Annotated in this window: 121 protein-coding genes and 1 pseudogene (2 of these 122 running past the window's edge); 54 read left to right on the top strand and 68 right to left on the bottom strand. The window is 74.4% G+C overall.

Going from position 1 to position 108,547, the window contains the following annotated elements; translation table 11 throughout:
- Positions 1–601 carry the 5' portion of an ATP-binding protein gene (locus tag ITJ40_RS03035; protein WP_370531977.1) on the bottom strand. The gene continues 479 nt to the left of window position 1, outside the view, so 601 of the gene's 1,080 nt are visible here — the first part of the coding sequence; the start codon lies at positions 599–601; its stop codon lies beyond the left edge, outside the window.
- 71 nt (positions 602–672) lie between these two features.
- Here ITJ40_RS03035 and ITJ40_RS03030 point away from each other — a divergent pair, with 71 nt between their 5' ends.
- From ITJ40_RS03030 to ITJ40_RS17370, 3 genes and pseudogenes are all read left to right on the top strand, one after another.
- Entirely contained in the window at positions 673–1,323 is a 651-nt protein-coding gene (locus ITJ40_RS03030) for a histidine phosphatase family protein (RefSeq protein ID WP_194665679.1), read from the top strand.
- Between the two features lie 87 nt (positions 1,324–1,410).
- Complete coding sequence (locus tag ITJ40_RS16915) at positions 1,411–1,737, top strand: hypothetical protein (RefSeq protein WP_228511756.1); 327 nt, start codon at positions 1,411–1,413, stop codon at positions 1,735–1,737.
- A pseudogene (locus ITJ40_RS17370) lies at positions 1,719–2,474 on the top strand (MFS transporter); the annotation flags it as partial. The gene ITJ40_RS16915 and the pseudogene ITJ40_RS17370, both read left to right, overlap by 19 nt.
- Positions 2,475–2,546: 72 nt before the next feature.
- Here ITJ40_RS17370 and ITJ40_RS03020 read toward each other — a convergent pair.
- The 3 genes from ITJ40_RS03020 to ITJ40_RS03010 all read right to left on the bottom strand — a co-directional run bounded on the left by ITJ40_RS03020 (position 2,547) and on the right by ITJ40_RS03010 (position 4,163).
- Entirely contained in the window at positions 2,547–3,311 is a 765-nt protein-coding gene (locus ITJ40_RS03020; protein ID WP_194665678.1) for a CPBP family intramembrane glutamic endopeptidase, read from the bottom strand.
- A 95-nt stretch (positions 3,312–3,406) separates the two neighbouring features.
- On the bottom strand, positions 3,407–3,850 hold the full coding sequence (locus tag ITJ40_RS03015) for a VOC family protein (protein ID WP_194665677.1): 444 nt from the start codon (positions 3,848–3,850) through the stop codon (positions 3,407–3,409).
- A 49-nt stretch (positions 3,851–3,899) separates the two neighbouring features.
- Positions 3,900–4,163, bottom strand: a complete 264-nt coding sequence (locus ITJ40_RS03010) for a hypothetical protein (protein WP_194665676.1) — start codon at positions 4,161–4,163, stop codon at positions 3,900–3,902.
- A gap of 78 nt (positions 4,164–4,241) precedes the next feature.
- On the opposite strand from ITJ40_RS03010, the gene ITJ40_RS03005 reads away from it, so the two are divergent.
- Together ITJ40_RS03005 and ITJ40_RS03000 are read left to right on the top strand one after the other, a co-directional pair.
- The gene (locus ITJ40_RS03005; protein ID WP_194665675.1) at positions 4,242–5,243 is read left to right on the top strand and encodes an adenosine deaminase; all 1,002 of its coding nucleotides are present in this window, start codon (positions 4,242–4,244) and stop codon (positions 5,241–5,243) included.
- Positions 5,244–5,354: 111 nt separating this feature from the next.
- Complete coding sequence (locus ITJ40_RS03000; protein ID WP_194665674.1) at positions 5,355–5,513, top strand: hypothetical protein; 159 nt, start codon at positions 5,355–5,357, stop codon at positions 5,511–5,513.
- Positions 5,514–5,562: 49 nt separating this feature from the next.
- Here ITJ40_RS03000 and ITJ40_RS02995 read toward each other — a convergent pair whose 3' ends face one another.
- Positions 5,563–5,967, bottom strand: a complete 405-nt coding sequence (locus ITJ40_RS02995; RefSeq protein ID WP_194665673.1) for a RidA family protein — start codon at positions 5,965–5,967, stop codon at positions 5,563–5,565.
- Positions 5,968–6,138: 171 nt separating this feature from the next.
- Here ITJ40_RS02995 and ITJ40_RS02990 point away from each other — a divergent pair, with 171 nt between their 5' ends.
- The 3 genes from ITJ40_RS02990 to ITJ40_RS02980 all read left to right on the top strand — a co-directional run bounded on the left by ITJ40_RS02990 (position 6,139) and on the right by ITJ40_RS02980 (position 7,997).
- Positions 6,139–6,540, top strand: coding sequence for a hypothetical protein (locus tag ITJ40_RS02990; RefSeq protein WP_194665672.1), 402 nt, complete (start codon positions 6,139–6,141; stop codon positions 6,538–6,540).
- 137 nt (positions 6,541–6,677) lie between these two features.
- On the top strand, positions 6,678–7,436 hold the full coding sequence (locus ITJ40_RS02985; protein WP_194665671.1) for a hypothetical protein: 759 nt from the start codon (positions 6,678–6,680) through the stop codon (positions 7,434–7,436).
- Between the two features lie 159 nt (positions 7,437–7,595).
- Positions 7,596–7,997, top strand: a complete 402-nt coding sequence (locus ITJ40_RS02980) for a hypothetical protein (RefSeq protein ID WP_194665670.1) — start codon at positions 7,596–7,598, stop codon at positions 7,995–7,997.
- Positions 7,998–8,007: 10 nt separating this feature from the next.
- On the opposite strand, the gene ITJ40_RS02975 is transcribed toward ITJ40_RS02980, so the two are convergent.
- Genes ITJ40_RS02975 through cysK form a run of 4 tightly spaced genes read right to left on the bottom strand, consistent with a single transcriptional unit; the run spans position 8,008 to position 10,796 of the window.
- Positions 8,008–8,580, bottom strand: a complete 573-nt coding sequence (locus ITJ40_RS02975; protein WP_194666928.1) for a GrpB family protein — start codon at positions 8,578–8,580, stop codon at positions 8,008–8,010.
- Positions 8,581–8,614: 34 nt separating this feature from the next.
- A complete protein-coding gene (locus ITJ40_RS02970) occupies positions 8,615–9,271 on the bottom strand; it encodes a TrmH family RNA methyltransferase (protein ID WP_194665669.1) in 657 nt (218 codons plus the stop codon).
- Positions 9,271–9,855, bottom strand: coding sequence for a serine O-acetyltransferase EpsC (gene epsC, locus ITJ40_RS02965; protein WP_194665668.1), 585 nt, complete (start codon positions 9,853–9,855; stop codon positions 9,271–9,273). The genes ITJ40_RS02970 and epsC overlap by 1 nt, the downstream gene beginning before the upstream one ends.
- Before the next feature lie 2 nt (positions 9,856–9,857).
- Positions 9,858–10,796 (bottom strand): cysteine synthase A, encoded by a 939-nt coding sequence (gene cysK / locus ITJ40_RS02960; protein ID WP_194665667.1) that lies wholly within the window; start codon positions 10,794–10,796, stop codon positions 9,858–9,860.
- A 287-nt stretch (positions 10,797–11,083) separates the two neighbouring features.
- Here cysK and ITJ40_RS02955 point away from each other — a divergent pair, with 287 nt between their 5' ends.
- From ITJ40_RS02955 to ITJ40_RS02940, 4 genes are read left to right on the top strand one after another with little or no spacing between them, the layout of a single operon-like run.
- Positions 11,084–11,740 carry a hypothetical protein gene (locus tag ITJ40_RS02955; RefSeq protein ID WP_194665666.1) on the top strand — a complete coding sequence of 219 codons (657 nt, stop codon included), beginning with the start codon at positions 11,084–11,086 and terminating at the stop codon, positions 11,738–11,740.
- 32 nt (positions 11,741–11,772) lie between these two features.
- Complete coding sequence (locus ITJ40_RS02950) at positions 11,773–12,738, top strand: quinone oxidoreductase (RefSeq protein ID WP_194665665.1); 966 nt, start codon at positions 11,773–11,775, stop codon at positions 12,736–12,738.
- Between the two features lie 34 nt (positions 12,739–12,772).
- On the top strand, positions 12,773–13,819 hold the full coding sequence (locus ITJ40_RS02945) for an LLM class flavin-dependent oxidoreductase (RefSeq protein ID WP_194665664.1): 1,047 nt from the start codon (positions 12,773–12,775) through the stop codon (positions 13,817–13,819).
- 9 nt (positions 13,820–13,828) lie between these two features.
- Complete coding sequence (locus ITJ40_RS02940) at positions 13,829–14,848, top strand: LLM class flavin-dependent oxidoreductase (RefSeq protein ID WP_194665663.1); 1,020 nt, start codon at positions 13,829–13,831, stop codon at positions 14,846–14,848.
- A 70-nt stretch (positions 14,849–14,918) separates the two neighbouring features.
- Here ITJ40_RS02940 and ITJ40_RS02935 read toward each other — a convergent pair whose 3' ends face one another.
- Positions 14,919–16,382, bottom strand: coding sequence for an MFS transporter (locus ITJ40_RS02935; RefSeq protein WP_228511754.1), 1,464 nt, complete (start codon positions 16,380–16,382; stop codon positions 14,919–14,921).
- Positions 16,383–16,562: 180 nt separating this feature from the next.
- Between ITJ40_RS02935 and ITJ40_RS02930 the strand changes: the two genes are divergently transcribed.
- The 4 genes from ITJ40_RS02930 to ITJ40_RS02915 all read left to right on the top strand — a co-directional run bounded on the left by ITJ40_RS02930 (position 16,563) and on the right by ITJ40_RS02915 (position 19,661).
- The gene (locus ITJ40_RS02930) at positions 16,563–17,165 is read left to right on the top strand and encodes a TetR family transcriptional regulator (RefSeq protein ID WP_194665661.1); all 603 of its coding nucleotides are present in this window, start codon (positions 16,563–16,565) and stop codon (positions 17,163–17,165) included.
- A 101-nt stretch (positions 17,166–17,266) separates the two neighbouring features.
- Positions 17,267–17,623 carry a TIGR02611 family protein gene (locus tag ITJ40_RS02925; protein ID WP_194665660.1) on the top strand — a complete coding sequence of 119 codons (357 nt, stop codon included), beginning with the start codon at positions 17,267–17,269 and terminating at the stop codon, positions 17,621–17,623.
- Between the two features lie 80 nt (positions 17,624–17,703).
- Positions 17,704–18,963 carry a sensor histidine kinase gene (locus tag ITJ40_RS02920; protein WP_228511752.1) on the top strand — a complete coding sequence of 420 codons (1,260 nt, stop codon included), beginning with the start codon at positions 17,704–17,706 and terminating at the stop codon, positions 18,961–18,963.
- Positions 18,960–19,661: a response regulator transcription factor gene (locus ITJ40_RS02915; protein ID WP_194666926.1), complete on the top strand. Its 702-nt coding sequence runs from the start codon at positions 18,960–18,962 to the stop codon at positions 19,659–19,661. Before ITJ40_RS02920 ends, ITJ40_RS02915 begins: the two co-directional genes overlap by 4 nt.
- A 49-nt stretch (positions 19,662–19,710) precedes the next feature.
- Here ITJ40_RS02915 and ITJ40_RS02910 read toward each other — a convergent pair whose 3' ends face one another.
- The 5 genes from ITJ40_RS02910 to ITJ40_RS02890 form a co-directional block, all read right to left on the bottom strand.
- On the bottom strand, positions 19,711–20,784 hold the full coding sequence (locus ITJ40_RS02910) for an alkene reductase (RefSeq protein ID WP_194665659.1): 1,074 nt from the start codon (positions 20,782–20,784) through the stop codon (positions 19,711–19,713).
- A 268-nt stretch (positions 20,785–21,052) separates the two neighbouring features.
- Positions 21,053–21,289, bottom strand: a complete 237-nt coding sequence (locus ITJ40_RS02905) for a hypothetical protein (RefSeq protein WP_194665658.1) — start codon at positions 21,287–21,289, stop codon at positions 21,053–21,055.
- A gap of 2 nt (positions 21,290–21,291) precedes the next feature.
- Positions 21,292–21,747, bottom strand: coding sequence for an SRPBCC family protein (locus tag ITJ40_RS02900; RefSeq protein WP_012297942.1), 456 nt, complete (start codon positions 21,745–21,747; stop codon positions 21,292–21,294).
- A gap of 163 nt (positions 21,748–21,910) precedes the next feature.
- Positions 21,911–22,645, bottom strand: a complete 735-nt coding sequence (locus tag ITJ40_RS02895) for an SGNH/GDSL hydrolase family protein (protein ID WP_370531976.1) — start codon at positions 22,643–22,645, stop codon at positions 21,911–21,913.
- Positions 22,646–22,682: 37 nt separating this feature from the next.
- A complete protein-coding gene (locus tag ITJ40_RS02890; protein WP_194665657.1) occupies positions 22,683–23,951 on the bottom strand; it encodes a M23 family metallopeptidase in 1,269 nt (422 codons plus the stop codon).
- Between the two features lie 274 nt (positions 23,952–24,225).
- Here ITJ40_RS02890 and ITJ40_RS02885 point away from each other — a divergent pair, with 274 nt between their 5' ends.
- Genes ITJ40_RS02885 through ITJ40_RS02875 form a run of 3 tightly spaced genes read left to right on the top strand, consistent with a single transcriptional unit; the run spans position 24,226 to position 26,488 of the window.
- Entirely contained in the window at positions 24,226–24,642 is a 417-nt protein-coding gene (locus ITJ40_RS02885; protein WP_194665656.1) for a hypothetical protein, read from the top strand.
- Entirely contained in the window at positions 24,639–25,523 is an 885-nt protein-coding gene (locus ITJ40_RS02880; protein ID WP_194665655.1) for an NAD(P)-dependent oxidoreductase, read from the top strand. Before ITJ40_RS02885 ends, ITJ40_RS02880 begins: the two co-directional genes overlap by 4 nt.
- Positions 25,520–26,488 (top strand): DMT family transporter, encoded by a 969-nt coding sequence (locus ITJ40_RS02875; RefSeq protein ID WP_194665654.1) that lies wholly within the window; start codon positions 25,520–25,522, stop codon positions 26,486–26,488. The genes ITJ40_RS02880 and ITJ40_RS02875 overlap by 4 nt, the downstream gene beginning before the upstream one ends.
- Positions 26,489–26,509: 21 nt before the next feature.
- On the opposite strand, the gene ITJ40_RS02870 is transcribed toward ITJ40_RS02875, so the two are convergent.
- The 3 genes from ITJ40_RS02870 to ddaH form a co-directional block, all read right to left on the bottom strand.
- Entirely contained in the window at positions 26,510–26,980 is a 471-nt protein-coding gene (locus tag ITJ40_RS02870) for a hypothetical protein (RefSeq protein WP_194665653.1), read from the bottom strand.
- Between the two features lie 127 nt (positions 26,981–27,107).
- Positions 27,108–28,352, bottom strand: coding sequence for an ornithine--oxo-acid transaminase (gene rocD / locus ITJ40_RS02865; RefSeq protein ID WP_228511750.1), 1,245 nt, complete (start codon positions 28,350–28,352; stop codon positions 27,108–27,110).
- Positions 28,353–28,405: 53 nt separating this feature from the next.
- On the bottom strand, positions 28,406–29,248 hold the full coding sequence (gene ddaH, locus ITJ40_RS02860) for a dimethylargininase (RefSeq protein ID WP_194665652.1): 843 nt from the start codon (positions 29,246–29,248) through the stop codon (positions 28,406–28,408).
- A gap of 183 nt (positions 29,249–29,431) precedes the next feature.
- Between ddaH and ITJ40_RS02855 the strand changes: the two genes are divergently transcribed.
- The gene (locus ITJ40_RS02855; RefSeq protein WP_011931848.1) at positions 29,432–29,869 is read left to right on the top strand and encodes an Lrp/AsnC family transcriptional regulator; all 438 of its coding nucleotides are present in this window, start codon (positions 29,432–29,434) and stop codon (positions 29,867–29,869) included.
- Between the two features lie 18 nt (positions 29,870–29,887).
- Here ITJ40_RS02855 and ITJ40_RS02850 read toward each other — a convergent pair whose 3' ends face one another.
- Positions 29,888–30,259: a hypothetical protein gene (locus ITJ40_RS02850; protein ID WP_194665651.1), complete on the bottom strand. Its 372-nt coding sequence runs from the start codon at positions 30,257–30,259 to the stop codon at positions 29,888–29,890.
- Between the two features lie 122 nt (positions 30,260–30,381).
- Here ITJ40_RS02850 and ITJ40_RS02845 point away from each other — a divergent pair, with 122 nt between their 5' ends.
- The 3 genes from ITJ40_RS02845 to ITJ40_RS02835 all read left to right on the top strand — a co-directional run bounded on the left by ITJ40_RS02845 (position 30,382) and on the right by ITJ40_RS02835 (position 36,325).
- Positions 30,382–30,750 carry a GntR family transcriptional regulator gene (locus ITJ40_RS02845; RefSeq protein WP_194665650.1) on the top strand — a complete coding sequence of 123 codons (369 nt, stop codon included), beginning with the start codon at positions 30,382–30,384 and terminating at the stop codon, positions 30,748–30,750.
- Positions 30,751–30,863: 113 nt separating this feature from the next.
- On the top strand, positions 30,864–35,015 hold the full coding sequence (locus ITJ40_RS02840; protein ID WP_228511748.1) for a Pls/PosA family non-ribosomal peptide synthetase: 4,152 nt from the start codon (positions 30,864–30,866) through the stop codon (positions 35,013–35,015).
- Positions 35,012–36,325, top strand: coding sequence for a M1 family metallopeptidase (locus ITJ40_RS02835; protein ID WP_194665648.1), 1,314 nt, complete (start codon positions 35,012–35,014; stop codon positions 36,323–36,325). Before ITJ40_RS02840 ends, ITJ40_RS02835 begins: the two co-directional genes overlap by 4 nt.
- Before the next feature lie 4 nt (positions 36,326–36,329).
- Here the strand turns inward: ITJ40_RS02835 and ITJ40_RS02830 are convergent, their stop codons facing one another.
- The 3 genes from ITJ40_RS02830 to ITJ40_RS02820 form a co-directional block, all read right to left on the bottom strand.
- Positions 36,330–36,905: a 4'-phosphopantetheinyl transferase superfamily protein gene (locus ITJ40_RS02830; protein ID WP_194665647.1), complete on the bottom strand. Its 576-nt coding sequence runs from the start codon at positions 36,903–36,905 to the stop codon at positions 36,330–36,332.
- A 20-nt stretch (positions 36,906–36,925) separates the two neighbouring features.
- Positions 36,926–37,588, bottom strand: coding sequence for a hypothetical protein (locus tag ITJ40_RS02825; protein WP_228511746.1), 663 nt, complete (start codon positions 37,586–37,588; stop codon positions 36,926–36,928).
- Between the two features lie 110 nt (positions 37,589–37,698).
- Positions 37,699–41,346, bottom strand: a complete 3,648-nt coding sequence (locus tag ITJ40_RS02820) for a proline dehydrogenase family protein (RefSeq protein ID WP_194665645.1) — start codon at positions 41,344–41,346, stop codon at positions 37,699–37,701.
- Between the two features lie 172 nt (positions 41,347–41,518).
- On the opposite strand from ITJ40_RS02820, the gene ITJ40_RS02815 reads away from it, so the two are divergent.
- Positions 41,519–42,421 (top strand): LysR family transcriptional regulator, encoded by a 903-nt coding sequence (locus ITJ40_RS02815; protein WP_194665644.1) that lies wholly within the window; start codon positions 41,519–41,521, stop codon positions 42,419–42,421.
- Positions 42,422–42,496: 75 nt separating this feature from the next.
- Here ITJ40_RS02815 and ITJ40_RS02810 read toward each other — a convergent pair whose 3' ends face one another.
- From ITJ40_RS02810 to ITJ40_RS02795, 4 genes are all read right to left on the bottom strand, one after another.
- Positions 42,497–43,279, bottom strand: coding sequence for a copper resistance CopC family protein (locus ITJ40_RS02810; RefSeq protein ID WP_194665643.1), 783 nt, complete (start codon positions 43,277–43,279; stop codon positions 42,497–42,499).
- Positions 43,276–44,040 carry a YcnI family protein gene (locus tag ITJ40_RS02805; protein WP_194665642.1) on the bottom strand — a complete coding sequence of 255 codons (765 nt, stop codon included), beginning with the start codon at positions 44,038–44,040 and terminating at the stop codon, positions 43,276–43,278. The genes ITJ40_RS02810 and ITJ40_RS02805 overlap by 4 nt, the downstream gene beginning before the upstream one ends.
- Before the next feature lie 177 nt (positions 44,041–44,217).
- Positions 44,218–44,877, bottom strand: coding sequence for a hypothetical protein (locus ITJ40_RS02800; protein WP_194665641.1), 660 nt, complete (start codon positions 44,875–44,877; stop codon positions 44,218–44,220).
- Between the two features lie 71 nt (positions 44,878–44,948).
- A complete protein-coding gene (locus ITJ40_RS02795) occupies positions 44,949–46,514 on the bottom strand; it encodes a glycoside hydrolase family 68 protein (protein WP_194665640.1) in 1,566 nt (521 codons plus the stop codon).
- Between the two features lie 268 nt (positions 46,515–46,782).
- On the opposite strand from ITJ40_RS02795, the gene ITJ40_RS02790 reads away from it, so the two are divergent.
- Entirely contained in the window at positions 46,783–48,423 is a 1,641-nt protein-coding gene (locus ITJ40_RS02790) for a glycoside hydrolase family 32 protein (RefSeq protein WP_194665639.1), read from the top strand.
- A 55-nt stretch (positions 48,424–48,478) separates the two neighbouring features.
- On the opposite strand, the gene ITJ40_RS02785 is transcribed toward ITJ40_RS02790, so the two are convergent.
- The 3 genes from ITJ40_RS02785 to ITJ40_RS02775 form a co-directional block, all read right to left on the bottom strand.
- Positions 48,479–48,940 carry a MarR family winged helix-turn-helix transcriptional regulator gene (locus tag ITJ40_RS02785; RefSeq protein ID WP_194665638.1) on the bottom strand — a complete coding sequence of 154 codons (462 nt, stop codon included), beginning with the start codon at positions 48,938–48,940 and terminating at the stop codon, positions 48,479–48,481.
- Positions 48,941–49,006: 66 nt separating this feature from the next.
- Positions 49,007–49,456 carry a VOC family protein gene (locus tag ITJ40_RS02780; protein ID WP_194665637.1) on the bottom strand — a complete coding sequence of 150 codons (450 nt, stop codon included), beginning with the start codon at positions 49,454–49,456 and terminating at the stop codon, positions 49,007–49,009.
- Positions 49,457–49,554: 98 nt separating this feature from the next.
- Entirely contained in the window at positions 49,555–50,508 is a 954-nt protein-coding gene (locus ITJ40_RS02775; RefSeq protein ID WP_194665636.1) for an aldose 1-epimerase family protein, read from the bottom strand.
- Positions 50,509–50,583: 75 nt separating this feature from the next.
- Here ITJ40_RS02775 and ITJ40_RS02770 point away from each other — a divergent pair, with 75 nt between their 5' ends.
- The gene (locus ITJ40_RS02770) at positions 50,584–51,384 is read left to right on the top strand and encodes a thioredoxin domain-containing protein (RefSeq protein ID WP_194665635.1); all 801 of its coding nucleotides are present in this window, start codon (positions 50,584–50,586) and stop codon (positions 51,382–51,384) included.
- Between the two features lie 27 nt (positions 51,385–51,411).
- Here ITJ40_RS02770 and ITJ40_RS02765 read toward each other — a convergent pair whose 3' ends face one another.
- Positions 51,412–52,377 (bottom strand): DNA-3-methyladenine glycosylase, encoded by a 966-nt coding sequence (locus tag ITJ40_RS02765; protein ID WP_194665634.1) that lies wholly within the window; start codon positions 52,375–52,377, stop codon positions 51,412–51,414.
- A gap of 65 nt (positions 52,378–52,442) precedes the next feature.
- Here ITJ40_RS02765 and ITJ40_RS02760 point away from each other — a divergent pair, with 65 nt between their 5' ends.
- The gene (locus tag ITJ40_RS02760) at positions 52,443–52,943 is read left to right on the top strand and encodes a pyridoxamine 5'-phosphate oxidase family protein (RefSeq protein WP_194665633.1); all 501 of its coding nucleotides are present in this window, start codon (positions 52,443–52,445) and stop codon (positions 52,941–52,943) included.
- A gap of 10 nt (positions 52,944–52,953) precedes the next feature.
- Here the strand turns inward: ITJ40_RS02760 and ITJ40_RS02755 are convergent, their stop codons facing one another.
- Complete coding sequence (locus tag ITJ40_RS02755; protein ID WP_194665632.1) at positions 52,954–53,661, bottom strand: nucleoside/nucleotide kinase family protein; 708 nt, start codon at positions 53,659–53,661, stop codon at positions 52,954–52,956.
- 38 nt (positions 53,662–53,699) lie between these two features.
- Here ITJ40_RS02755 and ITJ40_RS02750 point away from each other — a divergent pair, with 38 nt between their 5' ends.
- From ITJ40_RS02750 to ITJ40_RS02725, 6 genes are all read left to right on the top strand, one after another.
- Positions 53,700–54,725 carry a 6-phosphofructokinase gene (locus tag ITJ40_RS02750; RefSeq protein WP_015489331.1) on the top strand — a complete coding sequence of 342 codons (1,026 nt, stop codon included), beginning with the start codon at positions 53,700–53,702 and terminating at the stop codon, positions 54,723–54,725.
- Positions 54,726–54,793: 68 nt separating this feature from the next.
- Positions 54,794–55,186 (top strand): hypothetical protein, encoded by a 393-nt coding sequence (locus tag ITJ40_RS02745; RefSeq protein ID WP_194665631.1) that lies wholly within the window; start codon positions 54,794–54,796, stop codon positions 55,184–55,186.
- 66 nt (positions 55,187–55,252) lie between these two features.
- Positions 55,253–56,278, top strand: coding sequence for an MDR family oxidoreductase (locus tag ITJ40_RS02740; protein WP_194665630.1), 1,026 nt, complete (start codon positions 55,253–55,255; stop codon positions 56,276–56,278).
- Between the two features lie 83 nt (positions 56,279–56,361).
- On the top strand, positions 56,362–56,754 hold the full coding sequence (locus tag ITJ40_RS02735; protein WP_194665629.1) for a DUF1304 domain-containing protein: 393 nt from the start codon (positions 56,362–56,364) through the stop codon (positions 56,752–56,754).
- Between the two features lie 77 nt (positions 56,755–56,831).
- A complete protein-coding gene (locus tag ITJ40_RS02730) occupies positions 56,832–57,491 on the top strand; it encodes a heme oxygenase (biliverdin-producing) (protein ID WP_194665628.1) in 660 nt (219 codons plus the stop codon).
- An 83-nt stretch (positions 57,492–57,574) separates the two neighbouring features.
- A complete protein-coding gene (locus tag ITJ40_RS02725) occupies positions 57,575–58,396 on the top strand; it encodes a DNA/RNA non-specific endonuclease (protein WP_194665627.1) in 822 nt (273 codons plus the stop codon).
- Between the two features lie 4 nt (positions 58,397–58,400).
- Here ITJ40_RS02725 and ITJ40_RS02720 read toward each other — a convergent pair whose 3' ends face one another.
- The 13 genes from ITJ40_RS02720 to hemE all read right to left on the bottom strand — a co-directional run bounded on the left by ITJ40_RS02720 (position 58,401) and on the right by hemE (position 70,791).
- Positions 58,401–59,768, bottom strand: coding sequence for a glutamate-1-semialdehyde 2,1-aminomutase (locus ITJ40_RS02720; RefSeq protein ID WP_194665626.1), 1,368 nt, complete (start codon positions 59,766–59,768; stop codon positions 58,401–58,403).
- A gap of 83 nt (positions 59,769–59,851) precedes the next feature.
- Positions 59,852–60,832, bottom strand: a complete 981-nt coding sequence (gene hemB / locus ITJ40_RS02715; protein WP_194665625.1) for a porphobilinogen synthase — start codon at positions 60,830–60,832, stop codon at positions 59,852–59,854.
- Positions 60,829–61,668: a uroporphyrinogen-III synthase gene (locus tag ITJ40_RS02710; protein ID WP_194665624.1), complete on the bottom strand. Its 840-nt coding sequence runs from the start codon at positions 61,666–61,668 to the stop codon at positions 60,829–60,831. Before ITJ40_RS02710 ends, hemB begins: the two co-directional genes overlap by 4 nt.
- Positions 61,665–62,651 carry a hydroxymethylbilane synthase gene (hemC, locus tag ITJ40_RS02705; RefSeq protein WP_194665623.1) on the bottom strand — a complete coding sequence of 329 codons (987 nt, stop codon included), beginning with the start codon at positions 62,649–62,651 and terminating at the stop codon, positions 61,665–61,667. Before hemC ends, ITJ40_RS02710 begins: the two co-directional genes overlap by 4 nt.
- The gene (locus ITJ40_RS02700; protein WP_194665622.1) at positions 62,648–63,898 is read right to left on the bottom strand and encodes a ferrochelatase; all 1,251 of its coding nucleotides are present in this window, start codon (positions 63,896–63,898) and stop codon (positions 62,648–62,650) included. Before ITJ40_RS02700 ends, hemC begins: the two co-directional genes overlap by 4 nt.
- A complete protein-coding gene (gene hemQ, locus ITJ40_RS02695; protein WP_228511745.1) occupies positions 63,898–64,668 on the bottom strand; it encodes a hydrogen peroxide-dependent heme synthase in 771 nt (256 codons plus the stop codon). The genes ITJ40_RS02700 and hemQ overlap by 1 nt, the downstream gene beginning before the upstream one ends.
- Positions 64,669–64,738: 70 nt before the next feature.
- The gene (locus tag ITJ40_RS02690; RefSeq protein ID WP_194665621.1) at positions 64,739–65,302 is read right to left on the bottom strand and encodes a TIGR03086 family metal-binding protein; all 564 of its coding nucleotides are present in this window, start codon (positions 65,300–65,302) and stop codon (positions 64,739–64,741) included.
- 87 nt (positions 65,303–65,389) lie between these two features.
- Positions 65,390–67,027 carry a polyprenol phosphomannose-dependent alpha 1,6 mannosyltransferase MptB gene (gene mptB, locus ITJ40_RS02685; protein WP_194665620.1) on the bottom strand — a complete coding sequence of 546 codons (1,638 nt, stop codon included), beginning with the start codon at positions 67,025–67,027 and terminating at the stop codon, positions 65,390–65,392.
- A gap of 21 nt (positions 67,028–67,048) precedes the next feature.
- On the bottom strand, positions 67,049–67,324 hold the full coding sequence (locus ITJ40_RS02680; protein WP_043585258.1) for a DUF3618 domain-containing protein: 276 nt from the start codon (positions 67,322–67,324) through the stop codon (positions 67,049–67,051).
- The gene (locus ITJ40_RS02675) at positions 67,314–67,730 is read right to left on the bottom strand and encodes a phage holin family protein (protein WP_194665619.1); all 417 of its coding nucleotides are present in this window, start codon (positions 67,728–67,730) and stop codon (positions 67,314–67,316) included. Before ITJ40_RS02675 ends, ITJ40_RS02680 begins: the two co-directional genes overlap by 11 nt.
- A 32-nt stretch (positions 67,731–67,762) precedes the next feature.
- Positions 67,763–68,104: a YtxH domain-containing protein gene (locus tag ITJ40_RS02670; protein ID WP_194665618.1), complete on the bottom strand. Its 342-nt coding sequence runs from the start codon at positions 68,102–68,104 to the stop codon at positions 67,763–67,765.
- Positions 68,105–68,231: 127 nt separating this feature from the next.
- Positions 68,232–69,671: a protoporphyrinogen oxidase gene (hemG, locus tag ITJ40_RS02665; RefSeq protein ID WP_194665617.1), complete on the bottom strand. Its 1,440-nt coding sequence runs from the start codon at positions 69,669–69,671 to the stop codon at positions 68,232–68,234.
- Positions 69,664–70,791: a uroporphyrinogen decarboxylase gene (hemE, locus tag ITJ40_RS02660; RefSeq protein WP_194665616.1), complete on the bottom strand. Its 1,128-nt coding sequence runs from the start codon at positions 70,789–70,791 to the stop codon at positions 69,664–69,666. Before hemE ends, hemG begins: the two co-directional genes overlap by 8 nt.
- 104 nt (positions 70,792–70,895) lie before the next feature.
- On the opposite strand from hemE, the gene ITJ40_RS02655 reads away from it, so the two are divergent.
- From ITJ40_RS02655 to ITJ40_RS02640, 4 genes are read left to right on the top strand one after another with little or no spacing between them, the layout of a single operon-like run.
- The gene (locus tag ITJ40_RS02655; RefSeq protein ID WP_194665615.1) at positions 70,896–72,215 is read left to right on the top strand and encodes a glutamyl-tRNA reductase; all 1,320 of its coding nucleotides are present in this window, start codon (positions 70,896–70,898) and stop codon (positions 72,213–72,215) included.
- On the top strand, positions 72,212–72,850 hold the full coding sequence (locus ITJ40_RS02650; protein ID WP_370531975.1) for a GNAT family N-acetyltransferase: 639 nt from the start codon (positions 72,212–72,214) through the stop codon (positions 72,848–72,850). The genes ITJ40_RS02655 and ITJ40_RS02650 overlap by 4 nt, the downstream gene beginning before the upstream one ends.
- A gap of 13 nt (positions 72,851–72,863) precedes the next feature.
- Complete coding sequence (locus tag ITJ40_RS02645; protein WP_194665614.1) at positions 72,864–73,469, top strand: GNAT family N-acetyltransferase; 606 nt, start codon at positions 72,864–72,866, stop codon at positions 73,467–73,469.
- Between the two features lie 9 nt (positions 73,470–73,478).
- Positions 73,479–74,024 carry an NUDIX domain-containing protein gene (locus ITJ40_RS02640; RefSeq protein ID WP_194665613.1) on the top strand — a complete coding sequence of 182 codons (546 nt, stop codon included), beginning with the start codon at positions 73,479–73,481 and terminating at the stop codon, positions 74,022–74,024.
- On the opposite strand, the gene ITJ40_RS02635 is transcribed toward ITJ40_RS02640, so the two are convergent.
- On the bottom strand, positions 74,014–74,328 hold the full coding sequence (locus ITJ40_RS02635; protein ID WP_194665612.1) for a hypothetical protein: 315 nt from the start codon (positions 74,326–74,328) through the stop codon (positions 74,014–74,016). The genes ITJ40_RS02640 and ITJ40_RS02635 overlap by 11 nt on opposite strands.
- Before the next feature lie 132 nt (positions 74,329–74,460).
- Here ITJ40_RS02635 and ITJ40_RS02630 point away from each other — a divergent pair, with 132 nt between their 5' ends.
- Positions 74,461–74,634 carry a CsbD family protein gene (locus ITJ40_RS02630; protein WP_015489305.1) on the top strand — a complete coding sequence of 58 codons (174 nt, stop codon included), beginning with the start codon at positions 74,461–74,463 and terminating at the stop codon, positions 74,632–74,634.
- Between the two features lie 93 nt (positions 74,635–74,727).
- On the opposite strand, the gene ITJ40_RS02625 is transcribed toward ITJ40_RS02630, so the two are convergent.
- Positions 74,728–75,915, bottom strand: a complete 1,188-nt coding sequence (locus tag ITJ40_RS02625; protein ID WP_370531974.1) for an AMP-binding protein — start codon at positions 75,913–75,915, stop codon at positions 74,728–74,730.
- A gap of 19 nt (positions 75,916–75,934) precedes the next feature.
- Positions 75,935–76,846, bottom strand: a complete 912-nt coding sequence (locus ITJ40_RS02620; RefSeq protein ID WP_194665611.1) for a 1,4-dihydroxy-2-naphthoyl-CoA synthase — start codon at positions 76,844–76,846, stop codon at positions 75,935–75,937.
- A gap of 53 nt (positions 76,847–76,899) precedes the next feature.
- Here ITJ40_RS02620 and ITJ40_RS02615 point away from each other — a divergent pair, with 53 nt between their 5' ends.
- Positions 76,900–77,883 (top strand): o-succinylbenzoate synthase, encoded by a 984-nt coding sequence (locus ITJ40_RS02615; protein WP_194665610.1) that lies wholly within the window; start codon positions 76,900–76,902, stop codon positions 77,881–77,883.
- Between the two features lie 24 nt (positions 77,884–77,907).
- Here the strand turns inward: ITJ40_RS02615 and ccsB are convergent, their stop codons facing one another.
- The 5 genes from ccsB to ITJ40_RS02590 are packed head-to-tail and all read right to left on the bottom strand — an operon-like array spanning position 77,908 to position 82,559.
- The gene (gene ccsB / locus ITJ40_RS02610; RefSeq protein ID WP_194666920.1) at positions 77,908–78,927 is read right to left on the bottom strand and encodes a c-type cytochrome biogenesis protein CcsB; all 1,020 of its coding nucleotides are present in this window, start codon (positions 78,925–78,927) and stop codon (positions 77,908–77,910) included.
- Between the two features lie 8 nt (positions 78,928–78,935).
- Positions 78,936–80,582, bottom strand: coding sequence for a cytochrome c biogenesis protein ResB (locus ITJ40_RS02605; protein ID WP_194665609.1), 1,647 nt, complete (start codon positions 80,580–80,582; stop codon positions 78,936–78,938).
- Positions 80,566–81,306 (bottom strand): cytochrome c biogenesis protein CcdA, encoded by a 741-nt coding sequence (locus ITJ40_RS02600; RefSeq protein WP_194665608.1) that lies wholly within the window; start codon positions 81,304–81,306, stop codon positions 80,566–80,568. The genes ITJ40_RS02605 and ITJ40_RS02600 overlap by 17 nt, the downstream gene beginning before the upstream one ends.
- Positions 81,307–81,915: a TlpA disulfide reductase family protein gene (locus tag ITJ40_RS02595; RefSeq protein ID WP_194665607.1), complete on the bottom strand. Its 609-nt coding sequence runs from the start codon at positions 81,913–81,915 to the stop codon at positions 81,307–81,309.
- Positions 81,915–82,559, bottom strand: coding sequence for a histidine phosphatase family protein (locus ITJ40_RS02590; protein ID WP_194665606.1), 645 nt, complete (start codon positions 82,557–82,559; stop codon positions 81,915–81,917). Before ITJ40_RS02590 ends, ITJ40_RS02595 begins: the two co-directional genes overlap by 1 nt.
- A 316-nt stretch (positions 82,560–82,875) precedes the next feature.
- Between ITJ40_RS02590 and ITJ40_RS02585 the strand changes: the two genes are divergently transcribed.
- The 4 genes from ITJ40_RS02585 (at position 82,876) to ITJ40_RS02570 (ending at position 87,857) form a co-directional block, all read left to right on the top strand.
- Positions 82,876–83,919: a sigma-70 family RNA polymerase sigma factor gene (locus tag ITJ40_RS02585; RefSeq protein WP_194665605.1), complete on the top strand. Its 1,044-nt coding sequence runs from the start codon at positions 82,876–82,878 to the stop codon at positions 83,917–83,919.
- Positions 83,920–84,149: 230 nt separating this feature from the next.
- Complete coding sequence (locus ITJ40_RS02580) at positions 84,150–84,362, top strand: hypothetical protein (RefSeq protein WP_194665604.1); 213 nt, start codon at positions 84,150–84,152, stop codon at positions 84,360–84,362.
- A 113-nt stretch (positions 84,363–84,475) separates the two neighbouring features.
- Entirely contained in the window at positions 84,476–86,965 is a 2,490-nt protein-coding gene (locus tag ITJ40_RS02575; RefSeq protein ID WP_194665603.1) for an excinuclease ABC subunit UvrA, read from the top strand.
- Positions 86,966–87,083: 118 nt separating this feature from the next.
- Positions 87,084–87,857 (top strand): DUF2510 domain-containing protein, encoded by a 774-nt coding sequence (locus ITJ40_RS02570; protein WP_194665602.1) that lies wholly within the window; start codon positions 87,084–87,086, stop codon positions 87,855–87,857.
- A 52-nt stretch (positions 87,858–87,909) separates the two neighbouring features.
- Here ITJ40_RS02570 and ITJ40_RS02565 read toward each other — a convergent pair whose 3' ends face one another.
- The 3 genes from ITJ40_RS02565 to ITJ40_RS02555 are packed head-to-tail and all read right to left on the bottom strand — an operon-like array spanning position 87,910 to position 90,259.
- Entirely contained in the window at positions 87,910–88,827 is a 918-nt protein-coding gene (locus tag ITJ40_RS02565; RefSeq protein ID WP_194665601.1) for a biotin-dependent carboxyltransferase family protein, read from the bottom strand.
- Complete coding sequence (locus ITJ40_RS02560; protein ID WP_194665600.1) at positions 88,824–89,444, bottom strand: allophanate hydrolase subunit 1; 621 nt, start codon at positions 89,442–89,444, stop codon at positions 88,824–88,826. The genes ITJ40_RS02565 and ITJ40_RS02560 overlap by 4 nt, the downstream gene beginning before the upstream one ends.
- On the bottom strand, positions 89,441–90,259 hold the full coding sequence (locus ITJ40_RS02555) for a LamB/YcsF family protein (protein WP_194665599.1): 819 nt from the start codon (positions 90,257–90,259) through the stop codon (positions 89,441–89,443). The genes ITJ40_RS02560 and ITJ40_RS02555 overlap by 4 nt, the downstream gene beginning before the upstream one ends.
- Positions 90,260–90,384: 125 nt before the next feature.
- On the opposite strand from ITJ40_RS02555, the gene aspS reads away from it, so the two are divergent.
- The 7 genes from aspS (at position 90,385) to ITJ40_RS02520 (ending at position 94,816) form a co-directional block, all read left to right on the top strand.
- Positions 90,385–91,695, top strand: coding sequence for an aspartate--tRNA(Asn) ligase (gene aspS / locus ITJ40_RS02550; RefSeq protein ID WP_194665598.1), 1,311 nt, complete (start codon positions 90,385–90,387; stop codon positions 91,693–91,695).
- A 30-nt stretch (positions 91,696–91,725) separates the two neighbouring features.
- Positions 91,726–92,064 carry an ArsR/SmtB family transcription factor gene (locus tag ITJ40_RS02545; protein WP_370531973.1) on the top strand — a complete coding sequence of 113 codons (339 nt, stop codon included), beginning with the start codon at positions 91,726–91,728 and terminating at the stop codon, positions 92,062–92,064.
- A gap of 51 nt (positions 92,065–92,115) precedes the next feature.
- On the top strand, positions 92,116–92,799 hold the full coding sequence (locus tag ITJ40_RS02540) for an NAD(P)H-dependent oxidoreductase (protein WP_194665597.1): 684 nt from the start codon (positions 92,116–92,118) through the stop codon (positions 92,797–92,799).
- A 37-nt stretch (positions 92,800–92,836) separates the two neighbouring features.
- Positions 92,837–93,385 (top strand): hypothetical protein, encoded by a 549-nt coding sequence (locus tag ITJ40_RS02535; protein ID WP_194665596.1) that lies wholly within the window; start codon positions 92,837–92,839, stop codon positions 93,383–93,385.
- A gap of 166 nt (positions 93,386–93,551) precedes the next feature.
- On the top strand, positions 93,552–93,884 hold the full coding sequence (locus ITJ40_RS02530; RefSeq protein WP_194665595.1) for an ATP-dependent DNA ligase: 333 nt from the start codon (positions 93,552–93,554) through the stop codon (positions 93,882–93,884).
- A 69-nt stretch (positions 93,885–93,953) separates the two neighbouring features.
- Positions 93,954–94,169 carry a hypothetical protein gene (locus tag ITJ40_RS02525; protein ID WP_194665594.1) on the top strand — a complete coding sequence of 72 codons (216 nt, stop codon included), beginning with the start codon at positions 93,954–93,956 and terminating at the stop codon, positions 94,167–94,169.
- 80 nt (positions 94,170–94,249) lie between these two features.
- On the top strand, positions 94,250–94,816 hold the full coding sequence (locus tag ITJ40_RS02520; protein WP_194665593.1) for a DUF6518 family protein: 567 nt from the start codon (positions 94,250–94,252) through the stop codon (positions 94,814–94,816).
- Here the strand turns inward: ITJ40_RS02520 and ITJ40_RS02515 are convergent.
- The 8 genes from ITJ40_RS02515 to ITJ40_RS02480 all read right to left on the bottom strand — a co-directional run bounded on the left by ITJ40_RS02515 (position 94,813) and on the right by ITJ40_RS02480 (position 102,214).
- Entirely contained in the window at positions 94,813–96,339 is a 1,527-nt protein-coding gene (locus tag ITJ40_RS02515; RefSeq protein WP_194665592.1) for a hypothetical protein, read from the bottom strand. The two genes, ITJ40_RS02520 and ITJ40_RS02515, sit on opposite strands and share 4 nt — an antisense overlap.
- Positions 96,336–96,977 carry an ABC transporter ATP-binding protein gene (locus ITJ40_RS02510; RefSeq protein ID WP_194665591.1) on the bottom strand — a complete coding sequence of 214 codons (642 nt, stop codon included), beginning with the start codon at positions 96,975–96,977 and terminating at the stop codon, positions 96,336–96,338. The genes ITJ40_RS02515 and ITJ40_RS02510 overlap by 4 nt, the downstream gene beginning before the upstream one ends.
- A gap of 80 nt (positions 96,978–97,057) precedes the next feature.
- Complete coding sequence (locus tag ITJ40_RS02505) at positions 97,058–98,281, bottom strand: GDSL-type esterase/lipase family protein (protein ID WP_194665590.1); 1,224 nt, start codon at positions 98,279–98,281, stop codon at positions 97,058–97,060.
- Positions 98,278–99,123: an alpha/beta hydrolase gene (locus tag ITJ40_RS02500; protein ID WP_370531972.1), complete on the bottom strand. Its 846-nt coding sequence runs from the start codon at positions 99,121–99,123 to the stop codon at positions 98,278–98,280. Before ITJ40_RS02500 ends, ITJ40_RS02505 begins: the two co-directional genes overlap by 4 nt.
- The gene (locus tag ITJ40_RS02495; RefSeq protein ID WP_194665589.1) at positions 99,120–100,433 is read right to left on the bottom strand and encodes an MFS transporter; all 1,314 of its coding nucleotides are present in this window, start codon (positions 100,431–100,433) and stop codon (positions 99,120–99,122) included. The genes ITJ40_RS02500 and ITJ40_RS02495 overlap by 4 nt, the downstream gene beginning before the upstream one ends.
- A gap of 110 nt (positions 100,434–100,543) precedes the next feature.
- The gene (locus ITJ40_RS02490; protein ID WP_370531971.1) at positions 100,544–101,596 is read right to left on the bottom strand and encodes a LacI family DNA-binding transcriptional regulator; all 1,053 of its coding nucleotides are present in this window, start codon (positions 101,594–101,596) and stop codon (positions 100,544–100,546) included.
- 19 nt (positions 101,597–101,615) lie between these two features.
- A complete protein-coding gene (locus ITJ40_RS02485; protein WP_194665588.1) occupies positions 101,616–101,918 on the bottom strand; it encodes a Dabb family protein in 303 nt (100 codons plus the stop codon).
- Between the two features lie 32 nt (positions 101,919–101,950).
- Positions 101,951–102,214: a glutaredoxin family protein gene (locus ITJ40_RS02480; RefSeq protein WP_194665587.1), complete on the bottom strand. Its 264-nt coding sequence runs from the start codon at positions 102,212–102,214 to the stop codon at positions 101,951–101,953.
- A 77-nt stretch (positions 102,215–102,291) separates the two neighbouring features.
- Here ITJ40_RS02480 and ITJ40_RS02475 point away from each other — a divergent pair, with 77 nt between their 5' ends.
- On the top strand, positions 102,292–103,044 hold the full coding sequence (locus ITJ40_RS02475; RefSeq protein ID WP_194665586.1) for an HAD family phosphatase: 753 nt from the start codon (positions 102,292–102,294) through the stop codon (positions 103,042–103,044).
- Positions 103,045–103,160: 116 nt separating this feature from the next.
- Here ITJ40_RS02475 and ITJ40_RS02470 read toward each other — a convergent pair whose 3' ends face one another.
- The 3 genes from ITJ40_RS02470 to ITJ40_RS02460 all read right to left on the bottom strand — a co-directional run bounded on the left by ITJ40_RS02470 (position 103,161) and on the right by ITJ40_RS02460 (position 104,239).
- Entirely contained in the window at positions 103,161–103,259 is a 99-nt protein-coding gene (locus ITJ40_RS02470) for a 30S ribosomal protein bS22 (RefSeq protein WP_003792170.1), read from the bottom strand.
- A gap of 72 nt (positions 103,260–103,331) precedes the next feature.
- Positions 103,332–103,571: a helix-turn-helix domain-containing protein gene (locus tag ITJ40_RS02465; RefSeq protein WP_194665585.1), complete on the bottom strand. Its 240-nt coding sequence runs from the start codon at positions 103,569–103,571 to the stop codon at positions 103,332–103,334.
- Between the two features lie 122 nt (positions 103,572–103,693).
- Positions 103,694–104,239 carry a helix-turn-helix transcriptional regulator gene (locus ITJ40_RS02460; RefSeq protein WP_194665584.1) on the bottom strand — a complete coding sequence of 182 codons (546 nt, stop codon included), beginning with the start codon at positions 104,237–104,239 and terminating at the stop codon, positions 103,694–103,696.
- A gap of 77 nt (positions 104,240–104,316) precedes the next feature.
- On the opposite strand from ITJ40_RS02460, the gene ITJ40_RS02455 reads away from it, so the two are divergent.
- On the top strand, positions 104,317–105,741 hold the full coding sequence (locus ITJ40_RS02455; protein ID WP_194665583.1) for a TrkH family potassium uptake protein: 1,425 nt from the start codon (positions 104,317–104,319) through the stop codon (positions 105,739–105,741).
- A gap of 53 nt (positions 105,742–105,794) precedes the next feature.
- Positions 105,795–106,463, top strand: coding sequence for a TrkA family potassium uptake protein (locus ITJ40_RS02450; RefSeq protein ID WP_043671599.1), 669 nt, complete (start codon positions 105,795–105,797; stop codon positions 106,461–106,463).
- A gap of 36 nt (positions 106,464–106,499) precedes the next feature.
- Here the strand turns inward: ITJ40_RS02450 and proC are convergent, their stop codons facing one another.
- Positions 106,500–107,384, bottom strand: a complete 885-nt coding sequence (proC, locus tag ITJ40_RS02445; protein ID WP_194665582.1) for a pyrroline-5-carboxylate reductase — start codon at positions 107,382–107,384, stop codon at positions 106,500–106,502.
- A gap of 132 nt (positions 107,385–107,516) precedes the next feature.
- Here proC and ITJ40_RS02440 point away from each other — a divergent pair, with 132 nt between their 5' ends.
- On the top strand, positions 107,517–108,434 hold the full coding sequence (locus ITJ40_RS02440) for a cation diffusion facilitator family transporter (protein WP_194665581.1): 918 nt from the start codon (positions 107,517–107,519) through the stop codon (positions 108,432–108,434).
- A gap of 37 nt (positions 108,435–108,471) precedes the next feature.
- Here ITJ40_RS02440 and tadA read toward each other — a convergent pair whose 3' ends face one another.
- Positions 108,472–108,547, bottom strand: partial view of a tRNA adenosine(34) deaminase TadA gene (gene tadA / locus ITJ40_RS02435; protein WP_194666916.1) — the final stretch only. The gene runs 365 nt beyond the window's last position; only the last 76 of its 441 coding nucleotides appear in the window; its start codon lies off the right edge, out of view; its stop codon occupies positions 108,472–108,474.

The following is a 108,547-nucleotide window of genomic DNA, read 5'->3' as shown; positions in this document are numbered from 1 at the left end:
CCTCCTCGGTCTTGGGCGGCTCGACGTGGAGGTGGTCGGGACGCTGGGTGACGTACTCCACCACCGCCGGGTGGATCTGCGCGTCGACGGCCCAGGCGAGCCAGTCGTCCACGGACGAGCGCAGGTGCACGTGCACGAACCGGTTGACGAGGGGTGCCGGCATCGGCTTGATCGCCGCCTGGTCGGTCGCCCGGTTCCCGGCCGCGATCACGACGCTGCCCGGCGGGAGGCGGTGATCCCCGACCCGGCCCGTGAGGACCAGCGAGTACAGCGACTTCTGCACCTCGGGCCGCGCCCCGTTCAGCTCGTCGAGGAAGAGCACGAAGGGCTCGCTGCGCACGAGCATCTCGGGAGGGGCGAACCGGGAGAACGTCACGCCGTCCTCGCGGGTGATCAGCTGCGGCACACCCGCGACGTCCTCGGGCGCGAGCTGCGTCGCCATGAGCGTGACGCAGTCCATGCCGAGGTCCCGCGCGAAGGCCTCGACCATGGTCGACTTCCCGATCCCCGGCGCACCCCACAGGTGGACGGGACGTGCCAGCGCGACGCGGAGCAGGACGTCCGGCAGCTGGGCGGGGGTGATGGGGTGGAGGGCGCGCACGGGCCATCCTCCCGTGTCGGGCGCACGCGAACCGGGCCGAGTGCACATGGGCTCCGCGCTACCGTCGGGGCATGCGCCTGATCCTCATCCGCCACGGCCAGACCTCATCCAACGTGGCGGGCGTCCTGGACACCCGCATCCCCGGCCCCGGGCTCACGGAGCTCGGGCGAGCGCAGGCGGCGCGCCTGCCCGAGACCCTGCGGGGCGAGGCGATCGGCGCTCTCTACGTGTCGACCATGCTGCGCACCCACGAGACGGCCGCGCCGCTCGCCCGGGCGCTCGGCCTCGCTCCCGTCGAGCGCGCGGGGATCCGGGAGATCGGCGCGGGCGGGCTGGAGATGCGCGGTGACCGGGATGCGGTCGGGGAGTACCTGGAGACGATGATCCGCTGGGTCGCCGGCGAGGACGACCTGCCCCTGGCGGGCGGGGAGACCGGCCGGGGGTTCGCGACGCGGTTCGACGCCGTCGTCGCGGAAGCGGAGGGGGCGGGCCACGGCACGGTCGCGCTCGTCAGCCACGGCGCCGCCATCCGCTGCTGGGCGGGGATGCGGGCCCGCGGCCTCGACGCGGCCTTCGTCGCCGACCACGCGCTGGAGAACACCGGCGTCGTCGTGCTCGAGGGATCGGGCCGCGACTGGGCCCTCGAGTCGTGGGAGGGCGAACCCGCGAGCGGCGTGGGCGACGACGCCCCGTCCGGGCCGACGGGCGAGCCGACGGCCTAGGTCCCGACGCGCACCGCCGTCCGCTCGACCGCGCGGGACCCTGGGACGGGACTGGCGTCGCCGCCCGGAACCCGGTTGAGTGGCGGCATGGCGACGGCGGGCGGGAGCGGCTCGGACGGCGACGAGGATCCGCGGCTGCCGCCGGACCGCGACCCGGGGCGATTCCTGTGGCCGACGGCCGCGTGGTCCTGGGCGCTGCAGTTCGCCGTCCTCGATCCGCTCCTCGCCGTGCTCCTCGTCGCGCTGTACGGCGCGACGCCCGCGCAGGTGGGCGTCGTCCTGGGCGTCTACAACGCGGGCGGCTTCGTGGCGTCGCTCGAGATCCCGACCCTCGCGGATCGCCGCGGCGACTACCTCCGCCCCCTCGTGCTCTGCGCGATCACCGGGTCGGCCTGGTGGTCGTCCTCGCGGTGACGACCGCGCTCCCCGTCGCCGTGATCGCCCTCGTCGTGCTGGGCGGGCCGCCGGGCGTGGGGTCGACGCTGCTGTTCGCGCAGCTGCGCCACGAGGGGGCGCCGCCCGCCCGGATCATCCGCACGCGCGCGATCGTGTCGTCCGCCTGGGTGGTCGGGCCGCCGCTCGCGACGCTCGTGACCGGTGCGGCCGGGACGCCCTCGGCCCTCCTGCTCCTCCTCGGGATCAGCGTCGTCAACGTCGTCACCGCGCTGCTGCTCCTCCGCCGCCGCGGACCCGTGCCCGCGCGCGATCCGGCCGCGGTCCGGCCGTCGCTGATCGCGCAGCTGCGCGGCTGGTCGCGGTGGCGGATCGTGACGGCGTTCACCCTGCTGCAGGCCACGAACAGCGCGACGGTGACCGTGCTGGCCCTCTACGTCGCCGACGACCTGGACGCGCCGATCGCCTGGGCGGGCGTCGTGCTGGGCGCCGCGGCGCTCGTCGAGATCCCGGCGCTGCTCATCATGGGTCGGCTGCACGAGCGGACGTCGACCCGCGTCCTGCTCGGCACGGGCTGGGCCTGCGGGATCCTGTACTACGGCCTCGCCGCGGCCGCCCGGGAGCCGTGGCAGCTGCTCGCCCTCCAGCCGCTCAACGCGTGGTTCTTCGCGTCGGTCGCCGGCATCGGGCTGACCGTCCTCCAGGACGCCTTCGCGAACCCCGGCCTCGCGTCCGGGCTGTTCACGAACACGCGGCGGGTCGGATCCGTGGTGCGCGACCCGTCGGTGCACGACGTGGCGGCGGTCGCGTCCGGACGGCGCCGCCGCCGATCACGCGTGCAGGGCGGCCAGCGCGACTCCCGTCGCCAGTCCGTTCACGACGACGTGCATGCACAGCGGCGCCCACAGGGTGCGGTGGAACTCGCGCAGGTAGGCGAGCGACAGGCCCAGCGTCAGCATGTAGGGCAGCAGCACGGGCACCCCGTGGCACGCCGCGAAGATCATGGCGCCGAGCAGGGATGCCGCCACCGGGCCGAGGCGTCGGCGGAGCCCGCCGCGGACGAGGCCGCGGAAGACGACCTCCTCCCAGAGCGGGGTGAGGAGGACGACGCCGATGAGGACGGCGACCACGACGGGCGCCGTGTCCGCGACGAGCGTGTCGACCGCACGCCCCTCGGTCGCGGGATCCCCGGTGAGGAGCAGGGCGAGCCCCTGGACCAGGAGGAGCAGGACCAGGATCGTCGGGACCTGCCAGAGCAGGTGCAGCATCCGGACGGTGGGCCGCCGCAGCCCGATCGCGCGCCACCCGCTCCTCGCCCGGCGCAGACCCACGTGCAGCGTCAGGAGCATCGACGCCGGGTGCACGAGGAGCGCCGCCGCCATCACCGGGACGAATGCCGCGCGGGCACCGGGGACGAGCAGGAGCCCGACCAGCACCGCGCCGAACACGACGACCGTGACGATCAGCAGGGCCGCGAGGATCAGGACGATCGCACGCGGGCCGAGCGATGCCCGGGGGACGTCCGCGGCCTCGGCCCGCTCGCTGCTCGGGGTGGCGGGCTCGTCCCGGTGGATCACGGTCGCGTCGGAGGGCATGCTCCCAGCGTGGCCGGTGGATCCTCCGCGCGGCTCGACCGGAGGGATGAGATCCCGGCCGTCCGCGCCGGCGGTCGCTCCGGGCGCCGACAGCGTCAGTCGGCCGCCGGATCCTCCGCCGGCCGCTGCCCGATCGACGACTGGAAGCGCACGAGGTAGCCGTCGGGATCCTGCACGAGGAACTGGCGCACGCCGGTCTCCTCGTCGTCGATCCGGTACCAGGTCGTCTCCGGCTCGAGGAAGAGGGCGACGCCCGCCGCGGCGAGCGCCTCCGCCAGGACGTCGGCGTCCTCGACGGCGATCTGGAAGTTGATCCCCCGCCCGAACGGCCGCTCCAGCGGGCCCGTCACCCAGTTCCGGATGATCCCCGTCTGCTCGAGCATGAGGTGCGCGCCGCCGCGGGCGATGTACGCGAACCCCTCGTCCGGGCGGTCGTACCGCACCTGGAAGCCGCAGAGGTCGCGCCAGAACGCGAGGCTCGCGGCGAGGTCGGTGACCAGCAGCTCGGGGACGAGGTCGGGCTCGGCGTCGGGATCCATGCGGCCATGCTCGCAGACGGGTCGCGGGCCGGAGCGGCGCCGGCCGGCGTCACCCTGCCTCGCGGAAGCGGGCGGGGACGAAGCCCGGGAAGTCCTCGCCGATCCCGCCCGGCTCGGAGAAGCCCTCCACGAACGCGGTCGCTTCGGCGATCAGCTGCTGTGGCGTGCGCGGCGCTCCGCCGACCGTGAACCCGTACGTGCCGTCCGCCGGCCCGTCCAGCCAGTCGAGGTCGTAGGACGGAGTCGCACCCCTGGGCTCGCGCTCGGCGATGCGCCACCGCTCCCCGAGCACCGTGACCTCGAACGCCTCCATCCGACGAGCCTACGAGCGGTCGCCCGCCCCGCGTCCGACCCGGCGGTCGCCCCGCTTCCCGCCCGTTAGCGTGGACGAATGATCTCCACGCTCCCGCCCACCGCCGAGCTGCACCTGCACGTGGAGGGCACGCTCGAACCGGAGCTGGTGTTCGAGCTGGCCGAGCGCAACGGCGTCGCGCTGCCGTACGCGGGCATCGAGGACCTCCGCTCGCGCTACGCGTTCACCGACCTGCAGTCGTTCCTCGACCTCTACTACGCGTGCACCGCCGTCCTCCGCACGCGCCGCGACTTCCACGACCTCGCCGCCGCGTACCTCGAGCGGGCCGCGGCCGACGGGATCCGTCACGTCGAGATGTCGTTCGACCCCCAGGCGCACACGACCCGCGGCGTGCCCGTCGACGACGTGCTCGACGGACTGCTCGATGCCCTCCGCGATGCCCGCGTGCGCCACGGCATCTCCGGCGGCTTGATCCTCAGCTTCCTCCGCGACCGGCCGGTCGCGGAGGCGATGGCGACGCTCGAGTCGGTCGCCGACCGCGCGCACGAGCTGCTCGCCGTGGGCCTCGACTCGGCCGAGGTCGGCTACCCGCCTTCCCTGTTCGTCGACGTCTTCGCGCGCGCCCGCGAGCTCGGCCTGCACGCGGTCGCGCACGCGGGCGAGGAGGGGCCGCCGGCCTACATCCACGAGGCGCTCGATCTGCTGCACGTGGAGCGGGTGGACCACGGGGTGCGCTGCCTCGAGGATCCCGCGCTCGTCGACCGGCTCGTCGCCGAGCGGATCCCGCTCACCGTCTGCCCGCTCTCGAACGTGCGCCTCGGCGTGAACGAGACGCTCGACGAGCACGCGCTGCCCGAGCTGCTCGCGCGCGGCGTGCTCGCGACCGTGAACAGCGACGACCCCGCCTACTTCGGCGGCTACCTCGGCGAGAACCTGCGCCAGCTGCGCGTGGCCCACGCGTTCGACGACGACGCCGTCGCGCTCCTCGCCCGCAACTCGGTGGAGGCCTCGTTCGCCTCGCCCGCGCGCAAGGCGGAGCTCGCGGACGAGATCACGGCCTGGCGCGCCGCCGCCCTCTGAGCCGCCCTCCGGGAACTCGCGCCCCCGTTCCCGTCCGACGCTTGTCCGCGACCGGGGCGGGCGGCACCCTGGATGCGGGCGGCGATGCTCGACCGCTCAGGGAGGTCGGACATGAACCGCGTCGCACTCTGGTGGATCGCCGTCGCCGCATTCCTCGTCGCCGCCGTCGCGACCGCGCTGTCGGACCAGTGGGCGCTCGCCGCCGCGTCCGTCGCGCTCGCCGCCTCCATGGGCGTGCTCGCCATGCGGGAGGCGCGCCCACGCCGGTGACGGGTGGTCAGGCGCGCACCCGGGTGACGTCCGGTGATCCGCGGGCCGCTCAGTCGACGACGGCCGCGACGGCCTCGACCTCGACGAGCTGGTCGTCGTAGCCGAGCACGGTGACGCCGAGCAGCGTGCTCGGCGGATCGTGCGGGGCGAGGGCGTCGCGCACGACCTCCCACGCGGCCACGAGGTCGGCCTGCCTGCCGGAGGCGACGAGCACGCGCGTGCTCACCAGGTCGGCGAGCGTCGCGCCCGCGGCCTCGAGCGCGAGGCGCAGGTTCTCGACGCAGCGCGCGGCCTGCGCGGCGGGGTCGCCGATCCCCACGGTCCGGCCGTCCGCGTCGAGCGGGCACGATCCCGCGAGGAAGACGAGCCGCGCCTCGGCGGGGGCGGTCGCCGCGTAGGCGTACTCGGCGACCCCGGAGAGGGCGGCGGAGCGGATCAGGGTCACGGCGGTCATGCATCTCCCGTCTCGCACGCGGGCGGATACCCGCGGCCTCACCAGCCTCCCATCCCCGGGTCGGTCGCCGGATGTCCGCCGAGGACCGTCCGGATGTCCGCTCCGCGCGTCCGGATGTCCGCTCCGCCCCCGCCCGGTCGGATCCGCAGCCCGTCTCCCTAGCATCGCCGCATGCCCGACTACGTCCGCTTCCAGAGCGCCGTGCCCAACCGCCGCGGCACGTTCCCCGGCGTCTTCGCGCTGGCGAACGGCCTGCGGCTGAGCGGCATCCTCTCCGCAGAGGAGGCCGAGTGGATGGACGCCGCGAACGCGCGCGCCGCCGAGGCCTACGCGGATCCGCGCTCCGTCGATCCCGACTGCTACGACCGCGACAAGAATCCCGGGGCGCGCGCCTGGTTCCTGGCCGACGCCACGGACCTCCTCGCCTTCACGGCGGAGTACCTCGCCCTCCTCGACCGGCACGACGTCCCCTGGCAGGAGCTGCGCACCCGCACGCCCGGCCGGATCGTCTACGCCGACGGCGTGCAGGTGATCGCGACCGCGCACACGATCGACGACTGGCCGTTCCGCTAGACGACGGCGGTGCAGCGCTTTCCCTAGTCGTTCGTCTGGTCTTCACCTGCGCGACTGGGGACTACCCGCACAGCCGACTCCCCGCTCCTACCTTCTGAGTGCGGTGACCGACACCGCACACAAGGAGGCACATCACCATGTCCACCCGTTCGAGGGCCACCCGGTCCCTCACCCCGCGCAAGATGCTCGTGACCACCGCGCTCACCGTCGTCGCGGCCCTCGGCCTCGTCGTCGCAGCCCCCGGCAGCGGAGCGTTCGCCGCCGGCCCCACGTCCCCCCAGGAGCGCGTCGCCGCGTCCCTCGAGCACGGCCACTTCCTCGACGACGTCAACGCCGGCAAGATCTCCGACGCCGACATGACGGCGGTCGGCAAGACCGGCCTGACCGTCGCGGGTCACCACCTCGACAAGTGGCTGGACCTGACGCCCGCGGAGGAGGCCGCCCAGGCCAAGGCCGGCGCGGAGCTCCGCGCGTCCGCCGAGGCCGACCCGAAGATGGCGGCGACCGTCCAGGCGTTCAAGACCGCGTCCTCGGACGACCAGGTCGCCGCCGCGCTCGACAGCACCACCTCCTACCACCCGACCCCGCTGGCCGCCGGCGCGCCGGTGACGGAGAGCAAGCACTGGTGGACCAAGTTCGTCCCCCACATCCACGTCACCATCGACCACCGGGAGCTCTACATCAACAACGCGTGGCTCCGCGGGCTCCTCACCGCCGGTGCCGCCGCCGCCGTCGGCGCCATCTGCGCCGCCTTCCCTGACCTCTCGAAGATCAGCTGCGTCCTGATGGCGGCGGCGATGGGTGGGGTCATGGAGATCGTCAAGACCAACGGCATCTGCCACGGCCGGGGCTTCTACATCAGGATCCCCCAGTTCTGGCAGTCGCACTGCGGTTGATGCGTCCGACTGCGCGTCCCTGACGCGCGCGGCACCGGCCGAGGGCCGGGCGGGAGGATCCTCTCCCGCCCGGCCCTCGGTCGTCCGAGGTCGGTGATCCAGCCAGACAGGCCCGGCCGCCACCCGTGGACGGCCAGCGCCCTGGGCTACCCTCGCCGGATGCCCGAGTTCGTGCGCTTCCAGAGCGCCGCCCCCAACCGCCACGGCACCTTCCCCGGCGTCTTCGCCCTCGCGAACGGCCTGCGTGACGAGAGCCGCCTATCCGAGCAGGAGATGGCCTGGATCGCGGCCTCCAACGCGCATATGAACGCGGCGTACGCGGATCCCTCCACGGTGATCCCCGGCTGCTACGACCGCACGCTCAACCCGCGGGCGCGCGCCTGGTTCCGCGTCGACGCCGTCGACCTCCTCGCCGTCACGCGCGAGTACCTCGACCTCCTCGACCGGCACGACGTGCCGTGGCACGAGCTGCGCACCCGCACGCCCGGCCGCATCGTCTACGAGGACGACGTGCAGGTGGTCGCGGTGCCGCACACGCACGCGGAGTGGCCGTTCGGCTAGCCGCGCGGGCTCAGGCCGGACGGGATCCGCGCGCCGCCCGAGCGCGGGCCAGGATGCCCTGGATCACCTCGGTCTTCGCATCCGCGTAGGCGTCCATCGACTCCCACCGCCGGGTCATGAGCTCCCGCTTCGTGCGCTCGTAGAGCTCGCGGTCGGCCTCGTCGGAGCGCAGCCGGTCGCGGAGCAGCAGGTACGCCTCGACGGCGGGGTCACCGTGCTCGTAGACGTGCACGTGGACGTCCCGCGCGGGCGTCTTCACGAGGCGATGCCCCGGCTCGCGGACGCGCAGGTCGTATCCGGCGGCGACGAGGCGCTCGACGTGGTCCTCCTCGGCCGTGATGTCCGCCACCACGAGCACGATGTCGACGATGGGCTTCGCCGCGAGGCCCGGGACGGACGTGGAGCCGATGTGCTCGACGGCGAGCGCGTCGTCGCCCAGCACCGCGGTGATCCGCTCCCGGTGCTCGCGGTAGGCCTCCGACCACGCGGGGTCGTGCGCCTGCAACCCGACCGTGAGCGGCGTCCGCCCGCCCACGATCTCCACGGCGGTCACATCGGGTCGGCGGCGGTCGCGGTCGTCCATCACCGGGACATCCTGGCAGGCGCCATGCCGCGTGTCAGCCGAACGACACGTGCTGGGTGATCCACGCGTGCATCACGACCGCGGCGGCCGCCGACGCGTTGATGGAGCGCGTGGATCCGAACTGCGAGATGGCGACGGTCACGTCGGCCGCGGCCACCGCCTCGTCGCTGAGGCCCGGGCCCTCCTGGCCGAAGACGAGCACGCAGCCCTCGGGCAGGCGGGTGGTCTCGAGCAGCACGGATCCGTCGACGTTGTCGATCGCGACGATCGGCAGGCCCTCGCCGCGCGCCCACTCCACGAGGTCGGCGATGGTCGCGTGGTGCACGACGTGCTGGTACCGGTCGGTGACCATCGCCCCGCGCTTGTTCCAGCGGCGCCGTCCGACGATGTGCACCGTGTCGGCGGCGAACGCGTTGGCGCTCCGCACGATCGACCCAATGTTCATGTCGTGCTGCCAGTTCTCTATGGCCACGTGGAACGGGTGCCGGTGCTGGTCGAGGTCGGCGACGATCGCCTCCATGCGCCAGTAGCGGTAGCGGTCGATCACGTTGCGGGTGTCGCCGCGCTCCAGCAGCTCGGGATCCAGGTGCGGCTCGTCGGGCCACGCCTCGGGGCCGCCCGGCCAGGGCCCGACGCCGTGCGTGCTGTGCTCGTGCGTGGGCGCCGCCTCCGGGCCGTCGGGCTCGGTCATCAGATGTAGATCCCGGGATCGACGAAGAACGCGGGATCGACGTGCGCGTCCGGCTCTCGCCCGGCCCGCTTCCCGGTCTCGACCGCGGGGATGCCCGTGAGCACGGATCCCGCGGGCGCGTCCTTCACGACCACCGCGTTGGCGCCGATGACACTGCCCGCGCCGACCGTGATGGGCCCGAGCAGCTTCGCGCCGGCGCCGATGGTGACGCCGTCGCCGACCGTCGGGTGCCGCTTGCCGTGCACGAGGCTCTTCCCGCCGAGCGTGACGCCGTGGTACATCAGCACGTCGTCGCCGACCTCGGCCGTCGCGCCGATCACGACGCCCATGCCGTGGTCGATGAACAGCCGCCGGCCGATGCGCGCGCCCGGGTGGATCTCCACCCCGGTCAGCGCCCGCCCGACCTGGGCGAGCAGCCGCGCCGCGAGCCGCAGCCGTCGCCGCCACAGCGCGTGCGACACCCGGTGCAGCCACACGGCGTGCAGGCCCGGGTAGCCGAGCACCATCTCCAGGTACCCGCGCGCGGCCGGATCATGCGCACGGGCGGTGCGGAGGTCCTCGACGACCCGGGCGACGATCCCCACGCCTAGTCGCGCAGGTCGTCGAACAGCACGGTGGAGAGGTACCGCTCGCCGTAGTCGCACACGATCGCCACGATGGTCTTGCCCGCGCTCTCCGGCCGCTTCGCGATCTCGAGCGCGGCCCACACGATGGATCCCGACGAGATGCCGCAGAGGATGCCCTCGTCGGTCGCGAGCGCGCGCGAGACGCGGATCGAGTCCTCGAGCGACACGTCGACGACCTCGTCGTAGATCTCCGTGTCGAGGATCTCGGGGACGAAGTTCGCGCCGATGCCCTGGATCTTGTGCGGGCCGGGCTTGCCGCCGTTGAGGATGGGCGAGTCGAGCGGCTCGACCGCGACGATCTGCACGCCCGGCTTCCGCTCCTTCAGCACCTGGCCGACGCCCGTGATGGTGCCGCCCGTGCCGACGCCCGCGATGAACACGTCCACGCCGCCGTCGGTGTCCGCCCAGACCTCCTCGGCCGTGGTCTCGCGGTGCTTCTGCGGGTTGGCCGCGTTCGCGAACTGCTGCGCCCAGATGGCGTTGGGCGTCTCCTCCACGATCTGCTTGGCCCGCTCGACCGCGCCGCGCATGCCCTCGGGGCCCGGGGTCAGCACGATCTCGGCACCGTACGCGCGCAGCACCAGCCGGCGCTCGACGCTCATGGTCTCGGGCATGGTGAGGATGACCTTGTACCCCCGTGCCGCGCCGACCATCGCGAGCGCGATGCCCGTGTTGCCGCTCGTGCCCTCGACGATCGTGCCGCCGGGCTTCAGTGCGCCGGCCGCCTCGGCCGCGTCGATGATGGCGACGCCGATGCGGTCCTTCACACTGGACGCGGGGTTGTGCGATTCGAGCTTCACGAGCACGGTCGCGTCGAGCCCCTCCGTGAGCCGGTTCAGCCGGACGAGCGGCGTGCCGCCGACCAGCTGGGTGATGTCGTCGTAGACGCGACCTGCCATGGGTTCCACCTTCGTCGTGATCCGGATCGGTGCGGGGCCGGGCCGGGCGCACCTGCTCGTCATCGAGCCTATGGGAGGCCAACCGCGTGTGACGCGGCGGCATTCCGGGGCGGGCGGAGGGCCTGCTCGGACGCGCTGTGGAGGAGGCCGTCGCCGCCCGCGCCGAGCGGGCGAGGATGCGGGCGACCACCCCGAGGCGATCCCCCGGAGTCCGTCATCTGCTCCCGAACCGGGATCACTCCTGATCACGGAGAGTCATGCCCTTGCACCGCACCGCACCCCACCGCATGAGTGACGTGCCCGCGTCCGCGCCCGCGGAGGGTGACCCGGTCCGGCGGAACCCTCCCGGCTGGACGCCGCCCGGCCTGTGGGCGCCGCTGTCGGGGCACCTCACGGTGGCGCTGCTCAAGGCGCCGATCGTGGTCGTGGCGTCCCAAGCCCTCATGCTCGTCCCCGCATGGGGCCCGGGCTCGCTCGATCGGACGATCGGAGCCGTGACCCTCATGACCCTGGTCTTCTGCACCGTCGAGGTCGTGGTCGAGCGTCCCTTCGTCGTCCGTGGTCGGCTGATGACCCCGGGCGGGCGGGGCTTCGCGGTCCTCCCGTGGCTCGCGGGGTCGATAACCGCAGCGGCGACGGCCATCGGGTGGCTCGGTGTGCCGACCGGTGTCGTGCTCGCCTCCGTGATGGCCGGCGTCGAGGCGGCGTTCGTCCTCTGGTCGCGCGCGTGGCGCCCCGGCGAGACCGACGCCGAGTTCCACGAGAAGTGGGTCGCGTTCCGCGAGCTGACCAAGGAGACCTTCGCGCCCGACGTCGCAGAGATCCGTCACCGCCTGGACGAGCGGGCGATGGACGGGTACCGCCGGAAGATCGCCGAGCGCGAGGAGCAGCGGCGACGGGACGAGGATCCGGACGAGGGCGACCGACCGCCGCGCGACGCGTGACCCGAGGCCCGCGGACACGGCAGGCTGGACCCATGAGCGCGCGCATCGAGGTTCAGGGGCCCGGCGGCCCCGAGGTCATGACCCTGACGGACGGACCGGTGCCGGACCCCGGGCCCGGCGAGGTGCGGATCCGCGTGCACGCCGCGGGCGTCAACTTCATCGACACGTACCGGCGCAGCGGGGTCTACCCGATGGCGCACCCGTACGTGCCGGGATCCGAGGCCGCCGGCGTGATCGAGGCGCTCGGCGACGGCGTGAGCGGCGTGCACGTGGGCGACCGCGTGGCGACCGCCGAGGCGTCCGGCACGTACGCGCAGCACGCGCTCGTCCGCGCCGAGACGCTCCTGCCTGTGCCGGACGGCGTCGCGATGGAGACCGCCGCCGCCCTCCCGCTCCAGGGACTCACCGCCCACTACCTCGCGACGAGCTCGTACCCGGCCGGCCCCGGGGATCGCGCGCTCGTGCACGCGGGCGCCGGCGGCGTGGGGCTCCTGCTCACGCAGCTGCTCGCGGACCGCGGCGTCGAGGTGATCACCACGGTGTCGAACGAGGAGAAGGCCGCCCTCTCGCGCGCGGCCGGCGCGACGCACGTGCTCGGCTACGACGACGTGCCGGTGCGCGTCCGCGAGCTCACCGACGGCCGCGGCGTCGACGTGGTCTACGACGGCGTGGGCCGCGACACGTTCGACGGCTCGCTCGCGTCGCTGCGCATCCGCGGCACGCTCGTGCTCTTCGGCGGCGCGAGCGGGCAGGTGCCGCCGTTCGACCTGCAGCGCCTCAACTCCGGCGGATCCCTCTCGGTCACGCGCCCCACGCTCGCCCACTTCCTCCTCGACGCGGAGGAGCGGCGGTGGCGGGCGGGCGAGCTGTTCGCGGCGGTGCTCGACGGATCCCTCGACGTGCGCGTCGGCGCGACGTACCCGCTCGCCGACGCTGCGCGCGCCCACGAGGACCTCGAGGCCCGGCGCACGACGGGCTCGATCGTGCTCATCCCCTGAGCCGGCCCGGATCCGCACCGCCTAACCTCGTGCCATGCCCGCACCCGGATCCGCGCTGACGCGCCTCGGCTTCCTCACCACCGGCCCGTTCGATCCGGCCGACCCCGCGACCGGCCTCGAAGACGCGCTCCGGCTCGTCGAGCTCGGCGACGCGCTCGGCCTCGACACCGCGTGGCTCCGGCCGGACCACCTCCGGAACGCCGTCTCCTCCCCCGTGGCGATGCTCGCCGCGGCATCGCAGCGCGCGCGGCGCATCGAGCTCGGCACGGCGTCGATCCCCGTGCGCGCCGAGAACCCGCTCCGCCTCGCCGAGGACCTCGCGACCGTCGACCTCCTCTCCGGCGGGCGCCTGCGCCCCGGGCTCTCGGTCGGCAGCCCGCGGCGCGTCGCCGCGGTCGACCGGGCCGTGCATCCCACGACGGCCGCGCTCGAGGAGCCGGGACGCGAGCGGCTCCTGCGCTTCCGCGACCTGCTGCGCGGGGGCCGGGTGCCGGGGGCGGACGAGCAGCACGACGGATCCGACGACGACGCCCTCACCCCGACCGTGCAGCCGTCGTCCCCCGGCCTCGCCGACCGGCTCGGCTACGGCGCGGCGACGCTCCGCACGGCGGCCTGGGCGGGAGCGCACGGCTTCCGCCTGCTCGCCTCCGACGTGACCGAGCGCGGATCCCGCGGCGGCGGCTTCGCGGCCGACCAGCGCGGCCTCATCGACGCCTACCGTGCCGCGCACCCGGACCCGGTCGCCGCGCACGTGACGCTGGCCCTCGTCGTGGTGCCCACCGACGGCGCGACGGCCGCGCAGATCACCCGGTACCGGGCCGACGCCGCGGCACGCGCCGAGCGGGCCCGGCGGGCCGACCAGTCGGAGGATCCCGGGGCCGCGTCGAGCATGGTCCGCGCGCCGGACCTCGTGGGCCCGTCCGACGAGATCGCCGCCGCGCTCCTCGCGGATCCCGCCGTGCAGGCCGCCGACGAGCTCGCGATCGCGCTCCCGTCCGGGCTGCCGGCGGGCGACCTCGCGCGGATCCTCACCGACGTCGCCGAGCGCCTCGGCCCGGCGCTCGGCTGGTCGCCCGCCTAGCATCGGGGCATGCCCGCATCCGGTACCCCGCTCTCCCGCCTCGGCTTCCTCACCATCGGCACCTTCGACCCGGCGGATCCCGCGGCCGGCCACGAGACCACGCTCCGCGTCATCGAGCGCGGCGAGGAGCTCGGCTTCGACAGCGCGTGGCTGCGGCACCGCCACCTCCAGCACGGGATCTCCTCCCCCGTCGCCGTGATGGCCGCCGCCTCGCAGCGCACGAGCCGCATCCACCTCGGCACGGCCGTCACGCCCATCGGCGCCGAGAACCCGTTCCGCCTCGCCGAGGACCTCGCCACGGTGGACCTGCTCACGGGCGGCCGCGTGCAGCCCGGCTTCTCGGTGGGCACGCCCATGCGCTTCGAGACCTACCGCGACGCGATCTACCCGGCGACCGCCGACCTCGAGGACCTCGGCTACGAGCGGCTCCTGCGCTTCCGCGACCTCGTCCGCGGCCAGGTCGTCAGCGACGCCCCCGCCCGCGCGGGCCAGGAGGAGTACGCCTCCACCGTGCAACCGCACGCCGCGGGGCTCGCCGAGCGGATCTGGTACGGCGCCGCGAGCACGCGCTCCGCGGTCTGGGCCGGCGAGAACGGCTTCCACCTGCTCACCTCCAGCGTGATCCAGGGCGAGCTCGGGAACGACTTCGCGACGAACCAGCGCGCGCAGATCGACGCCTACCGCGCCGCCCACCCGAGCGGGTCCGACGCGCGCGTCTCGCAGGGCCTCGTCGTGATCCCCACCGACCGCGCGACGCCCGAGCAGGTCGCCCGCTACGAGGCCTACGCCGCCTCCCGCGCGCATCGCGTCGGCGTGCCGATGGGGCCGCGGCAGATGCTCTTCGCGGCGGATCTCGTGGGCACGTCCGAGGAGATCGCCGCGACCCTGCACGCCGATCCGGCCTTCCAGGCGGTCGACGAGGTCGCGTTCGCGCTGCCCTTCACCTTCGGCGAGGCCGACCTGGAGCAGATCCTCACCGACATCGCGGAGCGCCTCGGCCCGGCGCTCGGCTGGTCGCCCGCCGTCTGACCGACGCCCCGCGCACGACGACGCCCCTCCCGCGCGGTGCGGGAGGGGCGTCGTCGGATCCGGCGAGGGATCAGTGCATGCTGACGGCCTCGGTCGATGCGCCCTCGCGGAAGCGCTCGAGCGGGACGCGCACCATCGACCAGGAGATGATCGAGGCGCAGGCCACGCCGATCGACGCGGCGAGGAACACCACGTGGTACCCGTCGACCTGCTGCTGCAGCGGGTTCGCGACGCCATCGGTCGTCGCCGCCGTGACGGCGGACGCGAACAGCGCCGTGAAGACGGCCGTGCCGATGGATCCGCCGATCTGCTGCGTTCCCGTGAGCGCCGCGCCCGCGACGCCCGCGTCCCGCGGCTCGATGCCGGAGAGCGCCACGTTCTGCATGGGCACGAACACGAACGCGAGCCCGATGCCGAGCAGGATCTGGCCGGGCAGCACCTGCACGACGTACGCGCCGTCGACCGTGATCCGGCTGAGCCACAGCAGCCCGGCGGCCGCGACGAGCGGGCCGACCGTCATGAGGATCCGCGGGCCCACCTTCGGCAGGAGCCGCGCGACCTGCGGCGCCGTGAGCATGATGGTGGCGGCCATCGGCAGCGACGCGAGGCCCGAGATCAGCGGCGACATGCCGAGCACGATCTGGAAGTGCAGCGTGAGGTACAGCAGCCCGCCGAGGAGCGCCGCGCCCACCATCACGGAGGTGAGGTACGCCCCGCCGCGGGTGCGGTCGGCCACGACGCGGAGCGGCAGCAGCGGGTTGCGCGCCCGCGACTCCCACCAGACGAACGCGACCATGATCCCGACGCCGAGCGCGAGGAAGCCGATGGTGTCGGGCTCGCCCCAGCCGTTCTCCGCACGGGAGAAGCCGTAGACGATCGACGCGAGGCCGAGGGTGACGAGCAGGGCGCCGGGCACGTCGTAGCTGCGGTCGCCGTCGGCGCGGCTCTCCTTCACGAGCGGGATGCCGGCGACGATCGCGACGATCGCGATGGGCACGTTGACGAGGAGGCACCAGTGCCAGCTGAGGTACTCGGTGAGCACGCCGCCGAGCAGCAGGCCGACGGCCGCGCCGGATCCGGCGATGGTGCCGTAGACCGCGAACGCCTTGACGCGGTCGGGGCCGGACGGGAACGTCACCGACAGCAGCGCGAGCGCGGCGGGCGCGAGGAGCGCCGCGAAGACGCCCTGCAGGCCGCGCGCGATGAGGAGCATCTCGCTCGAGACCGCGAAGCCGCCGACCGCGGAGGCGGCCGCGAAGCCGACCATGCCGAGGAGGAAGGAGCGCTTGCGGCCCCAGTAGTCGGCGATGCGGCCGCCGAGCAGGAGGAGCGAGCCGAACGCGAGCGCGTAGACGGTGACGACCCAGGTGCGGTCGGCGTCGCTCATGCCGAGGTCGCGCTGGGCGGCGGGCAGGGCGATGTTCACGATGGTGCCGTCGAGCACGACCATCAGCTGGGCGAGGGCGACGACGGCGAGGAGGATCCACTTGCTGCGGGCGGACGGCGCGGCGGGCGCGGGCGCGGGCGCGGGCATCTCGGCCGATGCGGAGGAGCAGGAGGTCGTGGCGGGCGGTGCGTCTTCAGGGGTGCGTGCGTGCGAGATCTGGTGCTCCTGGGGGATCGTGCGGCGCCCGGGCGGGCGAGGACGGTCCAATCTAGGGCCGCTCCGTGCACAGAGTCAAACGAACCGGTTCGTTTGACATACGCTGTTCACATGGCAGCGACGACGGGGTCCGCCCGACCCACGACCGACGAGAAGCAGGACGACGTCCGGCACCGCATCCTCCTGGCCGCGCGCGAGGAGTTCGCCGCGCACGGCCTGGCGGGCGCGCGCGTCGACCGCATCGCCCGCTCGGGCCGCGCGAGCAAGGAGCGGCTGTACGCGCACTTCACCGACAAGGAGTCGCTGTTCCACGCGGTGCTGCAGCTCAACGGCATCGAGTTCTTCTCCGCCGTGACTCTGGATCCCGCCGACCTCCCCGGCTTCGTCGGCCAGCTCTTCGACCACGCGTACGAGCACCCGCAGCACCGCCGCATGCTCGCGTGGGCCCGGCTCGACGGCCTGGAGCTCGACGTGCCGCACAGCGCGACGTCTCCGTCGGCCAAGGTGCAGGCGGTCAGGCGCGGGCAGGAGGAGGGGCACATCGACCCGTCGTGGGATCCGCAGCGCCTCCTCACGATGCTGTTCGCGCTCGCGCAGGCGTGGGTGCAGTCGCCGTACCCGGCGATGCACGCGGACTCGCCGCGGGCGCGCGCCGCGGACCGCGCGGCCGTGGTGGAGGCGGCCAGGCGGATCACGGCGCCGCCCGCGCGGTAGGCGGGGGCGCGCCGGCTCCTCCCCTGCGCATCCGCCACGGCACCCTGCGGATTCCCCGCATGAGGGAGACGCCTCCCAGGGCCCGCCCGTAGCGTGGGGACATGTCCGACACCCTGACCCGCGAGTTCGAGGCGGGATCCAGCCACTCCCACCCCCTCCGCCGGTTCCTGCGTCGCTGCCGGGCCTGGATCGAGCTGCACCCGAAGGCCCGCTGGCTGTACCGGATCCTCGTGGGGCTCCTCGGCGTCGCCATCGTCCTCGTCGGCATCGTGCTCATCCCGCTCCCCGGGCCCGGCTGGCTCATCGTCTTCCTCGGGATCGCCGTGCTCGGCACCGAGTTCCCCGCGGCCCACCGCGTGAACGTGTTCCTCAAGCGCCAGCTGCACCGCTTCTGGGACGCCTGGCGACGCTGGCGCGCGTCCCGCGCCGCACGGAAGGCGGAGCGCGTCCGCCGCTGACCCGGCCCGCCGCTCCCCGCGCACGCATCTCCCCCCTTCGGTCGATCCGCGGGCGCGCCGCCGGTCCGTAGGGTCGGGGCATGCCCTCCCCCGCAGCGCTCCCGATCACGGGTCGCGCCCGCCTCCGCCTCCGCATCCGCTCCCTCGGTCGCGAGACCGCGCTGGTGCTGCTGGCCTCCGCCGGCGGGATGCTCGTCTTCGGCATCGTGATCGTCGCCGTGGAGGAGTCCGGCGCCACCGGGATGCTGCCCACGCTCCTGCTCCTCCTCGACCTGGGCGCCGGCCTCGTCGCGATCGCTCTCCTGCCGGTCCGGCGCCAGGCCCCGGTCGGCGTCGCGGTGACGATCGCGGCCCTCGGCGGGATCTCGTCCGCCGGCGTCGTCGCCGCGCTGATCGCGGTCGCCTCCGTCTCCGCCCGGCGCCGGCCCCGCGAGATCGCCGCGGTCGCGGGCACGCTGCTCGTCGTCACCCTGGTCGGGGAGGGGGCCGGGGCCACGCCCGTCCCGATCCGCCCGGAGGAGTGGCCGCTGATCGCCGGCACGCTCCTCCTGGTGGTCGCCCTCCCCGTCGTCGTCGGCCTCTACGTCGGCGGTCGGCGCGAGCTGCTCGCCTCGCTCCGGGAGCGGGCGCGGCTCGCCGACGAGGAGCAGGCGCTCCGCGCGGCGCAGGCCGCGGACCACGAGCGCACGCGGATCGCGCGCGAGATGCACGACGTGCTCGCCCACCGCCTCTCCCTCGTGGCGCTGCACGCGGGCGCGCTGGAGTACCGCGACGACCTCGACCCGGGCGAGGTGCGGCGGACCGCCGGCGTCGTGCGCGACAACGCGCGCGCCGCCCTCACGGAGCTGCGCGAGGTGCTCGGGGTGCTGCGCGATCCGTCGGGCGCTCCGGCCGCCGCACCACCGCAGCCCACGCTCGGCGACCTCCCCGCCCTCGTCGAGGAGGCGCGCGCGCTGGGCGTCGCGGTGCGGGTCGAGATTCCCGACCGCACGCGGGACGACCTGCCGCGGCTCGCCGTCACGACCTCCCGCCACGCGTACCGGATCGTGCAGGAGTGCCTGACCAACGCGCGCCGGCACGCTCCCGGCGCGCCCGTCGACGTGGTCATCGCGGGGCGTGCGGGCGGGGAGCTCCGGATCCGGGTGGCGAATCCGCGGGTCCCGTCCGCGCCCGAGCCGTCCGGCCGCGACGACAGCGACGGCGACCGCGACCGCGCCGCCCTCCCCGGCCACGGCCTCGCGGGGATCGCCGAACGCGCCCGCGCCGTGGACGGCACGCTCGACGTGGCGCGACGCGACGGCCTCCACGCGGTGGAGGCGGTGCTCCCGTGGACGGCGTGAGCGTCGCGGATCCCGCCGGGACGGCCCCGGCCGGAGGCGCCCCGATCCGCGTCGTCATCGTGGACGACGACGCCCTCGTCCGCGCGGGCCTCGGGATGCTGCTGGGCGGCGGGCACGGCCTCGAGGTGGTCGGCGAGGCCGCCGACGGGCTCGCCGCCGGCGCCGTGATCGCGCGCACCGCCCCCGACGTGGTGCTCATGGACATCCGGATGCCGGTCTGCGACGGGATCGCCGCGACCGCCCGCGAGGTCGCCCGCCGACCCGACCTGCCGATCATCGTGCTCACGACCTTCGACGCCGACGAGCTCGTGCTCGGCGCCCTCCGCGCGGGCGCCCGCGGATTCCTGCTGAAGGACACGCCGCCGGCCGAGCTCGTCGACGCCGTGCGCCAGGTCGCGGCCGGCCGCTCGATCCTCTCCCCCTCGGTGCTCGACACCGTGATCGGGGTGGCGGCCCAGCGGGACCGCGGCGACCGGGCCGACGAGCGCGCCCGGTTCGACACCCTCACCGAGCGCGAGCAGGAGGTCGCCCTCGCCATCGCCCGCGGCCTCCCGAACGCGCGCATCGCCGCCGACATGTTCGTGAGCGTGGCGACGGTGAAGACGCACGTGGGGCACGTGCTGGAGAAGCTCGGCGTGCAGGGCCGCGTGCAGGTCGCCGTGCTCGTGCACGAGGCCGGGCTCGCTCCCTCGGAGTGAGCCCGGCCTCGGGCGGTGCCGGCCGGAGCCGGTCAGGGGTCGCGGTGGATCAGCTGGCGAGCGCCGGGTAGTCGGTGTAGCCCTCGGCGCCGGGGCCGTAGAACGTGGCCGGGTTCGGCTCGTTCGTGGGGGCGCCGGACTCCCAGCGCTCCACGAGGTCGGGGTTCGCGATGACCATGCGGCCGACGGCCACGACGTCCGCGGTGCCGTCGTCGACGAGCTGGACCGCCTCGTCGTACTCGGTCTGCACGCCGAAGCCGCTGTTGATCATGAGCGGTCCGCCGAACGTCGTCCGGAGGCCCTGCACGAGCTCGCCCGCGGGCTCCGCGTGCAGGATGCTGACGTAGGCGAGGCCGAGCGGCGCGATCCCGGAGAGCAGCGCCTCGTAGGTGGCGCGCGTCTCGTCGGCGTCCTCCTCGAGCACGTCCTGGATGTTGTGCGAGGGCGAGATGCGGATGCCGACGCGCTCGGCGCCGATCTCGCGCGCGACCGCGTGCGCCACGTCGATGCCGAGCTTCGCGCGGTTCGCGGGCGATCCGCCGTACGCGTCGGTGCGCACGTTTGAGACGGGCGAGAGGAACTCGTGCAGCAGGTAGCCGTTGGCGGAGTGGATCTCCACGCCGTCGAACCCGGCGTCGACCGCGTTGCGCGCGGCGACCGCGAGCTCGTCGACGATGAGCGGGACCTCGTCGGTCTCGGGCTCGCTCGGCACGGGGTAGGGCGCCTTGCCGGTGGGCGTGTGCACCTCGCCCTGGATCGCGATGGCGCTCGGCGCGAGCAGCGGCAGGCCGCCCGTGATCTCCTCGTGCGAGACGCGGCCGCCGTGCATGAGCTGCATGACGATGCGTCCGCCTGCCTCGTGCACGGCGTCGGTGACGCGGCGCCAGCCGGCGATCTGCTCGTCCGTCACGATGCCGGGCTGGCCCGGGTACGCCTTGCTGCGCTCGCTGGTGAACACACCCTCGGAGACGATGAGGCCGGTGGACGCGCGCTGGCGGTAGTACTCGACGACGATGTCGCCGGGCACGCCGTGCTCGTCGGAGCGCATGCGGGTCAGGGGCGCCATGGCGACGCGGTTGGGGAGCTCGAGGGCGCCGAGGGCGACGGGGGAGAACAGCTTCACGTGGGGGATCCTTCGTCTCGCGGGTGGCCGGGGCGCGTACCGCGACGGATCGCGTCGGGGCGGGCGGCGGGGCCAGCGGCCCCAGCGGACCGCCCTCGGGCAACCCGGCGACCCGGCGGCGTCATTCCTCCGCGGCGCCTTCTCCCAGGCCCTCGTCAGGCTCGCGGCGCCCCGGGCGCGTCCGCACGACGATCGACCGGATCACGGCGGGAGGGCCCGGCACCCTCGCGGATGCCGGGCCCTCCCGGTGGTGCTGGTGACGCTTCTCTCAGCCCTGGATCTCCCCGCGGGAGACGGCCTCGGCGTACTTGCGGAGGTCCGGCCCGGGCTCGAAGTCGATGAACCGGCCCTTGAGCTGCTCGAACAGGCGCTGGTACACGGTCTCCCAGTCCTCGCCCTCGAGCTCCTTCGCCGCGGTGAGCACGGCCTCCTGGAGCACGCGGTCGCTGTCCGTGAGGATCTTGTCGCGCGCCTCCTGGTTCCAGACGATCTCGGAGGTCTCCATGATCAGGCCTGGACGTCCCCGCGCCAGGCGCCGTCCTCGGTGCCGCGCTTCTCGATGAACTCCTTGAAGTTCTTGAGGTCGGCCTTGATGACGTGGTCGTCGACGCCGATCGCGGCGCCGACCTTCTCGACGAGGCCCTTCGCCTCCCAGTCCAGCTGGACGGTGACGCGGGTCTCGGTGTCGCTGAGCTTGTGGAACGTGACGACGCCGGCGTGGTCCTCGTCGCCGCCCGTGGAGTTCCACGCGACGCGCTCGTCGGGGTGCTGCTCGGTGATGTTGGCCTCGAACGTGCGCTCGATGCCGCCGATCTTGACCTTCCACTCGGTGAGCGTGTCGGTGACCTGCGTGATCGACTCCACGTAGCTGAGGAAGTTCGGGAACGACTCGAACTGGGTCCACTGGTTGTAGGCGGTGCTGACGGGGACGTTGACGTCGACGGTCTCGATTACTCGGGGCATTGCTTCTCCTCGTTCGGATTCGGTGCGTGGGGTCGGATCCTCGTGCGATCCGGGAGCCCGGGCGCCGATGTGGACACCGGCGCGGGCACGACTCCGACGCTACGCCGGGGCCCCGCCGGGTATCCGGCACCCGAGGAATGCACAGGGAACGGTCAAGCGGGGGTCACGCCTCGGCGGCGCGGGAGGATCCGAGCAGCTGCTCGACGAAGGCGCGCGACCACGAGGCGTAGACGCGGGAGGCCTGGGCGGCATCCGGATCGCCCAGGTCGACGACCCGGTCGCCGGGGAACGGGACGGCGGCGACCTGCGAGCGGGACGCGACGACCTCGGCCGTCACGCGGTTGAGCAGCCGCGCGTGCCGGGCGGCCACCGCGCGCCAGGCCGCCGGGATCCCGACGCTGCCGTTCAGCGGCGCGACCTCGGGGATGAGCACGCGCGCGCCCTCCGGCAGCCCCCGGGTCAGGTCGTCGATGGCCGCGCAGAGGAGGCGCCGCCAGGTGCGCTGCGGCGTGAGGCGGATGCTGTCGCCCACGCCCACCATGAGGAGCACCACGTCAACGCCGTCGAGGAGCGCGAGATCGCGGACGGTGCCCGAGGCGCTGTGGATCGTGAGGTCGGAGAAGGGGCGCGTCGCCCACGCGACGCCGCGACCCGTGCGGCGGGCCAGCTGGCGGGAGAAGTGACCGGCCATGCCGAGCTCGTGCGAGAGGACGCCCATGCCGACGGCCGTCGCCTCCCCGATGACCAGCACGCGCTGCGGGAAGTCGCCCGGCACGACGCCCGAGGCCGCGTCGCGCGGGAAGACCGTGCCCTGCAGCCCGGTGCGGAGGGCCACGTACTGCGCGAAGATCGCCGGCCTGGCCACCGCTTGCGCGAACCTCGCGATGCGTCCCGTCACGCGTCGCAGCCGCCGGTCATCGACGCGCCCGCCGGGGTCAGACGCCGCGGTTGCGGAGGAAGGGCATGGGCGACGTGGCGACGCCGCCCTGCCGGATCTCGAAGTGGAGGTGGCACCCGGTGCTGTAGCCCGCGTTGCCGACGGCGCCGATCTGCTGCCCCGCCTGCACGCTCTGGCCGGTGCGCACCATCACGCCGTAGGAGTAGAGGTGCCCGTAGACGCTCGTGACGCCGCCGCCGTGGTTCAGCGTGATCGCGTTGCCGAAGCCGCTCGACGCCCCGGCGAACTGCACGGTGCCGGACGCGGTCGCGTAGATCGGGGTGCCGCAGCCGGCGCCGAAGTCGTCGCCGGCGTGCAGGCGCCAGACCTTGGCGATGGGGTGCAGGCGCATCCCGTAGGACTGGTAGGAGCCGTAGCTCCGGATCGGCATGGTCCAGCCGGACGCGGAGGGCTGGCCGCCCGACGACGGCGGGCGCGGGGCGTTGGCCGGTGGGCGCGCGGCGGCGTTGGCGGCAGCTGCGGCGGCCGCCGCGGCGGCACGGGCCTCGGCCTGGCGGCGGGCCTCGGCGGCCGCCGCCTCCTGGCGCTTGCGCTCGCCGATCGCGAAGCCCTCCTCGACGGAGATGCGGGAGTCGCGGAGCGTGGTGAGCTGCGCCTGGAGCTCCGAGCTGCGGGCCTCCTGCTCGGCGAGCGCCTGGTCCGCACGGGCCTGCGCCGCGGACGCCTCCTGCAGCTTGGCCTCGGCGTCGGCGGCGAGGCCGGCGAGCGCCTCCTTCGCGACGGAGGCCTGCTTGCCGAGCGACGCGGCCGTGCGGGCCGAGGTGACGGCCGCCGTGAACGCGGTGTCCTGCCGATCGGCGAGCTTGGTCGCGGTGCCCATGCGGGAGAGGAGGGCGTCGGCGTCCTCGCCGCCGCTCGTGAAGAGGCGGAGCGAGACGTCGCCGCCTCCTCCGCTGCGCGCGAGCTGGGCCACGAGCTGGCCGACCTGGCGCTTCGCCTCGTCGGCGTCGGCCTGCGCCCGCTCGGCCTTGGACTCGAGGGCCTGGAGCTCGCCGGTCGCCTCGTCGAGCGCATCCACCGCGGCGGCGTGCTCGTCGGCGCGCTGGAGGGCGAGGGCCGTTGCGGCCTCGACCTCGGCGGAGAGGCCGGAGATGAGGGAGGTGATGCGCGTGACCTGGTCGGCGGTGGCCTGCTCGCTCGAACGCGCGGCCTGCACCTCGGACCAGGTCGGGTACTCCTCCGCGGCCTCCGCGGACGGCACGCCGAGGCCGAGCAGGAGGGCGGATGCGGCGAGGGTCGCGGCCACTCGGAGGCGCGGCGCGGTCGCGTTCCGCGGGCGCCGGACGGCGGGGCGGGAGGTGCGTGCGGTGCGGGAGATGGCGGGCCTCGTCGAGATCGGTGGAACGCGGTCGTTTCGACGGTAACCGAAATCTGTGCGGACATCACCATCCACTTTCGTTTCCGTGCCTGAGGAAATCCACTGGACGTCCGGCGGATCGGGCGTCTCGGTGCGCCTCCGCGCCCCGGACGCGCGCGACCCCGCGTGGCAGACTCGATCGACACGAGGAGCGCGACGCCGCATGAGCCACGACACCACCCCCGCAACGCCCGGAGCCGACGCCGCCGACGCGCCGCGCGACCCCGAGCTGCAGAGCACGACCTGGACGCTGGTGCTCGCCCTGAGCGCCGAGCAGGTCTCGGGCGACGGCACGAGGTCCGCCCGCCTGGCCGAGGCGCAGGCCGCGTTCGAGCGCCTGCTGCCCGCCGACCACGTCGTCGCCAGCTGGACCCGCGAGGTCGGCCGGATGATGACCGAGGAGGCGCGCCTCTGGACCCGGTGGGAGCTGTTCACGCCCACGGTCGCGACGCCGCTCAAGCTGTGGTCGGAGGGCTACGTCGACGAGACGTGGTTCGCCGAGCGGCTCGAGGACGACCCGTTCGTCCCCGTCGTGATGAAGGCCCCCGACGACGCTGCTCCGGACGGGGCCGCGTCGTGAAGGTCCTCGTCACCGGGTCCCGCGGCAAGGTCGGCCGCGCGGCCGTCGAGGCGCTCGTCGCCGCCGGGCACGACGTCACGGGCGTCGACCTGGTGCGTCCCGTCTTCGACGCGGGCGTCGTGGTGCCGGGCCGGTACGTCATGGCCGACCTCACCGACGCCGGATCCGCGTTCGCGCTCGTCGCCGGCATGGACGCCGTCGTCCACGTCGCCGCGATCCCGCAGCCCACCGGCAACCCCGCGCACGTCGTGCTGCAGACGAACCTCATGTCGACCTTCCACATGATCGAGGCCGCCGTGCGCTTCGAGGTGCCGCGCTTCGTCAACATCTCGAGCGAGAGCATCGTCGGCAACTTCTTCCCCGAGCGGCCCTTCCTGCCCGACTACGCGCCCGTCGACGAGGAGCACCCGCTCCGCCCGCAGGATCCGTACGCGCTCTCCAAGGCCTTCGGCGAGCAGCTGATGGACGCGGCCGTGCGCCGCTCCGACATCCGCGTGATCTCGCTCCGCCCGAGCACCGTGCACAACGAGGACAACTACGCGTCGAACCTCGGCAAGCAGGTGCGCGACGCGTCCGTGCTCACGGCGAACCTCTGGAGCTACATCGACGCGGACGACCTGGCCGACGCGATCGTGCTGTCGGTCGCCTCCGACCTGCCGGGCCACGAGGTGTTCTACATCGCCGCGGCCGACAACGCGGGTGGGCACGACTTCGCCGCCGAGCTGCGCCGCCACTACGGCGACGCCATCGAGCTGCGGGCGATCGAGCGCGTCGACTCCTCCGGCATCTCGACCGCCAAGGCCCGTCGCCTCCTCGGCTGGGAGCCGACACGCAGCTGGCGCGACCACCTCGACGCCGACGGGAACGCGCTGCCGCGATGAGCACGTCCGGATCCGTCGGCGAGCCCGCGCCCCCGGCCGGATCCACGCCCGCCGCGGTGGAGGGCGCCGTCACGGTCGACCGGGCTCGGTCCGCCGCGATCCACGCTCCGACCGGCCGCACCACCGCCGCGGGCGCCGCGCTGCAGGTCGGCACCATCGTCAGCGTCAGCTACGGGTCTTCGCTCGCCGGGCTCGTGATCCCCGCGGTCGGCCCGGTGCTGGTCGTCGCCGCGCGCCAGGTGATGATGGCGGCGCTCGTGCTGCCCGTGGCGCGGCCGCGGATCCACCGGATGACGCGCGCGCAGCTCGTCCCCGCCGTCATGCTCGGCCTCGCGCTCTCGCTGATGAACCTCTCGTACTACGCGGCCGTCGACCGGCTGGGCCTCGGCATCGCCGCGACCATCGAGTTCCTCGGACCGCTGTCGATCGCGCTGCTCGCGTCGCGCCGCCTGCTCGACGCGGCGTGCGCGCTCGTGGCGGCCGCGGGCGTCGTGGTGCTCACCGGGCTCGAGGGCCGGATCGACGTGTTCGGCCTGGTCTGCGGCGCGACCGCGGCGGTCACCTGGGCCGGCTACATCGTCTTCACGCGGCGGGTGGCGGAGCGGCTGCCGGGCTTCCAGGGGATCGCGGTCGCGAGCGTCGTGAGCCTCGTCGTGCTCGTGCCGTGGGCGCTCGTCACGCTCGACCTCGGCGCGATCGACGGGCGGATCCTCGGCCTGCTCGTGGCGATCGGCCTGCTGTCGTCCGCCGTGCCGTACTCGCTCGACACCGTGATCCTCCGCCGCATCACGCCGCGGCTGTTCGCCGTTCTCACGAGCCTCAGCCCGGTGGTCGCCGCGGTCCTCGGGGTGATCGTGCTGCGCGAGACGCTGTCGCCCGTGCAGCTCGGCGCGATCGTGGTGGTCTGCGTCGCGGCCGGGGTCGCCATCGCGACGCGCGCCCCGGCCGGCCGGCCTCCCGCCTGACGACGGGGTCGGACTCGACGGCTAGCGGTCCCGGAAGGGCGTGCACTGCCCGGCGGGGCCCCCGCGGTAGGTGACGCAGCGCGGGGCATCGCCCGAGACGTGCCAGTGCTCGCCCGGCCGCGCCTGGAAGGAGTACGTGCCCGTACCGCCGAAGTCGGTGCAGGAGACCGATGCGCCGAGCTCGGCCCCGGACCGCCCACCCGCCGGCGCCTCGATCGGGATGGCGTTCCACCCGTCCTCGAGCGGGACGCAGTACGTGTGCCCGTGCGAGAAGGTGCGGACCCCCATGCCGTGGAGGATGGTTCCCGAGACGTAGACGTCCACGCCGTTCCAGGGGCGCGTGTGCGGCGCGCGCTCCGGAGAGGCGGTCGCGGACTGCGCGGCGAGGGGCAGGACGCTGACCACGCCGGCGAGGGCCAGCGCGCACGCGAGCATCCTCATGCGGCGGCGCGGGGCGCGGGCGGACAGGGCGGAGGGAGTGGTCGGCAGCATGGTCGGCCTTCTGGGAGGGGGTCCCGTCGCGGGCGCGACGGCGGTGAACCGTAGCGGCGGACGCTCCGCGCGGGCGCCCGCTCTCCCCATCGCCCGGCCCGCCTGCCGGAGTCGCGCGGGCGACGGGTCAGCGCGCCCCGAGCTCCGCGAGCACCTCGGCGAGCTGGCCGACGGCCCAGACGAGGTCCTCCTCCTCCACCACGATGGGCGGCGCGAGCCGGATCGTCGAGCCGTGCGTGTCCTTGGCGAGCACGCCGCGCTCGGCGAGCCGCTCGCAGACCGCACGGCCCGTGGCGAGCGCGGGGTCGATGTCGATGCCGGCCCAGAGTCCGCGGCCGCGCACCTCCAGCACGCCGTGGCCCACCAGATCCGCGAGCCGCGCGTGCAGGACGGCGCCGAGGCGACGCGCGCGCTCCTGCGGCTCGCCCGTCGCGAGCATGTCGACCACCGCGTGGCCCACGGCCGCGGCGAGCGGGTTGCCGCCGAACGTGGATCCGTGCTGCCCCGGCTGGATGACACCCAGCACGTCCGCGTCGCCGACGACAGCGGAGACGGGCACGATGCCGCCGCCGAGCGCCTTGCCGAGGAGGTACAGGTCGGGAACGACGTCGGAGTTGTCGCACTCGAAGGTCGCGCCCGTGCGGCCGAGGCCGGACTGGATCTCGTCCGCGATCATCAGCACCCGCTCGCGCGTGCAGATCCGGCGCACGTCGGCGAGGTAGCCCGCGGGCGGCACGACGATGCCGGCCTCGCCCTGGATCGGCTCGACCAGCACGGCGACCGTGTCCGCGTCGATCGCGGCCTCGAGCGCCGCGGCGTCGCCGTACGGCACCGTCACGAAGCCGGGCGTGAACGGCCCGAAGTCGGCGCGCGCCTCCTCGTCGTCGCTGAAGCTGACGATGGTGGTGGTGCGGCCGTGGAAGTTCCCGGCCATGACGATGATCTTCGCGCGGCCAGCGGCCACGCCCTTCACGCGGTAGCCCCAGGCGCGCGCGACCTTGATCCCGGACTCCACGGCCTCCGCGCCCGTGTTCATCGGCAGGACCATGTCCTTGCCCGCGAGCTCGGCGAGCGCCGTGACGAACGGGCCCAGCTTGTCGTTGTGGAAGGCGCGGCTCGTGAGCGTGATCCGTCCGAGCTGCTCGGTCGCGACCCGCACGAGCTCCGGGTGCGAGTGCCCGAAGTTCACGGCCGAGTACGCGGCGAGGCAGTCGAGCAGGCGCCGGCCGTCGAGGTCGGTGACCCACGCGCCCTGACCGGACGCCACGACGACGGGCAGCGGGTGGTAGTTGTGCGCGGCGTGCGCCTCCTCGGCGTGGATCGCGAGGGCGCCGGCCTCGGATGCGGCCGGGCGGTCGATGGTGTCGGTCATGGTGGTGCCCTTCGTCTCGTCGGTCGCTGTCTCGTCGGTCGATGCCCGGTCGTTCACCGGCGCAGCTCGAGCGTGCAGCACTTCACGCCGCCGCCGCCGAGCAGCAGCTCGGACAGGTCGACGCCGATCGGCTCGTAGCCGCGCTCCCGCAGCGACGCCTCGAAGCCCACCGCCTTCTCGGCGATGACCACGTTGTAGCCGTCGCTGTAGGAGTTGAGGCCGAGGATCGACGCGTCCTGCTCGCTGACCTCGATCGCGTCCGGGTAGCGGCGCTCGATCTCGTCGAGGCTCGCGGCGTCGAAGGCGCTCGGCAGGTAGGCGATGTTCGTGTCGTCGAGCACCGCGATCGCGGTGTCCAGGTGGTAGAACGACGGGTTCACGAGGCGCAGGGTCACGACCTCGCGGTCGAAGATCCGGGCCACCTCGGCGTGGCTCGTGCTGTCGCTGCGGAAGCCGGTGCCCGCGAGGATCGTGTCGCCGACGAGGAGGATGTCGCCCTCGCCCTCGTTGACCTGCTCGGGCACGCGCACGTCGAAGCCCGCCTCGCGGAACCAGTCCATGTAGGCCGGGCCCTCGGGCTGGCGCTCGGGGTATTGGAACGCGGCGCCGTACGCGATGCCGTCGAGCGTGAAACCGCCGTTCGCCGCGTAGACCATGTCCGGCAGGCCCGCGATCCCGTCGATGAGCTCGACCTGGAAGCCGAGGCCCACGTAGGCGTCGTACAGGGTCTGCCACTGGCGCACCGCGAGGGAGGTGTCGGTCGGGACGGCGGGATCCATCCACGGGTTGATCTTGTAGACCACGTCGAAGTGGTCGGGCCGGCACATGAGCACGCGCTTCGCGACGGGCGTGCGGCCGGCGGACGTGTCCGCGGATCGGGAGAGGGTGGAGGGCATGGTGCTCCTGCTTCGTGCGGCGCGCCTCGCGGCGCGGTCGTGGAGGCGGACGATGTCCCAGAGCCCCGAGGGGACGCCTTCCGGACAGCCTGGCACGCGGATCACGCCCGTTCACCCGGTCTCCACGCGGATTCCGCGCGTGAGACCCGCATCCGGCGCAGGATCCCGCCATAGGCTCGGGGCATGGACAACCTGGACCACCGGATCATCGACCTCCTCCGCCAGAACGGACGCGCCGGCTACGGCGACATCGGCGGCACCGTCGGCCTCTCGGCCAGCGCGGTGAAGCGGCGCGTCGACCGGCTGGTGGCCGACGGTGTGATCCGCGGCTTCACGATCCAGGTCGACCCCGCCGTCGACGGCCTCAGCACCGAGGCCTACGTGGAGCTGTTCTGCCGCGGGACGGTGGCGCCCGACGAGCTGCGCCGGATCCTCCAGGGCGTCCCCGAGGTCGTCGACGCGGGCACCGTCACGGGCGACGCTGACGCCATCGTGCGGATCCGCTCCCGCGACATCCCGAGCCTCGAGGACGCCCTCGAGAAGGTGCGCCTCGCCCCGAACGTCGACCACACGCGCAGCGCGATCGTGCTGTCGCGGCTGGTGAACCGGACGCTCGAGTAGCGCCGGGGCGCCGCCGGATCAGGAGAAGAGCGCCACCAGGATCACGACGTAGATGACGACGAAGAGGGCCGGGATCGCGTAGCGGATCAGGTTCGTGAGGCCCTCGGCGGCGATGACCGTGCGGGCCGCGTGCGAGGTCGCGCCGGCGTCGCGGAGGTCGCGGGCGATCGCGATGGCCTGCGAGTTGACGGAGAACTGCACGGCGGATCCGAGCGCGCCCGTGGCGAGGAGGATCAGCGCGGCCGCGAGGCGCGTGCCGAGGTCGGCGTCGGCGAGGCCCGTGCGGAGCAGGACCACCGTGGACGTGAGCAGGAAGATCGGGCCCAGCTGGCTCGCGATCATCTGCTTGCGGGCGCGCGACCACATCGTGATCAGCTCGAGCTCGGACATGCGGATCCTCCCGTCGGCGGCCGGTGCGCCGCCCTCCCATCCTGCCGCGCCGCGGGCGTGGCGGCGTGCGCCGACGTGCATGTCGCGCCCGCCGGCCATCGCCGCCTCGCTAGCCTCAGCGCATGGATCCCGCGCCCGGCTACCGCATCGACCCGGGCTCGGGCACCCCGCCCTTCGAGCAGCTCCGCGCGGAGGTCGCGCGCCGGGCGTCCGAGGGCGAGCTGCCGATCGGCGCGCGGCTGCCGACCGTGCGGGCGCTCGCCGAGCAGACGGGCGTCGCCGTCAACACGGTGGCCCGCGCGTACAAGGAGCTCGAGGCCGACGGCGTGATCGAGACGCGCGGACGCGCCGGGTCGTTCGTCGCCGCGCAGGACGACGTGCCCGCTCCGCTGCGGGCGGCCGCCGTCGCATACGCGCGGCTCGCGGGACGGCTCGGCGTCGCCGACGGGGAGGCGCGGCGCCTGGTGGACGAGGCGCTCGCGGCCGGATGACGGATCCGCAGGGTGCGGCGGGCGGGGCGGCGACGCCGGGTCGCCGCGAATCCACCTCCCGTTCACCCGGAGGCCCGACAGTGCACACGCCGCACGATCCGAACGGAGACCACATGCCCGAGTCCTCCCCGGAGGCGGCGACGCCGCACGACGACCCCCATCCCGCGAGCGCTCCCGCCGGGCCCACCGGCACCACCGAGGCCCACGCCGACGACGCCCAGCGCGTGCTCGATCGGGCCGACGCCGTCACGCGTCCTCGCACGCTCGTCGACGTGCTCCGGGCCACGGTCGCCGCGCACCCCGACGCCTCCGCGATCCAGGACGCAGACGGCGCGCTCAGCTACCGGGAGCTCATGGCGCGCGTGGTGCAGGTGGCCGCGTCGCTGCGGGAGGCGGGCGTCGGGAGGGGCGACCGGGTCGGGATCCGCATGCCGTCGGGATCCCGCGACCTCTACGTCACCGTGCTCGGCGTGCTCGCGGCCGGCGCCGCGTACGTGCCGGTGGACGCCGACGACCCCGAGGAGCGCGCTCGGCTCGTCTTCGGCGAGGCGCGCGTCGCGGGCGTCGTGACCGGCACGGGCGAGTTCACGCCGCGGGCGGCCGGCGCCGCGGAGACCGCCGCCGACGCCGCCGCCGCCGCGCTCCGGATCCTCCCCGCCACCACCGCGCACGCCTCCACCTCCGCGCTCCCCCTCGTCGCGCCGCCCGCGCCCGAGGACGACGCGTGGATCATCTTCACCTCGGGATCCACCGGCACCCCCAAGGGCGTCGCGGTCTCGCACCGCTCGGCCGCGGCCTTCGTCGACGCGGAGGCGCGCCTCTTCCTCCGGGAGGAGCCGATCGGCCCGGGCGACCGCGTGCTCGCCGGCCTCTCGGTCGCGTTCGACGCCAGCTGCGAGGAGATGTGGCTCGCCTGGCGCCACGGCGCGTGCCTCGTGCCCGCGCCGCGCAGCCTCGTCCGCAGCGGCATGGACCTCGGGCCCTGGCTCACCACGCACGGCGTGACGATCGTGTCCACCGTGCCGACGCTCGCGGCGCTGTGGCCCGCGGAGTCGCTCGAGAACGTGCGCCTGCTCATCTTCGGCGGCGAGGCCTGCCCGCCCGAGCTCGGCCAGCGCCTCGCGACCGACGGGCGCGAGGTCTGGAACACGTACGGCCCCACCGAGGCGACGGTCGTCGCGTGCGCCGCCCCTCTCGGTGGCCCCGGCCCCGTGCGCATCGGCCTGCCGCTCGACGGGTGGGACCTCGCGGTCGTCGACCCCGACGGCGCGCGCGTCCCCGAGGGCGGCGTGGGCGAGCTGATCATCGGCGGCGTCGGGCTGGCCCGCTACCTGGATCCCGCCAAGGACGCCGAGAAGTACGCCCCGTTCCCCGCGCTCGGCTGGGACCGCGCCTACCGCTCGGGCGACCTCGTGCGCTTCGAGGCGGAGGGCCTCGTCTTCCAGGGCCGCGCCGACGACCAGGTGAAGGTCGGCGGGCGGCGCATCGAGCTGGGCGAGATCGAGGCGGCGCTGCAGGGGCTCGACGACGTGCAGGGCGCGGCCGTCGCGGTGCAGACCACGGGCGCGGGCAACCAGGTGCTCGTCGGCTACCTCGTGCCCCGGGATCCCGCCGCCTTCTCCCGCGAGGACGCCGTGCAGCGCCTCCGCGTCGCGCTGCCCGCCGCGCTCGTGCCGCTCATCGGCGTGGTCGAGTCGCTGCCCACGCGCACCTCCGGCAAGGTCGACCGGGCCGCGCTCCCCTGGCCGCTCCCGGGCGCCGCGGGCGACGACGCCGGCGACCTCGACGCCGAGCTGCGCCCGCTCGCCGAGATGTGGTCGGCCGCGCTCGGCACGCCCGTCGCGAGCGCCGACGCCAACTTCTTCGACCTGGGCGGCGGATCCCTGTCGGCCGCGCAGCTCGTGGCGCGGATACGCACCATCGACCCCGAGTTCACGGTGGCCGACGTCTACGCGCACCCGCGCCTCGGGGCGATGCACGCCGCCATCGCCGGGCGCGCGCCGCGGTCGGAGCGCAGCGGGCCGCGCGTGGACGTGACGCCGACTCCGCGCCGCACGCAGTGGATCCAGACGCTCCTCGGCGCGCCGCTCCTCGCCCTGCAGAGCCTCCGCTGGCTCGCGCTCCTCCTCACCGCGAGCGCGCTGCTGCGCCCGCTCGGCGGCTTCGACGCGCTGCCCGACGTCCCGTGGTGGCTGCTGATCCCGGGCCTCCTCCTCTTCGCGACGCCGTTCGGCCGCATGGCGATCTCCGCGGCGGCCGCGCGCCTGCTCCTCCGCGGGCTCGAGCCGGGCGACCACCCGCGCGGCGGCCGCTGGCACCTGCGGCTCTGGCTGGCCGAGCAGATCGCGCAGCAGATCGGCGCGGTCGGGCTCGCGGGCGCGCCGTGGATCACGTACTACGCGCGCGCGCTCGGCGCGCGCATCGCCGACGACGTCGACCTGCACACGCTGCCGCCGGTCACGGGCATGCTCCGCATCGGCCGGGGCGCGTCCGTCGAGCCCGAGGTCGACCTCTCCGGGTACTGGATCGACGGCGACACCGTGCGCGTCGGCGCGGTCCGCATCGGCGCGGGATCCACCGTCGGCACGCGCTCGACGCTGCTGCCGGGCACCCGCATCGGCAAGGGCGCGGAGATCGCGCCGGGCTCGGCCGTCTTCGGCCGCGTGCCCGCGGGCCAGCGCTGGGCCGGATCCCCCGCCGCGCGCGAGGGCAAGGCGCGCGTCTGGTGGCCCGACCACCGGCCGCCGCGCAACACGCGCTGGGTCGCGGCCTACGGCGCCGCCTCCGTCGCGACGGCGCTCGTGCCGGTGGCGGCGTTCGCGGCGGGCGGCGGGATCCTCGCCGCCGCCATCCACGGGGCCGCCGACCTCGGCGACGTGTGGTGGCGCGGCCTCGGCGCGCTCGTGCCCGCCGTGCTGATGACCGGCCTCGTGCTCGCGCTCCTCGTCGTCGGATCCGTGCGCCTCCTCGGCCTCGGCGTCACCGAGGGCATCCACGCCGTGCGGAGCCGCGTGGGCTGGCAGCTGTGGACCACCGAGCGCCTGCTCGACCTCGCGCGCACCGTGCTCTTCCCGCTCTACGCGGGCCTCTTCACGCCCGTGTGGCTCCGCCTCCTCGGCGCCCGCGTGGGCAAGGACGTCGAGGCGTCGACCGTGCTCCTCATCCCCGCCATGACCACCATCCGCGACGGCGCCTTCCTCGCCGACGACACCCTCGTGGCCGGCTACGAGCTCGGCGGCGGGTGGATGCGCGTCGCCCGCGCCGAGATCGGCCAGCGCGCCTTCCTCGGCAACTCGGGCATGGCCGGGCCCGGTCACAAGGTGCCGAAGGACGGCCTCGTGGCGGTGCTCTCGGCGGCGCCCACGAAGTCGAAGGCCGGATCCTCCTGGCTCGGCTCCCCGCCCGTCCGGCTCCGGCGCACGGTCGCCGCGGCGGACGACTCGCGCACGTTCCGGCCGCCGACCCGGCTTCGCGTCGCCCGGATCCTGTGGGAGCTGCTGCGCGTCGTGCCCGTCTTCGTCACCTGCGCCATCGGCCTGGCCGTCCTCGTGACGCTCGCCGCACTGACCGAGGCATGGGGCCCGTTCGTCGCGTTCCTGCTCGGCGGGGTGGTGCTGCTCGTGGCCGGCGCGGTGGCGGCGGGCGTCTCGACGGCAGCCAAGTGGATCCTCATCGGCCGCATCCGTGCGGAGGAGCACCCGCTGTGGTCGTCGTTCGTGTGGCGCAGCGAGGTGTCGGACGTGTTCACCGAGATGGTCGCCGCGCCCTGGTTCGCGTCGTCCGCCGCCGGAACGCCCGCGCTCGTGTGGTGGCTGCGGAGCCTCGGCGCGCGCATCGGATCCGGCGTGTGGTGCGACTCGCACTGGCTGCCCGAGGCCGACCTCGTGACGCTCGGGGATGCGTCGACGGTCAACCGCGGGTGTGTCGTGCAGACGCATCTGTTCCATGATCGGATCATGAGCATGGACACCGTCACCCTCGACGCGGGTGCGACCCTCGGGCCGCACAGCGTCATCCTCCCCGCGGCGCGCATCGGCCCGCAGGCCACCGTGGGCCCCGCGAGCCTCGTGATGCGCGGGGAGCTCGTGCCCGAGGCCAGCCGCTGGAGCGGCAACCCGATCGGCCCGTGGCGCGAGGTGAAGACGGGCCGCTACCTGCCCGCGGACGCAGCCGCGGGATCCGCGAGCGCCACCGGGACCGCACCGGCCGACGGCCACACCGACGCCGACTCCGACGCCGCGCACGCGACCGCCGGGCACCGGTGAGGGCCGCGGCAGGTCCGTCCTCCGGCGACGCGTACACCCCCGAGGTCGGATCCACGGCCTTCCAGGTGGAGCGCTACGACCTCGACCTCGACTACCGCGTGGCGCGCAACCGGCTCAAGGCGCGCGCCGTCATCACCGCCGTCGCCCGCGAGCCGCTCCCCCGCTTCGAGCTCGACCTCACGGGACTCCGCGCGGGCGACGTGCGCGTCGACGGCCGTCGCGAGACCCGGCACGTGCAGCGCGGCGGACGCCTCGTCGTCACGCCCGCCGCCCCGATCCCGGCGGGCACCGCCTTCACGGTCGACGTCGCGTACTCCGGCGAGCCGGGCCCCCGCCGCACCGTCTGGGGCGAGCTCGGCTGGGAGGAGCTCGGCGACGGCGTGCTCGTCGCGTCGCAGCCGAGCGGCGCATCCACCTGGTTCCCCTGCAACGACCGGCCGGACGACCGGGCCGCCTTCCGGATCCGCGTCGCGTGCGAGGTCGACTACTCCGTGATCGCGAGCGGCCGGCTCGTCTCCCGGATCGAGCGCTCCGGCCGCGCCACCTGGACCTACGAGCAGGACGCGCCCACCGCGCCGTACCTCGCGACCGTGCAGATCGGCCGGTACTCCGAGAAGCGCGTGCCCGCCGGATCCACCCAGGCCGTCTTCGCGTACCCGAAGCCGCGCGAGGCCCGCGTGCTGCAGGACCTCGCGCTCGTGCCGCGCATGATGGCGTTCTTCGAGACGCTGTTCGGGCCGTACCCGTTCGACGAGTACCGGGTCGTGGTGACGGACGACGACCTGGAGATCCCGCTCGAGGCGCAGGCGATGGCGGTGCTCGGCGCGAACCACGCGGACGGCACGGGCGGATCCGAGCGGCTCGTCGCCCACGAGCTCGCGCACCAGTGGTTCGGCAACTCCGTCGGCCTCGCGTCGTGGCAGCACATCTGGCTCAACGAGGGCTTCGCCTGCTACGCCGAGTGGCTGTGGTCGGAGGAGTCCGGGGGCCCGACCGCGGACCAGCTCGCGCGCCAGCACCACGCGCGCCTCGACCGCTACGGCACGCAGATGGGCATCGGCGACCCCGGGCCCGAGGCGATGTTCGACGACGTCGTCTACAAGCGCGGCGCCCTCGCGGTGCACGCGCTGCGGCTGACGCTCGGCGACCAGGCGTGGCGGGCGCTGCTGCTGCGCTGGACGGATCCGACGTGGACGGCGCCGCGCACCACGGCCGACCTCGTGGGCGCGGCCGGCGACGCGGGTGCGCTGCTGCGCGCGTGGCTCGCGGACGCGCCGCTGCCGGCGCTGCCGCGCGTGCGGCGGCGCTGAGGGGTCAGACGTCGGATCCGGCTGGGCGGTCGATGCGGACCGCCAGCTCGCCGGGGCCGCGCCGGGCGACCGAGACGACGAGGTCGCTTCCGAGGTCCACGTCGACCAGCCGGTAGCGCGCGGGCTCGACATCGATCCACGCGGTCATCCCGGACGCGTCGCCCTCGACGCGGACCAGCGACGGATCGACGAGCAGACCGCGCCCGTCGGCCTTCAGCACCGCCTCGATCCGCACCCACTCGCCGAGGGTCATGCCGGGCGGCGCCTCGCGGTCGCGCGGCTCGGCGTCGATGCCGATCGGGCCGTCGGCGCTGACCGCGACGACGACGAGGCCGCCCGCGTGCGCGACGCTCGCGTGCAGGCCGTCGAGCGCGCGGGATCCGCCGAGCACCGGCCGGCCGTGCGCGCCGCCGCATGTCGCGCAGCGCGCGCGGACCGTCACGTCGGCGGGATCCGCTCCCACCATCCCCGCCGCGAGCGTCCGCAGCGCGTCGCGGCCGGCGGCGGTGCGGGCCGCGCGGTCGGCGCTCTCGGCCACCCGCACCACCGCGACGTGCACGACGGCGGGGGCGGGGATCACGTGTCGACCCTAGGCGGCGGTCACACGGCCAGGCGCGCGAGCGCCACGGCGGCCGCCATCAGGGCCACGGCGAGCAGCACCGCCGACGGGCCGATCCACCACCAGCCCCGGCGAGCCCGCGTGCCCTCCACGACCGCGGCCACGGCGAGCAGGACGAGCCCCACCGCGACGCCGCCGCGCGCGGGGGACGTGGCGTCGTCGCCGGTCAGCGCCACGAGCCCGGACGTCAGGAGGGCGCCGGCGAGCAGCAGCCAGCCGAGCACGTGGACGGCGTGCGCGATCCGGCTGCGCAGGTCGCACGGTCGCAGCGGCTTCGCGCCGCGCCAGCCGTCGGGCGCGCGCAGGCCGTCCACGATCGCCATGACCTCGTCGAGCTCCGCGGGCCGCTCGCCCGCGGGGAGCGCGAGGAAGCGCCCGAGGCGGTCGTCCGGCACGCCGGACGACGCGATCAGGCGCGCCAGCAGCTCGCGCTCGCGCGCGGTGGTCCAGCCCGGGAGCGCGATCCCCCAGCGTCCGGCCTGATCGGGCGCGCGCACCTCGCGGTACCAGGACGCGAGGAGCAGTCGGGCTACCGCGTCGCCGGGCTCCTCCCGCACGCGCGTCCGCAGCTCGACGATCGCGTCCCGCCGCCGGCCGCCGTCCCACAGCGCGCGGGCGCGGTCGACGGTCTCGGAGCGCTGCATCCGCCCAGGGTCGCGGATCCCGGCGGGCCGCGCGCGGATCATCCCCGGTGCCGCACCCGCGTCCCGTCCGGCGCCGAGACCGCGAGCGCGCGGACCCCGACCGCGGTCGCCTAGATGACCGCCTCGCTCCAGTCGTCCGGGTTGCCGAAGCGGTGGGCCGTGATGCTGATGGCCTGCTCGCGGAGGAACGTGAGCATCTCGACGCGGCCGGCCGCGGTCACCTCGTCGGCGAAGACGGCCACGTCGGGCGTGCCGCGGAGCGCGTCGGACAGGGCCCGCGCCTCCACGAGCCGCGCGTCCCGGGCGGCGACGAGGCGCACGCGCTCCGTCGGGATCCCGTCGGCGGCGACGCGGGCGAGCCACGCCTCGTCCGTCTCGATCGTCACGTGCACGCTCGGCAGGTCGTCGAGCACCTGGCCGAGGCCGGCCGGGAGGATCCCCGGGACCGACACGTGCATCTCGGCGCGCGCGAGGCGCCCGGCCGCGAGCACGCGCAGCAGGTCGGCGAGCGCGCCGGACTCCGTGAGCCGCACCGTGACGGGCAGCGGGCGGTAGCGGAACAGGTTCCGCTCCACGCCGAGCCCGCTCGGGTCCTTCACCTGGCCGAACTCGTCGTGCCACGCGACCGCGTCGCTGAGGGCGGAGCGGCGCACGAGGTCGAAGTCCTCGTAGCGGATGGCGGGCTGCGCCGACTCGATGAGCTCGGTGACGCGCGGCGACAGCCCGCGCAGGTGCAGCGAGCTCGAGTGGCGGCCCTCGTCGGCGACCCAGGAGCCGAGGCCCATGAGGTAGTTCGGGCCACCGGCCTTGGTGCCGGATCCGACCGAGGAGCGCTTCCAGCCGCCGAACGGCTGGCGCTGCACGATCGCGCCCGTGATCCCGCGGTTGACGTAGAGGTTGCCCGCCTCCACGGTCTCGAGCCACTGCTCGAGCTCGCGCGCGTCGAGGCTGTGCAGGCCCGCGGTGAGGCCGTAGGGGATGGCGTTCTGGAAGCGGATCGCCTCCTCGAGCGTGCGCGCGCGCATCACGCCGAGCACGGGCCCGAAGAACTCGGTGAGGTGGAAGTACGACCCGGGCTTCACGCCGTCGCGGACGCCGGGGGTCCAGAGGCGGCCGGTCTCGTCCTTCGCCTCGGGCTCGACGAGCCACTTCTCGCCGACGCCCAGCTGCGTGAGCGCGTGCTTGAGCTTGCCCGCGGCGGGCTCGATGATCGGGCCCATCTGCGTGGTGGGATCCGACGGGTAGCCCACGCGCAGCGACGACACCGCGTCGGTGAGCTGCGTGAGGAACCGGCGGGACTTCCCGACCGAGCCCACGAGGATCACCAGGCTCGCCGCCGAGCACTTCTGACCGGCGTGGCCGAACGCGCTCTTCACGACGTCGGCCGCGGCCAGGTCGAGGTCGGCGCTGGGCGTGACGATGATGGCGTTCTTGCCGCTGGTCTCGGCGAGGAGCGGGAGGTCGCTCTTCCAGGAGCGGAAGACCTCGGCGGTCTCGTAGCCGCCCGTGAGGATCACGCGGTCGACCGCCGGGTGGGAGATGAGGTGCTCGCCGAACTCGGCCTCGCCCGCGTCGACGAGCGCGAGCAGCTCGCGCGGCACGCCGGCCTCGCGGAGCGCCTCGACGAGCACGGCGCCGGAGCGGCGGGCCTGGCCGGCGGGCTTCACGACCACGCCGCTGCCGGAGGCGAGGGCCGCGAGCATGCTGCCCGCGGGGATCGCGACGGGGAAGTTCCACGGCGGCGCCACGACGGTGACGCGCGACGGCACGAAGCGGGCGCCCTGCACGCGGTCGAGGTCGCGGGCGCGCTCGGCGTAGTAGTGCGCGAAGTCCACGGCCTCGCTGACCTCGGGGTCGGCCTCGGCGATGGTCTTGCCGGTCTCCGACGCCATCACCTCGATGAGGCGCGCGCGGTTGCGCTCGATCGCGACGCCCACGCGGTGCAGGAGGGCGGCGCGCTGGTCGCCGGGGCGGGCGCCCCAGGTCGCGGCGGCCGTGCGGACGCCGTCGATGAGGTCGTCGAGCTGGTCGGTGGAGTCGATGCGCGCGGCCTCGATGGTCGCGACGCCGAGCTGCGAGGCCTCGACGCGCGCCAGGATCTCGCGGCCCCAGGCGCGGTTCGTGGGCAGCGCCGGATCCGTGTCGGCCGCGTTGTGGAACGGCGTCGCGGAGGCGTCCGGGTCGACGAGCGCGTCGGGCGTCAGCAGCGAGCCGCGCGTGAAGCCCTGGACCACGCTGGTGAGCTGCGGGTCGACCTCCGCCTCGGGCTCGGCGGGCGTCTCCGGCTCGGCCAGCGGATCCACGTCGTCGAGCTCCGGCGGGAAGCGGCGGTCCTGCGTGCGGTTCGGCGCCGGGATCGTGTCGTCCACGCCGTCGAGCGACGACCGGAACCGCTGCTCCTCGCGCGCGAAGAGCGCGCTCGACGTGCTCAGCTCGAACACCGCCGACATGAAATTCTCCTGGCTCGCGTTCTCCTCCAGGCGGCGGATGAGGTACGAGATGGCCACGTCGAACTCGGTCGGGTGCACCACGGGCGTGTAGAGCAGCAGCCCGCCGACCGTGCGCTTCACGGCCTCGGCCTGGCCGGTCGCCATGCCGAGCAGCATCTCGAACTCGATCCGGTCGGTGACGCCGCGCTCCTCGGCGAGCAGCCACGCGTACGCGACGTCGAAGAGGTTGTGGCCGGCGACGCCGATCTTCACGGCGTCGGCCGCGGCCGGCTGGAGCGCGTGCTCGAGCATCCGCTTGTAGTGCGTGTCGGTCTGCTCCTTGGTGGCCCAGGTGGCGACGGGCCAGTCGTGCATCCGGCCGTCGACGTTCTCCATCGCGAGGTTCGCGCCCTTGACGATGCGGACCTTGATGGGCGCCCCGCCCGCCGCACGGCGCTCCTGCGCCCACGCGGTGAGCCGCTGGAGGCCCGCGAGCGCGTCGGGCAGGTACGCCTGCAGCACGATGCCGGCCTCGAGGTCCTTCAGCTGCGGCTGGTCGAGCACGCGCGTGAACACCTCGATGGTGAGGTCGAGGTCCTTGTACTCCTCCATGTCGAGGTTGATGAACTTGGGGCTGGCGGCCTCCGACGCCAGCTCGTACAGCGGGGTGAGCCGCTCGACGACCTTCTCGACGGCCTCGTCGAACGCCCACATCGACAGCTGCGAGACGACGCTCGACACCTTGATGGAGACGTAGTCCACGTCGTCGCGCGCGAGCAGCTCGCGCGTGCCCGCCAGGCGGCGCGCGGCCTCCTTCTCGCCGAGCACGGCCTCGCCGAGCAGGTTGAGGTTGAGGCGGGATCCGCCCTGGCGCAGCTTCGCGATGGCCGGGCCGAGCTTCTCGCTCGTCGCGTCGACGATGAGGTGGCCGACCATCTCGCGGAGCACCCGGCGCGCGACCGGGACGACCACCTGCGGGAGGACGGGGCCGAGGATGCCGCCCGCGCGGATCGCGCCCTGCATGTACCAGGGCAGGAAGCCGGGGGTCTTGGCGGTGAGCGCGGCGAGGCTGTTGCCCGCGACCGGCAGGTCCTCGGGGCGCACGACCCGGTCGACGAAGCCGATCGTGAAGTCGAGGCCGTTCTCGTCCTTGAGGACGCCGGCGAGGCGCTCGGCGGACGGATCCGCGGGGTGCTGTGCCGCCTCGGCGAGCCACGTGCGCACGAGCGCGACGGACCGGTCGGCGAGGGCCGCGCGATCCGGGGCGGAGGCGCCGTCGATCGTCGGGATCTGCGCGGTCTCGGGGGCGGATGCGGTCTCGGCGGTCATGCGGGAACCTCTTCGTCTCGTGTGGGCCTTCGGCCCCGTCGTCGTCCGCGCGGCGAGCGCGTCCACCCAGTGTGCGACCATGCTCTCATCGGATGCGCTGAACGTTTCCGATGATCATCGTGCGGTCCTGCCGATGATTCCATGCTCGCCTGGGATCCCGCGGGAGGCGCACGTGCTCGAGATGCGACGGCTGCGGCTCCTGCGCGAGCTCAAGCTCCGCGGCACGATCGGCGCGGTCGCCGACGCGCTCTCGTTCAGCCCGTCGTCGGTGTCGCAGCAGCTGTCGCAGCTGGAGCGCGAGGCGGGCGTGCCGCTGCTGCGCCGCGTCGGCCGGCGGGTGGTGCTCACGCCGCAGGCCGAGATCCTCGTGGAGCACACGACCGCGCTGCTCGAGCGGCTGGAGCGCGCCGAGACCGAGGTGAACGCGTCGCTCGCGAACGTGTCCGGCACCATCCGCGTGGCGGCGTTCCAGTCGGCGCTGCTCGCGCTGGTGCCGCCCGCGCTCACGATCCTCCGCGACGACTACCCGGACCTCCGGGTCGAGATCACGATGCGCGAGCCCGAGTCGGGCCTGCACGACGTGTGGGCGCGCGACCACGACCTCGTCATCGCGGAGCAGTACCCGGCGCACGCGGCGCCGCGGCCGGCCGACCTCGACCGCGAGGAGCTGTGCGTGGATCCGCTCCGCCTCGGCCTCCCGCCCGGTCGCGACGACGTGCGCTCGATCTCCGACGCCCGCCGCCTGCCGTGGGTGATGGAGCCCGCCGGCACGGCGTCGCGCCACTTCGCCGAGCAGGTGTGCCGGGTCGCGGGCTTCGAGCCGGACGTCCGGTACGTGACGGCCGACCTGCAGGCGCACATCGACCTGGTGCGCGGCGGGCACGCGGCCTCCGTGCTGCCCGATCTCGTGTGGGCCGGCCGCGAGCCCGACGTGCGGCTGATCGGCCTGCCCGGCTCGCCGCGGCGCACGGTGTTCACGTCGTCGCGCGTGGGCAGCCTCGACCGGCCGGGGATCCGCGCCTGTCGCGACGCCCTGGCCCGCGCCGTCGAGGTGATGGGGCCGGGCGCGGGCTGATCCGCGGTGCCCCGGGGACGACGACGGGCCCGGATCCCCGGGAGGATCCGGGCCCGTCGGCCGGCGACGCGCGGGTCAGGCGTCGGGTGGGCCGCCCACGCGCGGTGCGCCGGCCTCCCCCGCCGCAGCCGCCGCGGCCGGCTTCCGCCGCCCGGTCACCACGATGAGGACGACGGCGGCCGCCGCGAGCACGACGATCCCGATGCCCACGCCGACGATGACGCCGAGGTAGGGCGCCAGGCCCTGCTCCTGCCCGGCCGCGGTGCCCGGGTCGGCGGCGGACCCGGCGGCCCCGCCTGAGGAGGTCGCGCCGGATCCGGCGGCCCCCTCCGCGGCGGCCGCGCAGCCCGGGCCGGAGGCCGTCCCCGCGGAGGGCGTCGCGCCCGCGGGCGCCTGGTACGTGAACGCGATCGAGTCGGAGACCGGGTGCCCGTCGGCCGAGACCACGCGCCACGTGACCGTGTACTGCCCGGATCCGCCGAGCGCGACCGGCACCGAGACGGTGCGCCCGGAGTTCACGGCGCAGCCGGTCTCGAAGTGCGTGCCCTGCGCGTCCGGGCCCGTCACCTGCACGATGGACGAGCCGCCCGGCGTGCCGAGGTCGAGGATCACGTCGTTGAAGGTCAGCGTGACCTCCGCCGGCGCGGCGTCGATGGTGGATCCGGCCGCGGGCGAGCTCGACACGAGGTAGTCGTGCGCGGACGCCGACAGCGCGCCGTCGGGCCCGCTCCCCTGCGCCAGTCCGGCGAGCGCGAACGCGCCCGTCGCGAGCGCCGCGCCCGCGACCGCCGCGGCGAGCCGCCGACGGGTCGTCGACGCGCGCACGCTGCGGGCCGGGATCCGCTCGCCGGGCGTCACGCCTGGCCGCCGCCCTCGCGGCGCACGCGGGTGAGGGCGAAGACCGCGACCACGAGGGCCACCGCGCCGAGGGCGAGGCCGCCCACGCCGAGGCCGACCGCGACCGCGCTGCTCGTGGCGCCGGTGTCGGCGGACGCCGTCGTGACGGTCGCGTCGGGCGCCGCGGTGGTCGTCATCGCGCTCATGGAGTCGGCGGGCGGGGCGTCGTCCACGTAGAGCGTGGGCGCGGGGTGCTCCGGCTCCTCGCCGGAGGCCGGGGTGGCCTGGTCCCAGTCGACGACGGATCCGTCGGAGTAGCCCTGGTGCGCGGGGAGCATGATGCTGCCGGTGTCGGGCACGGGACCGACCGAGACCGTGAAGCGCTGGAACTCGCCGGCCTTGATGCCCACGCCGTCGTCGGCGGTCCAGGTGACCTCGATGGGCGCGTCCGTGATGGTGGCGTCGTCCGTCTTCACCGGGGTGTCGAGCTTCTCCGTCGTGACCTTCGCGGTCCAGCCGGGCACGGGCTCGGTGGAGAGGCTCGAGAACGGGGTGTCCTTGGGCAGGTCGACGGTGACGCTCGTGGTCGTCGCGGTCGCCGACTCGGTGGGCACCTTGAAGGTCAGCGTGCTGTAGCTGCCTGCGGCCGCCTGGTCGGGCGAGACGCGCACGTGCGCGGAGGCCGCGAGCGGCACGGCGACGGCGAGCGCGACGCCGCCGATGAGCGCGGTGGCCGAGCGGAGGATCCGACGGCGGGAGGTGGAGGGGGATGAGGTGGTCATTCGCTGGTGTCCTGTTCCGGGCCGCGCGGGGCGGCCCCGGGAGCGGACGCGGCGGTGCCGACGTCCGGTGAGGGAGAGAGAGGGGGGGGCGGGCCGATGCGCGGGCATCGCGTCCGCGGCGCGAGCGGTCTCGCGCGGTGGGCCGGGATCCGCGGGGCGCGGGATCCGGCCGGCGCGTCAGGCGGCGGCGAGCGCGTGTCCGCGCGGCGGGCCGCGGTGCCGGAGGCGCCCGAGGCGCGCGCAGAGGTCGCGCAGCGCGAGCGGCGCGCGGGCGGCCCGGGCGAGCGCCGTGGTGCGGCGCCCCTCGGGACGGAGGAACGGGATCGCGAGCGCGCGCACGACGCCGAGCGCGGAGGCGGCGACGAGCGCGCGGATGGCCGCCTCGCCGTGCCGCAGCGCGAGGACGGTGACGACCAGCGCCGCGCCGTGCGAGAGGAGCATGGCGGGGTCGAGCGCGCCCGATGCTCCGGCGGCGGACGCGGCGGCCGGGTCGAGGCCGGGGAGCGCGAGCACGGCGGCACCGTGCCCCATGCCCGCGTGCGGATCCGCCGCGACGGCGGCGCCTGACGCGTCGCCCGCCGCCGTGAACAGGCCGTGGAAGAGCAGCTGGCTGACGCCCACCGCGGCGACGAGGCGCCACAGGGCCGTGCGGGTGCCGGCGAGCGCGATGGCCGCGAGCGACGCGAGCGCCAGCCCGAACGCCACGACGCCCCACGACGGAGCGGCCCCGCCGCCGGCCTCGTGGAAGAGGGCGGCCACGAACGTGGCGGTGGTGGATGCGGCGAGCCCCCGGATCACGCGCTGGACACGCGGCGGGATCGGGGACGGGGCAGGCATCGAGGGAAGTGTAGATGAGCGGCCAGGGAGGACGCGGCGACGGCGGGAGGACGCCGTCGCCGCGCCTGGCCCTACTGGGGCGGGTGCGCCGGGTCGTAGACCCGGGTGGTCGGGATGTCGGCGTACCCGCCGAGCCCGCCCTCGCCGTAGCCCCGGTCGAGCTTCGAGGTGTCGCCGTCGAACTCCAGCTTCACCGTCGGCCCGAGCGTCCCGCCGCGCCGGAAGGACTCCTTCGAGCCGACGGCGTCGATGAACGACTCCACCAGCCCGCCCGGGAGGATGTAGCTCGAGTACGCCTGGAACGCGCCCGGCGTCTGGTTGTAGTCGGGCGCGTACGCGGTGCCGCCGGCGTAGTTGAGGTTCGTCGGATTGCCGAGCACGAGGCCGGATCCGCCGTTCATGGGCTTGTAGTCGCTCCGCAGACCGTTGCCCACGAAGCCGTACACGCCCTCGGGGCCGTCGATGCCGTTCGCGAAGGTCGACCGGTGGCTGATCGTGAACAGGTAGTGCTTGCCGTTCTCGATCATCACCTCGGGCCGCTCGGTCTGGTCGGTGACGCACGCCGACTCGAGCAGCGGATCGAGGTAGTGCCACTTGGTGAGGTCGGCGTCGTCCGCGACCGCGAGGCCGATGGACGCCATCTGCAGGTTGGCGCCGGTGGCGGTGACCTCCTTCGGGTCCTCCGCCGCCGGATCGCCCGGCCGGTAGCCGAGGTCGGTCGCGTCGCACTGCTGCTCGCCGCGCTTGCCGGCGACGTTGGCCTCGAACACCATGTACGTCTTGCCGGGGTGGTCCGGATCCGTGAACGTGAACGGGTCGCGGAAGTTCACGAACGGGTTCTGGTCCTTCGTCTGGTACCGCTGCCCGTCGGGGCGCAGCAGCGGGGTCACCGTCTCGAAGCCGGCGACCTTGACCGCGCCGTCCGTCTTCTCGATGCGCCCCTGGCTGAGCGAGATGACGGGGTCGGCGGGCTTCACGTCCTGCCCCTTCGCGTCGCGGTAGAACGCCACGTCGGTGAAGAACAGCTTGACCGTGCCGTCGGCCATGATCCGCGCGGATCCCGACCACTCGGCCTGCTGCGTGAACGACTGGTCGGGGAACACCCCGTCCGTGACGCCGTCCTCGAACACGTTCCCCTGGTAGGTCCAGCCGCCGTTCTCGGGCCGCTGCTCCGCCGGGATCCCGGTGGGCCTGGTGAAGTAGCCGATCTTCGCGGCCGTGTGCCGGTCGTCGAACGACAGCGTGCGCGGGGCCGTGAGCGCGAAGATCACGTCGTAGCCGTCGACGCTGTAGGTCTGGCCGGACGAGTCCGTGAGCGGCCAGGTGTCCCACACGAACGCCTTGTCGGTCATGCTCGGGAAGTCCTGCGGCACCTGCGGCATGGTGAGCGCGTCCGGCATGGAGTTCGTCCGGGGCGCCGCGGACGGGTCGGACAGCTTCGCGATCTGCTTGGCGTCCGCGCGGGTCCAGTGGGCCGTGAAGTCGTCCTCCGGCGCGTACGCCTTCTGGGTGTGCACGGTGGGCCGCGGCGGCGTCGTGCCCGCGGCTTGGGCGGATCCGCCGGCGAGCAGCGCGGACGCCACCACCAGGGTCGCCGCAGCGGACGCGGACAGCCCGCGCCTGATTCTCTTGGTCACCTGTTCTCACTCTCGTTCTCGTATCGATGAGTCCGATCGCGACGCGCGGTGCACGCTCCCCCGGTCTGGGAGCCTAGGGGGTGATCGGGTCCCGGCGCGCCCCCGGACGGGGTCGGCACCGGATCCCGGGCGTGTCCCTCGAATGGGGTGGACGCGGCCCGGTTCGACCTGTACGGTCGCCGGATCGGTCGTGCGGCGGTGCATGCTCTCCCGCTCCGCTCCGCCACCCGTCTGCCCCCGAACGCCCCACCGCGAGGAGACCGACGACATGACCGCTCCACCGTCGCCACCGCCTGCCGCGGGCGTCGCGCCTCGATGGCGCGACCGCATCCGAACCCTCGCCCGCCGTCACCGCCGCGCCCTCCTCGTGGCCGTCGCGATCCTCCTGGTCGCCGCCCTCGTCGTGGCCGTGCGCGGCATCACGGGCGCCGACCGCGGGCCGGTCGCGCCCCCGCCGCCCGCGCCCCGCGCCGCCGACGACGGCATCCACATCCGCCCGTCGGGCGAGTTCATGAACGACCCGCAGCGCCCCTTCCTGCTCGACGGCGTCTGGCACGCCTACGCGCTCGTCAACGTCGACCACCCGGGCGGGAACGGATCCGCGTGGCGCCACTACACGTCCGCCGACATGGTCACGTGGCACGACGAGGGCATCGCCGTCGACAAGTACGACACCCCGCTCGGCGACGCGGAGACCGGCAGCGTCGTGGTCGACACCGGGAACACGTCCGGCCTCGGCGCGGGCACGGTGATCGCGATCCTCACGCAGCAGTCCGAGGGCGTGCAGCGGCAGTCCCTCTACTACTCCACCGACGGCGGCTACCGGTTCCGGCCGTACGCGGGGAATCCCGTCCTGGACAACCCGGGCGGCCCCGACTTCCGCGACCCCAAGGTGGTGTGGGACGGCGAGCACGGGCGGTGGAGCATGGCGCTCGCGGAGGGCACGCGGATCGGCTTCTACACGTCACCGGACCTCATCCACTGGACCTACCGCTCCGACTTCGCGCGCGACGACCTCGGCACGCTCGAGACGCCGGACGTCTTCCCCATCACGAGCGCGGACCACCCCGACCGCGTCCGCTGGGTCCTCGGGGTCGGCGCGGACGGCGCCCGCCAGGGCCGCGGCACGGGGTACGCGTACTGGGTCGGCGACTTCGACGGCGAGCGCTTCACGACCGACGACGACGCGCCGCGCTGGCTCGACCAGGGCGCCGACCTCTACGCGGGGGTCACCTGGGCGGATCCGACCGGCGGCGCCGCGCCCACCCGCCGCTACGCGATGGGCTGGACGAGCAGCTGGCAGTACGCGGACCGGCTGCCGCTGCGGGACGGCGGCGCGGGCGGCGGCCAGTCGCTGGTGCGCGAGCTGCGGCTGGTGGAGGACGGCGCGGGCTGGGCGCTGCGCTCGGCGCCCCTCGACGCCCTCGCCGCACGCGAGGGCGATGCCCGCGCCATCCCGGACGCGCGCGTCGACGCCGCGACCCCGCTCGCCGAGTCACCCCGCGGCCCCTCGCGCCTCCGCCTCACGCTCACGCCCGACCCGGCGGATCCCGCGCGCGAGACCCGCGTGCGCCTCGCCTCCCCCGAGGGCGGCACCGTCACGGTCGGCTACGACGCGGCCAGGCGCCAGGCGTTCGTCGTGCGCGACGACGACCCGGACGGGATCATGCCGGACGCCTACGACCGGCCCGCCACGGCGCCGCTGCCCGATGCGGCGCCCGCGGATCCGGTGACCCTGGACCTCGTCCTCGACGACCGCACCCTGGAGGCCTTCGTCGACGGTGACGCGGCCGTCCTCACGACCGCGACGGTCGGCACGCTCGACGGCGCGGCCCTCTCCGTGGAGGCCGTGGACGGCACGACGCGCGTCACCGACGCGAGCTGGGCGCCCTTCGACGTCGGGCGCTGATCACCCGTGCAGCCGATGCGCGCCCGCTCGCGGGTCGATGCGGCCGCGTGCCGGATCAGGCCGCGGCGTCGTCCTCCGCGAGCGCGCCCGTGAGCCGCCCCACCACGTCGTCGAGCGCGTCGCGCAGGGCCTCGAGCTCGTCCACGGTCATGCCGGTGCGTGCCGCGGCCCGCGCGGGCACGTCGACCGCGCGGCCGCGGAGCTCACGGCCGGCGTCCGTGAGGGAGACCACCACGACGCGCTCGTCCACGGCGCTCCTGGCCCGGTCGACGAACCCGGCCCCCTGCAGGCGCTTGAGCAGCGGGGTGATCGTCGCCGGCTCGAGCTGCAGGGTGGATCCGAGGTCCGAGACCGAGCGGTCGTCCCGCTCCCACAGCGCCAGCATCACGAGGTACTGCGTGTGCGTGAGGCCGAGGGGCTCGAGGATCGGCCGGTATACGGCGACCACGGTGCGGGCGGCGACCACCGCCTGGAAGCAGACCTGGCTCTCGAGCGCCAGCGGGTCCGTCGTCGTCATCGCGTCCTCCTCGGCCGGTGCGGTGCGCGGTTCGGCACTAGAGGAAATTGTAGGCACGCGCGCGGATCAACCCGCGGCGACGAGCTCCACGTTGATGTCGTCGGGGTCCTGCACCGAGAGGATCGACATGCCCGTGGGGAAGTCCATGACCTCGCCGTGGGCGATGCCGCGCTCCTCGAACAGCGCCGCCGCGCGCACGAGGTCGTCGCGCGAGCCCACCTGGAGGCTCACGTGGTCGAGTCCGCGGGACGCGGGGTCGAACGCGGCGCCGTCGCCCGAGATCGGGCGGAGGCCGAGCAGCTGCGAGCCCACGCCGTAGATGACGCCGCCGAAGTACTGCGCGGGATCCTCGCGCACGGCGGGATCGCTCGCGTCGCCCTCGCTCTCGATGGCGGGGGTGAGGCCCAGCACGCCCTCGTAGAAGGCGCGCGAGCGGCCGAGGTCGGTGACGGAGAGGCGCACGTGGTGCACGCCGGTGATGGAGTCGAGGGCGGTGGTCGCGCTGGTGTCGGTCATGCTCCGACGCTAGGACGGTCGGCGCCGGGCGTCCCGGGCCGCTTCGGTTTCCGACCACGGGCTCCCGGGGGCGTCCGGAGGCGACGACCGCGCACGGGTCAGTCGTGCAGGTCGATGCCCCAGGTGCCCGACCACTCGGATCCGGGCGCGAGCGTGATGAGGCCATCGCCCGAGTTGAACGCGTCGGCCGGCGCCGTCATCGGCTCCACCGCGACGGCCCACACGTGGCCGTCGGCGACGGGGTACCACGGCGTGACGAAGACCTGCCAGTAGGTGAACTCGCCGTCGGCCCAGATCTCGGTGCGCCGGCCGTCGGGCGCCTGGACGCCGTGGCGGGTGACGCCGTCGACCACGCGGGCGTCGGCCCACGCGTCGTCGAGCTGCGCGTCGCGCACGCGCACGCCCTGGCGCAGGTCGAAGCGCGTGCCGTCGACCGGGGTCTGGACGCCCGTGGGGTTGAGGCGCACGGGATCCACCTCGATGTGGGTGGGCGCGTCGATGACGACCTCGAGCTCCTCCGTGGGCACGTCCCCCACGCGGAGGAAGGGGTGCGTGCCGACGGCGACGGGCGCATCGGCGTCGCCGACGTTGCGGATCACATGCGTCACGCGGACGCCGGAGCCCGTGAGCTCGTAGCGCACGCTCGTCTCGAGGGCGAAGGGGTAGCCGTGCTGGGGGTGCACGTCGGCGGCGAGCGTCACCGAGACCTCGTCCCGCTCCACGAGGCGGTACGGCGCGTGCTGGAGCAGCCCGTGGATCGCGTTCTCGCGGTCGACCTCGGTGATGTCGAGCTGGTGGGTGACGCCGTCCTGCTCCCAGATGCCGTCGCGGATCCGGTTGGGCCAGGGCGCGAGCACGACGCCGCTGCAGAAGGGGGGCCGCGCGTGGTCCGGGTAGGACTGGACGAGGTCCGTGCCGTCGACCTGGAGCACGCGGAGCGCGGCGCCGACCTCGGCGACGACGATGCGCTGGGTGCGGCCGTCCACCTCCGCGGTGAGCTCGTGCTGCTGGCCGGTGGGGAGGCGGGGTACTTTCGTCACGTCGTCGGGCACGCGCCGAGCCTATCCATACGCAGCGCTGTGGCGCCTCCCAGGGGCGCGGGCATGCGGATCCCTAGGATCGTGGCCATGGCCCGGCATGAGAACGAGAAGGTACGCGCGATCCGCGAGAAGGCACGCATCGAGAGGGCCCTCGACGACCGGCGCCGCAAGCGCCGCCGCCTCATCGCCCAGTTCTCCGTCGCGGGTGGCCTCGTCATCGTGATCGCGGCCATCGCCGGCGGCGTCTACCTGCTCGGGCAGTCCCAGGCGGCGAGCGCCGCGGGCCCCTCCCAGGACACGACCGCGGCGCTGTCCACGGGCGACCAGGTGCGCATCGCGACCGAGCCCACCGGCGTCAGCGTGGGCGCGGCCGACGCCCCCGTCACCATGGACGTGTACGAGGACTACTCGTGCCCCCACTGCGCGCAGTACGAGGCCGAGACCGGCCCGCTGCTCGACCGGATCGCCGCCACGGGCCAGGTGCGCATCGTCTACCACCCCATCCAGATCGTCACGAAGTACGGGGTCGTCGCGGGCAGCGCCGCCGCGTGCGTGCTCGCCGAGGAGCCCGACAAGTGGCCTGCCGTGCACTCGGCCCTGTTCGACAACCACTCCACCATCACCGACTCCTGGACCCACGCCGACTTCGTCACCTGGCTCACCACGCAGGGCGTCACGGCGGACGCGGCGCGCACGTGCGTGGCCGAGGGGAAGTACTCGTCGTGGATCACGAGCAACACCTCGGACGCGACCTCGGCGGGCGTCACGGGCACCCCGACCCTGCGGGTCCAGGGCGACATCATCACGACCGTCGCCGGCCAGGACCTCGTGGACGCGCTCACGAAGGCGGGCGCGCAGCTGCCCGACGGCATCGCGGCCGACAGCTGATCCGCGGACGCAGGGCCGCCGCGTCGCTCAGTGCGCGCGGTGGTCCTGCACCGTCATGCGCGGGCCGAACCGGGGCTTCCGGAACCCGCTCGACTCGATGAGGCGCATCACCCGCTGACGCTGTCCGCGCCACGGCTCGAGCAGCTCGAGCATCCCGTCGTCGTCCACCGCGTGGCCGGCGAGCGCCCATCCCACGGTGTCGTGCACGTGGTAGTCGCCGACGCTGACGGAGTCGGGATCGCCGTGGGCGCGCTGCGTGGTCTCGGCCGCCGTCCAGATCCCCACCCCCGGGATCGACCGCAGGCGCCGCGTGATCTCGTCGCTCCCCCGCCCGAGCGCGAGCGTGCGCTCGAGGCCCGCCGCCGAGGTCGCGACCGCGATGAGCGTGCGCGACCGCTTCGGATCCACGCCCGCGCGGTGCCACTCCCACGACGGGATGAGCCGCCAGCGCTCAGGCGACGGCAGCACGCGCATGCCGACGGGCACGGGGCCGGGCGCGGGCTCGCCGTGCGCGAGGATCAGCTGCCGCCACGCCCGCCTGGCCTCGAGCCCGGTGACCTTCTGCTCGAGCACCGCGGACGCCATGGCCTCGAACACGTGGTTCGTGCGCATCAGCCGGAGCGCGGGCAGGCGGCGGTGCGCGTCGCGGAGGAGGGGATGCGCGGAGACGTCGAGGTCGGACCAGTCGTCGCCCTCGCCGAGGAGCTCCGGCACGCCCGCGATCGCCCACTCGGCGCCGGGGCCCCAGGCGCGCGCCTCGACCCCGCCGTCGGGGCGCGGGTCCAGCCGCAGCGACGCGTTCCCGAGGGGCGTCCGGGCCGTGCGCCAGACGCCGACGCGGCGGGATCCGGGCGGGGCGGCGTCCCAGCGGCAGGTCGGATCCACGACCCCGCGGAACAGCGGACGCAGCACGAGCCGGAGGTCGACCTCGCGGTCGGGGAGGTAGGCGGTGCGCGCGTCGGGGGCCGTCACCTCCGTTCCGCCCTGGTCCATCCCCTCAGGGTACGCACGGCCGCCGACCCTCCCCGGCCCCGTGCAGCGCGCGTAGCGTCGGCCGCATGACCGACACCACGAACGACCACCAGGACGACCGCGAGCGCGTCGCCGAGCTCGTGAAGAGCGCCCGCATCGCGCTGCTCACCACCGTCAACGCGCACGGCCAGCTCGTCAGCCGCCCGCTCGCCAGCCAGGAGCGCGACTTCGACGGCGACCTCTGGTTCTTCACGCAGGACCCGAGCGACAAGACCGCCGAGATCTGCGCGAGCGACCAGGTGAACGTGTCGCTGCAGTCCGGCGACGGGTTCCTCTCCATCGCCGGCACCGCGGAGATCACGCGCGACCGCGCCCGCATCGACGAGCTGTGGTCGACGGGCGCCGAGGCGTGGTTCGAGGACGGCAAGGACGACCCGACCGTCGCGCTGATCCGCGTGCACGCCGACGCCGCCGAGTACTGGTACCAGGACACCCCGAAGCCGATCGCGCTCATCAAGTACGCCAAGGCCGCGATCACGGGCGAGCGCCCGAAGGACGTCGGGGAGCACGGCACCGTCGAGCTCTGATCCGCGGCCGCTAACGGGCGGACGCCTCCGGGACGCCCGCGGCCGTGCCGTCCACCACGAGGTCGGCGCGGCCGCGCGTGCCCTCGATCAGCACCGCGTTCGCGCCGTCCACGTCGCGGGCCCACGCCGCCGCCGCGTCGGGATCGCGCCCGCCGGCCGTGTGCCGGTCGACCAGGCGCGAGAAGCGCGCGTCGGCGGGGGTCTCGCAGAACCACGCCTCGTCCACCTCCGCGCGCAGCAGCCCCCATGGCTCGTCGTCGACGAGCAGGTAGTTGCCCTCGATCACGACGAGCCGCGTGGCGGGATCCACCGCGACGGCGCCCGCCACGCCCTCGTCGACCGCCCGGTCGAACGACGGCGCGTAGACGACGTGGTCGGTTTCCCCGCGGAGGCGCCGCACGAGGGCGAGCACGCCCCAGCCGTCGAACGTGTCGATCGCGCCCTTGCGGTCGTGGCGGCCCAGCCGGTCGAGCGTCGCGTTGGCGAGGTGGAAGCCGTCCATGGGCACGCACACGGCGGTGCCGCGGCCCGCCAGCGCCTCGACGCGCGCGACGAGCGCCCGCGCGAGGGTCGTCTTGCCGGCGCCGGGGCTGCCCGCGAGGGCGAGGATCGCGCGTCGGTCGTCGCGGACGAGGCCGAGGGCGCGACGCGCGAGGCGGTCGAGGTCGCCCGTGGCGGGCGAGGCGGCGGTCGGGCGGCCGTCGGGTGCGGTGTCCATCCGGCCAGTCTCGCGGACCCGTGCCCCATGATGGACGTGTGCGCATCGGAATCCTCACCTCAGGCGGAGACTGCCCCGGACTCAACGCGGTCATCCGCGGGGCGGTGCTCAAGGGAACGACCATCCACAAGCAGGAGTTCGTGGGCTTCCGCGACGGCTGGCGGGGCGTCGTCGACGGCGACGTCATGCCGCTCGCGCGCCGCGACATCCAGGGCATCGGCAAGCAGGGCGGCACGATCCTCGGCACCAGCCGCACGAACCCGTTCGAGGGCGACGGCGGGGTCGAGCGGATCCAGGAGAACCTCGACCGCCTCGGCATCGACGCGATCCTCGCCATCGGCGGCGAGGGCACGCTCGCGGCCGCCAAGCGACTGACGGACGCGGGCCTCAAGATCGTCGGCGTCCCCAAGACCGTCGACAACGACCTCGACGCGACCGACTACACGTTCGGCTTCGACACCGCCGTGCAGATCGCGACCGACGCCATGGACCGCCTCCGCACCACAGGCGACTCGCACAGCCGCTGCATGGTCGCCGAGGTCATGGGCCGGCACGTGGGCTGGATCGCGCTGCACTCCGGCATGGCCGCGGGCGCGCACGCGATCCTCATCCCCGAGCAGAAGACGAGCATGGACGAGATCATCGGGTGGGTCCGCTCGGCCTACGACCGCGGGCGCGCGCCGCTCGTCGTCGTCGCGGAGGGCTTCATCCCCGAGCACGCGTCCGATGCCCACGGCGAGCGCGGGCTCGACGCCTTCGGTCGCCCGCGGCTCGGCGGCATCGGCGAGCAGATCGCGCCCATCATCGAGGAGCGCACGGGCATCGAGACGCGTGCCACCACCCTGGGTCACATCCAGCGCGGCGGCACCCCGTCGTCGTACGACCGCGTGCTCGCCACGCGCCTCGGCCTCGCCGCGGTCGACAGCGTGCGCGACGGACACTGGGGCCGCATGGTCGCGCTCCGCGGCACCGACATCGTGCACGTCGGCTTCGAGGAGGCGCTCGGCCGCCTGAAGACCGTGCCGCAGCACCGCTACGACGAGGCCGCGATCCTCTTCGGCTGATCCCGGGCGGGCGCTCACCCCGGGGAATCCGCCCGCGGCCCACCCGTCCGCCGTGGCAGCATCGCGCGATGAGTTTCGTACTGGGAGCCTGGCTCAACCGGCGATACACGCGCCTGCCGTCGAGCATGGTGCTCGGAGGCATCCCCGGGGTCGCGATCATCGTGATGGAAGCGTCCTCGAGCACCACCAAGGCTCCGTCCCACTTTGTCCTGCTCTCGATGGTGATGCTCGTGCAGACGATCACCTACCCGCTGGCCCGCGAGGCGTGGTTCCGGCTCACGCAGCCGATGCGAGAGGGCCTCGGCTCGTGGACGATCCCCCTTCTGCTGGTGCCCGTGGTGTTCGCCCTCCGCTTCTATGTCTACGTCGTCATCTGGGCGTTCGCGGTCCCCCTGGGAGTCGCGGGATTCGTGTACCTCGCCGTGGGCGAACGTGCGGGTCGTGGGTGGCGCCTCTCCTAGGCGTGCGGGAGAGGGGCCGCCCCTCCTCTCTGTCGACGTCTGGCCTCCCGGGCGTAGCGTGACGGCATGACGTACCGCGCGCTCGTGGCCGAGCAGACCGTCGCCGACGACGGCACGACAGGCATCGAGGTCGCGCTGCGCGACCTCCCCGACGAGCGGGCGACGGGCGGTGCGGCGGGCCCCGGCGACGGGGAGGTCGCGCTCGACGTCCTCTTCTCGAGCGTCAACTACAAGGACGGCATGCTGCTCGGCGGCCGGCCCGGCATCGCGCGCACCAGCCCGCTCGTCGCCGGCATCGACGCGGTCGGCACGGTCGCGGCGAGCGGATCCGACGCCGTCGCCCCCGGCGACCTGGTGGTGCTGAACGGCGCCGGCCTGGGCGAGAGCCGCGACGGCGGGCTGGCCGAGCGCGTGCGCGTCCCGGCGGCGGCGCTCGTGCGCGTGCCCGACGGCATCTCCGCGGCCCGCGCCGCCGCCATCGGCACCGCCGGCTTCACGGCGATGCTCGCGGTGCTCGCGCTCGAGCGCGGCGGCGTGGAGCCCGGATCCGGCGACGTGCTCGTCACGGGCGCGGGCGGCGGGGTCGGATCCATCGCCGTGGCCCTCCTCGCGCGCCTCGGCCACCGCGTGGTCGCCTCGACCGGGCGCGTCGACGAGCTCGGCGACCGGCTGCGCGCGCTGGGCGCCGCCGAGGTGATCGACCGCTCCGAGCTCGGCGAACCGGGGAAGCCGCTGCAACGCATCCGCTGGGCCGCCGCGGTCGACAGCGTCGGCAGCGCGACCCTGGTCAACGTGCTCGCGCAGACCCGCTGGGGCGGGGTCGTCACGGCGGCCGGCCTCGCGCAGGGGCCGGACCTGCCCGGCACGGTCCTCCCCTTCATCCTCCGCGCCGTGACGCTCGCGGGCATCAACTCGGTCGAGGCGCCCGCCGCGATGCGGCAGGAGGCGTGGGCCCGGCTCGCGACCGACCTCGACCCCGCGCTCCTCGACGCGATCACCACGACCGTGCCGCTCGACGGCGCGATCGCCGCGGGCGAGCGGATCCTCGCGGGTGCCTCGAGCGGACGCGTCGTGGTCGACGTCCGCGCCTAGCACCCGCCGACGCGGCACGCTGCGGGCGTCCGCCGCGCGCTACCCTGGGCCGACGCGGCACGGTGCCGCCAGAGCGAGGGATCATGACCGCAGTAGCCGCCACCGGGACCATCTTCGTCGGGCTCGCGGCCGTGCTGCACGCGTTCTTCTTCCTCCTCGAGAGCGTCTGGTTCGAGAAGCCGTTCGCCTGGAAGCGCTTCGGCGTCGCCGACCAGGAGAAGGCCCTCATCATCAAGCCGTGGGCGTACAACCAGGGCTTCTACAACCTCTTCCTCGCGCTCGGCGCCGGCCTCGGGCTGATCCTCTACTTCGTCGGCAACGTGCCCGCCGGCCTCACGCTCGTGCTGTTCACGACCGCGTGCATGGTGCTGGCCTCGATCATCATCGCGAGCACGGGCAAGAAGTACCTCATCCCCGCGCTCGTCCAGGGCGTGCCGCCGCTGCTCGGCCTCGTCTTCTTCGCCGCCGCCTCCTGAGGCGTCGCCGGCCGACCGGATCGTGACCGCCGCCCCCTTCCGCGCGAGCGGCAGATGAGGTTAGGCTCACCTACATCATGACCGTCGTCCCCCTCACCGAGGCCCTCCGCGATCGGGCACGACCGCGCTCCGAGGCGACCGACGCAGACGAGTTCATGACCGCGCTCGTCACCGGCCGCGGCTGCCGCGACGACTACGTGGCCCTCGTCGCGCAGCACTACTTCATCTACCGCGCCATCGAGCAGGCGACCGAGCGCATGGCGGCGGATCCCGTGGCCGCCCGCTTCATCAACCCGCGCCTCACGCGCCTGCCCGCCATCGAGGCCGACCTCGACTTCCTCGTCGGGCCCGACTGGCGCGACGTGATCCGGCCGCTCGCGAGCACCGCCGCGTACGTCGAGCGGATCGAGCGGGTCGCCTCGGTCTGGGTCGGCGGCTTCGTCGCGCACCACTACACGCGCTACCTCGGCGACCTGTCCGGCGGCCGGCTCCTGCGCTCGCTCCTGCAGCGCCAGTTCGGCTTCGAGACCAACGGCGTCGGCCTGTACCTCTTCGCGGAGATCGCCGAGCCGCGCCGCTTCTGCAGCACCTACCGAGAGGCGCTGGACCAGGCGCCCTGGGACGACGAGGAGCGCGCCCGCGTCGTCGCCGAGGTCGAGCACGCGTACCGGCTCACCACGGACGTGTTCGCGGAGCTCGCGCGCGGCCGCGCCACCGCTCCTCTCCGCCGGGCCTGATCCGAGCCGACCGTCGTCCGCCGGCCCCGGGCGTCCACCCGGCCGGCCGGTCGGGCGTCCGAGCCCGGGCATAGGCTCCGGGCATGGACGGCTACGACCTCGACTTCCTGCCCATCGCCCTCCCCCTCCCGGAGGCCCCGGCCGACGCGCGGCCCGTGCGGCTCGACTACCTGCACTTCACCGTGCTCATGGACACCGACCGGCGCCTCGCGGCCCTCACCGCCGTGAACATCGACGGCGCACGGCTCGTCGACGTGGAGCGCTCCGACGACTGGCACCTCGATCCGCGCCTGCCCGCCGAGCAGCAGTGCGGCCCCGAGCTCTACGCGCGCAACGACATCGACCGCGGGCACCTGGTCCGGCGGCGGGATCCCGTGTGGGGCGACATCGCCGAGGCGGCGCGTGCCAGCGCCGACACGTTCGTCTACACGAACGCGGCCCCTCAGGCGGCGCAGTTCAACCAGTCCAAGGAGCTGTGGCTCGGCCTCGAGGACTACGTGCTCGACAACGCCGACCTCGGCGACCGGCGCATGACGGTCTTCACCGGCCCCGTGTTCTCGGACGACGATCCTGTGTACCGCGGCGTGCGGATCCCGCTCATGTTCTGGAAGATCGCCGCCTGGGCGTCGGGCGACCGGCTCGCGGCCACGGCCTACCTGCTCGACCAGGCGCCGGAGCTCGGCGACCTCGACCGCGCGACCGCGACGGCGGACGCTCCCGAGCTCGGGCCGTACCGCACCTACCAGGTCGCCGTGTCGGAGATCGGCGCGCTCACGGGCTACGACGTGGCGCAGCTCGCCGCGGCCGACCGGCTCGGCGTCCCCGCGACCGCCCGGCCCGGCACGCCGACGGACGGGCGCGACGGCTGGGTCGAGCTGGAGCGGTACGCGGCGATCACGCTCTGACGGGCTACGCGGGCGGGGTCGCCGCCGCGGCCGCGCGGGCGGCGGCGGGGAGGGCGCGGATCACGCGGTCGAGCGAGGCCTCGTCCATGGCGGCCGACACGAACCAGGCCTCGAACACCGACGGCGGCAGGCTGACGCCCTGGTCGAGCATGGAGTGGAAGAAGGCGGGGTAGCGCCAGGTCTCCTGCGCCTGCACGGTCGCGTAGTCGGTGATGCCGTGCTCGGGCGGCGTGCCGAACGTGAAGCTGAAGAGGCTGCCCGCGCGCTGCACGGAGTAGGCGAGGCCGGCCCGGTCGAAGGCGAGCTGCACCGCGTAGATGAGGATGTCGGCCGCGATGTCGAGCGCGCGGTACACGTCGGCGTCGGCGAGGCGCAGCGTCGTGAGGCCCGCGGCGACCGCGACCGGGTTCCCCGACAGCGTGCCCGCCTGGTAGACGGGTCCGAGGGGCGCGAGGTGGTCCATCACGTCGGCCCGGCCGCCGAGCGCGGCGACGGGGAGGCCGCCGCCGATGACCTTGCCGTACGTGACGAGGTCGGGGGTCCAGGCGTCGGGGTGGTCGGCCGCGAGCCCGGCGTTGTCGAGGCCCCAGTACCCGGCCGGGTGCACGCGGAAGCCGGTGAGCACCTCGTCGGAGATGAGGAGGGATCCGTTGTCGTGGGCGATGCGCCCGAGCTCGGCGGTGAAGCCGGGCACCGGCGGGACGACGCCCATGTTCGCGGCGGCCGCCTCGGTGATCACGGCGGCGATGCGCGGGCCGTGCTCGGCGAACACGGCGCGCACGGCGCCGAGGTCGTTGTACGGCACCACGATGGTCTGGGCGGCGATGGCCTCGGGGATGCCCGCGGAGCCGGGCAGCGCGAGCGTCGCCACGCCGGAGCCCGCCTCGGCGAGGAGGCTGTCGGAGTGGCCGTGGTAGTGACCGGCGAACTTCACGAGGAGGTCGCGGCCCGTGAAACCGCGCGCGAGGCGGATCGCGGTCATGGTGGCCTCGGTGCCCGTGGACACGAGGCGCAGCTTCTCGATGGGGCGGCGGTCCGGGGATCCGTCGACGCCCGCGACCCGCACGCGCTCCGTGACGAGCTCGGCGAGCTCCGTCTCCGCGGGCGTGGTCGCGCCGAAGCCGAGTCCGAGGGCGGCGGCGTCCTGCACGGCCTGGACGACCTCGGGGCGGGCGTGGCCGAGGATGGCGGGGCCCCACGAGTTGACGAGGTCGACGTACTCGACGCCGTCGGCGTCGGTCACGTAGGGGCCGGCGGCCTTGACCATCATGCGGGGCGTGCCGCCGACGGAGCCGAAGGCCCGGACGGGCGAGTTCACCCCGCCGGGGATGACGTCGCGTGCGCGGTCGAAGAGGTCCTGGGAGTGGGTCACGATGATGTCCTTCGGTGCCGGGCGGGGAACCGCTCGGAAGGTGGGCCGGATGCGGGTCCGGCGAGGAGGAGGGGCGGCGCGGCTCAGCGCCGCGCGAGGCGCTCGGCGAGCTCGACGGCCCAGTAGGTGAGGATCGCGTCGGCGCCGGCCCGCTTGATGCCGAGGACGCTCTCCTCGATGGCCCGCTCGCGGTCGATCCAGCCGTTCTGCGCGGCGGCCTCGATCATCGCGTACTCGCCGGAGATCTGGTACGCCCAGACGGGCACGCTGCTGGTCGCGGCGACGTCGGCGAGGATGTCGAGGTAGCTCATGGCGGGCTTCACCATGACGACGTCGGCGCCCTCCTCGATGTCGAGCTCCACCTCGCGGAGGGCCTCGCGGCGGTTGCCGTTGTCCATCTGGTACGTGCGACGGTCGCCCTGGAGCTGCGAGTCGACGGCCTCGCGGAAGGGGCCGTAGAAGGCGCTCGCGTACTTCGCGGCGTAGGCGAGGATCGCGACGTCGTGGTGCCCGGCGTCGTCGAGGGCCTCGCGGACGGCGCCGACCTGGCCGTCCATCATGCCGCTGAGGCCGAGCAGGTGGGATCCCGCCTCCGCCTGGGCGAGGCCCATCGCGCGGTAGCGCTCGAGCGAGCGGTCGTTGTCGACCACGCCGTCGGCGTCGAGCACGCCGCAGTGGCCGTGGTCGGTGAACTCGTCGAGGCACAGGTCGGTCTGGACGACGATCGCGTCGCCGACCTCCTCCACCGCCACGCGCGTGGCGACGTTGAGGATCCCCTCGGGGTCGCTCGCGCCCGACCCCTCGGCGTCGCGCACGGACGGGACGCCGAACAGCATCACGCCGCCGATGCCCGCCTCGGCCGCCTCGACGACCGCGCGGCGCAGGCTGTCGAGCGAGTGCTGCGAGACGCCCGGCATCGACGTGATGGGCGACGCCTCGGTCAGCCCCTCGCGCACGAACATCGGCAGCACCAGGTCGGCCGCGTGCAGGCGCGTCTCGGCCGTGAGCCGGCGCATCGCCGGGGAGGTGCGGAGGCGGCGCGGGCGGTAGTAGGGGGAGGTCATTCGGTGGTGCTCCGATCGAGGAGGTCGGCGAGGCCGGTGAGCCCCGCCGTGTCGGCACGCGGCTCCTCGTGGCGGGCGATCTCGACCAGGGACTGGATGAGCGACGCGGCCGAGCGCTCGGAGGCGACCACGTCGACGCGCACGCCGGAGCGGCGCGCGTCCTTCGCGGTGCGCGGGCCGATGCAGGCGATGAGCACGCCGTCGGGCACGTCGCCCAGCTGCTCGTGCACCTGCTCCGCGACGCTGCCCGACGTGACGAGGATGGCGCGGACCCGGCCCGAGGTCACGTCCTCGCGGATCCGGTCGCTGACGGGCACGCCGACGGTCCGGTACGCGACGACCGAGCGGACGTCGTGCCCGCGCGCGATGAGCCCGTCGGTGAGGGTGGGCTTCGCGATCTCGGACCGGAGCGTGAGCACCCGGCGGCGCGGGGATCCGGCGGCCATCTCGGTCCACTCCTCGAGGAGGGCGGTGGCCGACGAGTCGATGGACGGCACGAAGTCGACCGTGTAGCCCGCGGCGACGAGGGCGGCGGCCGTGGTCTCGCCGACCGCCGCGATGCGCGTGCCCTCGGGCACCACGGCGCGGTGCGACGACAGCACGTCGACGGTGGTGGCGCTCGTCACGGTGAGCCAGTCGAAGGATCCCGCGGCGAGGTCGGCGAGCGCCGACTCGAGCGCCTGCGCGTCCTGCGTCGCGGCGAAGTTGATCATGGGCGCGACGACGGGCGTGGCGCCCTGCGCGCGGAGGTCGTACGCGACCCCGTCGCCCCACGGTCCGCCGCGGGGCACGAGCACGCGCCAGCCCTTCAGGGGCTTCTGGTCTGTCGAGGTCATCGGGTCCCTCCGAGCGGCGCGAGATCGGCCGCTCCGGCGTCGAGGAGCTCGCGGGACACGGGCCCCGAGAGCGCGGAGGCGGATGCGCCCAGCTGCGCGAGGTCGAGCCCCGCCGTGTCGAGCTCGTGGCTCGCGGCCATGCGCTGGGTGCCGTCGGGCCGGTAGACCACGGCGGTGAGGGCGAGGCGGGCGCTGGTGACGGTGGCCCAGGCGCCGATGGGCGCCGCGCACCCGGCCTCGAGCGCGGCGAGCACGCCGCGCTCCGCGAGGACGGCGGCGTGGGTGAACGGGTCGTCGACGGCCTCGACGGCGCGGGCGACGACCGAGTGGGTCTCGACGTCCTCCGTGCGGATCTCGAGCGCGAGCGCGCCCTGGCCGGGCGCGGTGGGCCAGCGGTCGAGCTCGAGGTGCTCGGTGGCGGCGGAGATCCGGTCGATGCGCTCGAGGCCCGCGGCGGCGAGGACCACGGCGTCGAGGTCGCCCGCGGTCACGCGCGAGAGGCGGGTGTCGATGTTGCCGCGGATGTCGACCACGTCGAGGTCCGGGCGCTCGGCGAGGATCTGCGCGCGGCGGCGCGGGGATCCGGTGCCGACGCGGGCTCCGCGCGGCAGGGTCGCGAGGGTGAGGCCGTCGCGCGCGCAGAGCACGTCGCGCGGATCCTCGCGCACCGGCACCGACGCGACCGTGAGGCCGGCGTACGGCGCCGTCGGCAGGTCCTTGAGCGAGTGGACCACGAGGTCGCACTCGCCGCGGAGGAGCGACTCCCGGAGCGCGCTGGCGAACACGCCCGTGCCGCCGAGGCTCGACAGCGACTCGCGCGACGTGTCGCCGTGCGTGGTCACGGGCACGAGCTCGACCTCGAGTCCCGACGCGCCGGTGATCTCCGCGGCGATCGCCCGCGTCTGGGCCAGGGCGAGCGCGCTCCCCCGGGTCCCGATGCGGAGCGTCGTCGCCGGAGCCGACGTCGTGGGACCGTCCGTCACGGTGCCAGCCCGGAGACGGCGGGCTTGAAGCCCAGCCGCACGTTCTCGCAGCAGCCCGGACGGCACACGTCGTACCAGGGTCCGAGGTCGGTCATGTGGGGGCGGTCGGCCGCCTTCACGCCGTCGCGGCGCTCCAGCACGAGGTCGATGAGGCCGTCCACGTACGCGGCGTGCACGCCCGGCGTGGGCACGCGCACCGAGTACAGTCCGTTCTCGGCGGCGGACTCGGTGGCCTCGTTGTCGAGGTCCCACTTCACCTCCATGTGGTCGCTCACGAAGCCGAGCGGCACGATCACGACGGCGCGGCGGCCCTGCGCGGGCAGCTCGCCGATCGCGTCGTTGACGTCGGGCTCGAGCCACGGCATCGAGGGCGGGCCGGAGCGGGACTGGTAGACGAGCTGCCACGGCACGTCCTGGTCGATGCCGAGCTCCTTCTTCACCTCGTGCATGACGACCTCGGCGACGGCCAGGTGCTGCGCCGCGTAGGCGCCGTCCTGGTCGAAGCCACGCTCGGCGGGGCCGGACTTGGAGGCGTCCGACGACGGGATGGAGTGCGTGGAGAAGAGGATCTCGACATCCGTCGCGAGGTCGACGGGCGCGCCCTCGGCCTCGAAGTGGGCGATCACGTCGCGGATCCCGTCGCGCGTGCCCTCGATGAACGGCGTGACGAAGCCCGGGTGGTCGAAGAACTGGCGCACCTTGTCGATGCGGACGACGCCCTGCAGCTGCGTGTCCTCGAGCGCGTCCGCGAAGTCCTCGCGGTACTGGCGGCAGGAGGAGTACGAGCTGTACGCGCTCGTGGCGACGGCGATGAGCTGGCGGTAGCCCTTCTCCTCGGCCTCGCGGAGCGCGTCGTTGAGGTACGGGCCCCAGTTGCGGTTGCCCCACAGCACGGGCAGGTCGATGCCGCGCTCGGCGAGGCGCGCCTCGAGGGCGGCCTTCAGCTCGCGGTTCTGCTCGTTGATGGGGCTGACGCCGCCGAACGCGCGGTAGTGGTGGGCGACCTCCTCGAGGCGCTCCTCCGGGATCCCGCGACCGGCGGTGACGTTGCGGAGGAACGGGATGACGTCGTCCTGGCCCTCGGGTCCGCCGAAGGAGGCGAGCAGGATGGCGTCGTACGCGACGGGCTCCTCGACGTGGGCGGGGCCCATCTTCGCGGCCTCGCTCGCGGCGGAGACGAGGGCGCCGGGCGCCCGCGGGGCGTCGGTGGCGGGGGCGGGCTTGCGACCCAGGTTCACTGCGGCCATTACTGGAGGACCTCCACGAGCTCGGCGGTGGTGATGCGGCGGCCCGTGTAGAACGGGACCTCCTCGCGCACATGACGGCGCGCATCCGTGTTGCGCAGGTCGCGCATCATGTCGACCAAGTCGACGAGCTCGTTCGACTCGAGCGGGAGGATCCACTCGTAGTCGCCGAGGCCGAACGACGAGACCGTGTTGGCGACGACGCTGCGGAAGGCCGCGCCCTGGCGGCCGTGCTGGGCGAGCATGCGCCCGCGCTCCTCGGGCGGCAGCAGGTACCACTCGTAGGAGCGGACGAAGGGGTAGACGCAGAGCCAGTCGCGCGGCTCCTCGCCCCGGAGGAAGCCGGGGACGTGGCTGCGGTTGAACTCGGCGTCGCGGTGGACGCCCGCGGCGCTCCACGACGGGATCAGCGCGCGGATGAGGCGCGCGCGGCGGATCTCGCGGAAGGCCCACTGCAGGCTCTCCATCTGGGGGCCGTGGATCCAGACCATGAGGTCGGCGTCCGCGCGCATGCCCGAGACGTCGTAGAAGCCGCGGACGGTGACGCCCTCGGCCTCGACGATGTGGACGATGCCGTCGAGCTCGTCGACGGCGCCCGGGACCTCGCGGCCGTCGAGGTCGTCGGGGCGGGCGGGATCGCGGCGGAGGACGGCCCAGAGGGCGTAGCCGCTGGGGGATGCCTCGGGGGTGGACCCGTCGTCAGGACGGGCCTCTCCGGGGGACTCGATCGGGGGGACCTGAGATGCCGCCGACTCGGCAGCCGGGATGCTCATGATCTCCATGGTACGTCGCGCGGGGACCCCGCCCATGCATCGGCCGGACGGCCGTCAGATCATCCGCGGGCTATCGGGCGTCGCGGCCCGTGAGCGCGAGCAGTCGCACCTGCAGGGGCGCGTCCTCGGCGACCGGCACGGGCGACGCGAACAGGCCGCTGGCCTCGAGCGTGTCCTTCTGCGGGGCGAACACCGTCCAGGTGGCGCGCACGAGCTCGTCGTCGATGCGTTCGTCGGCGCCGACCGCGCGCGCGAGGTCCCAGCCGTGGATCACGACGTCGGACAGCTGCTCGCGCAGGTACTCCCGGGCGGGCACGCGGTCGGTCGACAGCAGGACGGGCCGCTCCGGGTCGACGCCCTCCCACGCCGCGAGCGCCTCGCGGGAGTAGCGGCCCCACTCGGCCACGAGGTCGTCGTCGAGGTCGCGGATGAGCGGCCGGCCGGTCTCCGTCGTGTGACCGGCGAGGAGGAGCGGCACCCACTGCTGCTCCTCGATGACGTGCGCCACGAGCTCGCGGACGTCCCACTCGACGTCGGGCGTCGGCGCCGTCCAGTCGGTGACGGCGGCGAGGCGGTCGGCGAAGCCGCCGTGGGCCCGGCGGATCAGGTCGTGCCAGTCGAGGTCGGTGTCCATGGTCGAGCTCCCGTCGGTGGTGTCACCGGGGAACGTCCGCGGCATCCGCGCGCATTCCCTCGGGTGGTCCGGATGACGCGTCTGCCGTCAGGCCGGGGGCTGCCGTGCGGCGGAGAACTGGTGGCGCGGCGCCCGGAGCGCCCGGAACGGATCCGTGCCCGCGAGCCCCTGCAGGCCCGGCGCGAGCACCCCGAGGACCCCGACGACCGCCACGACGACGACCAGCACGCGCGGCCAGCCCGAGGCGACCGTGTGCACGACGGCCATGGGCTCCAGCAGGTTGACGCCGACGAGGAACACGGTCGCCGAGACGGCGAGCGACATGGCCGCGCCGTCCGCGATGCCGACGACGGCGAGGATCACGAGCACCCACAGTCCGTACCAGGGGTAGACGACGGGCGACATGGCGACGATGCACACGAAGGCCAGCGCGAGGCGCGCCTCCCCGGAGAGCGTGCGGGTCGTGAGGATGCACCAGGCGGCGCCCGCGAAGCCGAGCAGGATGCCGGCGGTCTTGATCCCGCCCTCGACCGCGCCTCCCGGCCCGCCGAGCGCCTCGACCAGCGGGCCGAACGCGCCAGCGGCCACGCCGAACGGCATGAACCAGGAGACGACGGTGACCGGGCTCGAGAGGGCGGAGATCCAGCCGAGGCCGACGCCGAGGAGCTGGCCGCCGAGCGCGAGGAGGCCCATGGCGGCGATGCCGGACGCGGTCCACGCGGCCCAGACCCGCGGATCGCGCGTGGGCGGACGGAGGCCGACGACGCGGCCCGCCGACCCGTCGACGGCCACGCCGGCCGGCGCCCGGTCGTCGACGCGACGCGCGCGCATCTCGGCGTGCACGATGGCGACGATGGGCAGGGCCAGGAGCGCGATGGGCTTGACCGCCACCGCGCACGTCACGAGCAGCACGCCGAGCACGGGGCGGGAGTCGATGGCGGCGAGCAGGCCCGCGACCAGGAGCCCCATCATGAGCGCGTCGTTGTGCGCGGCCACCACGAAGTTGAAGATCACGAGCGGGCTGGCGGCGAGGAACCACGCCGTTCGCACGGGGTCGATGCGACGACGGCGCGCGATGCGCAGGCCGCACACGACCATCAGGACGACGCCGGCGACCGCGACGCCGCGCGCCACGAGGACCGCGACCTCGACGCCGACCGCGTCGTCGATCGCGCCGACGACGCGCTCGATCGCGAGGAACAGCGGCCCGTAGGGGGCGGGGCTGTGCGCCCACAGCGGGTCGACGCCCGTGCTCCGCCAGTCGGGCAGCACCGCCGGCCCGTGCTCGTACGGCGAGAGGCCGGCACCGAGCACGCGCCCCTGCGCGATGTACGAGTAGATGTCGCGGCTGAACAGCGGCGCGCTGAACAGGAGCGGGGCCGTCCAGATCGCGGCGAGCCGCAGCGTGGCACGGAGGCCCGCCTGGCCGAGCCGCGGGAGCAGGGCGCCGAGCAGGAGCCATCCGGAGACGAGCATCAGCCCGCCCACGACGACCGCGACGGACGCGATGCCCGTCGCGAGGGGCGAGATGCGGAGGGCGCCGATCACGGGTGTCCGCGACAGCTCCGACTCGGCCGGCGCGTGGCCGACCACGAACGAGGCCAGGAGCACGAGCAGCGATCCGCCGAGCCCGACGAGGCCCGGCAGCATCAGCGGATGCGCGCCCAGGGAACCCGGCTCACGCGCCTCGCGGCGGCGCGGGCGCGCGGATCCCGCCTCGACCATCACGGGCCCTCGACCGGCGGGTCAGCGGCGCGCGGCGCGGGCCACGGCCCAGACCACTCCGCCGACGACGACGACCGCGCCCACCCCGACGGCGACGAGGAGCAGCGGGTCCTCGTCGGCCGTGCGGCGGATGCGGCGGCGGAGGTCGGCGATGCCGTCCTTCGCGCGGCGGCGGACGTTGAGCTTGGCCTCGAGGGCGTCGAGGGTCGCGGAGATCTCCTCGCGCGTGTGCTGGATGTCGAGCTTCAGCTCGGTGCGGGACCGGGGTCCCGTGGGGCGGGGGCGATCAGTGGTCATACTTGCCGGTCCCCTTCACCGCGTCGACGTCCTCCTTGAGGCTGTCCACGGTCTCCTCGGGCGTCGGCGGGACGCCCTTCTTGATCCAGCGGATGCCGAGCAGCGCGAGCACCACCGTGACGAGGAGGAAGAAGCCGGCGACGATGAGCGCCGACAGCCACGGCGAGAACGCCTCGGACAGGCCGAGGATCGCGGCGGCGACGAGCACCAGGAACGCGATGAGCGCGAAGAACAGGGCCACGACGAGGAAGCCGGCGCCGATCCCCGCGTGCTTGAGCTTGGAGACGAGCTCGTTCTTGAACGACTCGATCTCGTCCTTGATCAGCTGGACGATGAGCGTCGGCAGGTCGGCGACGAGCCGGACGAGCGAGCGCTTGCTCTTCGGATTGAGATCCTGATCCGTCATGCGGGTTTCCCTCCTGGGGATGGGCGTGCGGGTCAGCGGGAGGTGCCGGAGCCGTTCGGCTCGGGCGAGGCGGGGTCCATGGTCGGGTACGACGTGGTCGACGCGCTCGACGGGGTGGAGCCGCTCGAGGAGTCCTTCTTGCCGCCGGTGACGGTGCCGACGACCTTCTTGGCCCCGCCGACGACCGCGTGCGCCACGTCGGGGGTGTGCTCCTTCACGAAGCCGGCCGCGTTGTCGACCTGGCGCTGGACCTTCGGGTCGTCCCAGACCTTCTTGGCGTTCGTGCGGATCTGCTCGTAGCGCTTGCGACCGGCGCGGGCGCCGAGGACGTAGCCGACACCGGCTCCGGCGACGAAGAGAAGCTTGCCTTTCATGGGAGATCTCCGATCGTTGAGGGGGCACGTGCAGCACACGTCGGTCCAGCGTATCCCTCCGGCGCGGCCGCGTGGTCGGGGGCGACGGGGAGGTCGGTGCCCGGCCGCACGGGGCCACGAGCGCCCATCAGCCGGCCAGGAGGCGTGCCGCGGCGGCCTGCGCGTCGGCCACGACGGAGGCCAGCCCGGTGCCCGCGACGGCGGACCCGGTGATCTCGAGGCCCGGGTGCTCGGCCGCCTCGTCGCGCACGGCCTGCACGCGCTCGCGGTGGCCGGACGCGGCGAACGGGAGGGCGTTGGTCCAGCGCACGCGGGCGGATCCGGTGACGCGGCCCGCGAGGTCGACCCCGAGCAGCGCGGACGCGTCGCGCACGGCGATCGCGGTGAGCTCCTCGTCCGGGACGGCCGCGGTGTCGTCGTCGCCGCCCGCGCGCCCGTAGGACAGGCGGAGCACGTGGCGGTCGCCCGCCAGCTCCTTCAGCCACGGCCATTTGGCGGTGGCGTGCGTGAGGGCCTTGGCCCGGATCCCCGGGGCGTCGGCCGCGACGAGCACGCCGGTGCCGCGGGGCGCGGCGTCGAGCTCGGGCGCGCGGACGACGAGCGTGACCAGCTCGACGGAGGACGGCGCGGGCCAGCCCTCCGTGACCGCGCGGGGCGCGAGGCCCGAGAAGAGGTGGATGAGCCCCGCCGCGGGGATCGCGAGGACCACGCCCGTCGCGTCGATGCCGCGGCCGTCGGCCAGCTCCACGTGCCAGTCGTCATTCGCGGCCGCGCCCTCGTGCGAGCGGTGCCGGTGCACGGACACGGCGGCGAGCGAGGTGCGCACGTCGACGCCGAGGCGCGCGAGGTCGGCGACCAGCGCGTCCACGAGCAGGTGCACGCCGCCGACGATGCCGCTGACGGCGGATCCCGCGGGCGACGCGGCGCGCATGGACGCGACCGCGCGCCCGAGGGAGCCCTGCTCGGCGAGCCCGGCGCGGAGGCCGGGCGCGACCGCGTCGGCGTCGACCTCGTCGGGGTGGGCGCTGTGCACGCCGGAGACGATGGGCGCGACCAGACGGTCGACCACGCGGTCGCCCATCCGGGCGCGGACGAGGCCGCCGAGCGTGCGCTCCTTCGCGCCGACGGCGGCGGGGAGGAGGAGGTCGGCCTTGGCGCGGGCGACGCCGGCGCGGCCGATCGCGGTGGCGATGGTGGCGTCGAAGGGGTGCGCGGGGATCCCGAGGAGGCCCGTGCGCGGCAGCTGGATGGCGCGCTCGGCGAGCTGCACCCACGCGCCGTCCGGGTTCGGCTGCACGATCAGGTCCGTGAGGCCGAGCTCGCCGAGGAAGGCCGCGACGGTGCCGCGGCGGGTGGCGAAGCTCTCGGCGCCGCTGTCGAGGCGGAGGCCGTCGACCACGTGGGATCCGACGGTGCCGCCGAGCGCGGGCGACGCCTCCACGAGGATCACGCGCTTGCCGGCGAGGGCGCATTCTCGCGCGGCGATGAGGCCGCCGACACCGCCGCCGACGACGACGACGTCCGTCGGGTCGACCTCGCCGGCGGCCTGCCGCGGGTCGCTACTCACGGACGAGCTCCACGATGCGCGTGAGGACGGTGGGGTCGGTCTCGGGCGGCACGCCGTGGCCGAGGTTGAGCACGTGGGCCGGCGCCGCCTTCCCGCGCTCGAGCACGTCGCGGACGTGGGCCTCGAGGATCGGCCACGGGGCCGCGAGGAGCGCCGGGTCGACGTTGCCCTGGACGGGGACGGATCCGCCGAGTCGGCGCGACGCCTCGTCGAGCGGGATGCGCCAGTCGACGCCCACCGCGTCGACGCCCACGTCGTGCATCGCACCGAGGAGCTCGCCCGTGCCGACGCCGAAGTGGACGAGCGGCACCGTGCGGCCGTCCGCCGCCGTGATCGTGCGCACGTGGTCGAGCGCGAGCGCGGAGGCCGGGGCGACGCGCTGGGTGTAGTCGGCGAGCGAGAGGCCGCCGGCCCACGAGTCGAAGAGCTGCGCGGCGGAGGCCCCGGCCATGACCTGCGCGTGGAGGAAGACTCCCGTGATCTCGGCGCACCAGCGCATGAGCGCGTCCCAGGCGTCCGGATCCGCGTGCATGAGTCCGCGGGCCGCGATGTGGTCCTTGCTCGGCCCGCCCTCGACGAGGTACGCGGCGAGCGTGAACGGGGCGCCCGCGAAGCCGATGAGCGGCGTGTCGCCGAGCTCGGCGACCGTGCGGGCGACCGCCTGGCGGATGGGCTCGAGCGCCGCCGGGTCGAGCGCCGGCAGCGCGGCGACGTCGGCCGCGGTGCGCACGGGCTTCTCGAGCACGGGTCCCCGGCCCGCGACGATGTCGACGCCGACGCCCGCGAGCTTCAGCGGGATGACGATGTCGCTGAAGAAGATGCCCGCGTCGACGTGGTGGCGGCGGACGGGCTGCAGCGTGATCTCGCTGGCCATCTCCGGGTCGAGGCACGCGTCGAGCATGCGCGTGCCCACGCGCAGCTCGCGGTACTCGGGCAGCGACCGGCCCGCCTGGCGCATGAACCAGACCGGGGCGCGCTCGCCGCGATGGCCGCGGTAGGCCTCGACGAGCAGCGACGACGCGGTGCGCGTGTTGAGCGGGTGCTCCGCGGGGAGCAGGACGACGGCGGACGAGGGCGCGGAGGAAGACGAGGAGCTGGGCGTGATCACGGAGGAGATCATCGCATCCCCCGCCTGCGCGGTCGCCGGGCTGGGGACGCCCGCCCGACCTAGCCAGGGTGCCCTCACCGACCCGGAGCACCCGGCGGGGAGGTTTACCATGGAGCGTGCTCATATGTCTGTCGGCGAGTCATCACAACGCCAGCTTCGAGGTCCTCGAGAAGCTGTCCGTGGCCGCACCCTCCGTCGCCAGCACGCTCATGGCCCAGAACGACTTCATCGCGGGGGCCGTCGTCCTCGCCACCTGCAACCGCTTCGAGGCCTACCTCGACGTGGAGGAGCCCCTCACCGCGGCCCGCGCCCTCGCCGTCGAGGCCACGGTCGACGTGGTCAGCGGCGCCAGCGGCATCGCCCGGGACGACGTCCGCGGCAGCGTCGACGTGACGTGCGGCGACGCGGTCGCCGAGCACCTCTTCGCCGTCTCCTCCGGACTCGAGTCGGTCGTCGTCGGCGAGGGCGAGATCGCGGGGCAGGTGCGCCGGGCGCTCGAGAGCGCGCGCACCGGCGGCACCACGAGCACCGGGCTCGAGCGCCTCTTCCAGACCGCGTCCCACACGTCCCGCGGCGTCAAGACCCGCACCGGGCTGCAGAGCGCCGGCCGCTCCATGGTCCGGCTCGCGCTCGACCTCGCCGAGAGCCGCATCGCCGACTGGTCGGCCACGCGGGTCCTCCTCGTCGGCACGGGCGCCTACGCGGGTGCGAGCCTCGCCGCCCTGCGCGACCGCGGCGTCGTCGACGTGCACGTCTACTCCCCCTCGGGCCGCGCGCGGAAGTTCGCGGGACCGCACGGGATCCCGGCCGTCGAGGGCCGCGACCTCCTGAAGGCGCTCGCCGCGTCCGACATGGTCGTCACCTGCAGCACCGCGCCCACCGCCGTGCTCGCCGCGCACCACATGCAGGGCGCGGCCGCGGCGTCGGGCGACGGCCGCCGCCGCCTCGTCATCGACCTGGGGCTCCCCCGCAACGTGGATCCGGACGTCGTCACCGTCGAGGGGGTGGAGCTCCTCGACCTCGAGACCATCAGCCTGCACGCCCCGCTGCGCGACCTCACCGCGACGGACGACGCCCGCGAGATCGTGAGCACGGCCGCCGCCGAGTTCCGCGCCGCGAGCGCCGAGGACGAGGTCGCCCCGGCCGTCGTGGCCCTGCGCACCCACATCTTCGACGTGCTCGAGGGCGAGCTCGAGCGGGTCCGCAAGCGGGGCGACTCCTCCGAGGCCACCGAGAAGGCGCTCCGGCACCTCGTGAGCGTGCTCGTGCACCAGCCCTCCGTCCGCGCCCGCGAACTCGCGCGCCAGGGCGAGGGGGCCCGCGTGGTCGACGCCGTGCAGGCGCTCTTCGGCCTCGACGTGGAGGTGCCCGCCGCGGTCTCCTCCCCCGTCGCCGTCGCGCTGCCCCGCACGGCCGAGGCGGGCCAGGCGTCGTGAGGCCCCGCATCCTCCGCGGCCCGCGCCTCGACGCGCCGCTCAGGATGACGGAGCCCGTGCGCACCCAGCGCCTGGTGATCCGGCCGTACACGGCCGACGACCTCGACGACTACGCGGACATCCAGCGCCGCCCCGACGTGGTCGAGTACATGTTCTGGCCCCTGCGCGACCGCGAGGCGTCGCAGCGCCACCTCGCCGCGCGGCGGCGGAAGACGCGGCTCGAGCAGTCGAACGACTTCCTCGGTCTCGCCGTGGAGCTGCCCGACGAGCCGAGCCTCAACCCGCGCGCGGGATCCGGACGCGTCGTCGGCGACGTGTCCCTCCTCCTCCGCAACGCGGCCTCGCGCCAGCTCGAGATCGGCTGGGTCATGAACCCGGACTTCGCCGGTCGCGGCTACGCCACCGAGGCCAGCCGCGCGACGCTCGACATCGCGTTCCACCGCGCGGGCGCCCACCGCGTCCTCGCGCAGCTCGACGCCCGCAACACCTCGTCCGCGCGCATGGCCGAGCGCCTCGGGATGCGCCGCGAGGGGCACTTCCGCGAGGAGCACCTCGTGAAGGGCGAGTGGGTCGACAGCCTCTACTACGCCGTGCTGGCCGACGAGTGGGCGGCGACGCCGCGCGCGACGACCTGACCCGAGGATCCCGATGGACGGCGACCTGCCCGCGCTCGACCCGGTCGAGGTGCGCGGCCCCGTCCGCACCGCGCGGCTCGCGCTGCGGCCGTTCGCCCCCGACGACGTGGTGGCGATCGAGGCGTACGCGGCGTCCCCCGGTGCGCGGCCGCACCTCGCCGGATCCGCGACGGAACCCTGCCGCATGCTCGCCGATCGCATCGCCTGGAACCGGCTGGCCGACGTCGGCGACCGGCTCGCCCTCGCGATCGAGCTGCCCGCGCAGGGCCAGCGGTGGTCGCGCGTGATCGGGGAGGTGCATCTGCTGCTGCGCGATCCGGGCGCGCGGCAGGCCGAGCTCGGCGTGGTCCTGCACGAGGACGCGCGGGGCGCGGGGCTCGCGGCGGAGGCGGCCGACCGGATCCTCGAGCTCGCCTTCGCCGAGGCGGGCGTGCACCGCGTCGCGTGCCGGGTCGACGCCGCCGACACCGCGGCGCTCGGGCTGGCGGAGCGCCTCGGCATGCGGCGGGAGGCCCTCCTCGTGCACGATCGATGGGCCCGCGGCGCGTGGGCCGATACCGTGGTCGTCGCGCTGCTCGACGTGGAGTGGGCGGCTCGGAAGAGCCTCGACGGACTGTAGGAGGACCGCGTGACCTCGACCCCCGACCCCGCGGCGCGACCCGTCGTCCCGGTCCTCGACGACGACGATGACGACGACCTCGACGAGCTGGACCGGCTCGACGCCGACGGGCCCGGGAGCGCCTCCCGTCGCCGTGGCGCCGACGAGCGTCCGCTCCGCGTCGCCGCCCTCGCGCTCATCCGCGACCGCCGCGTGCTCATGGTCCGCGTCGCCGGGCAGGACGTGCTCTACCTGCCGGGCGGCAAGATCGAGCCCGGCGAGGGCGCGCGGCAGGCGCTCGTGCGGGAGGCCGCCGAGGAGGTGGGGCTCGACATCGACCCCGCCACGATCGAGGACCTCTTCACCGTCCTGGCCGACGCGCACGGCGTGCACGCGGGCCGCCTCGTGAGCATGACCGTCTACCGCGCGGAGCCGCGCGAGGGCACCAGGCAGGAGCCGGTGGCGTCGGGAGAGGTGGCCGAGGTGGAGCTCATCGGGTCCGCGGACTCCGACCGCTGCCCGCCGGCGGGCCAGGCGGCGCTGGAGCGCCTCGTGGCGCTCCGGCTCATCGACTGACGGCGTCGTCCCCGGGCGCGGCCGCGTCGGTCGCGGCACCGGCTCCGCCGGGCGCGCGGGATGCGGCGGCCAGCTCGGCCGCCCGCGTCGCGCGGACCTTGCGGCGCTGGTCGACGAACGCGACGGCGGCCACCGCGGTCGCGATGCCGCCCGCGACGAGCGTGCCGGTCACCTCGCCCACGCCGTCCGCCTGCACGGCGGCCACGAGGATCGCGATCGTGAAGGCGGCGATGACGACCGCGACCGCGAGGATCAACCAGGAGAGGAGCCCCTTCGCGCGGGCGTCGGGGGTGCGGGTGGCCATGCGCCCATCCTCCCACGGGCGGCGGGCGATCCCCGGGGCGCCCCCACCCGTGCGTCCGGCGGGAGGGGGTGACGGAGGCGGCCGGCGGGCGTAGCGTCGAAGGCGTCCCATTGACCGAACGAAGGAGCGCATATGAGTGCGGATGACAAGGCCCAGAACACCGGCGAGAAGCTCGCGGGGAAGGCCGAGGAGGCCTTCGGGAAGCTGACCGGCGACGACAGCAAGGTCGCCGAAGGCGAAGCGAAGCAGGCCGGGGCAAGCGCCAAGCAGGCCGGCGAGAACGTGAAGGACGTCTTCAAGAAGTAGGACTCCTACGAGGGACGTCCGTCCCGAGAGGCGAGGGGCCGGGTGCCGAGCATCCGGCCCCTCGTCATGCCCGGCGGCGGCAGGCGCGGCGGCTCAGCCGCGCGGATCCGCATCGGCCAGCGCCCGCAGCGCCCGGCGGTCGGGCTTGCCGGACGGCAGCGTCGGCAGGGCGTCGACGCCGCGGACGACGGCGGATCCCGCGACGCGGCCCAGGCGCGCGGCGAGCTCGCGGCGCACGCGCTCGGCGAGCTCGGGATCCACGGTCCCGGGCGCGAACACGACCGGCCGCTGCCCCCAGCCCGGGTGCTCGCCGGGCACGGCGACCGCCTCCCCGAGGTGCGGCCCCCACGCGACCAGCGACCGCACCGCCTCCTCCACCGCGGCGAGCCGCAGCTTCTCGCCGCCGGAGATGACCACGTCGTCGAGCCGCCCGGTGATCCGCAGCACGCCGTCGACCAGCTCGCCGCCGTCGCCCGTGCGGTACCACCGGCGGCCGTCGTGCTCGCCGAACGCCGCGTCGGTCGCGCCCGGGTCGCCGAGGTAGCCCTCCGCGAGCATCGGGCCGGCGAGCTCCACCTGCCCGTCGACGACCGCGACCTCCGCCGTCGCGACCGGCACGCCGTCGTAGACGCAGCCGCCCGCGGTCTCGCTGGATCCGTAGGTGCGCACCACGCGCCACCCCAGCGCGGCCGCGCGGTCGACCAGGTGCGGCGGCGTCGCCTGGCCGCCCACGAGGATCGCGTCGAGGCGACGGACGGCGTCGCGGACGCGGCGGGCGGCGTCGCCCCCGTCACCGCCCTCCGCCGCCTCCACCAGTCGGTGCAGCTGCGTCGGCACGAGCGACGTGTACCGGGCGACGCGGGCGTCCATCGACGCGGCGATCTCGGCGAACGCGCGCGGGTCGAAGCTCCCGGGCGCGAGGACCGCCGGCGTGCTACCGGCGGCGATCGAGCGCACGAGCACCTGGAGGCCGGCGATGTAGTGGGTCGGGAGCGCGAGGATCCACTGCCCGGGCGCCCCCAGAGCCGCCTGCGACGCGGCGGCGCTCGCGAGCAGTGCGTCGGACGAGAGCGCGACGCGCTTGGGACGCGACGTGGTGCCGGACGTCTCGACCACCAGCGCGACCCGGCGCTCGACCTCGGCGGGCGGCGGCGGATCCCCGTCGGCCACGGGAGCGTCCAGTGGGCGCGCGAGCAGCGCCGGCCCGTCGCCCGCGAGCGCCGCGCGGAGGAGCGGCATCACGTCGGCGCCGGACGCGGTCAGTCGCTCGAGGCGCCTCACGGGAGCAGGCCCGCGCGGATCAGAACTGCCACGGGAACGGCGACCAGTCGGGCGCGCGCTTCTCGAGGAAGGAGTCGCGGCCCTCGACGGCCTCGTCGGTGCCGTAGGCGAGGCGCGTGGCCTCCCCCGCGAAGACCTGCTGGCCGACCATGCCGTCGTCCACGGCGTTGAACGCGAACTTGAGCATGCGGATCGCGGTGGGCGACTTCCCGAGGATCGTCTCGGCCCACTCCAGCGCCGTGGCCTCGAGCTCGGCGTGCGGCACGACGCGGTTCACGGCGCCCATCTCGTACATGCGCTGCGCGCTGTGCTCCTCGGCGAGGAAGAACACCTCTCGCGCGGCCTTCTGGCCGACCTGGCGGGCGAAGTACGCGGATCCGTACCCGCCGTCGAACGAGCCGACGTCCGCGTCGGTCTGCTTGAAGCGGCCGTGCTCGGCCGACGCGATCGTGAGGTCGCACACGACGTGCAGCGAATGCCCGCCGCCCGCGGCCCAGCCGGGGACGACCGCGATGACGACCTTCGGCATGAAGCGGATGAGGCGCTGCACCTCGAGGATGTGCAGCCGTCCGGCGCGCGCCGGGTCGACGCCCTCGGCGGTCTCGCCCTCCGCGTACTTGTAGCCGTCGCGTCCGCGGATCCGCTGGTCGCCGCCGCTGCAGAACGCCCAGCCGCCGTCCTTCGGGCTCGGGCCGTTGCCGGTGAGGAGCACGACGCCGATGCGCGGATCCTGCCGGGCGTCGTCGAGCGCCTGGTACAGCTCGTCGACCGTGCGCGGGCGGAACGCGTTGCGCACCTCCGGCCGGTCGAACGCGATGCGCGCGATGCGGCCCGTGAGGTCGTGGTGGTACGTGATGTCGGTGAAGCCCTCCGCGAGGGGGACGTCGCGCCAGCGGGTGGGATCGTGGATGTCGGAGACCTGCTTCACCATGCGTCCAGCCTAGGCGGCGCCCGCCGGCCGCCCGCGGGTGCGAGGCTGGATCCATGCTCCCCGCCCTGGACGACCTCCTCGCCACCGCCCGCGTCGTCGCCCTCCCGCTCCGCACGCGGTTCCGCGGACTCGACGTGCGCGAGGCCGTGCTCATCCAGGGCCCGCTCGGCTGGACGGAGTTCTCGCCCTTCGTCGAGTACGACGACGCCGAGTCCGCGGCCTGGCTCGCGGCCGCGATCGACTTCGGCTGGACCGAGCCGCCCGCGGCGCTGCGGGACCACGTGCTCGTGAACGCGACGATCCCGGCGATCCCGGCCGCGGGCGTCGCCGACGTGCTCGCCCGGTTCCCCGGCTGCCGCACCGCGAAGGTCAAGGTCGCCGAGCGCGGCACGACGCTCGCGGACGACGTGGCCCGCGTCGCCGAGGTGCGTCGGCTCCTCGGGCCGGAGGGGCGGGTGCGCGTCGACGCCAACGCGGCCTGGAACGTCGACGAGGCCGAGCACGCGATCCACGCCCTCGCCGAGCACGACCTGGAGTACGTGGAGCAGCCCTGCGCGACCGTGGAGGAGCTCGCGGAGCTGCGTGAGCGGATCCGTCACCTGGACGTGCCCGTCGCCGCCGACGAGAGCGTGCGGAAGGCCGACGACCCGCTGCGGGTCGCCCGCGCCGGGGCCGCCGACCTGCTGGTGATCAAGGCGCAGCCGCTCGGCGGGATCCACCGCGCGCTGCGGATCACGCGGGAGGCGGGCCTGCCCGTCGTGGTGTCGAGCGCGCTCGACACGAGCGTCGGGATCGCGATGGCCGCGCACCTCGCCGCGGCGATCCCCGAGCTCCCGCACGACTGCGGCCTCGGCACGGTGTCGCTCTTCGTCGGGGACGTCGTGGCGGAGCCGCTCGTGCCGGTGGACGGCCGGATCCCCGTGCGCCGCGTGTCACCCGACGCCCGGCTGCTCGAGGCCCACGCGGCCGACGCGGATCGCCGCGACTGGTGGCTCGACCGGATCCGCCGCACGCACGCCGCGCTCGCCCGCGGCTGACGCGGGTCGACCGACCGCTGCGGCCTACAGACCGCTGTAGGTGTGCAGCCCCTTGAAGAACACGTTCACGACGCCGAAGTTGAACATGACGGCCGAGAACCCGATGATCGCCAGCCACGCCGAGCGTGACCCACGCCAGCCGCGCGTGGCCCGCGCGTGGATGTACCCGGCGTAGAGCACCCAGATGATGAAGGTCCAGACCTCCTTGGTGTCCCACCCCCAGTAGCGGCCCCACGCGCGCTCGGCCCAGACGGCACCGGCCATGAGCGTGAAGGTCCAGAAGATGAAGCCCACGATGTTGAGGCGGTACGCCATCGACTCGAGCGTGACCGAGTCGGGCAGCGTCGCGAGGAAGCGCATCTTGGCGGCCTGCGCGTCGGCGGCGAGGGACTCGCGCCGGAACTGCAGCAGCTGAACGCCCGAGAGCGCGAAGGCCAGGGCGAAGAAGCCGGTGCCGAGCGCCGCCACGAAGACGTGGATCACGAGCCAGTACGACTGCAGCGACGGCGGCAGCGGCGCCACCTCGACGCGGTACTGCACCACGGCGATGCCCAGCAGGATGAGGATGAGGCCGGTGACGAACGTGCCCAGGAAGCGCAGGTCGCGGCGCGTGAGCACGATGAGGTAGACGCTGAGGATGAGGAGCGTGCCCGTCATCGCGAACTCGTACATGTTGGCCCACGGGACCCGCGAGGCCGCGATGCCGCGGAGCACGGTGGCCACGGCATGGGAGACGAACCCGACGCTGAGCAGGACCATGGCGACGTTGAGGCTCAGGGAGCGGCCGGCGGCCACGGGCGCGTCCGGGCCGTCGCCGGCGCGGCCGCCCTCCTCACCGGACGCGGCCGGCTCGCGCTCCAGCGTGGCGGTGCCGCCCCGTCGCGCGGCGGTGGCGCCGACCGCGGAGGGCTGGCGCGCCGCGGCGGTGGCCGCGTCCGCCACGAGCGCCGAGCGCCGCGCCAGGTCGAGGGCGAACGCGATGAACGCGGCCGCGTAGAGCCCCATCGCGACGAGGAGCGCGATGAGGGAGACGTCGTCGAGCATGGCCGTGTTCACGAGTGGAGCCTAACTTCTGCGTCTGACACCGCGGCAGGCCGGAGGCCGGCCACGTGCGTGGAGGCCAGGGCCGCGACGGCGGCCTCCAGCGTGGGGTCCTCGCCGCGGGCCAGGCCCGCGTACTCGAGGGTGGTGGATCCGTCGGGCTGCGGCACCGCCTTGACCCAGACGCGCCGGCGCGGCACGAAGAGGGACGTGAGCAGGCCGCCGAGCACGAGGATCGCGAACAGCAGCACCCAGCGCTGCGTGGGGTCGTGGTGCACGTCGAACGAGACGAAGCGCGGCACGGCGTCGAGGCTCACGGTGCCGAGGCCGTCGGGCAGGTCGGCGGTCTGGCCGGGCGCGAGCTCGATGGACTGGACGCCCGTCGTGCCGCCGGTGAGCTGCGTGAGGTTCCCCGTGTCGAGCGTGTAGACCGACGTGGGCACGCCGCCGTCGATCCCGAGGTCGCCCGTGTAGACGTTCAGCGTCAGCAGCGGGTTGTCGAGGTCGGGGTAGGAGGAGAAGAACGGCGCCTTCTCCGCGCCCTGCGTCGGGTAGAAGAAGCCGAGCATCCCGACCTGGTCACGCAGCCCGTCCGGCACCTTCACGACGCCGAGCGAGGTGAGCTTCGCGTCCTGCGGGAGGAACGGCACATCGGCGCTGTAGACGCTGTTGCCCTGCGGGTCCCGCACCGTCACGTGCGGCGCGTAGCCGTTGCCGAGCAGGTACATGTCGGTGCCGCCGATGGCGAGCGGGTCGTTGACCTTGACCTCGCGGTCCTGCGGCTGGCCGCCCGGCACGTCCGCCGTCACGTCCGCCGTGAAGTCGAGCGGCTGGCCGATGGCGTTCGGGTTCTCCTGCTCGTACTGCACGTGCAGCGCGTCGAGCTTCACGCGGTACGGGGTGAGCGACGAGTCGTCGAAGAACCGGCCCGGGTTGAACGAGTCGTAGGTCGAGAGCGTGTTGACGAAGGACTGCCCCTCGACGAGCACCTTCTGCCCGGAGTAGCCGAAGCCGCCGCCGACGCCGACCGTGATGAGGATCCCGACGAGCGCGGAGTGGAAGACGAGGTTGCCGGTCTCGCGCAGGTAGCCGCGCTCGGCCGAGACGGAGAGCACGCCGCCCGCGGCCGACGCGTCGTCGACGAGGACCGTTCGGTAGCGCTGGCGCTTGAGCAGCGCGCGGGCCTGCCGGATGGCGTCGACCGGATCCGCCGTGGTGGTGCGCGTCGTGTAGCCGGCGAGTCGCGAGAGCCGCGCAGGCGTCGTGGGGGGCGCCTGGCGGAGCGCGTCGAAGTGGTGCTTGGCGCGCGGCACGACGCAGCCGATGAGGCTGATGAACAGCAGCAGGTAGATGGAGGAGAACCAGACCGAGCTGTAGGTGTCGAACACCTGCAGCTTGTCGAGGATCGGGAACAGGTCGGGGTTGTCCGCGCGGAACTGCGTGACGCCGTTCGGGTCGGAGGTGCGCTGCGGCACCAGCGATCCGGGGATCGCCGCGAACGCGAGCAGCAGCAGCAGGAAGAGCGCCGTGCGCATGCTCGTGAGCTGCCGCCAGAACCAGCGGAGCGTCCCGAGGAAGCCGAGCTTGGGCTGCGTGATGGGCGCCCCCTCGCGCGGCGCCTGCCGCGGGGAGTCGACGTGGTCAGATGGCCGGGACATACGAGGCGATCACCCCCTGGAGCTGGAGCATCCACGTCGACCAGAGGCCGGAGACCATGAGCACGCCGGTGACGACCAGCAGCGCTCCCCCGATGAGGTTGACGGTGCGGATGTGGCGGCGGAGGAACCCGACGGTGCGCGTCATCCAGCCGAGGCCGAGGGCCACGAGGAGGAACGGCACGCCGAGCCCGATGCAGTAGGCGATCCCGAGCAGCACGCCGCGGCCCGCGTCGGCCGAGGTGAGGCTCATGGAGATGACGACCGCGAGCGTCGGCCCGATGCAGGGCGCCCAGCCGATGCCGAAGACGACCCCGAGCAGCGGCGCCCCCGCGAGCCCGGTCGCCGGGCGCCAGGAGCTCTTCACCTGACGCTGCAGGAAGCCGAGCCGGCCCGTGAAGACGAGCCCCATCACGATGAGGACGACGCCGAGGATCCGCGTGATCACGTCCTGCCAGCGCATCAGCCAGAACCCGGCCGTGGCGGAGACGAGCGTCGTGACGATGAAGACGGCCGAGAAGCCGAGGACGAACAGCGCGGTGCCGACGAGCAGGCGACGACGCGTCGCGGATCCGCCCTTGGCCTCGGCCATGCCGCCGATGTACCCGAGGTAGCCGGGCACGAGCGGCAGCACGCACGGCGACGCGAACGAGACCAGTCCCGCGAGCAGCGCGAGCGGCACCGCGACGAGGAGCTGGCCGGAGAGGACGCTCTGGATCTGGTCCACCTACCCCGCCGCCTCGGCGACGGTGTCCTTCACGAGCGTGCGGAGCACCCCGGGGTCGATCTTCCCGAGCACGCGCGAGGCGACCCGACCCTGGCGGTCGAGCACGAGGGTGGCGGGCACGGCGTTCGGCGCGATGGTGCCGGCGAACGCGAGCTGCATGGAGGTGTCCTCGACGTCGAGGACCGACGGGTAGGTGATGCCGTACGTCCTGTCGAACGAGTCGACGTTCGGCCGCTGGTCGCGCGTGTTCACGCCGAGGAACTTGACGCCGTCGGCCGCATGCTCCTCGCTCGCGGCCTGCAGGTCCTTCGCCTCGAGGCGGCAGGGCGGGCACTCCGCGTACCAGAAGTTGAGGACGGTGACGGATCCGCGGTAGTCGGCCGAGGTGGTCTCGGTGCCGTCCGACAGGGTGCCGGCGAAGTCCACGGGAGCCGCGCGGTCGGCGAGGGCGATCTCGGTGAAGGTGCCGTCGCCGGCGATATAGCGCTTGTTGTCGCCGGCCTTGAACTCGGCGGCCAGCGGATCCTCGGTGCACCCCGAGAGGGCGATGACGGCCAGCACGCCGGACGCGGCGGCGGCGAGGACGCTGCGACGGGGGACGCCCGGCATCACACTGCCCCCTGGTCGACGGCGTCGGCGGCGAGCCCGGCGGCCGCGTCGATGTAGCCCGTCTCGACGAAGCGGTCGCCCACGCGCTCCACCGTCGTGATGCTCGACAGGGCGCAGCGGCGCTGGCGGGGATCGTGGAAGAGGCGCTCGCCCGCGAGGGAGAGGTGGACCATCCAGATGGGCAGCTGGTGGCTGACGATGATGACGTCGCCGTCGGGCACGGAGCGGTACGCCGCCTTGACGGCGTCCGCCATGCGCGCGGCGATGGAGCGGTAGGACTCGCCCCAGCTGGGCTTCACGGGGTCGACGACGAGCGGCCAGAGGCGCGGCGATCGCGCGATGCGCGCGGGCGAGGGGAACTTCGATCCCTCGAAGCGGTTGGTGGGCTCGATGACGCGCTCGTCGGTGGTGACATCGAGGGCGAAGCGCTCGGCCCAGGGGGCCGCGGACTCCTGCGCGCGCTGCAGCGGCGAGGCGATGACGCGGTTGACGGGAGCGCCCTCCTCCTCGAGCGCGCGGGCCGCGGCGTCCGCCATGCGGTGGCCGAGCTCGGAGAGGCCGTATCCCGGGATGCGTCCGTAGAGGACTCCGTGCGGGTTGTGCACCTCGCCATGACGGACGAGATGGATTCGTGAGGCGACCACCCGTCAAGTGTAGGTGTCGTGCGGATGTACAACCGCCGAGGATCCGGCGCAACCCCCTGCGCTAATCGTTAGTCCGCAATACGATCGGGTGCACCGGTGGGGGCCGGCCTCTCGGGACCGGCGTCGACCGGATGTTACGTGCGTATACGAACGTTTGGGCCCCAAAGGAATCGCGCGCTAAGTTAGGTGCTCGAGGCCGGGACACGGCCTCCCGGCGAGAGCCCCGTGGATCACGGGACCTCGCAGAGACCCCCGTCGAACGGACGCGGGCCCGCATGACGATGCCGTCCGCGACGGCACGGAAGGAACGGGCACCATGACGATGACACCGACCCGGCCCACGGCCGCCGACACCACCTCCGACGCCGCCCTCGACCAGGTCGAGTCCGTCGGCCCGGTCGATCCGTACGCGGACTCCGACCTGCCCGAGCCCTCGCTCGTCACGCCGGGCGCGAGCACCGACGCCGTCAAGGACTACCTCCGCCAGATCGGCCGCGTGCCGCTGCTCACCGCCGAGCAGGAGGTGACCGTCGCCCGCCGCATCGAGGTGGGCGTGCTGTCGAAGGAGGTGCTCGACACTCGCTCCGACCTCACGCCGTCCGAGCGCCGCGAGTACCAGACGCTGGCGCAGGACGGGATGCGCGCCAAGCAGCACCTCGTGAATGCGAACCTGCGCCTCGTCGTCAGCATCGCCAAGCGCTACACGGGCCGCGGCCTGCCGTTCCTGGACCTCATCCAGGAGGGCAACATGGGCCTCGTCCGGGCGGTCGAGAAGTTCGACTACCAGGCCGGCTTCAAGTTCTCGACCTACGCGTCGTGGTGGATCAAGCAGTCCATCACCCGCGGCATGGCCGACACGAGCCGCACCATCCGGATCCCCGTGCACACCGTCGAGCACATCAACCGGATCAACGCGGTGCAGCGCGAGCTGGCGGTGGAGCTCGGCCGCGACCCCTCCATGGAGGAGATCGCCCGCGAGTCGGACACGCCCGTCACCAAGGTGCGGTACCTGCTCGACCGGGCGCAGGAGCCCATGTCGCTGCAGGTCCTGGTGGGCGGCAGCGGCGGCGACGGCGACACCGAGATGGCCGACCTCATCGAGGACGCCGACGTCACGCAGCCCATCGACGTCGTGACGCAGCAGCTCATGGCGGCGCACGTCACGCGGCTCATCGACGGGCTCGCGGAGCGCGACGCCGAGGTCGTGCGCATGCGCTTCGGCCTGGCCGGCCTCGAGCCGCGCTCGCTCGCCTTCGTCAGCCAGCAGCTCGGGGTGACGCGCGAGCGCGTGCGCCAGATCGAGAAGAAGGTGCTCGCGAAGCTCCGCATCCCGGAGCTGGAGACGTACATCCGCGGCTGATCCGCCGCACCTCGACGAGGGCCGTCAGCATCGCGGGCGGCCCTCCGTCGCGCACGGGCTGTCGGGATGTCCGGCCGGATCCCCCAAGCTCCGGATCCGCTCAGAAGAACGCCCACTAGTCGTTAGTGCGCATACAGTCGAGGTCCACCCCATCGGGTCGTCGCGACGCGCATCCCCGTCGCCGACGACAGAGCGCGGGCTCGACGACGAGCCGCGGAGAAGGAGGAGCAATGGCTCTCACGCAGACCTCACCCGGTCAGACCGACATCCCCGGCATCAGCTGGTCCCCCGTCGCCGCGGGGCTCTGGGTCGCCCGGCGCGGCGACGAGTTCGCGGGGCTCTCCGAGGAGCGGTGGGGCGCGGGCTTCCACGTCACCGACCGGCTCGGCCGCGACGTCGGCGACTTCCCGACGCTCCAGGAGGCGCGCGGCGCGCTCGGCTGACCCCTCCGGTCGCGGAGGACGGCATGCGCCGCGCGCCCGGCGGCCGCTACCACCTCCGGCCCGCTCGCGCACCGGGCCGACGGTCGCGCACGAGCGGGCCTAGGGTCGAGCAGGTGCCTTCCTCCGAGATCCGTCCGCCCGCATCCACCGACGACGACCGCTCGGACGGCTTCGTCCGGGTGCGCGGGGCGTCGGAGAACACGCTCCGCGACGTGGACGTCGACATCCCCCGCGACCGGATCGTCGCGTTCACGGGCGTCTCCGGATCCGGCAAGTCGTCGCTCGCCTTCGGCACCGTCTACGCCGAGGCCCAGCGGCGGTTCTTCGAGTCGGTCGCGCCCTATGCGCGGCGGCTGATCCGGCAGGAGCAGACCCCGCACGTCGAGAGCATCACCGGCCTGCCGCCCGCGGTCGCGCTCCAGCAGCGACGCGGGGCGCCGAGCACGCGCTCGACCGTCGGCACCGTGACGACGCTCTCGAACTCGCTGCGGATGCTGATGTCGCGCGCAGGCACCTACCCCGCCGGCCAGGGCCGCCTCGACTCCGACGCCTTCTCCCCCAACACCGCCGCGGGCGCGTGCCCCGTGTGCCACGGCCTCGGGGTCGCGCACACCGTGACCGAGGCGTCGCTCGTGCCGGATCCGTCGCTCTCGATCCGCGACGGCGCCATCGCCGCGTGGCCCGGCGCCTGGCAGGGCAAGAACCTGCGCGACATCGCGATCGCGCTCGGCTACGACGTGGACGTGCCGTGGCGCGAGCTGCCGCAGGAGCGGCGGGACTGGATCCTCTTCACCGAGGAGCAGCCGGTGGTGCAGATCACGCCGCAGCGCGACCGCGTGGCGAAGCCCTACAACGGGCGGTTCTGGAGCGCGCGCTCGTACGTGCTGCACACGCTGGCCGACTCCTCGAGCCCGCGCCTCCGCGAGGCGGCGCTCGCGCACATGGTCTCGGGCACGTGCGAGCGGTGCGGCGGCAGCGGGCTGACGCCCGAGGCGTTGGCCGTGACCTTCGCGGGCCGCAGCATCCAGCAGCTCAACGCGCTGACGCTCGCGGACCTCGCCACGGCCATCGCGCCGACGGACGGCATGGGCGACGTGGCCGTGACGATCACGACCGATCTCGTCGCGCGGCTCGCCGTGCTGGTGGACCTCGGGCTCGGCTACCTGAGCCTCGGCCGCGTCACGACCACGCTCTCCCCGGGCGAGATGCAGCGGCTCCGGCTCGCGACGCAGCTGCGGTCCGGGCTCTTCGGAGTCGTGTACGTGCTCGACGAGCCGTCGGCGGGGCTGCACCCGGCCGACGCCGAGCCGCTGCTCGAGGTGCTCGAGCAGCTGCGCGACTCCGGCAACTCGGTGTTCGTGGTCGAGCACGACATGGACGTCGTGCGGCGGGCCGACTGGATCGTGGACGTGGGGCCGGGCGCGGGGCAGGCGGGCGGATCCGTCGTCTACAGCGGTCCGGTCGACGGGCTCCGCGAGGTGGAGGCGTCGGCGACCCGGCCGCACCTCTTCCCCGACCTCGCGCCAGCCAGGGCGGAGCGGACGCCGCGCACGCCGACCGGGAGCATCCGGGCGACGGGCGTGACGCTGCACAACCTCGTCGGCCTCGACGTGGAGATCCCGCTCGGCGTGATGGTGGCGGTGACGGGCGTCTCCGGATCCGGCAAGTCGACGCTCGTGAGCCGCGTGCTGCCCGACCTGCTGCGGGCGTCGCTCGCGCCCGACCGCGTGGTGGTCGAGGACGCAGAGGCGACGGACGGCGACGACGACGCCTCGGGACCCGCGCGGATCGCGCGCGTCGAGGGCGCCGACGCCGTCGACCGGCTCGTGTCGGTGGACCAGCGGCCCATCGGCCGCACGCCGCGCTCGACGCTCGCCACCTACACGGGGCTCTTCGACGCCGTGCGGCGCACGTACGCGTCCACCGACGAGGCGCGCGCCCGCGGCTACGGCGCCGGGCGGTTCTCGTTCAACGTCGCGGGCGGGCGGTGCGAGACGTGCCAGGGCGAGGGGTCCGTGACCGTCGAGCTCCTCTTCCTGCCCGGCTCGTACGGGCCGTGCCCCACATGCCACGGTGCCCGGTACGAGCCGGCGACGCTGGAGATCGAGCACCACGGGAAGTCGATCGCCGACGTGCTGGCCATGACGGTGGACGAGGCGCACGGCTTCCTCGCGGACGTGCCGCTCGCCGCGCGCGCCCTCGCGACCCTCCGCGACGTGGGGCTCGGCTACCTTCGGCTCGGCCAGCCCGCGACCGAGCTGTCGGGCGGCGAGGCGCAGCGGATCAAGCTGGCCACCGAGCTGCAACGGGCGCCGCGCGGCCACACGCTCTACCTCCTCGACGAGCCGACGACGGGCCTGCATCCGGCGGACGTCGTGCTCCTCCTCCGCCAGCTGCAGGGGCTCGTGGACGCGGGGAACACGGTCGTCGTGGTGGAGCACGAGATGGACGTGGTGGCGGACGCCGACCGGGTGATCGACCTCGGGCCGTCGGGCGGCGACCAGGGCGGGCGGATCGTCGCGCAGGGCACCCCGCGGGAGGTCGCCGACACCGCGGGGAGCCGCACGGCGCCGTACCTCGCGCGGCGGCTCGACGCCTCCTGAGGCCGGGCGCCCGGGACGGCGCGGGCCCAGCGCGACGTGGGTAGTGTGACCTCCAGCGTCCGCGCCCCTGCGCGTCCGACGCCCAACGGCATCCCGCACCTCTTCCTAGGAGCACCTCGTGACTGACTCGACCGGAACACCCTCCACGCCCGCGGGCTGGTACGCGGACCCCGCGGGATCCGACCGCCTCCGCTGGTGGGACGGCACGCGCTGGACCGACCACCTGGCCGATGCTCCGGCCGCCGCCGCTTCCACCGCCTCGACCGGGCCCGCCGCCGCCCCGGCGTCCGGCCACGTCGCCCCGGAGGCGCCGTCCGCTCCCGCCGCGGCGCCGCCCGCGTACGGGCAGCAGGCCCCCGGGCAGGCGTACGCGCAGCAGCCGTACTCGCAGGCCGGGTACTCGACCCCGACCCCGCCTCCCACTGTGGCGGCCGGCACGTCGCCCTTCACCTGGCAGATCTGGGCCCTCGCGGCCCTGCCGGTCATCTCGCTCATCATCATCCTGAGCCTCGATTACCGGAGCTTCCTCGACATGGGCCCTCGCGGACCACGCGCCGACGTCGCGATCGCATCCGCGCTGACCAACCTCGTGCAGTTCCTCGTGTACGCAGGGACCGTCGTCCTCGCCTACTTCGACTGGCGCACTCTCACGCGCCGGGGCATCGCGCGCCCGTTCCACTGGGCCTGGGCCTTCATCCCCGTCGCCGGGGGCGTCTACCTCATCGGTCGGTCGATCATCGTCCGCCGCCGCATCGAGCGGGCGCCGGCCAGCGCGCTCTCCCCCGTCTGGCTGTGGATCGGCCTGAACGTCATCATCGCGTTCGTCGCCCTCGTCAAGGGCTTCGAGATCGTCAGCTCGACGATGCAGATGTACAGCACCGGCCGCTACTGATCAGCGAGGCGCCCCTGCGCCGCACGTCCCGCGCCCCGGTCGGGGCGTCCGCTCACACGAAGCGGACGCGCTGGCCGGGGCGCAGCTGCGCGGCCAGCCGCACGTCGTCGCGCGCGACCACGCCGATCACCGGGTAGCCGCCCGTCATCGGGTGGTCGGCGAGGAACAGGATCGGCCGGCCCGACGGCGGCACCTGGAGCGCGCCCGTGACGACGCCCTCGCTGGGGAGCTCGCCGGGGATCCGCCGCTCGAGCGGCTCGCCGTCGAGGCGCACGCCGACGCGGTCGGCCTCGGCCGTGACCTCCCATGCGCCGCCGAGGAGCGCGGCCCAGGATCCGTCGACGAACCAGTCGAGGCGCGGGCCGGGCGACGCGCGGAGCACCACCTCGCCGCCGGCGGGCGCGGAGACGGCGAGCGAGTCGACGGGCGGCACGGGCCCGGCGGATGCGGATCCGACGGGCAGCACGTCGCCGACCGCGACGGGCGCCGGCCCCACGCCGGAGAGCAGGTCGGTCGCGCGCGAGCCGAGGACGGGCGCGACGTCGATCCCGCCGCGGACGGCCACGTACCAGCGGATCCCCATGACGGCCGTGCCGATCTCGAGGGCGTCGCCCGCATCGAGCAGCACGGCGGCCGCGTACGGCGCGGGGCGCGACGCGCGACCGGCTGTGCGCACCAGCGGTCCGACCGCGCCCGTCACCGCGACCCACACCGCCGCCGTCGCGCGGAGCACCGCACCGCCGAGCACGATCTCGAGGCCCGCCGTGCCCGGGTCGTTGCCGACGAGGAGGTTGGCGTCGGCGAGGGCGCGCGGATCCAGGGCGCCGGAGGGCGAGACGCCGATGCCGCCGTGGCCCGGGCGGCCCGCGTCCTGGACGAGCATCAGCGGGCCGGTGCGCTCGACCACGAGGCCGGTCGCGGAGGCGGGCGTCGCCCGGCGGCCGCGTCGCCCGGCCGCGGCGTCGCTCACGCCGTCACCTCGCGGAATCGCACGGCCGATCCGGGCTGCAGCAGCGCCGCCGGCTCGCGCTCCGGATCCCACAGCACCGCCCGCGTCGTGCCGATGAGCTGCCAGCCGCCGGGCGAGACCCGCGGGTAGATCCCGCTGAACTCGCCCGCGAGCGCGACGGCGCCGGCCGGCACCCGCGGGCGGGGTGAGGTGCGGCGCGGCACCTCGAGGCCGGGCACGCCGGCGAGGTACCCGAAGCCGGGCGCGAATCCGCCGAACGCGACCGTCCAGACGCCCGCGGTGTGCCGCTCCACGACCTCGCGGATCCCGATGCCGAGGAGCGCGGCCACGTCCGCGAGGTCCTCGCCGTCGTAGACCACCTCGATCTCGACGGGCGCGCCGCCCCGGGCGCCGACCTCGTCCGCGGGCCGGGCGGCGAGCGCCCAGGAGCGGGCGGCAGCGAGCGGGAGCACGCGCGGATCCACCGTGACGAGGATGCTGCGCGCGCCCGGCACGATGTCGACGACGCCGCGCGGCCGGGTCGCGTCGAGCACCGGCTGCAGGCGGAGGACCTCGTCGAGCGAGTCGAGGTCGAGCATCACGGCGGCGTCGCCGCACGGCAGGAGCCGGAGGGTCACAGGGCGCGCCGGTCGCCGGCGGGGAGCGCGCGGCGGTCCGGTGCGGCAGCGGGCTCCGCGTCCGGCACCGGCCGGATCTCGACGCCCGCCGCCTCGAGCGCGTCGCGCACCGCGCGGGCCAGGCCCACGGCGCCGGGAGTGTCGCTGTGCAGGCACAGGGAGTCGGGGTCGAGCCGCACGACGGATCCGTCGATCGCGACGACCGTGCCCTCCGTCGCCATGCGCACGGAGCGGGCCGCGACCTCGGCCGGGTCGTGGATCACCGCGCCCTCCTGCCGGCGCGACACGAGCGCGCCCTCGGGCGTGTAGGCGCGGTCGGTGAACGCCTCGACGCGCGTCGGCAGGCCGGCGGCCGCGGCGAGCCGGAGGATCTCGGAGCCGGGCAGCCCGAGCACCGGCAGCGTCGGATCCAGCGCCACGACCGCGTCCACCACGGCCTGCGCCTGCACCGGATCGTGCGCGATGCGGTTGTAGAGGGCGCCGTGCGGCTTGATGTAGGAGACCCGGGCGCCGACCGTGCGGGCCATGCCGGTGATCGCCGCGAGCTGGTAGAGGACGTCGCCCGTGAGCTCGGCGGGCGAGGCGTCGAGGTCGCGCCGCCCGAAGCCCGCGAGGTCGCGGTACGCCACGTGGGCGCCGACCGCGACGCCGTCGCGGGCCGCGCGCTCGAGCGCGTGCAGCATGACGAGCGGATCCCCCGCGTGGAACCCGCACGCGACGTTCGCGCTCGAGACGACGTCGAGCATCGCGTCGTCGTCGCCCAGGGTCCAGCGGCCGAAGGACTCGGCCAGGTCGCTGTTGAGGTCGATCTGCATGGCGTCTCCCTGCGGTGGTCGCGCCGCGACGGGCGCCGGCGACCGCCCGTCGCGGGGCCGTGCCACCAGGCTAGGCGGCCCGCGGGGCGACCGGCCCGGCGGCGGCGCGGATAGACTCGACGACCGTGACTCCCCGAACTCTCATCAAGAACCTGGCCGCCCTCGACGACGGGGACGTGGCCGTCTCCGGCTGGGTCGAGACCGTCCGGGATCAGAAGAAGATCCAGTTCGTGATCCTCCGCGACGAGTCGGGCGCGGTGCAGCTCACCTACAAGCGCCAGGGCGACGAGGACCAGACCGCCGACACCATCTCGGGCCTCGCCGCGGGCACCTTCCTCACCGCCACCGGCACGCTCAAGCACGACGAGCGCGTCAAGCTCGGCGGGCTGGAGATCGGCCTGTCCGGCATCGAGGTCGCGGCCGCCGCCATCCCCGAGACGCCCATCGCCGCCGACTCCTCCATCGACAAGCGCCTCGACTGGCGCTTCATCGACCTGCGCGCGCCCCGCAACGCGCTCATCTTCCGCGTGCAGACCACGCTGGTCCACGCGCTGCGCACCTACTGGGTCGAGCACGACTTCATCGAGGTCTTCTCCCCCAAGCTCATGGCCACGCCCTCCGAGTCGAACGCCGAGCTCTTCAAGGTCGACTACTTCGACGGCGTCGCATACCTCGCGCAGAGCCCGCAGTTCTTCAAGCAGATGGCCCAGTCCGCGGGCTTCGGCAAGATGTTCGAGGTCGGCCCGGCGTTCCGCGCCGACCCCTCCTTCACCTCGCGCCACGCGACCGAGTTCACCTCGGTGGACGCCGAGATCAGCTGGATCGAGAGCCACGAGGACGTCGCCCGCCTCCAGGAGGAGCTCATCGTCGCCGCGCTCACGGCGGTGAAGGAGAAGCACGGCGACGAGATCCGCGAGCTGTTCGACGTGGAGGTGACCGTGCCGAGCATCCCGTTCCCGCGGATCCCGCTGATCGAGGCCAAGGACATCGTCGCGAAGCGCGGCCACGTGATCGACCGCGCCGACGACGACCTCGACCCCGAGGGCGAGCGCCAGATCGCGGCGCACGTGATGGAGGAGTTCGGCCACGAGTTCGTGTTCCTCACCGACTACCCGTCGACGATCCGGCCGTTCTACCACATGCGCAACGCCGAGGACCCGACGATCACGAACAGCTACGACCTCATCTGGAACGGCGTCGAGATCACCACGGGCGCGCAGCGCGAGCACCGCGTCGAGGTGCTCGAGGCGCAGGCCCGCGAGAAGGGCCTCGACCCCGAGGAGCTCGGCTCGTACCTCGACTTCTTCCGCTACGGCGTGCCCCCGCACGGCGGCTTCGGCATGGGCCTCAACCGCGTGCTGATGCTGCTGCTGCACCAGTCGAACCTGCGCGAGGTCACGTACCTGTTCCGCGGGCCGAACCGGCTCGCGCCGTAGGTCCCGCTCCCTCCCGCGAGAGGATGGGACGTGCCCCGTTCCCGTCTCGATGCCGACGCCGACGCCGACGCCGTGGAGGTGTTCAAGGTCCTCGCCAACCCCGTGCGGCTGCGCATCATGCGGTGGCTGCGCGATCCCGAGGGCGAGTTCGCCGAATACGAGCCCATCGCGGACCGGCGCGAGCACGGCGTGTGCGTCACCCACATCCAGCTCAAGTCGGGCCTCGCGCAGTCGACGGTCTCCTCTTACATGACGGCGCTCGAGGGCGCGGGCCTCGTGACCTCGAGCCGCGTCGGCAAGTACACGCACTACCGCCGCGACGAGGAGCGCATCGCCGAGCTGGTCGGCGGGCTCGGCGACGTCATCTGAGCCCGCCACCCAACACATCGACGATCCGCGATACGTCGATACAGTGGGTCCATGACGTCCCTCGCCAGCCCCCGGACCGCCCTCATCGTGCACGCGCACCCCGAACCCCTGTCCTTCGCGACGGCGCAGATGCGGGAGGCCGCAGGCGCCCTCGTCGCCCGGGGCTGCGAGGTCACGGTCGTCGACCTGCACGAGGTCGGATGGGATCCGGTGCTCGCGCGGACCCAGTTCCCGGCCGCGGGCAAGCGGTTCAAGCCGCAGGCGGAGCAGATGGCGGCGGTCCGCGAGGGCGACCTCGATCCCGGGGTCGCCCGGCAGCTCGACGCGCTCCTCGAGGCCGACCTGCTCGTGCTGTCGTTCCCGCTCTGGTGGTTCTCCGTCCCGGCGATCCTCAAGGGCTGGCTCGACCGGGTCCTCGTCATGGGCGCGGTCTTCGGCGGCGAGCACGGGCTGTTCGACGAGGCCGCCCTCGCCGGCAGGCGCGCCGTGCTCCTCGTCACGACCGGAGGGTCGCCCGACTCGTTCGGTCGCGGATCCCGGTTCGGCGACCTCGAGGCGCTGCTGTTCCCCCTGCACCACGGCACCCTGCGCTTCGTGGGCTACGACGTCCTCGAGCCCGTCGTGACCCACGGCCCGGCGCACCTCGACGACGCCGCCCGAGCGACCGCGCTGCGGGACGTGCGCGCCGCGTTCGACGCCATCGCCGCCCGCCGCACCCTGCGGCTGACGACCTGACAGGCGCCCCGCGCGATGGGACGGGCAGGATCGACGCATGCCCGTCGACGCCGGATCACCGCCCGCCCTCCTCCTGAACGGCACGTACGGCGTCGGCAAGAGCGCCGTTCTCGATCACCTCGGCGACCTTCTCGCCGACGCCGGGCGGCCGTTCAGCCTGATGGACGTCGACGGGTTCCACCGGTCGTGGCCGCCCGCGTCGTGGGATCCGGAGAACGTCGTCGTCGAGGCGCGGGCCATGGCCGCGACGTGGGCCCTGTTCCAGGAGGCGGGGCCGCGGCAGCTCGTGATCGCCGGGGTCGCGGCGGAGCGCGCCGACCTCGACCGGTACCGCGATGCGCTCGGCGTCGACGTGCGCGGCGTCCTCCTCACGGCGTCGCCCGCGGTCGTCGAGGCGCGCCTGCGCGGCCGGTACGACGACGACCGCCGCGCCGCGCGCGACTGGCACCTGGCCCGGCACGCGGACCTGGCCGCGCGGGTGCGGGCGGCGGCCCTCCACGAGTCCGAGATCGCGACCGACGGCCGCACCCCGCGCGAGGTGGCGCGCGCCGTGCTCGCGGTGCTCGACGCGGCCGCCCGCCCGTGATCCGCGGGGCGTCGGGATCACCTCTTGCCCGGTCGATTATTCCTCTGTTGCCGTAATATCTGACCCACCACTCGATGCCCTCACCCGCGGGTCGCCGAGCCGTCGACGCCGCGGGATCCGCGCCGGCGACGGGGACCTGAGGACGGGACATGGAGGAGGGCAGGGCATGGGCCAGCTGATCTTCGACAGCACCACCCGCACCACCATCGACGACCGCGCGCTCGCGCACCTGCAGATCGTGATGCTCAACAAGCTCCGTCGCCGGGAGAGCTTCGCGTTCTCGTGGAAGTACCCGGCGTCCGAGGGCGACGGGCGCAGCACCGTGTGGGTCGCTCCGGAGCTGCCGCTGCACTTCCGGTTCTCGGGCAGCCGCCCGCCCGCCATCAACCCCGCCTGGGTGGACCTCCTCATGGACAGCGCGAACACCGGATCCGGGCTGCACCTGGTCCCGGAGCCGCCGCCCGGCACGGCCGCGCACGCCGAGCAGTCCACCGACTGACGCGCCTCGCCGGACGCCGCGCGCGCCCGGTTCCTCCCCGTTCGCATCCGCCCGCACCCAAGGACGCCCATGGCCCTCACGAACCTCCCCTACGACGACGACGCGATCCTCGCGGCGACCGAGTCCGCCACCGTCCTCGCGCGGGAGGTGCGCGACGTGCAGGTCGACTTCGCGAGCACGAGCGTCTCCGACGGCGGCGTGGCGCGCGTGACGGCGACCATCACGTGGACCGTGCCGGCGGACGAGGCCGTGCGGATCCTCGACGAGGCCCGACCGCACGCCTGACGCGATCTGCATCCCCGCGCCTACGCGGATGGGCCGCGGGGCAGACGACCCGGCACCCGCCCGCGGGAGAGGGTGAGGCCATGACCCGACCCGACCCGTCTCCCTTCCGCGCCGCCGCGGTCGTCCTCGTGTTCAGCCTCGTCGTGGGCGGCCTCACCAGCCCCGCGCAGGGAGTCCTCCCGTCGTGGATGAGCTCGCTCGCCAACTCCGCCGGCGGCTGGAGCATGCTCGCCTTCGTCGCCGTGTGGCTCTCCCGCGCCCGTCCGCTCCTCGGAGCCGTGCTCGGCGCGGTCTCCTTCGTCGCGATGGTGGAGGCCTACGGCGTCGTGAGCCTCTGGCGCGGGATCCTCTTCGCCGACCCGCTCTCCTCCATGTGGATCCCGATCGGGCTGGTCGCCGGCCCGTTCCTGGGCGTCGCGGCGGCGCTCGTCCGGCACGCGTCGCGCGGGTGGGCGATCGCGGGCGTCGCGGTGCTCAGCGCCGTCCTCCTCGCGGAGGGGGTCTACGGGCTCACGGTCGTCGCGTCCAGCACCAGCCCCGTCTACTGGACCCTCGAGATCGTCCTCGGGGTCGGTTTCCTCGCCGCGGTGGCGCTGCGCGGACGGCGTGCGGTCGGCGACGTGCCGGACCCGGCGGTCCGCCGCTAGCCCCGGGTCGCGGCGAGCCGGCCGCGCGCCCGCAGCGCCACGCCCACGCCCAGCGGGACGACGAGCGCGGCCCCCAGCGGACCGACCGCTCCGACCGCGGACACGACGGCGAGCGCGGATCCCCCGGCCAGGAGCAGCGCATCGGCCTGCCACGCGGCGATCACGAGCGCCGACGCGTCGCCCGCCGGCGTCACCACGGGCGCCATGACGGAGAGCGGCAGCGGGCCCTTCGCCGCGTCGAACGCGCGGATCGCGACGAGCAGCAGCGCGACGGCCGGCGCGAGGACGAGCGCGACGACGCCCGAACCGCCGGCCACGGCGATCCCCGCCCCCGCGACCGCGCACGCGACCCCGGCCACGCCGGGGAGCACGGCGTGGAGGAGCAGCAGGCGCCCGGTCGGGATCCCGTAGAGCGGCGGCGCGGAGGAGACGTCGACGACGTGCCGGAAGCCGTCGGCCCCGACGCCGAGCGCGAGGAACCCGACGACGGCCGCGGCGAGCGCGGGGATCACCCGGCCCGTGCCTGCGCCGTCGAGGGCCACAGCCAGGAGCGCGCCCGACGCCGCGACACCGAGGCACGCTGACGCCGCGCGGACGGGCGTCCGCAGCGCGCCGACGAGGTCGCGTCGCACGACGAGCGCCACCGTCGACCGGCCGCGCACGGCTCCCCAGCCGCGCCCGATGCGCGGCACGGGCCGGAACCCGCCCGCCGCCATCGCGAGGTCGCCCGTGGTCGCCAGGGTGGTGGCCGCCTGCCAGCGCCGCGCCTGCGCGAGCAGCTCGGATCCGCGGAGGCCGCCGAGGAGCGCGGGCGCGGCCACGACGGCCACGACGGCCAGCGCGGCGAGCGCGGCGAGCGCCGTGGCGACGCCGGAGGAGGGCGGCCACGCGCCGGTGCCGGGGAAGAGCGCGCGGACGGCGCTCCCGGGCACGACCGACGCCGGCACGAGCACCGCGAGCGCGGTGGATCCGAGCAGCACGGCTCCCCCGACGGCCCGCCCGCCCGCGCCCAGCCGCTGGCCCGCGAGCCAGCAGCCCGCGAGGATCACGCCGACCAGCGCGCCGCCCGCGGTCCACGCGGCGACCGGTGCCGGATCCGCGTCGCCCGCGACCAGCAGCGCCAGCCCGGGCAGCAGCGCGACGAGCCCGGAGATCGCGGCGAGCCCGAGCCCGGCGCGGACCGCCGGACGTGCGAGCACGGCCGCCCGCGGCAGGCCGCTGCCCGCGAGCGTCGCGGTGAGGAACGGGGACAGGAGCGCCGGGCCGCGCGCGCCGCCGGCCATCAGGAGCGCCGTGGCGGCGAGGCCCGCGACCGCCGCCGCCGCGGTGGGCCCGTGCTCGCGGAGCGCCGCGGCCGCGGCCGGCTCGGCGAGCTCCAGCACGATGGCGCGCAGCACGGGGATCCCCACGATCAGCACCGTGAGCACGCCCGCGTACACCGTGTACGCGACGTCCATCGGCGAGGCGTCGCCGCGCTCGAGCCGGAGGGACCGGACCGTGCGGAGGACGCGCCTCGTGCTCACGCGGCGTCGCCGACGAGCGCGATGGACCGCTGCGCCACGGCGTCGCGGAGCGTCGGGCTGTGCGTCGCGAGCACGACCGTGCGGCCGTCGTCGAGCTCGGCGCGGAGGATCGCGATCACGAGCTGCAGCCGGTCGGGGTCGAGCCGCTGCTCGGGTTCGTCGAGGAGCAGCACGTCGTAGGGCCGCACGGTGGCCATCGCGAGGGCCACCAGCTGCGACTGGCCGCTGGACAGCTCGTGCGGGAAGCGCCGGGCGAGGGGCGCCAGCCGCCACCGCTCGAGGTGCGCGGCCGCCCGGTCGCGGGCCTCGGGCGCGTCCATCCCCCAGGTCGCGGCGATGACGGCGAGGTGCTCGGCGAGCGTCAGGTCGCGCGCCACGGGCGGGTGCCCGATGGATCCGGACACCGCGCGCCGGAACGCCGGGTCGCGCTCGTCGACCGGCCGGCCGCCGACCCGCGCGGATCCCGTGCTCGGCCGCGTGAGCCCGGCGACCACCCGCAGCAGGGTCGTCTTCCCGGCGCCGTTCGGCCCGGTGACCGCGACGGCCTCGCCCGCCGCGACGGAGAGGTCGGTCGGACGCAGCAGCGGGATCCCGTCGACGACCACCGACACCCGCTCGACCTCGACCGCTCCGCCCATCCCGCCATCCTGTCGCACGGGCGGTGGGGCCGCGAGCGAGGGCGGGCCACGCGGCCGGTCAGCCGGGACGACCCGGCGGCTCAGCGCGCGCCGGCGCCGATCCCCGCCCGCGGCACCAGGCCGTCGTCCGCGAAGACGCGGGCGACGAAGCGCCGACCCATCTCCGCGTAGAGCTCCGCATCCGGATGCAGCCCGTCCGGCAGCGCGTACCGCGCCACGTCGTCGGGACCGTACAGCGCGAGGCCGTCGAGGTGCGCGATCCGCTCGCCCTGCTCCTGACGCACCCGCGCGACGTGCGCCACGTGCCGCCGGGACTCCGCGAGAGTGAGCGCTCCGCGCGGCACGTCCGCGGGGTCGCCCGCCGCGAAGCAGCGCACGGATCCGTCGCCGTGGAACTCGACGCCGGGCGGTCCGGGCACGTCCTCGCTGCCCGGCCAGAGGATCGACGACGCGAGCACGATCGGCGTGCCCGGGTGGCCGCGCCGCACGCGGTCGAGGAAGCCGTGCAGCGCGGGCACGAAGGTGCGCTGGTCCATCGACCGGGCGCCCACGATGTTGATGCCGACGCTCAGCGAGATCACGTCGGCCGGCTCCGCCGCGATGGCATCCGCGACGAACGGATCGAGCATGCACTGGCCGCCGAAGCCCAGGCCCACGATGTCGAGGCCCGCCTCCCGCGCAGCGACGACGGGCCATGCGCCCGTGGGGTCCGGCGCCTCCACGCAGTGGCTGATGGAGCTGCCGTGGTGGATCCAGCGCGGCAGCCCGAGCGGGTCCGCGGCCCGCACGGGCGCGGCAGCGTCGATCCCCACGAGGTCCACGAGCATCCCCTGCGGCAGCCACACGGTCACGGTCGACGGGCCGCGCCCGAGCCCGGCGAGCACGACCACGGACGCCTCGCCATCGCCCACCGCGGTCTCCTCCGCGGCGTCGCCCGACGACGAGACCCGGCGCACGACGTCCACGGGCGAGGCGACCGGCGGCAGGTCCGCGCCGCCGACCTCCGCGACGAACGTGTTGCGCGGCCCCGGGAGCTCGTCGAAGTGGATCCGCGTGCAGCGCACCCGCAGCCGCACCTCGTCGGCCGCGGTCGTGAACCGGATCCGCACCCCGGCCACCGTCGACACCTGCGCGCGCAGCAGCTCGCCCGCCGGCGGGAAGTCGCGCCACGCGGACTCGGGCAGCCGGATCGGCCGCACGCCGCCGGGCACCCGCGCCAGCCCGAGGTGACCGTGGACGCGGACGGACCCGCCGTCCAGCTCGACGATCTCGCCGTCGCGCCCGGACGTGCCGACGCCGCTCATGCCGTCCCGCCCGACGCGTGCGCGCGCACGAAGGCGACGGTCCGCGCGATCACCTCGTCGCGCTGCGGCAGCTGCGCCCAGCCGTGGTCCGCGCCGTCCACCACCACCAGCTCGGCGCGATCGCCCAGCACGGCGGGGTCGGTGTACCGCCGGGCGTAGTCGACCGGCACGAAGTCGTCCGTGCCGTGCAGGAGCAGCGCGGGACCCCGGTAGCCGGCCGCCCGCGCGTACGGGTCGAAGCCGAGCGCGTCGTCGCGCATCGCCGGCCCCATGCGCATCCCGGCGAAGTCGAACCAGCCGTCCGTGTCGAGGGAGGCGAGCGAGCGGCCCTGGATCGTGCCGGCGCGGATGTCGTCGACGAACACGGCGGCCGTCGACCACATCGCGAGCGACCGGATCCCCGTCCCCGCCGCGCCCCCGGCTGCCGCTCCCTCCTCCGCCGCGAGCACCGAGGCGACGACCGCGCCGAGGCTCATGCCGACGAGGTGCACGTCGTCCGCGTCCACCTCGGGCAGCGCGCGGACGGCGGCGAGGACGTGCCGGGCGTCGGCCACGTCGCCCGTGACCGTCGTGTCGAGGAACTCGCCATCGCTCTCGCCGTGGCCCGCGCGGTCGTAGGCGACGACGCCGATGCCCGCCGCCGCGAGCCGCCGCGCGAGGGCGACGAACACGCCGGTCGTCTCGACGCGCGAGCCGCCGAAGCCGTGCATCAGCACCGCGGTGGGCCGCGGGCCGGCCCCCTCCGCCAGGTGCTGCGATCCACGGAGCGTCAGCCCGCGCACGCGCGTCGCGAAGGGGCGGATCCGCATCACCCCGCCGCTGCTCCCGCCGGCGCCGCTCACGCCGCCGCCTCGACGGTCCGCACCGACGCGGTCGCGGGCACCTGCTCGTCCTCCACGTCGAACGCCGTGCCGTGCGCCCGGCGGAACCCGACCCAGCCGACCAGGAAGCCCGCTGCGGCGAGCACGGACACCCCGACGTAGACGCCCTGCGGGTTCAACGCCAGGAGCGTGGGCGTCACCGCGTTGAGCCCCGCCGTCGCGAAGCGCGCCACCCCGTACACGGTGCCCTGCGCGGTCGACCGGAGGAGCGTGGGGAACGACTCCTGCGTCCAGACCTTCATGATCGTCTCGAAGCAGAACGCGCCCGCGAAGGTCGAGAGCACGACCGACACCACGAGCGTCGGCAGGCTGAACCCCAGGACGACCGGGATGAGGTTCGACGCGACCACCACCACGGACCCGATCACGAAGTACGGCATGCGGAACCGCGTGTCCGCGACCGACATGAACCACAGCGCCCCGAGGACGGCGGCCGGCATCGCGAGGATCGTCCACGACTGGTACTCGTCGACGGGGATGCCGGCGACGCTCACGGCGACGTACGTGCCGAAGCTCCCCGCCACGCTGATCGCGAGCGAGGCGAGCGTGTAGTAGACGAGCAGCGTCACGAAGGGCCGGCGGTAGGCGGGCCGTCCGAGGTCGCGGATCCGCCCGCGCTGCGCCCGCACCGTGCGCGCGCCGTCCGCCCGCTCGGCCCGCGCGACGAGCCACGACGCCGACTCGGGGATGGTCGCGCGCATCAGCAGCACGAGGAGCCCGACGACGCCGAACGCGCCGAACATCACGTGGCCCCCGGTGGGCCCGGCCTGGCCGAAGGCGATCCCGATGACGACCGCCAGCAGGATCCCGAAGCCGCCGAGCAGGTTCGAGAACACGAGGATCTTGCCGCGGTTCCGGTCGGTCGCCGCCTCCGAGATGGTCGCGAGCGCCACCGGCAGGTCCGCGCCGACGCCGAGGCCGATGAGCGCGATCCCGGGCAGCAGCGCCGCGAACGAGACGCCGAGGAACGGCGTGACGGATCCGATGACGATCAGCGTCATCGTGACGAGGAAGACGCGGCGCCGGCCGAACCGGTCGCCGGCCCACCCGCCGAGGAGGGAGCCGGCCGCGACTCCCGCCGTGAGCACGGCCGTGAGGTAGCCGACCTCGGGACCCGACAGGCCGGGTCCTCCCGAGGGCGGCGCGAGGAAGAGCACGAGCGCGATGCCCACGCCCGTCGTGGCGGCGGCGTCGACGAACGTCGCCATGCCGCACACGAAGCCCACCCACCAGGCGTTCGGGGCCGTGCGGGCCCCATCGACAGCAGTCATCCCATACTCCTTCGTATGCGTGAGAGATCGCGACCCGGTCGGGTACCGGACGCGCGGACAGGATGCTACAACGATCTAGCGCGCCCCGCCCGTGCGTGTCCCGAGAAGGCTCAGCGCGCCGGGCCGATCGACCCACCCGCCACCAGCGCCATCGGCACGCGGTGCACGGCCGGCTCCGCGGCGCGGTCGAAGAGCAGGTCGACGGCGAGGCGGCCGAGCTCGAGCTGGGGCAGCGCGACGGAGGCGAGCGGCGGATCCAGCGCGCGGCTGATCGCGCTGCCGTCGAACGCGACGACCGAGACGTCCTCGGGCACGCGGAGCCCCGCGCGGTGCAGCGCCTGGTAGGCCCCCGCGGCGACGGGGTCGTTCGCGCAGACCAGGGCGCTCGGGCGCGCTCCGGTCGCGAGCAGGCGGGCGACGGCGTCGCGCCCGTCGTCGATGTCCCAGTCGCGGGCCACCTCCTGCACGCCGGCGAGCCCCGCCCCCGCCGCGCCGAGCGCGCGGCGGAGGCCCGCGAGCCGCTCGTCGAGCGCGACGGGCGCCCAGCCGCGCCAGGCGGATCCGCCGGTGACGCCGGCGGGGAAGCCGCCGACGAACCAGATCCGGTCGAGGTGCCCGTGGTCGAGGAGCGCCCGCGCGGCAGCGGATCCCCCGGCCTCCTCGTCCGGCACCACGGCCTGGGCGACACCGGTCGCGGGCACGCAGTTGAGCAGCACGTGCGGCACCTGGTCGAGCAGCGCGGGCGTCCGGACGACCCGCGTGAACATCGACGCGTAGAGCACGCCGTCGATGGTCCGGCCGAGCAGGCTCTCCAGCAGCTGCTCCTCCTGCCGGTCGTCGCCCTGCGTGTCGACGGTGAACAGGATCGTGTCGCGCTCCCGCAATGCGTCGAGCGCGCCGCGCACCATCGAGTTCGCGTGCGACGTGCTGCTCACGAAGTCCGAGACGAGCGCCACGGTGCCCGAGCGGCCCGTGCGCAGCGTCCGGGCGGTCATGTTCGGGCGGTAGCCGAGCTCCGCGGCCGCGTGCTGGATCCGGGCGATCGTCTCGGTCGAGAGCCGCTGGTCCGTCCGCCCGGTGAGCGCGAAGGACACCGCGGAGCGCGAGACCCCGGCGCGCTCGGCCACCTGGGCGAGCGTCACGCGCCGCCGGGGCGCGGGCACCGCCGCTTCGCCGGCGACGTCAGACCTCGAAGTCGACCGACGCCGCGGAGGCGACCAGGCTGCGCACGAGGGCGGCGACGCGCTGGTGGTCGGGGTGCGCGTCGTACGCGTCCAGCGCGGCCCGGTCGTCGAAGTCGGCGATGAGCACGACGTCGTGGCTGCGCGCGGATCCGACCACGTCGCGCCCCAGCTGGAACGCGCGGATGCCGGGCACGAGGCCGGGGAGCGTCCCGAGCGCCTCCGTGACGCGGGCGGCGTCGCGGTCGAGGGCGGCGGGATCGCGGTCGGCGAGCTTCCAGGAGACGACGTGGCGGAGGGTCATGCTCCGACCCTATCCGCGGGCGCGGTGCCGGGTCAGCGCGCGTCGAGCGCCCGCCGCAGCCGTTCGGCGTCGATGCGCCAGTAGTTGTGGACGCGCCCGTCGATGAGGAGCACCGGGATCTCCTCCGCGAACCGGTCGGCGAGCGCACGGTCGTCGAGGATGCTGCGCTCCTCGAGCGTCACCTCGGCGGCGCGCGTCGCGTCGAGGCCGCCGAGCACCTGCGTCACGACCTCGCGCGCGTCGTCGCAGAGGTGGCAGCCGGGCTTGCCGACGAGGGTGAGGACCGTTGCGCTCATACGCCCAGCGTAGGCGAGCGCATCGGGCCCGGGACCCGGCGCCCCGACCCAGGAGCGTCGCCTACGCTGACCCGATCATGGTCGAGCAGGCGGGCACCCCGATCCTCGCGTTCTTCGACGTGGACAACACCCTGATCCACGGCGCGAGCGCGTTCCACCTCGTGCGCGGGCTCCGCTCGGCCGGCCTCCTCACGGTGCGCGACATCGTCGGTTCCGGATGGAAGCACGCGCGCTTCAAGGCGCGCGGCGAGAACGACCGGCACCTCGCCTCGGCCCGCGCCCGCGGCCTCGAGGTCGTGACCGGCGTCACGGTCGCCGACATGGCCGCGCTCGCCGACGACATCTACGAGCGGCACACCGCGCCGATGGTCTGGCCGGAGACGCTCGGCCTCGCGCAGGAGCACCTCGCGAAGGGCCACCAGGTCTGGCTGGTCACGGCGTCCCCGTCGTTCCTCGCCGACGTGATCGCCCGTCGCCTCGGGCTCACGGGCGCGCTGGGCAGCGCGCTCGAGGTGCGCGACGGCGCGTACACGGGGCGCCTCGAGGGCGAGTTCCTGCACGGTGCGCACAAGGCCGCCGCCGCACGGGGGCTCCTCGCGCGCACGGGCGCGGACGCCGCCGAGTGCTGGGCGTACTCCGACTCGCGGCACGACATCCCGCTGCTCTCGCTGGTCGGGCACCCGGTGGTCGTGAACCCGGACCAGGCGCTCGCGGCCCACGCCCGCGGATCCGGCTGGCCGTCGATGCGGCTCCGGCGCCAGAGCATCCGCGACGCCCGTCGGCGCGTGCGCCGCGAGGCCGCACCGGCGGACGGATCCGCCGGGAGCTGACCCGCCGGGCGGACGATCGCCCGCCGTGCGACCCCGCACGCACGAAGAGGACGCCGCCCCGTCACCGGGTCGGCGTCCTCTTCATCACGTCGTGCGCCCTCACGGACGCGTGCGCGCTACTTCTTGTTGCGACGCTGGTGGCGCGTCTTGCGAAGCAGCTTGCGGTGCTTCTTCTTCGCCATGCGCTTGCGACGCTTCTTGATCACTGAACCCATAGGGGCACCTCATCTGTTGCCGGACGGAACACGCGGGCTCTGGTGACCCGCGGAAAATAGCCTCAGAGGAGTCTAGCCGACATCCGACATGCCGGAGTGACGCCCGGGCTCCCCGGGCTGGCCGGGCAGGGCGTTCGACGGGTCGATCGCGGCGAGCACGGCGGACTCGGGCACGCGGAACGACCGGCCGAAGCGGATGGCGGGCAGGTCGCCCGAGTGCACGAGGCGGTAGACGGTCATCTTGGAGACGCGCATCATCTCGGCCACCTCGGCCACCGTGAGGAATCGGACGTCGGACAGGTCACGCGACATGGGCGGATCGACTCCTCGTTCTGCGTGACCGGCTCACGGACCTCATGGCCCCCGCGATGCGGGCGCTGGTGCGCGATTCTAGGGGTCCGGATGGACGCGTGTCCATCGTGTCACATCCTGCATCACGCGTCCCGCCCGTTCCCCGGCTTCCGACCGCGCAGGCGGCCGAGCGACGCCTGGCTCGCGGAGCCCGCGACGCGCGTGGCGTCGTGCACGGCGGCGGCCGCCTGATAGCGGGTGTCGGCCCAGATCCGACCGAGGGACGCGGCGAACGGGTATCCGGCCGGATCGCCGTCGTCGCCTGCGTCGGGATCCGCGGACAGCCCGCCCCCGAGCAGCCCCGTGTCGGGATCCGCGTGCGCGCCGTCGTCGCCTGCGTCCGGACCGCCGCCGACGAAGGGCGCGACCCACACGTCCAGCGCCTCCAGGGGCGCGGGCTCCAGCCGGTAGTAGCGGTGCTGCCCCTCCTCCCGCACGGAGACGAGCCCGATGTCGCGCAGCACGCGCAGGTGCTTGGACACGGTCGGCTGGCTGATCGCGAGGGTCTGCACGAGCTCCGAGACGCTGATCTCCCCCGTCGGCGCCTCGGGCACGGCGCGTCGGTCGAGCAGCACGCGGAGGAGGTCGCGGCGGGTGGGATCCCCCACGACGTCGAAGATGTCAGCCATCCCCGAAGGGTATTCCGTCGCGCACTCGCAGTACCATGACGAACCGGGCCGACAGGCCTCCGAGCGGACAGGGGACCATGCGCGGCAGGCCGGATCACGGGCGCCCCCTCCTCGGGCGCATCCGCGACTTCGTCGACTACTTCGCGCATTCCACGCCGGCCCGCTTCGCGATCCTCATCTTCGCGGCGCTCGTCCTCACGCTCACGACGATCCTCATGCTCCCCGGCATGACGTCCACCGGCGACTCCGCGCCGTTCGCCGACGCGCTCTTCACCGCCGTCTCCGCCATCTGCGTCACGGGCCTCGCGACCGTCGACATGGCGACGTACTGGACCCCGCTCGGGCACGCCTTCATCGCGCTCGGCGTGCAGATCGGCGGCATCGGCGTGCTCACGCTCGCGTCGATCATGGGGCTCATCGTGTCCCGCCGTCTCGGTCTCAAGGCCCGGCTCATGGCGGCGAGCGACAGCAACCCGCTGCGGATCCACCACGGCCCGGTGGCCGAGGGCCAGGCCGTGAAGCTCGGCGAGATCGGCACGCTGCTGCTCACGGTCGCGATCAGCGCGCTCGTCATCGAGCTGTCCATCGCGGCGCTGCTGTTCCCGCGGATCCTGCTGGAGGGCATCCCCGTCGGCCAGGCCGCGCTCGACTCCTTCTACTACTCGCTCATGGCGTTCACGAACACGGGCTTCGTCTTCAGCGAGGCCGGGTTCGAGCTCTACCACCAGGACTACTGGTTCCTCAGCCTGCTCATGGTCGGCGTGTTCCTCGGGAGCATCGGCTTCCCCGTGATCTACGCCGTGTACCGCGGCTGGCGGAAGCCCCGGCGGTTCTCCGTGCACGTCAAGCTCACGCTCTGGACGTCGCTCATCCTCATCGTGCTCGGCACGCTCGCCTACATCGTGCTCGAGTGGGACAACCAGAAGACGTTCGCGCGCATGGACCCGGTGCAGCACGGCTTCCAGGCGCTGTTCCTCTCCGTCATGACGCGGTCCGGCGGCTTCTCCACGTTGGACATGTCCGACTTCGGGAACGCGAGCCTGCTGGTCACCGACATGCTCATGTTCATCGGCGGCGGATCCGCGTCCACGGCCGGCGGCATCAAGGTCACCACCCTCGCGATCCTGTTCCTCGCAGCGTTCGCCGAGGCCCGCGGCAGCGAGTCGATGGAGGTCTTCGAGCGCCGCATCCCGAGCGACGTGCTCCGCCTCGCGGTGAGCATCGTGCTCTGGGGCGCGACGACCGTGGCGCTCAGCAGCATCGTGCTGCTGCAGGTCTCCGGCGAGCGCCTCGACTACGTGCTCTTCGACGCCATCAGCGCGTTCGCCACCTCGGGGCTCAGCACGGGCTTCACGGCCGAGGCCACGGATCCCGCGAAGTACGTGCTCGCGGCCACCATGTTCCTGGGGCGCGTCGGCACCGTCACCCTCGCGGCCGCCCTCGCCGCGAGCACGCGCCGCCAGCTCTTCCAGCGCTCCGAGGAGCGGCCCATCGTCGGCTGAGCCGGCGACGCGCACCCCATCCACCCGCACCGACCGGATCAGAGAGGCCCCTCATGGGCGAACGCATCCCCCACAACGCCCCCGTGCTCGTCATCGGGCTCGGCCGCTTCGGCGCCGCGACCGCCGGGCAGCTCGCGCGCCTCGACCGCGAGGTGCTCGCCATCGACGCGAGCGAGGGCCTCGTGCAGAAGTGGTCCGACCGGGTCACGCACGCCGTGCAGGCCGACGCGCGCAACATCGAGGCGCTGCAGCAGCTCGGCGCCAAGGACTTCTCGATCGCGGTCGTGGCGGTGGGCTCGTCCATCGAGGCGAGCGTGCTCATCACGGCGAACCTGGTCGACCTCAAGATCCCGCAGATCTGGGCCAAGGCCATCAGCCAGTCGCACGGCAAGATCCTCGAGCGCATCGGCGCGAACCACGTCATCTACCCGGAGGCGGAGGCGGGCGAGCGCGTCGCGCACCTCGTGTCCGGCCGGATGCTCGACTTCATCGAGTTCGACGACGACTTCGTGCTCGCGAAGATGTACCCGCCGAAGCCGATCCGCGGCATGGCGCTCGCGGAGTCGTCGGTTCGGCGGCGCTACCGGATCACGGTGGTCGGCGTGAAGACGCCCGGCAAGCCGTTCACCTACGCGACCGCGGAGACCGTCGTCTCGAACCACGACCTCATCATCGTGTCGGGCACCTCGGCCGACATCGAGAGGTTCGCCTCGCTGTCCTGACCCTCGCGGCCGGCCGGCCGGCGGGCGTCGCTCGCGTCAGCCGGCGGCGAGCTCCCGGGCCCGGGCGAGCGCGGCGTCGGTCGCGCGGTCGAACAGGCCCGACAGGTCCGCCGACTGCAGCACCTCGACGGCCCGCTCGGTCGTGCCCTTCGGGCTCGTGACGCGGCGGCGCAGCTCGGCGGGCTCCGCATCCGACGCGGCCAGCAGCTCGACGGCCCCGCGGAACGTGCCCTGCACGAGCACGCGCGCCTCGTCCGGGCTGAAGCCCTTGGCCTCGGCCGTGCGCGTCAGCTCCTCGATGAGCAGGAAGACGTATGCGGGGCCGGATCCGGAGATCGTGCTGAGCGCGTCGATCCGATCCTCGGGCACCTCCACCACGTCGCCGACCGTCGCGAACACCGCGCGGGCGAGCGCCAGGTCCGCGGGTGTCGACCGCGTCCCCGCGGCCAGCCCGGTCACGCCGCGCCCCACGAGCGACGGCGTGTTCGGCATGGAGCGCACGACGGCGACGTGGTCGGGCAGCAGCGACTCGAAGGTCGCGATGGTGACGCCGGCCGCGACGCTGACGACCAGCGTCCCGGGCTCCAGGTCGTCCGCGATCTCGCGCAGCAGGTCGGGCACCATGTACGGCTTCACGCCCACCACCACGACGCGCGCCCCGCGCACCGCGCGTCGGTTGGCGTCGGCGTCCTCCTCGACGCTCGACGCGTCGACGCCGTCCCGCTCGGCGAGCGCCGCGGCGCTGGCGGCCGAGCGCGTGGTCACGCGCACGTCGCCGTCGACCTCGACTCCCGGCTTCAGCAGCCCGCCGAGGATGGCGCCGTTCATGGATCCGGTGCCGAGCATGGCGAGCGACGGGAGGCGCACGACCTCGGCGGCAGCGGCGGGAGCGGACGGGGCGGGGCGGGAGGCGTCGGGCATGCCCCGATCCTAGGGACCGGGGGTCGCCCGATCGGGGCGGTCGGCGGCGCCGGCCGCGTGGCTAGGCTGAGTCGACCGGGGCATGCGCGCCCGGGCGGCCCGAGCCGCCTCGCCGGTCGAGGAGGTCCCGCCTTGAGCGAATCCCACGGCAGCAAGGCGATCTTCGCCGCCCTCGCCGCCAACGTCGGCATCGCGATCACGAAGTTCGTCGCCGCCTTCTTCTCGGGCTCCTCATCGATGCTCGCGGAGGGCGTGCACTCGCTCGCCGACTCCGGCAACCAGATCCTGCTGCTCATCGGCGGCAAGCGCGCCAAGCGCATGGCGGACGAGGAGCACCCGTTCGGCTACGGCCGCGTGCGCTACGTCTACGCCTTCATCGTGTCGATCATCCTGTTCTCGGTCGGCGGCGTGTACTCGCTCTACGAGGGCATCCACAAGATCGAGCACCCGGAGCCGCTCGACGTGCCGTGGCTGCCGATCGTCGTGCTGCTCATCGCCATCGGCCTCGAGTCGTTCTCGCTGCGCACGGCGATCAAGGAGTCGAACCCGCTCCGCGGCACGCAGACGTGGGTGCAGTTCGTGCGCCGGGCGAAGAGCCCCGAGCTCCCCGTGCTGCTGCTCGAGGACACGGCCGCGCTGTCGGGCCTGGTGTTCGCGCTCCTCGGCGTGACGGCCTCGATCCTCACCGGGAACGGGATCTACGACGGCATTGGCACCCTGCTCATCGGCGTGCTGCTGGTGGCGGTCGCGGTGATCCTCGGGGTCGAGATGAGCAGCCTCCTCGTGGGCGAGGGCGCGTCGAAGCCCGACCTCGCCGCCATCCGCGCCGCCATCACCGCGGGCCACGAGGCCGAGTCGATCATCCACATGAAGACGCTCTACCTCGGCCCGGACGAGCTGCTCGTCGCCGCGAAGATCGCGATGCCCGCCACCAGCTCGCTGGGCGACGTCGCCGCCGGGATCGACGCGATCGAGCGCCGCGTGCGCGAGGCCGTCCCCGTGGCCCGCGTCGTCTACCTCGAGCCCGACGTGCGGGTCGCGACGCGCTGAGCCGCGCACGCTCCTCCGCCATGGGGCGCCGGGGCGATCAGGTTCCCGCGCGCCGTTCCGCGAAGAACGCGTCGAGCACGGCGGCGCACTCCGCTGCCCGCACACCTGCGAAC

This window comes from Clavibacter sp. VKM Ac-2872, from assembly GCF_015351105.1.
Taxonomy (GTDB): domain Bacteria; phylum Actinomycetota; class Actinomycetes; order Actinomycetales; family Microbacteriaceae; genus Clavibacter.
The sequence above is the reverse complement of the archived record's forward strand: the minus strand, read 5'-3'. Positions and strand labels throughout refer to the sequence as shown.

Bases quoted from the DNA above. Each gene is read 5' to 3' on its own strand.
- ITJ40_RS03030 (WP_194665679.1), top strand. From the start codon at position 673: ATGCGCCTGATCCTCATCCGCCACGGCCAGACCTCATCCAACGTGGCG.
- ITJ40_RS16915 (WP_228511756.1), top strand. From the start codon at position 1,411: ATGGCGACGGCGGGCGGGAGCGGCTCGGACGGCGACGAGGATCCGCGG.
- ITJ40_RS03020 (WP_194665678.1), bottom strand. From the start codon at position 3,311: ATGCCCTCCGACGCGACCGTGATCCACCGGGACGAGCCCGCCACCCCG.
- ITJ40_RS03015 (WP_194665677.1), bottom strand. From the start codon at position 3,850: ATGGATCCCGACGCCGAGCCCGACCTCGTCCCCGAGCTGCTGGTCACC.
- ITJ40_RS03010 (WP_194665676.1), bottom strand. From the start codon at position 4,163: ATGGAGGCGTTCGAGGTCACGGTGCTCGGGGAGCGGTGGCGCATCGCC.
- ITJ40_RS03005 (WP_194665675.1), top strand. From the start codon at position 4,242: ATGATCTCCACGCTCCCGCCCACCGCCGAGCTGCACCTGCACGTGGAG.
- ITJ40_RS03000 (WP_194665674.1), top strand. From the start codon at position 5,355: ATGAACCGCGTCGCACTCTGGTGGATCGCCGTCGCCGCATTCCTCGTC.
- ITJ40_RS02995 (WP_194665673.1), bottom strand. From the start codon at position 5,967: ATGACCGCCGTGACCCTGATCCGCTCCGCCGCCCTCTCCGGGGTCGCC.
- ITJ40_RS02990 (WP_194665672.1), top strand. From the start codon at position 6,139: ATGCCCGACTACGTCCGCTTCCAGAGCGCCGTGCCCAACCGCCGCGGC.
- ITJ40_RS02985 (WP_194665671.1), top strand. From the start codon at position 6,678: ATGTCCACCCGTTCGAGGGCCACCCGGTCCCTCACCCCGCGCAAGATG.
- ITJ40_RS02980 (WP_194665670.1), top strand. From the start codon at position 7,596: ATGCCCGAGTTCGTGCGCTTCCAGAGCGCCGCCCCCAACCGCCACGGC.
- ITJ40_RS02975 (WP_194666928.1), bottom strand. From the start codon at position 8,580: ATGGACGACCGCGACCGCCGCCGACCCGATGTGACCGCCGTGGAGATC.
- ITJ40_RS02970 (WP_194665669.1), bottom strand. From the start codon at position 9,271: ATGACCGAGCCCGACGGCCCGGAGGCGGCGCCCACGCACGAGCACAGC.
- cysK (WP_194665667.1), bottom strand. From the start codon at position 10,796: ATGGCAGGTCGCGTCTACGACGACATCACCCAGCTGGTCGGCGGCACG.
- ITJ40_RS02955 (WP_194665666.1), top strand. From the start codon at position 11,084: ATGAGTGACGTGCCCGCGTCCGCGCCCGCGGAGGGTGACCCGGTCCGG.
- ITJ40_RS02950 (WP_194665665.1), top strand. From the start codon at position 11,773: ATGAGCGCGCGCATCGAGGTTCAGGGGCCCGGCGGCCCCGAGGTCATG.
- ITJ40_RS02945 (WP_194665664.1), top strand. From the start codon at position 12,773: ATGCCCGCACCCGGATCCGCGCTGACGCGCCTCGGCTTCCTCACCACC.
- ITJ40_RS02940 (WP_194665663.1), top strand. From the start codon at position 13,829: ATGCCCGCATCCGGTACCCCGCTCTCCCGCCTCGGCTTCCTCACCATC.
- ITJ40_RS02935 (WP_228511754.1), bottom strand. From the start codon at position 16,382: ATGCCCGCGCCCGCGCCCGCGCCCGCCGCGCCGTCCGCCCGCAGCAAG.
- ITJ40_RS02930 (WP_194665661.1), top strand. From the start codon at position 16,563: ATGGCAGCGACGACGGGGTCCGCCCGACCCACGACCGACGAGAAGCAG.
- ITJ40_RS02925 (WP_194665660.1), top strand. From the start codon at position 17,267: ATGTCCGACACCCTGACCCGCGAGTTCGAGGCGGGATCCAGCCACTCC.
- ITJ40_RS02920 (WP_228511752.1), top strand. From the start codon at position 17,704: ATGCCCTCCCCCGCAGCGCTCCCGATCACGGGTCGCGCCCGCCTCCGC.
- ITJ40_RS02905 (WP_194665658.1), bottom strand. From the start codon at position 21,289: ATGGAGACCTCCGAGATCGTCTGGAACCAGGAGGCGCGCGACAAGATC.
- ITJ40_RS02900 (WP_012297942.1), bottom strand. From the start codon at position 21,747: ATGCCCCGAGTAATCGAGACCGTCGACGTCAACGTCCCCGTCAGCACC.
- ITJ40_RS02885 (WP_194665656.1), top strand. From the start codon at position 24,226: ATGAGCCACGACACCACCCCCGCAACGCCCGGAGCCGACGCCGCCGAC.
- ITJ40_RS02875 (WP_194665654.1), top strand. From the start codon at position 25,520: ATGAGCACGTCCGGATCCGTCGGCGAGCCCGCGCCCCCGGCCGGATCC.
- ITJ40_RS02870 (WP_194665653.1), bottom strand. From the start codon at position 26,980: ATGCTGCCGACCACTCCCTCCGCCCTGTCCGCCCGCGCCCCGCGCCGC.
- rocD (WP_228511750.1), bottom strand. From the start codon at position 28,352: ATGACCGACACCATCGACCGCCCGGCCGCATCCGAGGCCGGCGCCCTC.
- ddaH (WP_194665652.1), bottom strand. From the start codon at position 29,248: ATGCCCTCCACCCTCTCCCGATCCGCGGACACGTCCGCCGGCCGCACG.
- ITJ40_RS02855 (WP_011931848.1), top strand. From the start codon at position 29,432: ATGGACAACCTGGACCACCGGATCATCGACCTCCTCCGCCAGAACGGA.
- ITJ40_RS02850 (WP_194665651.1), bottom strand. From the start codon at position 30,259: ATGTCCGAGCTCGAGCTGATCACGATGTGGTCGCGCGCCCGCAAGCAG.
- ITJ40_RS02845 (WP_194665650.1), top strand. From the start codon at position 30,382: ATGGATCCCGCGCCCGGCTACCGCATCGACCCGGGCTCGGGCACCCCG.
- ITJ40_RS02840 (WP_228511748.1), top strand. From the start codon at position 30,864: ATGCCCGAGTCCTCCCCGGAGGCGGCGACGCCGCACGACGACCCCCAT.
- ITJ40_RS02825 (WP_228511746.1), bottom strand. From the start codon at position 37,588: ATGCAGCGCTCCGAGACCGTCGACCGCGCCCGCGCGCTGTGGGACGGC.
- ITJ40_RS02820 (WP_194665645.1), bottom strand. From the start codon at position 41,346: ATGACCGCCGAGACCGCATCCGCCCCCGAGACCGCGCAGATCCCGACG.
- ITJ40_RS02805 (WP_194665642.1), bottom strand. From the start codon at position 44,040: ATGACCACCTCATCCCCCTCCACCTCCCGCCGTCGGATCCTCCGCTCG.
- ITJ40_RS02800 (WP_194665641.1), bottom strand. From the start codon at position 44,877: ATGCCTGCCCCGTCCCCGATCCCGCCGCGTGTCCAGCGCGTGATCCGG.
- ITJ40_RS02790 (WP_194665639.1), top strand. From the start codon at position 46,783: ATGACCGCTCCACCGTCGCCACCGCCTGCCGCGGGCGTCGCGCCTCGA.
- ITJ40_RS02785 (WP_194665638.1), bottom strand. From the start codon at position 48,940: ATGACGACGACGGACCCGCTGGCGCTCGAGAGCCAGGTCTGCTTCCAG.
- ITJ40_RS02780 (WP_194665637.1), bottom strand. From the start codon at position 49,456: ATGACCGACACCAGCGCGACCACCGCCCTCGACTCCATCACCGGCGTG.
- ITJ40_RS02770 (WP_194665635.1), top strand. From the start codon at position 50,584: ATGGCCCGGCATGAGAACGAGAAGGTACGCGCGATCCGCGAGAAGGCA.
- ITJ40_RS02765 (WP_194665634.1), bottom strand. From the start codon at position 52,377: ATGGACCAGGGCGGAACGGAGGTGACGGCCCCCGACGCGCGCACCGCC.
- ITJ40_RS02760 (WP_194665633.1), top strand. From the start codon at position 52,443: ATGACCGACACCACGAACGACCACCAGGACGACCGCGAGCGCGTCGCC.
- ITJ40_RS02755 (WP_194665632.1), bottom strand. From the start codon at position 53,661: ATGGACACCGCACCCGACGGCCGCCCGACCGCCGCCTCGCCCGCCACG.
- ITJ40_RS02745 (WP_194665631.1), top strand. From the start codon at position 54,794: ATGAGTTTCGTACTGGGAGCCTGGCTCAACCGGCGATACACGCGCCTG.
- ITJ40_RS02740 (WP_194665630.1), top strand. From the start codon at position 55,253: ATGACGTACCGCGCGCTCGTGGCCGAGCAGACCGTCGCCGACGACGGC.
- ITJ40_RS02735 (WP_194665629.1), top strand. From the start codon at position 56,362: ATGACCGCAGTAGCCGCCACCGGGACCATCTTCGTCGGGCTCGCGGCC.
- ITJ40_RS02730 (WP_194665628.1), top strand. From the start codon at position 56,832: ATGACCGTCGTCCCCCTCACCGAGGCCCTCCGCGATCGGGCACGACCG.
- ITJ40_RS02725 (WP_194665627.1), top strand. From the start codon at position 57,575: ATGGACGGCTACGACCTCGACTTCCTGCCCATCGCCCTCCCCCTCCCG.
- hemB (WP_194665625.1), bottom strand. From the start codon at position 60,832: ATGACCTCCCCCTACTACCGCCCGCGCCGCCTCCGCACCTCCCCGGCG.
- ITJ40_RS02710 (WP_194665624.1), bottom strand. From the start codon at position 61,668: ATGACCTCGACAGACCAGAAGCCCCTGAAGGGCTGGCGCGTGCTCGTG.
- ITJ40_RS02700 (WP_194665622.1), bottom strand. From the start codon at position 63,898: ATGGCCGCAGTGAACCTGGGTCGCAAGCCCGCCCCCGCCACCGACGCC.
- hemQ (WP_228511745.1), bottom strand. From the start codon at position 64,668: ATGAGCATCCCGGCTGCCGAGTCGGCGGCATCTCAGGTCCCCCCGATC.
- ITJ40_RS02690 (WP_194665621.1), bottom strand. From the start codon at position 65,302: ATGGACACCGACCTCGACTGGCACGACCTGATCCGCCGGGCCCACGGC.
- mptB (WP_194665620.1), bottom strand. From the start codon at position 67,027: ATGGTCGAGGCGGGATCCGCGCGCCCGCGCCGCCGCGAGGCGCGTGAG.
- ITJ40_RS02680 (WP_043585258.1), bottom strand. From the start codon at position 67,324: ATGACCACTGATCGCCCCCGCCCCACGGGACCCCGGTCCCGCACCGAG.
- ITJ40_RS02675 (WP_194665619.1), bottom strand. From the start codon at position 67,730: ATGACGGATCAGGATCTCAATCCGAAGAGCAAGCGCTCGCTCGTCCGG.
- ITJ40_RS02670 (WP_194665618.1), bottom strand. From the start codon at position 68,104: ATGAAAGGCAAGCTTCTCTTCGTCGCCGGAGCCGGTGTCGGCTACGTC.
- hemE (WP_194665616.1), bottom strand. From the start codon at position 70,791: ATGATCTCCTCCGTGATCACGCCCAGCTCCTCGTCTTCCTCCGCGCCC.
- ITJ40_RS02645 (WP_194665614.1), top strand. From the start codon at position 72,864: ATGGACGGCGACCTGCCCGCGCTCGACCCGGTCGAGGTGCGCGGCCCC.
- ITJ40_RS02635 (WP_194665612.1), bottom strand. From the start codon at position 74,328: ATGGCCACCCGCACCCCCGACGCCCGCGCGAAGGGGCTCCTCTCCTGG.
- ITJ40_RS02630 (WP_015489305.1), top strand. From the start codon at position 74,461: ATGAGTGCGGATGACAAGGCCCAGAACACCGGCGAGAAGCTCGCGGGG.
- ITJ40_RS02620 (WP_194665611.1), bottom strand. From the start codon at position 76,846: ATGGTGAAGCAGGTCTCCGACATCCACGATCCCACCCGCTGGCGCGAC.
- ITJ40_RS02615 (WP_194665610.1), top strand. From the start codon at position 76,900: ATGCTCCCCGCCCTGGACGACCTCCTCGCCACCGCCCGCGTCGTCGCC.
- ccsB (WP_194666920.1), bottom strand. From the start codon at position 78,927: ATGCTCGACGACGTCTCCCTCATCGCGCTCCTCGTCGCGATGGGGCTC.
- ITJ40_RS02605 (WP_194665609.1), bottom strand. From the start codon at position 80,582: ATGTCCCGGCCATCTGACCACGTCGACTCCCCGCGGCAGGCGCCGCGC.
- ITJ40_RS02595 (WP_194665607.1), bottom strand. From the start codon at position 81,915: ATGCCGGGCGTCCCCCGTCGCAGCGTCCTCGCCGCCGCCGCGTCCGGC.
- ITJ40_RS02585 (WP_194665605.1), top strand. From the start codon at position 82,876: ATGACGATGACACCGACCCGGCCCACGGCCGCCGACACCACCTCCGAC.
- ITJ40_RS02580 (WP_194665604.1), top strand. From the start codon at position 84,150: ATGGCTCTCACGCAGACCTCACCCGGTCAGACCGACATCCCCGGCATC.
- ITJ40_RS02555 (WP_194665599.1), bottom strand. From the start codon at position 90,259: ATGCAGATCGACCTCAACAGCGACCTGGCCGAGTCCTTCGGCCGCTGG.
- ITJ40_RS02540 (WP_194665597.1), top strand. From the start codon at position 92,116: ATGACGTCCCTCGCCAGCCCCCGGACCGCCCTCATCGTGCACGCGCAC.
- ITJ40_RS02535 (WP_194665596.1), top strand. From the start codon at position 92,837: ATGCCCGTCGACGCCGGATCACCGCCCGCCCTCCTCCTGAACGGCACG.
- ITJ40_RS02530 (WP_194665595.1), top strand. From the start codon at position 93,552: ATGGGCCAGCTGATCTTCGACAGCACCACCCGCACCACCATCGACGAC.
- ITJ40_RS02525 (WP_194665594.1), top strand. From the start codon at position 93,954: ATGGCCCTCACGAACCTCCCCTACGACGACGACGCGATCCTCGCGGCG.
- ITJ40_RS02520 (WP_194665593.1), top strand. From the start codon at position 94,250: ATGACCCGACCCGACCCGTCTCCCTTCCGCGCCGCCGCGGTCGTCCTC.
- ITJ40_RS02510 (WP_194665591.1), bottom strand. From the start codon at position 96,977: ATGGGCGGAGCGGTCGAGGTCGAGCGGGTGTCGGTGGTCGTCGACGGG.
- ITJ40_RS02505 (WP_194665590.1), bottom strand. From the start codon at position 98,281: ATGAGCGGCGTCGGCACGTCCGGGCGCGACGGCGAGATCGTCGAGCTG.
- ITJ40_RS02495 (WP_194665589.1), bottom strand. From the start codon at position 100,433: ATGACTGCTGTCGATGGGGCCCGCACGGCCCCGAACGCCTGGTGGGTG.
- ITJ40_RS02485 (WP_194665588.1), bottom strand. From the start codon at position 101,918: ATGACCCTCCGCCACGTCGTCTCCTGGAAGCTCGCCGACCGCGATCCC.
- ITJ40_RS02480 (WP_194665587.1), bottom strand. From the start codon at position 102,214: ATGAGCGCAACGGTCCTCACCCTCGTCGGCAAGCCCGGCTGCCACCTC.
- ITJ40_RS02475 (WP_194665586.1), top strand. From the start codon at position 102,292: ATGGTCGAGCAGGCGGGCACCCCGATCCTCGCGTTCTTCGACGTGGAC.
- ITJ40_RS02470 (WP_003792170.1), bottom strand. From the start codon at position 103,259: ATGGGTTCAGTGATCAAGAAGCGTCGCAAGCGCATGGCGAAGAAGAAG.
- ITJ40_RS02465 (WP_194665585.1), bottom strand. From the start codon at position 103,571: ATGTCGCGTGACCTGTCCGACGTCCGATTCCTCACGGTGGCCGAGGTG.
- ITJ40_RS02460 (WP_194665584.1), bottom strand. From the start codon at position 104,239: ATGGCTGACATCTTCGACGTCGTGGGGGATCCCACCCGCCGCGACCTC.
- ITJ40_RS02455 (WP_194665583.1), top strand. From the start codon at position 104,317: ATGCGCGGCAGGCCGGATCACGGGCGCCCCCTCCTCGGGCGCATCCGC.
- ITJ40_RS02450 (WP_043671599.1), top strand. From the start codon at position 105,795: ATGGGCGAACGCATCCCCCACAACGCCCCCGTGCTCGTCATCGGGCTC.
- proC (WP_194665582.1), bottom strand. From the start codon at position 107,384: ATGCCCGACGCCTCCCGCCCCGCCCCGTCCGCTCCCGCCGCTGCCGCC.